Source organism: Nocardioides plantarum, assembly GCF_006346395.1.
Lineage (GTDB): Bacteria > Actinomycetota > Actinomycetes > Propionibacteriales > Nocardioidaceae > Nocardioides > Nocardioides plantarum.
Map to the genome: position 1 here is coordinate 1 of NZ_VDMS01000005.1, position 111230 is coordinate 111230.

The 111230-nt window shown below is 73.6% G+C and carries 117 protein-coding genes (1 of these 117 running past the window's edge); 71 read left to right on the forward strand and 46 right to left on the reverse strand.

Annotated features, from left to right (window positions below; translation table 11 throughout):
• Positions 1-573 precede the first annotated feature (573 nt).
• Positions 574-1947, reverse strand: a complete 1374-nt coding sequence (locus tag FJQ56_RS18570) for a GntP family permease (protein ID WP_140011109.1) — start codon at positions 1945-1947, stop codon at positions 574-576.
• Positions 1948-2245: 298 nt separating this feature from the next.
• On the opposite strand from FJQ56_RS18570, the gene FJQ56_RS18575 reads away from it, so the two are divergent.
• The 10 genes from FJQ56_RS18575 (at position 2246) to FJQ56_RS18620 (ending at position 11600) form a co-directional block, all read left to right on the forward strand.
• Positions 2246-2896: an HAD family hydrolase gene (locus FJQ56_RS18575; RefSeq protein ID WP_140011110.1), complete on the forward strand. Its 651-nt coding sequence runs from the start codon at positions 2246-2248 to the stop codon at positions 2894-2896.
• A gap of 23 nt (positions 2897-2919) precedes the next feature.
• A complete protein-coding gene (locus tag FJQ56_RS18580; RefSeq protein WP_140011111.1) occupies positions 2920-4134 on the forward strand; it encodes a sedoheptulose 7-phosphate cyclase in 1215 nt (404 codons plus the stop codon).
• Entirely contained in the window at positions 4131-4937 is an 807-nt protein-coding gene (locus tag FJQ56_RS18585; protein ID WP_211351207.1) for an O-methyltransferase, read from the forward strand. Before FJQ56_RS18580 ends, FJQ56_RS18585 begins: the two co-directional genes overlap by 4 nt.
• A complete protein-coding gene (locus tag FJQ56_RS18590; RefSeq protein ID WP_211351209.1) occupies positions 4934-6331 on the forward strand; it encodes an ATP-grasp domain-containing protein in 1398 nt (465 codons plus the stop codon). The genes FJQ56_RS18585 and FJQ56_RS18590 overlap by 4 nt, the downstream gene beginning before the upstream one ends.
• Positions 6331-7383, forward strand: a complete 1053-nt coding sequence (locus FJQ56_RS18595) for a D-alanine--D-alanine ligase family protein (protein WP_140011112.1) — start codon at positions 6331-6333, stop codon at positions 7381-7383. The genes FJQ56_RS18590 and FJQ56_RS18595 overlap by 1 nt, the downstream gene beginning before the upstream one ends.
• 5 nt (positions 7384-7388) lie before the next feature.
• Complete coding sequence (locus tag FJQ56_RS18600) at positions 7389-8183, forward strand: TauD/TfdA dioxygenase family protein (RefSeq protein WP_140011113.1); 795 nt, start codon at positions 7389-7391, stop codon at positions 8181-8183.
• Entirely contained in the window at positions 8180-9217 is a 1038-nt protein-coding gene (locus FJQ56_RS18605) for a glycosyltransferase family protein (protein ID WP_140011114.1), read from the forward strand. The genes FJQ56_RS18600 and FJQ56_RS18605 overlap by 4 nt, the downstream gene beginning before the upstream one ends.
• Positions 9218-9246: 29 nt before the next feature.
• A complete protein-coding gene (locus FJQ56_RS18610; RefSeq protein ID WP_140011115.1) occupies positions 9247-10473 on the forward strand; it encodes a glycosyltransferase in 1227 nt (408 codons plus the stop codon).
• Positions 10449-11321: a WcbI family polysaccharide biosynthesis putative acetyltransferase gene (locus tag FJQ56_RS18615; protein ID WP_140011116.1), complete on the forward strand. Its 873-nt coding sequence runs from the start codon at positions 10449-10451 to the stop codon at positions 11319-11321. Before FJQ56_RS18610 ends, FJQ56_RS18615 begins: the two co-directional genes overlap by 25 nt.
• A 72-nt stretch (positions 11322-11393) precedes the next feature.
• The gene (locus FJQ56_RS18620; protein WP_140011117.1) at positions 11394-11600 is read left to right on the forward strand and encodes a hypothetical protein; all 207 of its coding nucleotides are present in this window, start codon (positions 11394-11396) and stop codon (positions 11598-11600) included.
• 89 nt (positions 11601-11689) lie between these two features.
• Here the strand turns inward: FJQ56_RS18620 and FJQ56_RS18625 are convergent, their stop codons facing one another.
• Both FJQ56_RS18625 and FJQ56_RS18630 read right to left on the reverse strand, forming a co-directional pair.
• Positions 11690-12610 carry an SDR family NAD(P)-dependent oxidoreductase gene (locus FJQ56_RS18625; RefSeq protein WP_140011118.1) on the reverse strand — a complete coding sequence of 307 codons (921 nt, stop codon included), beginning with the start codon at positions 12608-12610 and terminating at the stop codon, positions 11690-11692.
• A gap of 3 nt (positions 12611-12613) precedes the next feature.
• On the reverse strand, positions 12614-12817 hold the full coding sequence (locus tag FJQ56_RS18630) for a hypervirulence associated TUDOR domain-containing protein (RefSeq protein WP_140011119.1): 204 nt from the start codon (positions 12815-12817) through the stop codon (positions 12614-12616).
• Between the two features lie 56 nt (positions 12818-12873).
• Between FJQ56_RS18630 and FJQ56_RS18635 the strand changes: the two genes are divergently transcribed.
• The 3 genes from FJQ56_RS18635 to FJQ56_RS18645 all read left to right on the forward strand — a co-directional run bounded on the left by FJQ56_RS18635 (position 12874) and on the right by FJQ56_RS18645 (position 15517).
• On the forward strand, positions 12874-13725 hold the full coding sequence (locus tag FJQ56_RS18635) for an SDR family NAD(P)-dependent oxidoreductase (protein WP_140011120.1): 852 nt from the start codon (positions 12874-12876) through the stop codon (positions 13723-13725).
• 239 nt (positions 13726-13964) lie between these two features.
• On the forward strand, positions 13965-14489 hold the full coding sequence (locus tag FJQ56_RS18640; RefSeq protein ID WP_140011121.1) for a pyridoxamine 5'-phosphate oxidase family protein: 525 nt from the start codon (positions 13965-13967) through the stop codon (positions 14487-14489).
• The gene (locus FJQ56_RS18645; protein WP_140011122.1) at positions 14486-15517 is read left to right on the forward strand and encodes a YihY/virulence factor BrkB family protein; all 1032 of its coding nucleotides are present in this window, start codon (positions 14486-14488) and stop codon (positions 15515-15517) included. Before FJQ56_RS18640 ends, FJQ56_RS18645 begins: the two co-directional genes overlap by 4 nt.
• A 167-nt stretch (positions 15518-15684) precedes the next feature.
• Here the strand turns inward: FJQ56_RS18645 and FJQ56_RS18650 are convergent, their stop codons facing one another.
• Genes FJQ56_RS18650 through FJQ56_RS18665 form a run of 5 tightly spaced genes read right to left on the reverse strand, consistent with a single transcriptional unit; the run spans position 15685 to position 19273 of the window.
• Positions 15685-15879, reverse strand: a complete 195-nt coding sequence (locus FJQ56_RS18650) for a hypothetical protein (protein ID WP_140011123.1) — start codon at positions 15877-15879, stop codon at positions 15685-15687.
• Between the two features lie 9 nt (positions 15880-15888).
• On the reverse strand, positions 15889-16602 hold the full coding sequence (locus tag FJQ56_RS22500; RefSeq protein WP_211351216.1) for a class I SAM-dependent DNA methyltransferase: 714 nt from the start codon (positions 16600-16602) through the stop codon (positions 15889-15891).
• Positions 16603-16654: 52 nt separating this feature from the next.
• A complete protein-coding gene (locus FJQ56_RS22505; protein WP_211351218.1) occupies positions 16655-17227 on the reverse strand; it encodes a PIG-L deacetylase family protein in 573 nt (190 codons plus the stop codon).
• Positions 17221-18294 (reverse strand): acyl-CoA dehydrogenase family protein, encoded by a 1074-nt coding sequence (locus tag FJQ56_RS18660; RefSeq protein WP_140011124.1) that lies wholly within the window; start codon positions 18292-18294, stop codon positions 17221-17223. Before FJQ56_RS18660 ends, FJQ56_RS22505 begins: the two co-directional genes overlap by 7 nt.
• 4 nt (positions 18295-18298) lie before the next feature.
• Positions 18299-19273, reverse strand: a complete 975-nt coding sequence (locus FJQ56_RS18665) for an NAD-dependent epimerase/dehydratase family protein (RefSeq protein ID WP_140011125.1) — start codon at positions 19271-19273, stop codon at positions 18299-18301.
• Between the two features lie 134 nt (positions 19274-19407).
• Between FJQ56_RS18665 and FJQ56_RS18670 the strand changes: the two genes are divergently transcribed.
• The 4 genes from FJQ56_RS18670 to FJQ56_RS18685 all read left to right on the forward strand — a co-directional run bounded on the left by FJQ56_RS18670 (position 19408) and on the right by FJQ56_RS18685 (position 22361).
• On the forward strand, positions 19408-20148 hold the full coding sequence (locus FJQ56_RS18670; RefSeq protein ID WP_140011126.1) for a glycosyltransferase family 2 protein: 741 nt from the start codon (positions 19408-19410) through the stop codon (positions 20146-20148).
• Between the two features lie 153 nt (positions 20149-20301).
• Positions 20302-21159, forward strand: coding sequence for a sigma-70 family RNA polymerase sigma factor (locus FJQ56_RS18675; RefSeq protein WP_140011127.1), 858 nt, complete (start codon positions 20302-20304; stop codon positions 21157-21159).
• 139 nt (positions 21160-21298) lie between these two features.
• Positions 21299-21961, forward strand: coding sequence for a nucleotidyltransferase domain-containing protein (locus tag FJQ56_RS18680; RefSeq protein ID WP_170215473.1), 663 nt, complete (start codon positions 21299-21301; stop codon positions 21959-21961).
• Between the two features lie 106 nt (positions 21962-22067).
• On the forward strand, positions 22068-22361 hold the full coding sequence (locus FJQ56_RS18685; RefSeq protein ID WP_140011129.1) for a hypothetical protein: 294 nt from the start codon (positions 22068-22070) through the stop codon (positions 22359-22361).
• 79 nt (positions 22362-22440) lie between these two features.
• On the opposite strand, the gene FJQ56_RS18690 is transcribed toward FJQ56_RS18685, so the two are convergent.
• Positions 22441-22998: a type 1 glutamine amidotransferase domain-containing protein gene (locus FJQ56_RS18690; RefSeq protein WP_140011130.1), complete on the reverse strand. Its 558-nt coding sequence runs from the start codon at positions 22996-22998 to the stop codon at positions 22441-22443.
• Positions 22999-23061: 63 nt separating this feature from the next.
• Entirely contained in the window at positions 23062-24846 is a 1785-nt protein-coding gene (malQ, locus tag FJQ56_RS18695; RefSeq protein WP_140011131.1) for a 4-alpha-glucanotransferase, read from the reverse strand.
• Between the two features lie 69 nt (positions 24847-24915).
• On the opposite strand from malQ, the gene FJQ56_RS22270 reads away from it, so the two are divergent.
• The 7 genes from FJQ56_RS22270 (at position 24916) to FJQ56_RS18725 (ending at position 33467) form a co-directional block, all read left to right on the forward strand.
• Positions 24916-25089 carry a hypothetical protein gene (locus tag FJQ56_RS22270; protein WP_170215474.1) on the forward strand — a complete coding sequence of 58 codons (174 nt, stop codon included), beginning with the start codon at positions 24916-24918 and terminating at the stop codon, positions 25087-25089.
• A 226-nt stretch (positions 25090-25315) separates the two neighbouring features.
• Positions 25316-25672 (forward strand): Rieske (2Fe-2S) protein, encoded by a 357-nt coding sequence (locus FJQ56_RS18700; RefSeq protein ID WP_140011132.1) that lies wholly within the window; start codon positions 25316-25318, stop codon positions 25670-25672.
• A 22-nt stretch (positions 25673-25694) separates the two neighbouring features.
• Entirely contained in the window at positions 25695-26759 is a 1065-nt protein-coding gene (locus FJQ56_RS18705; protein WP_140011133.1) for an NAD-dependent epimerase/dehydratase family protein, read from the forward strand.
• Between the two features lie 71 nt (positions 26760-26830).
• On the forward strand, positions 26831-29140 hold the full coding sequence (locus FJQ56_RS18710; protein WP_140011134.1) for a catalase: 2310 nt from the start codon (positions 26831-26833) through the stop codon (positions 29138-29140).
• Positions 29137-29580, forward strand: a complete 444-nt coding sequence (locus FJQ56_RS18715; RefSeq protein ID WP_140011135.1) for an SRPBCC family protein — start codon at positions 29137-29139, stop codon at positions 29578-29580. Before FJQ56_RS18710 ends, FJQ56_RS18715 begins: the two co-directional genes overlap by 4 nt.
• 7 nt (positions 29581-29587) lie before the next feature.
• Positions 29588-31189: a phytoene desaturase family protein gene (locus FJQ56_RS18720; RefSeq protein ID WP_140011136.1), complete on the forward strand. Its 1602-nt coding sequence runs from the start codon at positions 29588-29590 to the stop codon at positions 31187-31189.
• A 118-nt stretch (positions 31190-31307) separates the two neighbouring features.
• Positions 31308-33467 carry a SpoIIE family protein phosphatase gene (locus tag FJQ56_RS18725; protein ID WP_140011137.1) on the forward strand — a complete coding sequence of 720 codons (2160 nt, stop codon included), beginning with the start codon at positions 31308-31310 and terminating at the stop codon, positions 33465-33467.
• Between the two features lie 139 nt (positions 33468-33606).
• Here FJQ56_RS18725 and FJQ56_RS18730 read toward each other — a convergent pair whose 3' ends face one another.
• Positions 33607-33915 (reverse strand): STAS domain-containing protein, encoded by a 309-nt coding sequence (locus FJQ56_RS18730; RefSeq protein WP_140011138.1) that lies wholly within the window; start codon positions 33913-33915, stop codon positions 33607-33609.
• 123 nt (positions 33916-34038) lie between these two features.
• Here FJQ56_RS18730 and FJQ56_RS18735 point away from each other — a divergent pair, with 123 nt between their 5' ends.
• Complete coding sequence (locus tag FJQ56_RS18735) at positions 34039-35481, forward strand: ATP-binding SpoIIE family protein phosphatase (RefSeq protein WP_140011139.1); 1443 nt, start codon at positions 34039-34041, stop codon at positions 35479-35481.
• The gene (locus FJQ56_RS18740; protein WP_140011140.1) at positions 35471-36121 is read left to right on the forward strand and encodes a response regulator transcription factor; all 651 of its coding nucleotides are present in this window, start codon (positions 35471-35473) and stop codon (positions 36119-36121) included. The genes FJQ56_RS18735 and FJQ56_RS18740 overlap by 11 nt, the downstream gene beginning before the upstream one ends.
• 4 nt (positions 36122-36125) lie before the next feature.
• On the opposite strand, the gene FJQ56_RS22275 is transcribed toward FJQ56_RS18740, so the two are convergent.
• Entirely contained in the window at positions 36126-36287 is a 162-nt protein-coding gene (locus FJQ56_RS22275; RefSeq protein WP_170215475.1) for a hypothetical protein, read from the reverse strand.
• A gap of 84 nt (positions 36288-36371) precedes the next feature.
• Here FJQ56_RS22275 and FJQ56_RS18745 point away from each other — a divergent pair, with 84 nt between their 5' ends.
• Genes FJQ56_RS18745 through FJQ56_RS18760 form a run of 4 tightly spaced genes read left to right on the forward strand, consistent with a single transcriptional unit; the run spans position 36372 to position 40370 of the window.
• On the forward strand, positions 36372-37493 hold the full coding sequence (locus FJQ56_RS18745; protein ID WP_246084250.1) for a glycosyltransferase: 1122 nt from the start codon (positions 36372-36374) through the stop codon (positions 37491-37493).
• Positions 37490-38563, forward strand: a complete 1074-nt coding sequence (locus FJQ56_RS18750; protein ID WP_246084251.1) for a glycosyltransferase family 4 protein — start codon at positions 37490-37492, stop codon at positions 38561-38563. The genes FJQ56_RS18745 and FJQ56_RS18750 overlap by 4 nt, the downstream gene beginning before the upstream one ends.
• Positions 38560-39564, forward strand: coding sequence for a glycosyltransferase (locus FJQ56_RS18755; RefSeq protein WP_140011142.1), 1005 nt, complete (start codon positions 38560-38562; stop codon positions 39562-39564). The genes FJQ56_RS18750 and FJQ56_RS18755 overlap by 4 nt, the downstream gene beginning before the upstream one ends.
• The gene (locus FJQ56_RS18760; RefSeq protein ID WP_140011143.1) at positions 39561-40370 is read left to right on the forward strand and encodes a glycosyltransferase family 2 protein; all 810 of its coding nucleotides are present in this window, start codon (positions 39561-39563) and stop codon (positions 40368-40370) included. The genes FJQ56_RS18755 and FJQ56_RS18760 overlap by 4 nt, the downstream gene beginning before the upstream one ends.
• Positions 40371-40384: 14 nt before the next feature.
• Here the strand turns inward: FJQ56_RS18760 and FJQ56_RS18765 are convergent, their stop codons facing one another.
• Positions 40385-41626 (reverse strand): SGNH/GDSL hydrolase family protein, encoded by a 1242-nt coding sequence (locus FJQ56_RS18765; protein ID WP_140011144.1) that lies wholly within the window; start codon positions 41624-41626, stop codon positions 40385-40387.
• A gap of 123 nt (positions 41627-41749) precedes the next feature.
• Between FJQ56_RS18765 and FJQ56_RS18770 the strand changes: the two genes are divergently transcribed.
• From FJQ56_RS18770 to FJQ56_RS18785, 4 genes are all read left to right on the forward strand, one after another.
• A complete protein-coding gene (locus FJQ56_RS18770) occupies positions 41750-41965 on the forward strand; it encodes a hypothetical protein (RefSeq protein ID WP_140011145.1) in 216 nt (71 codons plus the stop codon).
• Between the two features lie 113 nt (positions 41966-42078).
• Positions 42079-43266 carry a zinc-dependent alcohol dehydrogenase gene (locus tag FJQ56_RS18775; RefSeq protein WP_140011146.1) on the forward strand — a complete coding sequence of 396 codons (1188 nt, stop codon included), beginning with the start codon at positions 42079-42081 and terminating at the stop codon, positions 43264-43266.
• Positions 43267-43294: 28 nt separating this feature from the next.
• A complete protein-coding gene (locus FJQ56_RS18780) occupies positions 43295-43864 on the forward strand; it encodes a glycoside hydrolase family 18 protein (protein WP_140011147.1) in 570 nt (189 codons plus the stop codon).
• Complete coding sequence (locus FJQ56_RS18785; RefSeq protein ID WP_140011148.1) at positions 43861-44256, forward strand: hypothetical protein; 396 nt, start codon at positions 43861-43863, stop codon at positions 44254-44256. Before FJQ56_RS18780 ends, FJQ56_RS18785 begins: the two co-directional genes overlap by 4 nt.
• 19 nt (positions 44257-44275) lie before the next feature.
• Here the strand turns inward: FJQ56_RS18785 and FJQ56_RS18790 are convergent, their stop codons facing one another.
• The 9 genes from FJQ56_RS18790 to FJQ56_RS18830 all read right to left on the reverse strand — a co-directional run bounded on the left by FJQ56_RS18790 (position 44276) and on the right by FJQ56_RS18830 (position 51911).
• Positions 44276-45247 carry a hypothetical protein gene (locus tag FJQ56_RS18790; protein WP_211351220.1) on the reverse strand — a complete coding sequence of 324 codons (972 nt, stop codon included), beginning with the start codon at positions 45245-45247 and terminating at the stop codon, positions 44276-44278.
• 142 nt (positions 45248-45389) lie between these two features.
• The gene (locus tag FJQ56_RS18795; protein WP_140011149.1) at positions 45390-46532 is read right to left on the reverse strand and encodes a metallophosphoesterase; all 1143 of its coding nucleotides are present in this window, start codon (positions 46530-46532) and stop codon (positions 45390-45392) included.
• A 3-nt stretch (positions 46533-46535) separates the two neighbouring features.
• Positions 46536-47006 carry a hypothetical protein gene (locus tag FJQ56_RS18800; protein WP_140011150.1) on the reverse strand — a complete coding sequence of 157 codons (471 nt, stop codon included), beginning with the start codon at positions 47004-47006 and terminating at the stop codon, positions 46536-46538.
• Between the two features lie 10 nt (positions 47007-47016).
• A complete protein-coding gene (locus FJQ56_RS18805) occupies positions 47017-47943 on the reverse strand; it encodes a metal ABC transporter permease (protein WP_211351297.1) in 927 nt (308 codons plus the stop codon).
• A gap of 23 nt (positions 47944-47966) precedes the next feature.
• Positions 47967-48743 (reverse strand): metal ABC transporter ATP-binding protein, encoded by a 777-nt coding sequence (locus FJQ56_RS18810; protein WP_140011152.1) that lies wholly within the window; start codon positions 48741-48743, stop codon positions 47967-47969.
• Positions 48740-49663, reverse strand: coding sequence for a metal ABC transporter solute-binding protein, Zn/Mn family (locus FJQ56_RS18815; RefSeq protein WP_140011153.1), 924 nt, complete (start codon positions 49661-49663; stop codon positions 48740-48742). Before FJQ56_RS18815 ends, FJQ56_RS18810 begins: the two co-directional genes overlap by 4 nt.
• Before the next feature lie 45 nt (positions 49664-49708).
• Positions 49709-50170 carry a hypothetical protein gene (locus FJQ56_RS18820; RefSeq protein ID WP_140011154.1) on the reverse strand — a complete coding sequence of 154 codons (462 nt, stop codon included), beginning with the start codon at positions 50168-50170 and terminating at the stop codon, positions 49709-49711.
• Entirely contained in the window at positions 50167-50928 is a 762-nt protein-coding gene (locus FJQ56_RS18825) for a TIGR03943 family putative permease subunit (RefSeq protein ID WP_140011155.1), read from the reverse strand. The genes FJQ56_RS18820 and FJQ56_RS18825 overlap by 4 nt, the downstream gene beginning before the upstream one ends.
• The gene (locus tag FJQ56_RS18830; protein ID WP_140011156.1) at positions 50925-51911 is read right to left on the reverse strand and encodes a permease; all 987 of its coding nucleotides are present in this window, start codon (positions 51909-51911) and stop codon (positions 50925-50927) included. Before FJQ56_RS18830 ends, FJQ56_RS18825 begins: the two co-directional genes overlap by 4 nt.
• 185 nt (positions 51912-52096) lie before the next feature.
• Between FJQ56_RS18830 and FJQ56_RS18835 the strand changes: the two genes are divergently transcribed.
• The 7 genes from FJQ56_RS18835 (at position 52097) to FJQ56_RS18865 (ending at position 60178) form a co-directional block, all read left to right on the forward strand.
• On the forward strand, positions 52097-52522 hold the full coding sequence (locus FJQ56_RS18835) for a Fur family transcriptional regulator (protein WP_281284700.1): 426 nt from the start codon (positions 52097-52099) through the stop codon (positions 52520-52522).
• A gap of 69 nt (positions 52523-52591) precedes the next feature.
• Positions 52592-53836 carry an NAD(P)/FAD-dependent oxidoreductase gene (locus FJQ56_RS18840; RefSeq protein WP_140011157.1) on the forward strand — a complete coding sequence of 415 codons (1245 nt, stop codon included), beginning with the start codon at positions 52592-52594 and terminating at the stop codon, positions 53834-53836.
• Positions 53833-54246 carry a hypothetical protein gene (locus tag FJQ56_RS18845; RefSeq protein WP_140011158.1) on the forward strand — a complete coding sequence of 138 codons (414 nt, stop codon included), beginning with the start codon at positions 53833-53835 and terminating at the stop codon, positions 54244-54246. The genes FJQ56_RS18840 and FJQ56_RS18845 overlap by 4 nt, the downstream gene beginning before the upstream one ends.
• 105 nt (positions 54247-54351) lie before the next feature.
• On the forward strand, positions 54352-55317 hold the full coding sequence (locus FJQ56_RS18850) for an NAD(P)/FAD-dependent oxidoreductase (protein ID WP_211351222.1): 966 nt from the start codon (positions 54352-54354) through the stop codon (positions 55315-55317).
• A gap of 49 nt (positions 55318-55366) precedes the next feature.
• Positions 55367-57043, forward strand: a complete 1677-nt coding sequence (locus tag FJQ56_RS18855) for an Ig-like domain repeat protein (RefSeq protein ID WP_140011159.1) — start codon at positions 55367-55369, stop codon at positions 57041-57043.
• A gap of 196 nt (positions 57044-57239) precedes the next feature.
• Positions 57240-59621, forward strand: a complete 2382-nt coding sequence (lon, locus tag FJQ56_RS18860; protein WP_140011160.1) for an endopeptidase La — start codon at positions 57240-57242, stop codon at positions 59619-59621.
• Positions 59622-59722: 101 nt separating this feature from the next.
• Positions 59723-60178, forward strand: a complete 456-nt coding sequence (locus FJQ56_RS18865) for an SRPBCC family protein (protein ID WP_170215476.1) — start codon at positions 59723-59725, stop codon at positions 60176-60178.
• Positions 60179-60224: 46 nt separating this feature from the next.
• Here the strand turns inward: FJQ56_RS18865 and FJQ56_RS18870 are convergent, their stop codons facing one another.
• Positions 60225-60953, reverse strand: coding sequence for a response regulator transcription factor (locus FJQ56_RS18870; protein WP_140011161.1), 729 nt, complete (start codon positions 60951-60953; stop codon positions 60225-60227).
• A gap of 96 nt (positions 60954-61049) precedes the next feature.
• Here FJQ56_RS18870 and FJQ56_RS18875 point away from each other — a divergent pair, with 96 nt between their 5' ends.
• Both FJQ56_RS18875 and FJQ56_RS18880 read left to right on the forward strand, forming a co-directional pair.
• On the forward strand, positions 61050-62045 hold the full coding sequence (locus tag FJQ56_RS18875; protein WP_140011162.1) for an LLM class F420-dependent oxidoreductase: 996 nt from the start codon (positions 61050-61052) through the stop codon (positions 62043-62045).
• A complete protein-coding gene (locus tag FJQ56_RS18880) occupies positions 62042-62716 on the forward strand; it encodes an HAD family hydrolase (RefSeq protein ID WP_211351224.1) in 675 nt (224 codons plus the stop codon). Before FJQ56_RS18875 ends, FJQ56_RS18880 begins: the two co-directional genes overlap by 4 nt.
• A gap of 223 nt (positions 62717-62939) precedes the next feature.
• On the opposite strand, the gene FJQ56_RS18885 is transcribed toward FJQ56_RS18880, so the two are convergent.
• Complete coding sequence (locus FJQ56_RS18885) at positions 62940-63578, reverse strand: response regulator transcription factor (protein WP_140011163.1); 639 nt, start codon at positions 63576-63578, stop codon at positions 62940-62942.
• 96 nt (positions 63579-63674) lie between these two features.
• Here FJQ56_RS18885 and FJQ56_RS18890 point away from each other — a divergent pair, with 96 nt between their 5' ends.
• Positions 63675-64301 carry a methyltransferase domain-containing protein gene (locus FJQ56_RS18890; protein ID WP_140011164.1) on the forward strand — a complete coding sequence of 209 codons (627 nt, stop codon included), beginning with the start codon at positions 63675-63677 and terminating at the stop codon, positions 64299-64301.
• 17 nt (positions 64302-64318) lie between these two features.
• On the opposite strand, the gene FJQ56_RS18895 is transcribed toward FJQ56_RS18890, so the two are convergent.
• Positions 64319-64537, reverse strand: a complete 219-nt coding sequence (locus FJQ56_RS18895) for a CDGSH iron-sulfur domain-containing protein (RefSeq protein ID WP_246084252.1) — start codon at positions 64535-64537, stop codon at positions 64319-64321.
• The gene (locus FJQ56_RS18900) at positions 64534-65487 is read right to left on the reverse strand and encodes an iron-containing redox enzyme family protein (protein ID WP_140011165.1); all 954 of its coding nucleotides are present in this window, start codon (positions 65485-65487) and stop codon (positions 64534-64536) included. Before FJQ56_RS18900 ends, FJQ56_RS18895 begins: the two co-directional genes overlap by 4 nt.
• Positions 65488-65620: 133 nt before the next feature.
• Between FJQ56_RS18900 and FJQ56_RS18905 the strand changes: the two genes are divergently transcribed.
• The 4 genes from FJQ56_RS18905 to fadD1 all read left to right on the forward strand — a co-directional run bounded on the left by FJQ56_RS18905 (position 65621) and on the right by fadD1 (position 69512).
• The gene (locus tag FJQ56_RS18905) at positions 65621-66253 is read left to right on the forward strand and encodes a helix-turn-helix transcriptional regulator (protein ID WP_246084253.1); all 633 of its coding nucleotides are present in this window, start codon (positions 65621-65623) and stop codon (positions 66251-66253) included.
• A gap of 98 nt (positions 66254-66351) precedes the next feature.
• Positions 66352-66978 (forward strand): helix-turn-helix transcriptional regulator, encoded by a 627-nt coding sequence (locus tag FJQ56_RS18910; protein ID WP_140011166.1) that lies wholly within the window; start codon positions 66352-66354, stop codon positions 66976-66978.
• Between the two features lie 87 nt (positions 66979-67065).
• Positions 67066-67923 carry an LLM class F420-dependent oxidoreductase gene (locus FJQ56_RS18915; RefSeq protein WP_140011167.1) on the forward strand — a complete coding sequence of 286 codons (858 nt, stop codon included), beginning with the start codon at positions 67066-67068 and terminating at the stop codon, positions 67921-67923.
• Positions 67923-69512, forward strand: a complete 1590-nt coding sequence (fadD1, locus tag FJQ56_RS18920) for a fatty-acid--CoA ligase FadD1 (RefSeq protein ID WP_140011168.1) — start codon at positions 67923-67925, stop codon at positions 69510-69512. The genes FJQ56_RS18915 and fadD1 overlap by 1 nt, the downstream gene beginning before the upstream one ends.
• Before the next feature lie 174 nt (positions 69513-69686).
• On the opposite strand, the gene FJQ56_RS18925 is transcribed toward fadD1, so the two are convergent.
• Positions 69687-70031, reverse strand: a complete 345-nt coding sequence (locus FJQ56_RS18925; protein WP_140011169.1) for a GNAT family N-acetyltransferase — start codon at positions 70029-70031, stop codon at positions 69687-69689.
• Between the two features lie 75 nt (positions 70032-70106).
• On the opposite strand from FJQ56_RS18925, the gene FJQ56_RS18930 reads away from it, so the two are divergent.
• The 4 genes from FJQ56_RS18930 (at position 70107) to FJQ56_RS18945 (ending at position 72706) form a co-directional block, all read left to right on the forward strand.
• The gene (locus tag FJQ56_RS18930) at positions 70107-70685 is read left to right on the forward strand and encodes a TetR/AcrR family transcriptional regulator (protein WP_140011170.1); all 579 of its coding nucleotides are present in this window, start codon (positions 70107-70109) and stop codon (positions 70683-70685) included.
• A gap of 31 nt (positions 70686-70716) precedes the next feature.
• Positions 70717-71487: an SDR family oxidoreductase gene (locus FJQ56_RS18935; protein WP_140011171.1), complete on the forward strand. Its 771-nt coding sequence runs from the start codon at positions 70717-70719 to the stop codon at positions 71485-71487.
• Positions 71484-72368 carry an alpha/beta fold hydrolase gene (locus tag FJQ56_RS18940; RefSeq protein ID WP_140011172.1) on the forward strand — a complete coding sequence of 295 codons (885 nt, stop codon included), beginning with the start codon at positions 71484-71486 and terminating at the stop codon, positions 72366-72368. Before FJQ56_RS18935 ends, FJQ56_RS18940 begins: the two co-directional genes overlap by 4 nt.
• A gap of 89 nt (positions 72369-72457) precedes the next feature.
• Positions 72458-72706: a hypothetical protein gene (locus FJQ56_RS18945; protein ID WP_140011173.1), complete on the forward strand. Its 249-nt coding sequence runs from the start codon at positions 72458-72460 to the stop codon at positions 72704-72706.
• A gap of 126 nt (positions 72707-72832) precedes the next feature.
• On the opposite strand, the gene FJQ56_RS18950 is transcribed toward FJQ56_RS18945, so the two are convergent.
• Together FJQ56_RS18950 and FJQ56_RS18955 are read right to left on the reverse strand one after the other, a co-directional pair.
• Positions 72833-74644, reverse strand: coding sequence for an N-acyl-D-amino-acid deacylase family protein (locus tag FJQ56_RS18950; protein WP_211351226.1), 1812 nt, complete (start codon positions 74642-74644; stop codon positions 72833-72835).
• Between the two features lie 171 nt (positions 74645-74815).
• Positions 74816-76285, reverse strand: coding sequence for a phytoene desaturase family protein (locus FJQ56_RS18955; RefSeq protein WP_140011175.1), 1470 nt, complete (start codon positions 76283-76285; stop codon positions 74816-74818).
• A gap of 138 nt (positions 76286-76423) precedes the next feature.
• Here FJQ56_RS18955 and FJQ56_RS18960 point away from each other — a divergent pair, with 138 nt between their 5' ends.
• On the forward strand, positions 76424-77332 hold the full coding sequence (locus tag FJQ56_RS18960; protein ID WP_211351233.1) for an alpha/beta hydrolase: 909 nt from the start codon (positions 76424-76426) through the stop codon (positions 77330-77332).
• A 304-nt stretch (positions 77333-77636) separates the two neighbouring features.
• On the opposite strand, the gene FJQ56_RS18965 is transcribed toward FJQ56_RS18960, so the two are convergent.
• The 4 genes from FJQ56_RS18965 to FJQ56_RS18980 are packed head-to-tail and all read right to left on the reverse strand — an operon-like array spanning position 77637 to position 82365.
• On the reverse strand, positions 77637-79508 hold the full coding sequence (locus tag FJQ56_RS18965) for an FAD-dependent oxidoreductase (protein ID WP_140011176.1): 1872 nt from the start codon (positions 79506-79508) through the stop codon (positions 77637-77639).
• A complete protein-coding gene (locus tag FJQ56_RS18970) occupies positions 79505-80389 on the reverse strand; it encodes an alpha/beta hydrolase (protein ID WP_140011177.1) in 885 nt (294 codons plus the stop codon). The genes FJQ56_RS18965 and FJQ56_RS18970 overlap by 4 nt, the downstream gene beginning before the upstream one ends.
• A 54-nt stretch (positions 80390-80443) precedes the next feature.
• Positions 80444-81013: a TetR/AcrR family transcriptional regulator gene (locus FJQ56_RS18975; RefSeq protein ID WP_140011178.1), complete on the reverse strand. Its 570-nt coding sequence runs from the start codon at positions 81011-81013 to the stop codon at positions 80444-80446.
• Positions 81010-82365 carry a flavin-containing monooxygenase gene (locus FJQ56_RS18980; protein WP_281284701.1) on the reverse strand — a complete coding sequence of 452 codons (1356 nt, stop codon included), beginning with the start codon at positions 82363-82365 and terminating at the stop codon, positions 81010-81012. The genes FJQ56_RS18975 and FJQ56_RS18980 overlap by 4 nt, the downstream gene beginning before the upstream one ends.
• 102 nt (positions 82366-82467) lie before the next feature.
• On the opposite strand from FJQ56_RS18980, the gene FJQ56_RS18985 reads away from it, so the two are divergent.
• The 3 genes from FJQ56_RS18985 to rlmC all read left to right on the forward strand — a co-directional run bounded on the left by FJQ56_RS18985 (position 82468) and on the right by rlmC (position 86190).
• The gene (locus tag FJQ56_RS18985; protein ID WP_140011179.1) at positions 82468-84117 is read left to right on the forward strand and encodes an acyl-CoA synthetase; all 1650 of its coding nucleotides are present in this window, start codon (positions 82468-82470) and stop codon (positions 84115-84117) included.
• A complete protein-coding gene (locus tag FJQ56_RS18990; RefSeq protein ID WP_140011180.1) occupies positions 84114-84884 on the forward strand; it encodes an SDR family NAD(P)-dependent oxidoreductase in 771 nt (256 codons plus the stop codon). The genes FJQ56_RS18985 and FJQ56_RS18990 overlap by 4 nt, the downstream gene beginning before the upstream one ends.
• A 163-nt stretch (positions 84885-85047) precedes the next feature.
• The gene (gene rlmC / locus FJQ56_RS18995; RefSeq protein WP_140011181.1) at positions 85048-86190 is read left to right on the forward strand and encodes a 23S rRNA (uracil(747)-C(5))-methyltransferase RlmC; all 1143 of its coding nucleotides are present in this window, start codon (positions 85048-85050) and stop codon (positions 86188-86190) included.
• Here the strand turns inward: rlmC and FJQ56_RS19000 are convergent.
• The 3 genes from FJQ56_RS19000 to FJQ56_RS19010 all read right to left on the reverse strand — a co-directional run bounded on the left by FJQ56_RS19000 (position 86163) and on the right by FJQ56_RS19010 (position 90143).
• Complete coding sequence (locus FJQ56_RS19000; RefSeq protein ID WP_140011182.1) at positions 86163-87431, reverse strand: sensor histidine kinase; 1269 nt, start codon at positions 87429-87431, stop codon at positions 86163-86165. The genes rlmC and FJQ56_RS19000 overlap by 28 nt on opposite strands.
• Before the next feature lie 57 nt (positions 87432-87488).
• Positions 87489-88985 carry a protein adenylyltransferase SelO gene (locus FJQ56_RS19005; protein WP_140011183.1) on the reverse strand — a complete coding sequence of 499 codons (1497 nt, stop codon included), beginning with the start codon at positions 88983-88985 and terminating at the stop codon, positions 87489-87491.
• Between the two features lie 72 nt (positions 88986-89057).
• Entirely contained in the window at positions 89058-90143 is a 1086-nt protein-coding gene (locus FJQ56_RS19010) for an NADH:flavin oxidoreductase (RefSeq protein ID WP_140011184.1), read from the reverse strand.
• 50 nt (positions 90144-90193) lie between these two features.
• Between FJQ56_RS19010 and FJQ56_RS19015 the strand changes: the two genes are divergently transcribed.
• The 6 genes from FJQ56_RS19015 (at position 90194) to FJQ56_RS19035 (ending at position 95514) form a co-directional block, all read left to right on the forward strand.
• Positions 90194-91057, forward strand: a complete 864-nt coding sequence (locus FJQ56_RS19015) for an acyl-CoA thioesterase domain-containing protein (protein ID WP_246084254.1) — start codon at positions 90194-90196, stop codon at positions 91055-91057.
• Positions 91058-91105: 48 nt separating this feature from the next.
• Entirely contained in the window at positions 91106-91399 is a 294-nt protein-coding gene (locus tag FJQ56_RS19020) for a metal-sensitive transcriptional regulator (protein ID WP_211351236.1), read from the forward strand.
• Positions 91396-91602 carry a heavy-metal-associated domain-containing protein gene (locus tag FJQ56_RS19025; RefSeq protein WP_140011186.1) on the forward strand — a complete coding sequence of 69 codons (207 nt, stop codon included), beginning with the start codon at positions 91396-91398 and terminating at the stop codon, positions 91600-91602. The genes FJQ56_RS19020 and FJQ56_RS19025 overlap by 4 nt, the downstream gene beginning before the upstream one ends.
• Positions 91599-91769 carry a hypothetical protein gene (locus FJQ56_RS22280; RefSeq protein ID WP_170215477.1) on the forward strand — a complete coding sequence of 57 codons (171 nt, stop codon included), beginning with the start codon at positions 91599-91601 and terminating at the stop codon, positions 91767-91769. Before FJQ56_RS19025 ends, FJQ56_RS22280 begins: the two co-directional genes overlap by 4 nt.
• Positions 91756-93951 (forward strand): heavy metal translocating P-type ATPase, encoded by a 2196-nt coding sequence (locus FJQ56_RS19030; RefSeq protein ID WP_140011187.1) that lies wholly within the window; start codon positions 91756-91758, stop codon positions 93949-93951. Before FJQ56_RS22280 ends, FJQ56_RS19030 begins: the two co-directional genes overlap by 14 nt.
• A gap of 192 nt (positions 93952-94143) precedes the next feature.
• Positions 94144-95514, forward strand: a complete 1371-nt coding sequence (locus tag FJQ56_RS19035) for a cytochrome P450 (protein ID WP_140011188.1) — start codon at positions 94144-94146, stop codon at positions 95512-95514.
• Positions 95515-95547: 33 nt separating this feature from the next.
• Here FJQ56_RS19035 and FJQ56_RS19040 read toward each other — a convergent pair whose 3' ends face one another.
• A complete protein-coding gene (locus FJQ56_RS19040; RefSeq protein ID WP_140011189.1) occupies positions 95548-96123 on the reverse strand; it encodes a Dps family protein in 576 nt (191 codons plus the stop codon).
• An 86-nt stretch (positions 96124-96209) separates the two neighbouring features.
• Here FJQ56_RS19040 and FJQ56_RS19045 point away from each other — a divergent pair, with 86 nt between their 5' ends.
• From FJQ56_RS19045 to FJQ56_RS19065, 5 genes are read left to right on the forward strand one after another with little or no spacing between them, the layout of a single operon-like run.
• Positions 96210-96614, forward strand: coding sequence for a phage holin family protein (locus tag FJQ56_RS19045; RefSeq protein ID WP_140011190.1), 405 nt, complete (start codon positions 96210-96212; stop codon positions 96612-96614).
• Entirely contained in the window at positions 96611-96841 is a 231-nt protein-coding gene (locus FJQ56_RS19050) for a DUF3618 domain-containing protein (RefSeq protein WP_140011191.1), read from the forward strand. The genes FJQ56_RS19045 and FJQ56_RS19050 overlap by 4 nt, the downstream gene beginning before the upstream one ends.
• Positions 96838-97149 (forward strand): DUF4235 domain-containing protein, encoded by a 312-nt coding sequence (locus FJQ56_RS19055; protein ID WP_140011192.1) that lies wholly within the window; start codon positions 96838-96840, stop codon positions 97147-97149. Before FJQ56_RS19050 ends, FJQ56_RS19055 begins: the two co-directional genes overlap by 4 nt.
• Positions 97150-97170: 21 nt before the next feature.
• A complete protein-coding gene (locus FJQ56_RS19060) occupies positions 97171-98436 on the forward strand; it encodes an alpha/beta hydrolase domain-containing protein (RefSeq protein ID WP_140011193.1) in 1266 nt (421 codons plus the stop codon).
• On the forward strand, positions 98433-98579 hold the full coding sequence (locus FJQ56_RS19065) for a DUF1059 domain-containing protein (protein ID WP_140011194.1): 147 nt from the start codon (positions 98433-98435) through the stop codon (positions 98577-98579). Before FJQ56_RS19060 ends, FJQ56_RS19065 begins: the two co-directional genes overlap by 4 nt.
• A gap of 110 nt (positions 98580-98689) precedes the next feature.
• Here FJQ56_RS19065 and FJQ56_RS19070 read toward each other — a convergent pair whose 3' ends face one another.
• From FJQ56_RS19070 to FJQ56_RS19085, 4 genes are read right to left on the reverse strand one after another with little or no spacing between them, the layout of a single operon-like run.
• Positions 98690-99115: a GNAT family N-acetyltransferase gene (locus tag FJQ56_RS19070; RefSeq protein ID WP_140011195.1), complete on the reverse strand. Its 426-nt coding sequence runs from the start codon at positions 99113-99115 to the stop codon at positions 98690-98692.
• Positions 99116-99120: 5 nt separating this feature from the next.
• Positions 99121-99861: a helical backbone metal receptor gene (locus FJQ56_RS19075; RefSeq protein ID WP_140011196.1), complete on the reverse strand. Its 741-nt coding sequence runs from the start codon at positions 99859-99861 to the stop codon at positions 99121-99123.
• Entirely contained in the window at positions 99858-100349 is a 492-nt protein-coding gene (locus FJQ56_RS19080) for an acyl-CoA thioesterase (RefSeq protein WP_140011197.1), read from the reverse strand. Before FJQ56_RS19080 ends, FJQ56_RS19075 begins: the two co-directional genes overlap by 4 nt.
• A 54-nt stretch (positions 100350-100403) precedes the next feature.
• Positions 100404-101435, reverse strand: coding sequence for a hypothetical protein (locus FJQ56_RS19085; RefSeq protein ID WP_140011198.1), 1032 nt, complete (start codon positions 101433-101435; stop codon positions 100404-100406).
• A gap of 250 nt (positions 101436-101685) precedes the next feature.
• Between FJQ56_RS19085 and FJQ56_RS19090 the strand changes: the two genes are divergently transcribed.
• Positions 101686-103197, forward strand: a complete 1512-nt coding sequence (locus FJQ56_RS19090; protein WP_140011199.1) for a hypothetical protein — start codon at positions 101686-101688, stop codon at positions 103195-103197.
• A complete protein-coding gene (locus FJQ56_RS19095) occupies positions 103194-106916 on the forward strand; it encodes a S8 family serine peptidase (protein ID WP_140011200.1) in 3723 nt (1240 codons plus the stop codon). The genes FJQ56_RS19090 and FJQ56_RS19095 overlap by 4 nt, the downstream gene beginning before the upstream one ends.
• A gap of 133 nt (positions 106917-107049) precedes the next feature.
• On the opposite strand, the gene FJQ56_RS19100 is transcribed toward FJQ56_RS19095, so the two are convergent.
• The 5 genes from FJQ56_RS19100 to FJQ56_RS19120 all read right to left on the reverse strand — a co-directional run bounded on the left by FJQ56_RS19100 (position 107050) and on the right by FJQ56_RS19120 (position 109656).
• Positions 107050-107493 (reverse strand): hypothetical protein, encoded by a 444-nt coding sequence (locus FJQ56_RS19100; RefSeq protein ID WP_140011201.1) that lies wholly within the window; start codon positions 107491-107493, stop codon positions 107050-107052.
• A gap of 99 nt (positions 107494-107592) precedes the next feature.
• Positions 107593-108108: a hypothetical protein gene (locus FJQ56_RS19105; RefSeq protein WP_140011202.1), complete on the reverse strand. Its 516-nt coding sequence runs from the start codon at positions 108106-108108 to the stop codon at positions 107593-107595.
• 138 nt (positions 108109-108246) lie between these two features.
• Positions 108247-108501 carry a hypothetical protein gene (locus tag FJQ56_RS19110; RefSeq protein ID WP_140011203.1) on the reverse strand — a complete coding sequence of 85 codons (255 nt, stop codon included), beginning with the start codon at positions 108499-108501 and terminating at the stop codon, positions 108247-108249.
• An 82-nt stretch (positions 108502-108583) separates the two neighbouring features.
• Positions 108584-108907: a hypothetical protein gene (locus FJQ56_RS19115; RefSeq protein WP_140011204.1), complete on the reverse strand. Its 324-nt coding sequence runs from the start codon at positions 108905-108907 to the stop codon at positions 108584-108586.
• Positions 108904-109656 carry a class I SAM-dependent methyltransferase gene (locus FJQ56_RS19120; RefSeq protein WP_140011205.1) on the reverse strand — a complete coding sequence of 251 codons (753 nt, stop codon included), beginning with the start codon at positions 109654-109656 and terminating at the stop codon, positions 108904-108906. Before FJQ56_RS19120 ends, FJQ56_RS19115 begins: the two co-directional genes overlap by 4 nt.
• A gap of 159 nt (positions 109657-109815) precedes the next feature.
• Between FJQ56_RS19120 and FJQ56_RS19125 the strand changes: the two genes are divergently transcribed.
• Together FJQ56_RS19125 and FJQ56_RS19130 are read left to right on the forward strand one after the other, a co-directional pair.
• Positions 109816-110511 (forward strand): VOC family protein, encoded by a 696-nt coding sequence (locus tag FJQ56_RS19125; protein ID WP_140011206.1) that lies wholly within the window; start codon positions 109816-109818, stop codon positions 110509-110511.
• Positions 110512-110642: 131 nt separating this feature from the next.
• On the forward strand, positions 110643-111230 hold the 5' portion of the coding sequence (locus tag FJQ56_RS19130) for an HNH endonuclease signature motif containing protein (protein WP_140011207.1). 648 nt of this gene lie beyond the right edge of the window; only the first 588 of its 1236 coding nucleotides appear in the window; its start codon is at positions 110643-110645; its stop codon lies off the right edge, out of view.

Sequence of the window (111230 nt, forward strand, 5' to 3'; positions counted from 1 at the left end):
ACGACGAGAACGACACGGGACGACTCCAGGCAGCAGGGACCCCGAGACGGGGGTCGGCGGGTGCTGCCCGGGGAGTGGGACCACCGGGACCTCTGCAAGAGGGACTGCTCGGGGACCGGCGAGCCCAAGGAGGCTGAGGACGAGGCACGCACCCGCCGAAGTGTCCGGGACCGAGAGGGAGCTGATCGCGTGCAGTCCAATCATAGTACAGGTGTTCGACTAAATGCACAACCTCTGACGTGGAGGTCGCCGTGGGCTCACACGATTGCTGCTGCGACCCTGACGTTCAGGACGCGCGCCTGAGTCTGCCGGTCGAGGGCCTGCGGAACCTCGTGTGTGGGGCCATCTCGGACGCGCGGTCCCAGGTGGTTGACCTGCGCAAGCCCCTCGGTCGGCAGGCCTCGATCATCGCGTGACGTCGAGCGTTCACCGCGTCGTACGAGTGCCGAGAGCCCTGACCTCCGTCACGCGCTACCCGTGCGCGGGGCGACCCGGCTCCGCAGCAGGGAACCCCGGCACGGGCAACCTCTCCTGGTCGACGACGAGCAACCATCGGAATCCGGCTCGGCGGCGTCAGGCCACCAGGGCGATCAACAGCACCGGCGGCAACGAGACCAGCGACGCGATGGCGGTCACCGTCGTCATCGACTTGAGCGCGCCCTTGGTGGTGACGCCCATCAGCGACTTGAACATCCAGAAGAAGTTGGAGTTCACCGTCAGGGAGAACATCGACCCCGAGGCGATGGCCAGGCCCACGGCGATCGGGGCGACGTCGATCGAGCCGAGCGCCGGGGCGATGATGCCGGCGGCGGTGATGGCCGCGACCGAGACCGAGCCGATGGCCAGGTGGAGCACGGCGGCGATGACCCAGGCGAGCAGGATGCTCGTGACCACGGCCGCCCCCTCGCTGGCCGAGAACAGGCCGGCCAGCGTGCCGTCGAGGCCCGTGGCCTCGATGACCGCGCCGAGCGAGCCGCCGATGCCGGTGATCAGGAGGATCTCGCCGGTGGTGTGGAAGCCCGTCTTGAGGGCCTTCTCGGTGCGCTCGAGACCGCTGGCGCCGCGGGCGAGGGCGTAGGCGCCGAGCAGGCCGACGAACAGCGCCACGTTGGCGTCGCCCACGAACGCGATGACGGAGTTGGAGAACCCCGCCACGTCGGCGACGGCGCCGAACGCGATCATCAGCAGCGGCACCAGGATCGGCAGCAGCGAGACGGGCAGGGGGACGTCGACGTCGCTCAGGTTGTCGTCCTCGTCGGGACCGGTCCCCGCGGTACCGGCCTCGAGGTCGCTCGCCGTCGCGAGCGGGTCGTCCTCGGCCTCGTCGGTCTCGGGGTTCCACCAGCCGGCGCGCAGCATCAACCCGAAGACGAACGTCGTGACCAGTGCGGTCAGGGGGCCGAGCACGATCCCGTAGAGCATCCAGGTGCCGAGCGGGACGTCGAGGAGGCCGGCGATCGAGACCGCAGCCAGCCCGGGGACCACGAAGACGTAGCCGGCGAAGATGCCGGTGCCCACGGCTCCGGCCAGGTGGGCGAGCCCGCGCGGGCCGACGTGGGGCGCGGAGGAGCGGGCGATGGGGGCCGCCAGGACGACCTGCACGTCGACGTAGATCGAGGGGAAGACGGTGGAGAGCGCCGCGGTGAGGGCGTACGGGAGCCGCTTGGCCCCCAGCGCCCGCAGCAGCACGCCCACGAGCTTGCGGAAGGTGCCGAGGGAGTGCAGCAGCGCCCCGATCAGCACACCGAACCCGATCAGCAGGCCGACCTCGGCCATGATCGACCCGAAGCCCTCGGTGATGGCCGTGATCGTGTCGGCGAGCCCGACCCCGGCCGCCAGTCCGAGGTAGAGCGAGGCGATCACCAACGAGATGACGGGGTCGACCTTGACCCAGATGATCAGACCCACCACCAGGACGATGGCGATGGCGGTGTGGACGACCTCCATGGCGGTGCTCCCTCCGTCGGGGAGCCCACCCTAGGTCGTGTCATCCGGTCCCGGGCGGCGCCCGGCCGAGCGACACCCACCGGTCACCCGTTCGGGTCGGGCTCTGGCACCACAGGGGTGAACCCCTCCGGTGGAGGGGGCTGACAGCCTTCGAGGCCACGCGTCGAGTGACCACCGGCCATCCCGCACGCGCTGCCAGGGCGAGTCCTCACGCCCGGCTCCCTGCCCCGGCAGCCCCCTGCAGCCGCGGCAGTCCCTGCACCCCATGCAGCGCGACGACGCGCGGAACGGACCACCCATGACCGCCCTCCTCTTCGGCTCGATCAGCACCCTCGCCGACACCTCCGAGATCCAGCGCGACTCGTTCAACCAGGCCTTCAAGGAGCACGGGCTCGACTGGGACTGGGACCAGCAGGAGTACGCCGGCCTGCTCGGCTCCAACGGCGGCCAGGACCGCGTCGCGGCGTACGCCGAGGCGCGCGGCGAGACCGTCGACGCCGCGGCCGTGCACGCGACCAAGTCGCGGATCTACCAGGAGACGTTGCGCTCCTCGACCATCACCGCGCGCGACGGGGTCGCCGAGACCTTCCGCGCGGCGAAGGAGCAGGGCCTCAAGGTCGGTCTGGTCACCACCACCTCCGCCGACAACCTCGCGGCGCTGAGCGACGCGCTGGGCGACACCGTGCCGTTCGACCAGTTCGACGTCGTCGTCGACCAGTCCAAGGTCGCCGCCCGCAAGCCCGACGCCGAGGCCTACACCTTCGCGCTGCAGCAGCTCGGCGAGGACGCCTCCGACGTCGTCGCGATCGAGGACAACCTCGGCGGGGTCCAGTCGGCCAAGGCGGCCGGTGTCAAGGTCGTCGCCTTCCCCAACGGCAACACGACCGGGCAGGACTTCGGTGACACCCGTCGCGTCGACAGCGTCGACCTCGCGGACCTGCGCCAGTGACGACGACCCAGACTCCGCAGTCGGTGCAGACCGCGCCCGCAGCCCGCCTGACGGCCACCGAGACGGCCTTCCACGTCGAGGCCTACGAGAAGATCGACTACACGCTCGAGTACGTCGCCGGCGTCTTCGACGACGCCAACCCCGACCTGGCGCGGGCCTTCGGGGCGCAGGGCCGGTGCCTCATGGTGATCGACGAGAACGTGCTGCGGCTGCACGGCGCGGCCGCCGAGGCCTACTTCGCGGCGTACGGCATCGAGCTCACGGTGGTGCCGGTGCGCATCGCCGAGACGGCGAAGTCCCTGCGCACGTTGGAGAGGATCGTCGACGCCTTCGCCGAGTTCGGGCTCAACCGCAAGGAGCGGGTGCTCGTCGTCGGCGGTGGCCTGACCACCGACGTGGCCGGCTTCGCGTGCGCGACGTACAAGCGGACCACCGACTACGTGCGCATCCCGACGACCCTCATCGGGCTCATCGACGCGAGCGTGTCGATCAAGGTCGGCGCCAACCACGGCAAGCACAAGAACCGCCTCGGCGCCTACCACGCCTCGAAGCAGGTCTTCCTGGACTTCTCGCTGCTGCGCACGCTGCCGATCGACCAGGTGCGCAACGGGATCGCCGAGATCATCAAGATCGCGGTGGTCTCCAACCTCGGGATCTTCGAGGCCCTCGAGAAGTACGCCGACGACCTGCTGCACACCGCGTTCGGCCACGCCGAGGGGTCCGAGCACCTGCGCGAGGTCGCCGACCGGATCACCTACGACGCGATCCACACCATGCTCGAGCTCGAGGTGCCCAACCTGCACGAGCTCGACCTCGACCGGGTCATCGCCTACGGCCACACGTGGAGCCCGACGCTCGAGCTGACCCCCGACCCGCCGCTCTTCCACGGCCACGCGATCAGTGTCGACATGGCGTTCTCCGCGACGCTCGCCGAGCACCTGGGCCACATCACGCTCGCGGAGCGCGACCGGGTGCTCGGGCTGTTCAGCGCGGTGGGTCTGGCCATCGACAGCCCCTACTTCACGCCCGAGCTGATCGAGCGGGCGACGCCGTCGATCATGCAGACGCGCGACGGGCTGCTGCGGGCCGCCGTGCCGAGGCCCATCGGCACCTGCCACTTCGTCAACGACCTCACCGTCGCCGACCTCGTGCGGGTCCTCGCCGAGCACAAGAGGGTCTGCGCGGGCTATCCGCGCGGCGGCGAGGGCGTCGACCAGTACACGGCCCGGGAGTCGTGACGGACGGGCCGACGGCGGCCCGCCCGGTCACCCCGGTCGGGATCGCCGCCGAGCTGCTCGCCTCGGTCGTGGGGCGGCTCGACGGCGGCACCGTGGACCCCGACGTGCTCGCCGACCTCGCCCGGGCGCATTCGCTCGTGGCCGGGCTCGACGACTACGTCGCACGGTGCACGTCGCCGGCCTCGCCGGCGCTGGTGGCGCTCGAGGAGCGGACCCGCGCCGAGCCGTGGGGCGACGGTCCGCTCGAGCAGGAGATGCTGTCGGGTCACGTCGAGGGCGCCTTCCTGCGGATGCTGGTGGCGGTGACCGGGGCGCGGCGGGTGCTCGAGATCGGCATGTTCACCGGCTACTCGGCCCTCGCGATGGCCGAGGCCATGCCCGACGGCTCCCGACTCGTCGCCTGCGAGGTCGACGAGCGCGCGGTCGCGATCGCGCGGGAGGCCTTCGCAGCCTCGTCACGAGGGGCGGTCGTCGACGTCCGTGTCGGGCCGGCTGCCGAGACCCTCTACCGGCTGGCCCTGGACGGCGAGAGCTTCGACCTGGTCTTCCTCGACGCCGACAAGGCCGGGTACGCCGCCTACCTCGACCGCCTGCTTGACCTCGACCTGCTGGCCCCGGACGGGGTGGTCGTCGTCGACAACACGTTGCTGCAGGGCGAGCCGTGGGCGCCGGCGTCCGGGACCCCGACGCCCCCCGGTGCCGCGATCGCCGACTTCAACGCGCGCGTCGCCGCCGACGACCGCGTCGAGCAGGTGCTGCTGCCGCTGCGCGACGGCGTGACGCTGATCCGGCGGGTCGCGTGAGCGACCAGACGTCGGCTGAGGTGCGAGGAGCCCCGGCGACGAGCCTCGAAGCCACCGCAGCGAAGGGCCGACTCGCCCTCAAGACCGTGGCGACGATCGCACTGCTCGAGGCGACGCTGCCGCTCAACCTGACGCTGGTCGGGGTGGCGGTGGTGCGACGTGGTCTCGGGGCTCGCCCGCTCGCACCTCGACCGACGTCGGCATCGACGTCGACGTCGGCGCGGCAGACGGTGCTGATCAGCGGCGGCAAGATGACCAAGGCACTGGTGCTGGCCCGGCTGTTCCACGCCGCCGGGCACCGCGTGGTGCTGGTCGAGACCGCGCGCTACCGGCTCACCGGGCACCGCTTCTCGAACGCCGTCGACGCGTTCCACGTCGTGCCCGACCCGACATCGCCGGACTACGCCGACGCCCTGCTGCGGATCGTCGAGGACGAGGGCGTCGACGTGTGGGTGCCCGTATCCAGCCCGGCATCGAGCCTGCCGGAGGCGCAGGCCGCCGAGCGGCTCGAGGAGCACTGCGAGGTCGTCCACCTCGACACCGACACCCTGCGCCGCGTCGACGACAAGCACGCCTTCGCCGAGATGGCCGCCGCCATCGACCTCCCGGTCCCGGCCACCCACCGGATCACCGATCCCCAGCAGGTGCTGGACTTCGACTTCGCGAGCCACCCGGGTCCGTGGGTCCTCAAGAGCATCCCCTACGACCCCGTGCGCCGCCTCGACCTCACGCCGCTGCCTCGCCCCACGCCCGCCGAGACCGCCGCGTTCGTCGCCGACCTGCCCATCTCGCCCGAGCAGCCCTGGATCCTGCAGGAGCTGCTCGTCGGCACCGAGTGGTGCACCCACGGCACCGCCCGCGCCGGCCGCGTGCAGGTATGGGCGTGCTGCCGCTCCTCGGCCTGGCAGCTGACCTACGAGCAGGTCGAGCACCCCGCGATCCGCGCCTGGGTGGAAGCCTTCGTGGCGGCGTACGACCTGACCGGGCAGGTGTCGTTCGACTTCATGGAGGACGCCGACGGCGTCGTGCGCGCCATCGAGTGCAACCCGCGCACGCACTCGGCGATCACCCTGCTGGCCGGGCGTCCCGAGGTCGCGGCGGCCTACCTCGACGACGACGCGGAGCCGGTCGCGCCACCGGTCGGCGGGAGGCCGACGTACTGGCTGCACCACGAGCTCTGGCAGGCGCTGCGCCACCCGGCCACCGCCCCTGGGCGGCTGCGGACGATCGCCCGCGGCACCGAGGCCGTCCTCGACGGCCGCGACCCGCTGCCGTTCCTGGCCCTGCACCACCTGCACCTGCCGTCGCTGCTCTGGCAGAACCTCCGGACCGGCCGGCCGTGGACGAAGGTCGACGTCAACATCGGCAAGCTCGTCGAGCCGGGCGGCGACTGATGACCCGCTACCTCCACCTCACCGGCTCGGCCGTCGACCCGCTGCTCGACGACGTCTCGCGGCTCTACGCCCGGGGCTGCCTCGCGGCGGTCCGGGCCGCCGGTGGCCGTGACGAGCACGTCGTCGCCCACGTGTCGCCCGGCGGCGCCTGGCGCTTCCCCGCCGACCTCGACGACGCGAGCCTCGCGGCCGCGCCGACCCTCACGCTGGCCGAGGCGGTCACCCACCTGGCCGCGCTCGAGGTCGACGTCGCCCTGCCGCAGATGTTCTGCCGGCCGGGGATGACGGCGTACCGCGCGCTGCTCGACCTGCTCGAGATCCCCTACGTCGGCAACCGGCCCGAGGTGATGGCGCTCGGTGCCGACAAGCCACGGGCCTCGGCGGTGGTCGCCGCCGCGGGCGTTGTCGTGCCCGCCTCGCAGGTGGTGCGTCCCGGGGACCCGTTGCGTCTCGACCTCCCGGTGGTCGTCAAGCCGGCCGACGCCGACAACTCGCTCGGCGTCACGCTGGTGCGCGAGCCCTCGTCGTACGACGCCGCCGTGCGCTCGGCCGCCGAGCACAGCGACCGCGTCCTGGTCGAGACCTACGTCGAGCTCGGCCGCGAGGTGCGCTGTGCCGTCGTCGAGCAGGGCGGCGAGGGCGACGAGGGGCTGGTCTGCCTGCCCCTCGAGGAGTACGTCGTCGACGCCACCACCAAGCCGGTGCGCGACCACGCCGACAAGCTGGCCCGCGACGACGGCGGCGAGCTCGGCCTGGTCGCCAAGGACGCCGCGCACGCCTGGATCGTCGACCCGACCGACCCGGTCACCGGGCCCGTGCAGCGAGCGGCGAGGCTGGCCTACGAGGCGCTCGGCTGCCGGCACCACGGGCTGTTCGACTTCCGGGTCGACCCAGCGGGCACGCCGTACTTCCTCGAGGCCTCCCTCTACTGCTCGTTCGCCCCGACCTCGGTGGTCGTGGTGATGGCCGAGGCCGCGGGGATCCCGCTGCCCGACCTGCTCCGTTCGTCCGTGTCCCGAGTCCTCGTCCCCGCCCACGTCCCCGAGAGGTGACCTCCGTGCAGATCCCCGAGCTGACCGTCCTCGACCCGGTCGGCGTCCGCGTCGGCGGCGTCCAGGTCGCCGACGACCCGACCGCGCTGGTGCCGGTGCTGCGCGAGCTCCTCGCCGAGCACGGCGTCGCGGTGCTGCCCGGCCAGGTGCTCGACGACGACCGGTTCCTGGCGTTCCTCCAAGGGTTCGGCGAGCTGACCTTCACCGCCGGCGAGACGCCGCTGGCGGGCTACCCCGACCTCAACGTGATCAGCAACGTCGGTCGCTGGGACTCCGAGGCGCCGCCCCGGAGCTCCTTCCACGTCGACACCAGCTACGTCAGCCGACCGCCGGCCTACACGGCGCTGCGCGCGGTGACCGTGCCCGAGCACGGCGGCGCGACCCAGTTCACCAACCAGTACCGCGCCGCCGAGACCCTGCCCGACGACCTGCGTCGCCGGGTCGAGGGCCGGACGATCACGCACGTCGTGACCGGCGTCGACCTCGACGCCGTGGGCGACGGCGAGACCTCGGCCGCCCACCCGATCCTGCGCCGTCACCCGGTCACCGGTCGCGAGTCGCTCTACCTGACGACGCCCGCGCGCTGCGCGTCGGTCAGTGGCCTCGACCAGGCCGCGTCCGACGAGCTCGTGCAGCTGTTGCTCGAGCACTCCACGCGTCCGGACAACACCCTCGACCACGCCTGGGCGCACGAGGACCTCGTGGTGTGGGACAACGCGTGCGTCCTGCACCGCGCCGACCACACCGGCGTCGTGGGCGACCGGGTCATGCACCGCGGCATGGTGGCGTCGTACGGGTGAGCCAGGCACTCGAGCGTCGTCTCGACGCACTCACCCACGTCGTCACGGCCCGGACCGACCCGGCCCCGTCGCACCTGGTCCTGGGCGACCCCCACCACGGCGTCTCCCGGTACGCCGCCCAGCTCGCCGACGCGTGCGGGGCGACGGTCGTCCGCGACCTGCCGACCGCGGCCGGGACGGGGGGCCCCGTCCACCTCCACGTCACCGACCGGCTGCTGTCCACGGACCCGGGCCTCGCCGCCGACGAGGTCGAGCGGCTCGCGCAGGCCGTGCCGCTGACGCTGACCCTGCACGACGTGCCGCAGCCCACGGACGGGCCGTCGTTCCCCGCCCGCGCGGCGGCGTACGCCCGGATGGTGCGCGCGGCGCGCGGCTGGGCGACCAGCTCGGAGCACGAGCGCGCCCTGGTCGAGCGCTGGTGCGAGCCGACCGCGTCCGGCGAGGTCATCCCGTTGCCGGTGATGCGCACGCCCGGAGCGACCGGGCCGCAGCCCGACCAGGCGCCGGTGCTGGGCATCTTCGGCTTCGTCTACCCGGGCAAGGGACACCGTCAGGTGCTGCGGACCGCTGGCGCCCTGCGTCGGGCCGGCACCCCGGCACGGATGCTCGTCGTGGGGGGAGCGGCGCGCGGCCACGAGGACGAGGTCGACGAGCTGCTGCGGCTGGGCGAGGCGCGCGGGGTGCCCGTCGAGGTCACCGGCCACCTGCCCGACCACCGGGTCGCCGACGTGCTGCGCAGCGTCGCGGTGCCGATCGTGGCGCACCGCAACGTCTCGGCCTCCGGGAGCCTCAACTCCTGGCTCGCGGCCGGGCGCCGCCCGCTGGTGCGCGACGGCGTCTACGCCCGGGAGATGGCGGCGCTGCGCGAGGGGAGCATCACGCTCTTCGCCGACGACACGCTCGTGGACCTGGTCGCCGACGCCCTGGAGCGTCCGGGGACGACCTGGACCGACCCCGCGGTCGACCTGCGGCCCCACCTCGACGACGTCGCGAGCAGCTACCTCGCCTGGTGGCGTACGACGTGGGACCGGTGACGGATCGAGGCGGGGCCGATGATGGGCCGATGACGCCCCCCTTCGGCAGCACGGTCCCCGGCAACCGCTGGGACCTCGCCGAGGCGCTCACCCCCGAGCCCGACCTGCGGGTCTCGGTGGTGGTCAGCCACTACGAGCAGCCGCGCGAGCTCGCCCGGACCCTCGCCGCGCTCGCGCACCAGACGCGGGTGCCGGACGAGATCGTGGTGACCGACGACGGCTCGGCCGTCGCGCCGACGGTGCCCGACGGCGTCCGGCTGGTGCGTCAGGAGGACCACGGGTTCCGCGTCGCGGCGGCCCGCAACCACGGGGTCGAGGCGACGACGGGCGACCTGCTCGTGCTGCTGGACGCCGACACCGCCCCGGAGCCGGACTGCGTCGCGGCCCTGGTCGACCTGCCGTCGCGGCTGCCGGAGTGCCTGGTCGTCGGACGGCGCCGCTACGCGTCGTACGACGAGGGCGGCGGCTCGCGCCGGGAGCTGCCCGAGCCGGCCTGGCTGGCCGACGCCTACGTCGCCAGCCGCGACCTGCTCGACGCCGACGAGACCAGCCACCGCTTCGTGATCGGTGCGGTGCTCGCGTGCTCACGCTGGTGGTGGGACGAGGTGGCCGGCTTCGACGAGTCGTTCAGCTCCTACGGCGGCGAGGACTGGGACCTCGCGCACCGGTCCTGGGTGCGCGGCGGGCTGCTGGCGCACCGGCCGGACGCGGTCGCCTGGCACGACGGCCCCGACGCCGGCCCGCGCGGCGACGCCGGCTCGCTCGTCGAGTCCGTCGCCGTGGCCGACCGCGTCGCGGCCCCCGGGACCGGGTGGCGCGGGCTGCTGCGCGGCCCGGCCGACGTCGTCGTGGCGTGCGCCCCGGTGATGACTCCGACCGAGCTGCTGGTCACCGTCGACAGCCTCTGGTCGTCCGTGCCGACGGCGCGGGTGCAGCTGTCGGCCGAGCACCGGCGCCTGGTGGGCGAGGACCCGCGGCTCGTCGACGTCGTCGGCGACGACGTACGGCTGCTGCTCGACCTGCGCCACGGGGCGATGGGCGACTGGGTCTCGGCCCTCCGGGGGCTCGACGGCCCCGACGGGTACGCCGCCCGGGACGTCGGGGTCGGCACGCTCACCGACCTGCGGCTGCGGCGCCGGGCCGAGCGCTGGGGCCGTGCCGCGCTGGCCCCCCTCCATCCCGAGGTCGACCGGTCGCTCACCCCGTGGGCGCCGCGGCACACGCTCGAGGCATGGGTCGGCGGGTGGGCGCGGTGACCGGCTCGGGCCAGGCCACGCTCGTGGTGATCGGCAACTGCCAGGCGGAGTCGCTGCGGCTGCTGCTCGACGCCGACGACGTCGTCACCCACCGGCTGCCGGCGGTGCACGAGCTGACCGCGGCCGACGTCGTCCCGCTGCAGCGGCTGCTGGCCCGCACGGACCTGTTCGTGGGCCAGCCGGTCGGCGACGACTACCGCGGCCTGCCCGTCGGCACCGCACAGCTCGTCGCCTGCCTGCCACCCGGCGCCCGCACCGCGCTGGTCCCGACCGTGCGCTACGCCGGTCTGCACCCCTATCACCTGCTGGTGCACCCACCCGGGCTCGAGAAGCCCGATCCGCCGGCGGTGCCCTACCACGACGTGCGCACCGTCCTGGCCGCTGCGGGGCGCTCCGCCCTGCCCCCGTTGACGATCGAGGCCGTCCAGGCCGTCGCCGACGCGTCGGTGGCCGAGCTCGACCGCCGCGAGCGGCAGCACGACACCGTCCGGGTCAGCGACCTGCTCGCCCGCCCGGTCGCCGGCTCCATGCGCACCATCAACCACCCCGGCAACGCCGTCCTCGAGCCGCTCGCCGCGCGTCTGCGCGCCGCCCTCGGCCTCGACCCGCGCCCGCCCGGCGTACGACGGGAGTTGTTGATGTCGATCCACGCGCCGCTGCTGCGCGAGGTGGTCGCCGCGCACGGCCTCGACGTCGACCCGACTGCCGACTGGACGGTCGAGGGCGAGGCCGTCCCGGTGGAGACGGTCACGGCCGCCCACCTCGCCTGGTACGCCGCCCGCCCCGAGATGCTTGCCGCGGCCCTGGAGCGGGCCGAGCCGATCGCGGCGCTGCTGCGCGGCGCCTGAGCCACCTCCCGAGGCGAGGTGTTAGATCGTCACGGCCCGCCACCGCGGCGGTCCGGACGAAGGGGGAACCACATGGCTGGCATCGAGGACAAGCTCGACAAGGCGTACGAGACCAAGCCGCTGACCGAGCTGGCGAGCGCGCCGGTGGCCGCGCTGCAGGGCATCAGCGACGCCAAGGCGGAGCTGCTGACGCAGGCGCTCGGCATCAAGACCATCGGCGACCTCGGCACCAACAAGTACTTCCTGTGGGCGCAGGCGATCGCCAAGCTCGCCGAGTAGCACGGCACCACCACCCCTCCGGGGGCTCGCTCTCGGGGTGAGCCTCCGGAGGTCGTCGGCGTGGCACCGTCGGCGACCTGATGCCAGCCCTACCCGCGCCACCTCGCCCGGCCGGTCAGTCGGTCGCGCAGCCGTCCACCGGGCGTCCAGCCGCCGCGCACCCCCTCCTCGTGGGGGACCGGCGCGAAGACGTTGCCCGCGTCGTCGGCGGACTCGGGTCCGCGCAGGACCACCTGGTCGACGAGCGTCGAGGCGACCCGGTCGTAGATCGCCGGGACCAGCCGGAAGCCAGCGACCGCGGGCCAGTTGGCCGGACCGACGTGGTCGCGGCGTCGCGGCCGGTCGAGGCGGCGTACGCACGCGGCGGCGACGGCCTCGGGCGTGACGACCGGCGGCGGCGCGGAGCCCAGGCGGCCGGCGTACGTGGCGGCCTGGCGGTAGATCGGGGTGTCGACGGCGCCGGGGAGCACCAGGCTCACGCCGATGCCGCGTTCGTTGGCGATCTCGGCCTGCAGCGCGTGCACGAGGCCGAGCTGACCCCACTTGGCGGCGCAGTAGCCGCCCATCGAGGGCACCGCCACCTCGGCCAGCAGCGAGCTCACCACGACGAGGTTGCCGCCGCCCGCCTCGCGGAAGCGGGGCAGCACGGCGCGGGCCACGTGGTGGGTGCCGCCGACGGCGACGTCGACCAGCTCGTGCAGCACCTCGGGGGGCAGGTCCTCGACCCGGCCGTAGGCCATGGTCTGCGCGGTGGTCACCGCCCCGTCGAGCCGCCCGTACGCCGTCACGGCCGCCGCCGCGGCCCGCTCGACGGACGCGGCGTCGGTGACGTCACCGGCGACCACCATGGCCGGACCGGGGAGCCGATCGGCGACGTACTGCAGGCGGGCCTGGTCGCGGGCCATCAGCACGAGCTGGTCGCCCCGCTCGCTGAGCGCACGGGCCACGCACAGGCCGATGCCGCTGCTGGCACCGACGACGAGGACGGAGCGGGGGCCGGATCGCGTCACGACTCAGCCCTTCTCGAGCGAGGACTCCTTGTGGGCCGCCGTCGCTCCCGTCTTGTCGGACTCGACGATCCAGTACGGGTCGTCGTCGCTGGCCTTGAACGTCTGGCCGTCGTGCTGGAACTCCGTCGTCCTCTTCTCCACCGCCCTGCCCACCGTCTTCCCCTGAGAGGTGTTCCAGTGGACCTTGTCACCCTTGCTGAGACTCATGATCGCGACGCTAGTGCCGCGGCCCCGGTGCCCGTCTCCACCCGCAGGGGGTCGTCGTGCTGACGCGGCTGCTCCGCCTCCTGCCGGGCGCCACCCCCACCGAGCAGGTCGTCGTGGTCACCGGTGCCTCCAGCGGCATCGGTGAGGCGACCGCCCTGCGCGCCGCCGGCGACGGCCACCACGTCGTGCTCGTCGCCCGTCGCGCCGAGGTGCTCGAGGAGGTCGCCGTGCGGTGCCGCGAGGCCGGCGCCGCCTCGGCCGAGGTGGCCGCCGTCGACGTCGCGGACGACGACGCGGTGGCCGCGATGGTCGCGCGGGTCAGGGAGCGGCACGGGCGGATCGACGCGGTCCTGCACTGCGCCGGCGTCGTCAGCTACGGGCGCGTCGAGGACACCACGGCCGACGACTTCGCCCAGGTCGTCTCCACCAACCTGCTCGGTACGGCGTCCGTGGCCCGGCACGTCGTGCCCGTGTTCCGCGAGCAGGAGCGCGGTGACCTGATCATCGTGGGCTCGCTCCTCGGCCACATCGCCGTGCCGGAGATGACGCCGTACGTCGTCAGCAAGTGGGGCGTGCGGGCGCTCGCCCGCCAGCTGGTCATCGAGAACGTCGACAAGCCGCACGTCCACATCACCCACGTCGCGCCCGGCAGCGTCGACACCCCCATCTACGACAGCGCCCTCGACGACGCCGGTGGGGTCAACGCCCCGCCGCCGCCGACGATCAGCCCCGAGCGGGTCGCGCGCGTCGTGCTCGACCAGCTCGGCGGCCGCGGGCTGCGCTCGGGCGAGGTGCAGACGGCCTACCTCAACTACGGGGTGATGGCGGCCTTCAAGCTGGCGCCGCGCAGCTACGACCACCTGATCGGGCCGCTGTTCGACGTGGTGTCCCGCAAGCGCGGCGCGTAGGCGCTCAATCACACCTGCGGGTGGGGGCACGGTGCCGCCACCGCCGTTAACGTCATAGGTGTCGTCGTACCCCACGGGCTCACGCAGCTCCCGGATCGTGCGCGGCATCCGATCCCAGGTAGTCGTCACCGGCTCCCGGGGTTCGTCTGAGGCTCCTCCGCCGCTCCCCGGCCGGTGGGGCCTCAGTCGTTTTTCACCCCTGTCCTGATGACTTTCCGGCTCTACGCAAGGAGATACCCATGTCCGACGCCACTACCGACGCCACTACCGACGCCACGCCCGGGGGCACCCAGAAGGTCGCCGAGCTCGTCGACCAGGCCCGCATCTGCATGCTCACCACGATGACCGCCGACGGCGCCCACGTGAGCCGGCCGATGGCGCTGCAGGACGTCGAGTTCGCCGGCGACCTGTGGTTCTTCGCGATGGACGACTCCGCCAAGGCGGCCGAGATCACGGCGCACCCGCAGGTCAACGTCGCCTTCAGCGACGACAAGCACCAGGCCTGGACCTCGGTCTCCGGCACCGCGACGCTGGTGCACGACCGCACCAAGATGGAGGAGCTGTGGGCCCCGCCGCTGAAGGTGTGGTTCGCCGACGGCATCGACACCCCCGGCATCACCCTGATCAAGGTGCACGCCGAGACCGCCGAGTGGTGGGAGGCCAGCAGCTCGCGGGTCAAGCGGCTCATCGGAGCGGTGACCGCGGCGGTCACCGGCGACCCCGACAAGTTCCCGGCCGACAACCGGACCGAGACGCTGGCGTGAGCACGCGCGTGGGCGAGGCGGACGTCGACGAGGACGAGCGGGAGCCCGACTCACCCACCGACCTCACGCGCCGCTCGAAGAAGTTCGTCCTGAGGAAGACCCTGTCGGAGTTCAGCGACGACCAGTGCACCGACCTGGCCGCCGCGCTGACCTACTACGCCGTGCTGGCGCTGTTCCCCGCCGCGATCGCGCTGACGTCGATCCTCGGTCTGGTCGGCCAGGGCACCTCGGCCGTCGACGAGGTGCTCGAGATCCTGGGCCAGGTCGGCGCCGGCGGCGTCGCGGACTCCATCGGCCCGACGCTGCGCGAGCTCAGTGGCTCGCAGGGTGCGGGCCTGGCGTTCGTGGTCGGCCTGGCCGGCGCGCTCTGGTCGGCCAGCGGGTACGTCGGGGCCTTCGGTCGCGCGATGAACCGCATCTACGAGAAGGGCGAGGGGCGGCCGGTCTGGAAGCTGCGGCCCGCGATGCTGCTGCTCACCGCCGTGCTCGTCGTGCTGGTGGCCGTGGTCCTGGCGGCCCTGGTGCTGACCGGCCCGGCGGCCCAGGCCGTCGGTGACTCGATCGGCCTCGGCGACACCGCCGTCCTGGTCTGGAACATCGCCAAGTGGCCGGTCCTGCTGGTGATCGTCGCCCTCATCGTGGCGCTGCTCTACTACTTCACCCCCAACGTGAAGCCCACGTCGTTCCGCTGGATCAGCGTCGGCGCGGTCCTCGCCATCGGCGTGTGGGTGCTGGCCAGCGTCGCGTTCGGCTTCTACGTGGCCAACTTCTCCTCCTACGACAAGACGTACGGCGCCCTCGCCGGCGTCGTCGTGTTCCTGCTCTGGCTCTGGATCACCAACATCGCGCTGCTGCTGGGCGGTGAGCTCGACGCCGAGCTCGAGCGCGGACGCGAGCTGCAGCGCGGCGAGCCGGCCGAGGACGACATCCTGCTGCCGCCGCGCGACACCCGGCAGCTGGACAAGAAGGCGAAGAAGGAGCGCAAGCAGGCCGTCGAGGCCGACGCGATCCGCCGCGGCGAGCACTGACCCCCCTGGTCGGCCGGCCCGACCGCGTGGGGTCTGCCGGCGTCGTACGACCGCTCCGACTCCGGGGCCGGCTCATCCGGTTCTGGGGTGTTGCAACGGGCCCGGAGTGCAGGAATCCCCGGGTACCCGGGGATCCATGCCACCGGCCACCCACCCCAGAAAAAGCCCTACGCCGAGCCGCCCCCAGCACGACTCGGGCAGTCCGGGTTGGTGCAGACGCGCTCGTCGACGGTGGGGTCGCCGCTGCCGACGACGCCGTCGGCCGGGCCGACGGGGGTGTCGAGGTCGGGCTCGTCGACCTCGCGGGGGCGCAGCTCCACGGGGGAGTCGCAGACCGTGCAGGGTTTGGTGTCGGCGTACATCTCAGGTCCTCATTCGTGGGGGTCGGGGAGCAGGCCGGGGTCGGCCAGCACCAGCAGCTCGACGTCGCGGTCGGCGTACTCGGCGACGACGGGTGGGAGGCCCGCCGAGCGCAGCGTCGCATGGACCGTGGCGCCGTCGAGCGGCCAGCCGACGACCGGGTGGCGCCAGTGGCACAGCACGACCACGCCGTCGGGGGTCAGCGTCGACAGGATCCGGGTGGCGAGGCCCTCGAGCGCGAGGGGACTGAGGAAGTAGCCGACCTCGCTCACGACGACCAGGTCGGCCTCGCCCTCGGGCCACTCGTCCGGCACCGCGGCGAGGCGTACGTCGGCCCGCGGCAGGCGCTCGCGGGCCGCCGCCACCGCGGTGGGGCTGGCGTCGAGGGCGACGAGGTCGTCGCTCCGCTCGGCGAGGACGGCGGCGAGCGCGCCGGTCGAGGAGCCCACCTCGATCGTCCGCCGGAACCGCTCGCGGGGCAGCATCGCCAGCAGCAGGTCGCGCTTGCGCCGCTCGTACCACCGCCGGTCGACGCCCCACGGGTCGGCCGCGGCCTCGTGCAGCTGGTCGAGGGCGCCGTCGGACGCGGCGCCCTCCCAGAAGATCTCGTACGGCGCCGCGAAGTGCTCCAGGAAGGCCGGCGACAGCAGCGTCTCGTCGCCGGGCGCGGGCGACAGGGGAGCCACCTGCGAGCGGTGCGTCGCGATGGCGGCCTGCTTGGTCACGGACGTGGCGCGGTCGAGGCCGAGCCGGACCGCCGAGCTCCACGGCGCGGCATCAGGTGTGCCCCAGTGCCAGAACCAGACCGGGTACTCCAGCAGCCGGGCGCCGGTTGCGCGCCGCCGCGGTGGCCGCGGCGCGGCCGACCGCCTCGTGGTCGGGATGGCCGTCGCCGCGCCACGGTGCCACGAGCAGCGTGTGCCGCCCGTCGCCGACGAGGTCGACGACGCGGGCGACCAGGTCGGCCTCATGGTCGCTCACGCCGCCGTCGGCCAGGCCGAGCTGCTCGGCCCGGGTGCCGGGCGAGAGCACGTCGAGCGCGTCCTCGAGCTCGCGCTCGCGCAGCGCGCCGAGCTGCTCCGGGCTATGGGTCGGGGAGCGCGGGTGGCAGCGCTCGCCGCGGGTCGCCACGACGACCGCGACCTCGAGCCCGGCCAGGTGGGCGCGGGCGACCAGCCCCCCGGCGCCGAGCGTCTCGTCGTCCGGGTGGGCCGCCAGGACCACGACGCGGGTCGTCGGCGCGGCCACCTCGAGCACGGGCAGGTCGAGCACGGGCAGGTCGAGGCCGAGCAGCGCGTGGCGCCAGGTCTCGGCCGGGGTGCCGGCCTCGTCGTGGGCGAAGCTCACCACGGCAGGACCCCGGTCCCGTCGCCCAGGGCCTGCACCACCAGGCGGCCCGAGGCCGCGGCGTCGCGCGTGGCGTGGTGCTGACGCAGGTAGAGGGTGAGGTCGGCGACGCGGGCGGCGTGGTCGCTCTCCTGGCTCAACGGAGCGGGTCCCAGCGCGTGGCCGACCTCGGTGAGCACGGTCTCCGCGGCCGCGGCGACCACGTTGCGCACCCGCCCGGCCAGCAGCGCGGCCGCCGCGCCGGTGACGTCGCCGGCGTCCACGACGGCCGCCGCCTCGCGCAGCACGGCGCGGGCCGAGGTGAGGGCGGTGTCGACGACGCCGAGGTGCATCAGGCCGACCTGGTCGGGCTCGCGCCGCTGCGCGGCGCCGAGCAGGCGGCGGGCGACGCCGACGGCACCGCCGTACCAGACCGCGGCCACGCCGATGCCGCCCCAGGCGAAGCCGGGCCGCTCGAGGTACCACCCCGGGCCGCCCACCGCCCGGGCCGGCACGTCGTCGACGAGCAGGGCGGTCGAGGTGATCGCCGTCAGCCCACGGGGGGCCCAGACGCCGTCCTCGACCACGATCCCGGGGGCCCGCAGGTCGACCGCGAACAGGCCGCGACGGGTGGGCTCGACCCATGCCGTCACCAGCGCGTGGGAGACGACCCCGGCCAGGGAGCACCACGGCTTGCGTCCCGAGAGCACCCAGCCCCCGTCGGTCGAGTGGGTCGCGCCGACCGCCTCGAGCCGCGGTGGCGGCCCCTCGGCGGCGTAGACGCCCCACGTGCTGCCCGTCGGGGTCGGGTCGCCGTGCTCGTGCAGGATCGCGATCGCGTCGAGGTGCGGCTCGACGGCCCGGGCCACGGTGAGGTCCTGCGCCGCGACGGAGGCCAGCACCTCCCAGCGCAGCAGGGTCCGACCCGATCCGGGGTCGGGCACCCAGGCGCCGAGCTCGGCCCCCCACGCGACCGCGGCGCGGACGTCGGCCCCGATCAGGTCGTGGGCCGCGGCGGCGACACCGGGAAGCCGGTCCGACGCAGGGCGCCCGGACGAGAGGAGCACGGGGGCAGCCACGGGGTCGGCCACGGGCTCAGGCCGGGTCGGTGGCCGCGGCGGCCTGCACGTCGCCGCGCTCGGAGGTGCCGGGGGCGCCGTGGTCGTCGAGGGAGCGCCGCAGCGCCTCGGCCACGCCGGTGTAGCGGTAGCCGTCCTCGAGCAGGTCGCGGCGTACGTCGTCCTCGCCGCAGACCATGTCGTGGCGCAGGCTCTCGACGAGCGACGACACCTCGCTGACCGGCAGTCGGCTGATCCAGGCGCACGCCCGGCCGACGACCCACCGCGGGATGCCGGGGACCAGCACGCGCCGTCGCCACAGACCGGCGACACCGGCGAAGGTGCCCAGCAGCTGCGGGTAGGTGAGGACCTCGTCGCCACCGACGTCGTAGTGCCGGTTGAGCTCGGGCGCCCCGAGGGCGCGGACGACGAGGTGGACGACGTCCTCGATGGCGATCGGCTGGATCGAGCTGCGCATCCAGCGCGGCACCGGGGTGAGCAGCGGGACGCGCTCGCTGAGCCGGCGGAGGAGCTCGTACGACGTCGACCCGGCGCCGATCACCATGGAGGCGCGCAGCACGATCGCGGGCACGTCGCCGTCGAGGAAGATCTGCTCGACCTCGAGGCGCGAGCGCAGGTGGTCGGAGAGCTCGCCCTCGGGCACGAGCCCGGACAGGTAGACGATCTGCGAGACGCCGGCGTCGGCGCAGGCCGACGCCATCCGCTGGGCGGCCTCGCGGTCCTGCTGCACGAAGTCGTCGGACTCCATCGAGTGCACGAGGTAGACGACCGTGTCGATCCCCTCGACGGCGCGGCGGACCAGCTCGTCGTCGTCGATGTCGAGCTCGCGCGTCTCGACCTCGTCGTCCCACGGGTAGTCCTCGGTGCCGGACTCGCTGCGGCTGGCCGCGAAGACGCGGTGACCGGCCTCGACGAGCTCGGGGACGAGCCGGGAGCCGACGTAGCCCGTCGCTCCGGTGACCAGGACGCGCTTGCTGTCGTGCTCGTCCATGGAACTCCTCAGGTCGCTCGGACTGTCAACGTAGAGCGTCCGCGCCCGGACCCCGCCCTTCCCCACCCCGCGAGGTGGGGCTGGGCCGGGTGGCCCCGGGTCGCGGCCCCGGGCCGTGGCACTAGGTTGCGGCCATGCCCGACGCCGTCACGGTGGTCCACGTGGTGGTCCCGGCCCGCGACGAGGCAGCGCTGCTGCCCGGCTGCCTGCGGTCCGTGGCCCGCGCGCTGGAGCACGGACGCCGGGTCCGTCCCGACGTGACAGCGCGGCTGACCGTGGTGCTCGACGCGTGCGTCGACGAGAGCGCCACCGTGTGCCGCGAGCACGGCGTGGACGCCCTGGAGGTGAGCGCGGGCAACGTGGGGGTGGCCCGGGCGGCGGGCGTCGCGCACGCCGCCGCGCTCGCCGCGGCCCACGGCGTGACCGCCGAGCAGACCTGGATCCTGTGCACCGACGCCGACTCGCTGGTCCCGGTCGACTGGGTCACCGACCAGCTCGAGGTCGCCGAGGGGGGCAGCGAGGGGGGCAGCGAGGGGGGCAGCGAGGGGGAGGGGGCCGACGTCGTCCTCGGCCGCGTCGAGCCCGACGACACCGCGCCGCCCGAGGTCGTCGCCCGGTGGCACGTGCTGCACGACGACGGCCGGGTGGGGGTGCACGGCGCCCACCTCGGCTTCCGGCTGTCGGCGTACGACGCCGTGGGCGGGCTGGCTCCGCTCGCCGAGCGTGAGGACCTCGACCTGGTCAGGCGGTTGCTCGCCGCCGGGGCCCGGTACGGCGCCGCGCGGGCGCCCGTGACCACCTCGTCGCGCCTCGACGGACGCACGCCGGGCGGGTTCGCGGCGTTCCTCACCGGCCTCGATCACCCCCTGGGGTAGGCCCCGTCACCCACGTGGATGTGGGTCCGGGACGCCCGGAGTCCCTACCGTCGGATCAGGCGAGGGCTCCACCCGCGGCCCCGCCCTTCCTCTTCGTCGAACCCAGCGACGACCCTGGTCTCCGGAGTGTGTGCCATCGAAGCCTGCGACGTCATGCCACCGCCTGCCGACCTGCGTCTCGTCCCGTCACCGGCCCGTCCCGGCGCCGACCAGCAGACCTCGCGCGCCGAGCGGTCCCGGCTGACCGCCGAGCTCCTGGGTCGTGTCTTCGCCACCGCGGACGCGGCTGAGCGCGCCGACCTGCTCGACCGGGTCGTGGTCCTCAACTGCCGGGTCGCCGACGCCGTCGCCTCGCGCTACCGCGACCGCGGAGTTCCCCTGGAGGACCTGCAGCAGGCGGCGTACGAGGGGCTGGTCAAGGCCGTCCACCGCTTCGACCCGGCGCACGCCGACGACCTGCTCACCTTCGCCGTGCCGACGATCCGCGGCGAGGTGCAGCGCCACTTCCGCGACCGGTCGTGGATGGTGCGCCCGCCCCGCCGCGTCCAGGAGCTGCAGTCGCAGACCAACAGCGTCATCCCCGCGATGCGCGACGAGCTCGGCCGGGAGCCCACCGACGCCGAGGTGCGGGTCCGGCTCGGCATCGGCGCCGCGGAGTACGCCGAGGTGGTGACGGCGTTCGGGTGCTTCTCCCCGTCGTCCCTCGACCGCCAGGTCGGCGACGACGCCGGCTCGGCGACCATGGGCGACCTGCTCGCCGACGACGGCGACGAGCACGACGCCCTCGAGGCCCGCGTGCTGCTCGAGCCCGCCGTGCGCGACCTGGGCGAGCGCGACCAGCGGATGCTGTTCCTGCGGTTCTACGAGGAGCGCAGCCAGCGCGAGATCGCCGACGAGCTCGGCCTCACGCAGGCGCAGGTGTCGCGCCTGCTCGAGCGGGTGCTGCGCACGCTGCGCTGGGCCGTCGAGCCCGACAGCCGCCCGCGCAGCCACCAGGGCCGCAGCGCCTGAGCCGGCGCACGTAGGCGTCGCCCGTCGGTGCGAGGTCAAGGTCGGGTATCTAAAAGCATCGTTAGATATACTATTAGATATGGACCTAACTGATCCGACACGCGCCGTGACACCCACCTTGGATGGCACGGTGCTGGCGGTGCTGGCAGCTGCCGGCCGGCCGCTCACGGTGGGCCAGGTCGCGTCCGAGGCGGCTCGGGGCTCCGAGATCGGCATCCGACGCAGTCTCGCGCGGCTCGTCGATCAGGGCACGGTCCGGGCCACGCTGATGGGACGAAATCAGGTCCATGAGCTCAACCGCGAGCACGTTGCTGCTCAGGTCGCCGTGCTGCTGGCCGGACTGAGAGTCGAGCTGTGGGAGCGGTTCCGGGCCGAGTTGCGGTCCTGGAAGGTCGCTCCGCTCTACGCCGCCGTCTTCGGGTCCGCAGCGCGCGGCGACGGCGACGTCGACAGCGACATCGACCTGCTGGTGGTGCACCAGGTGTTCCCCGGCGAGAGGAGACCGACGACCGCGCGTGGCGACCTGCGAGCCCAGGTCGCTGACGCGGCCGGTGCGGTGACCCTGAGCGCGGCTGATCGAGACGCGGACAAGCGTTGGGAGGGCCAGCTCGCTGAGCTGCACGACCGGGTCGCGCGGTGGACCGGGAACCCCCTGCAGATCGTCGACCTGTCCTTCTACGAATGGCGCCACCCGCCTCAGGAGTATCAGCCGCTGCTGTCCGACGTCCGGCGTGACGGGATCGAGCTGGTCAAGATGCGCGGCCTCAAGATCTGGCCCACAACCTCGCCCGCCGATGGCTAGGCCTCGGACCCGAGCAGCCGACAAGGAGAACGCACGGACGCGCGCTCGAGCGGCCGCTGCCTACCTCGAGGTCGCCGAGCTCATCCTCGATGACGATTCGGCCGCGATGCCCGGAGTCGCGGCGGGCCTCGCTGTGCTTGCGGGTATCGCAGCGTCCGATGCGATCTGTGCTCGGCGACTTGGTCTGATCCACCGCGGCGATGACCATCGGGCAGCGTCTGAGCTCCTGGCCACTGCCACCCCCGATGGGGCCAGGCTGTCGCAGACGTTTCGTCGTCTCATCGACATCAAGGATGAAGCCCACTACGGGCTGACGCTCGTGTCCTCGCGCAAGGCGCACGACTCCGTCCGCTGGGCGCAGGCCCTGGTGGCTCGAGCGGCCGAGGAGCTCGAGCGCTGAGCCAATGACGGCAGGCGGTCGGCTACCCCGACCTCGCGAGGTCGGCCGTCGACGGTGAGGCGCAGCGAGGGCACGGCCGCTACTGCGCGAACGCGGCGGCGGCGGCCTCGACGAAGGCGTCGAGGTCGTCGGGGTCACGGCTGGTGACAAGGGTCCAGTCGTTGGCCGGGCAGGTGAACGACTCCTCGTCGACCCAGGTGCCGCCGGCGTTGCGTACGTCGGTCTCGAGGGAGGCGTAGGACGTCAGCGTCTTGCCGTCGAGGACGGCGGCCTCGACCAGGAGCCAGGGGCCGTGGCAGATCGCCGCGATCGGCTTGCCGGCGTCGACGAACGCCTTGACCAGCGCGACCGCGTCCTCGTCGAGGCGCAGGGCGTCGGCGTTGGTGGTGCCGCCGGGGATGACCAGCCCGTCGTAGTCGGCGACGTCGGCGTCGGCCACCGCCAGCTCGGCGGTGAAGGTGTCGGCCTTCTCGACGTCGTTGGTGAACGCCTGCACCTCACCCGTCTCGGGTGCGATCAGCGTGGTGGCCGCGCCAGCCCGGCCGAGGTCGTTCCACGGCTGCTCGAGCTCGGGCTGCTCGACGCCGGAGTTGTGGACGAGGAATGCGATCTTCTTGCCGGTGAGGTCCGTAGCCATGATCCGACGTTGTCAGCCGACGCGGTCCCGTCCTCCACCCCCAGGGAGAGGAAGCGTCCCGGACTATCCACCCGCGGGGGTGATCGTGACCCCCGCGGCGCGGAGCAGGGCGGTCGGGCCCGGGTGGTCGGCGAGCTCGTCGACCGGCACCGGCAGCGGCACCCGCCAGTTGTCGCGCTCGGTGGTGCCCGGCACGTTGGGCCGGCGCTGCTCGCCGACGGCGTCCTCCAGCGAGAACGAGAGCAGCAGCGACGGCGCCCGCCCCAGCTGGGCGTACGCCGCCGCGACCGCCTCCTGCCCCCCGGCGCCGGTCGCGAGACCGTCGCGGCGCAGTCGGCCGAGCAGCTCCTCGCGTCCCGCGCGGACGTCGTCCTCGGCCATGTCGGACGACTCGAGCTGGTCGTCGACGTCGGAGCCGTTCCACAGGCCGGTGACGGTGGGCAGGTCGTGGGTCGTCACGGTGGCCAGCGACCCCGGCAGCCACGCGGCGGGGTCGTCGTCCTCGAACCACAGCACGCGATAGCTGAGGATGCCCCGCTCGGCGAGCGCCTCGGCGACCCCGTCCTCGACGGTGCCGAGGTCCTCGCCGACCACGACCGCCTGCGCGCGGTGCGACTCCAGGCAGACGATGTCGAGCAGGTCGTCGGCCGGGTAGCGGACGTAGCAGCCCTCCTGCGGCCCGCCACCGTCCGGGATCCACCAGAGGCGGAACAGGCCCATCACGTGGTCGATCCGCAGCCCGCCGGCGCCGGCGATGGTGGCGCGCACCGACTGCACGAACGGCTCGTAGTCGGCGGCGCGCAGCCGCCACGGCACGAACGGCGGCGAGCCCCAGTCCTGGCCGACCGAGTTGAGTGCGTCGGGCGGGCACCCGACGGTGATGCCGTCGGCCATCACGCCCTGCCAGGCCCACGCGTCGGCGCCGCCCCCGGAGACACCGATCGGCAGGTCCTGGATCACGGTGAGGTCGCCGGTCGCCGCGCGCAGCTGCTCCGACAGCAGCCACTGCAGCCAGGCCTGGAAGGTGACCTCGTCGGCCCGCTCGTCGGCGAGGCGTCGTACGGCGTCACCGCGCGGGTCGTGCAGCGGCTCGGGCCAGTCGTGCCAGTCGGCGCCGTGGTCGGCGGCCAGCACCATCCAGGTCGCGAACTCCTCGAGGGCTCGACCCTGCTCGGCGCGCCACGCGTCGAAGAGGTCGTCGTCGGCCCGCTCGTCGAACCGGGCGCGTAGCACCCGCAGCGTGTGGGTCCAGGCCGCGTCGCGGTCGATGCCGACCACCGGGACCGCGGGCGGCTCGTCGACGTGGAGGTAGACGGGGTTGCGGAAGCGCCGGGTGGCCGGCAGGTAGGGGCTCGTCTCCAGGGGCAGCACCGGCGCCACGGCGTGCAGCGGGTTGACGACCAGGAACCCCCCGCCGAGCGACTCGGTCCACTCGCGCAGCGTGCGCAGGTCGGCGAGGTCGCCGACGCCGGCGCTGTGCGTCGAGCGGGCGGCGTACAGCTGCACGGCCCAGCCCCACCGCTGCTCGGGCGGCACCCAGCACCGGCCGGGCGACACCACGAGGCGCCGCTCGACGCCGGCGTCGGTGACCAGCACGTGGTAGCCGAACGGCAGGTCGTCGGGCACGAGGTCGTCGAGCCGCGCGGTGCCGCCGTCCTCGAGCCGGACCTCGCCCACCAGGCCCGTACGACGTCCGCGCCGGGTCACCACCGGCGCGGTGGTCTCGAGGTCGGCAGGCGGCTCGCCCATCACGGACAGCACCCGCGCGACGGTCTCGTCGGGGGAGTGCTGGGGCTGGTCGTCGGCGTCGACCCAGTCCTGCTGGACGATCTGGCGCTGGTCGGTCATGGCGACATGGCTACCACGGCCACCTCCGGGATGGTTCGGGACCGGCCCCGGCCTGCGCACCCTGGGGGCATGACCCCACGCGAGCCCGGAGACATGTTCGACCACGACGAGCGCCCCACGGTCGACCAGCCGCTCCACGGCGAGCGACGGTCCACGATCAAGCCGCTGGCGCTCACGGTCGCGGTCTTCCTGGTCCTGGGGGTCCTCTACTGGCTCGGGACCTTCCTGATCAACGCCAAGTGAGCGGCGCGCGTCGCCCTGCGGGGTGAGGGTGGTGCCCTCGGCAACGGGCACCGGTCCCTGTCACTGGACGGGACCTCGAGCTCCATCCACGCTGACCGGGGTCGGCTCGGCATCGCTCCCCCAGAGCGGTGGCCGGGCTGGCACCTGGGGCGGGAGTCGTCGGTCGAGGGGACGCCACCTCAGCGGAGGAGCCGCCCGGAGGGGCTGGTGGGGCAGGCTCGAGGACATGCCCTCTCCGCACCGCATCGCGTCGCGCGACCTTCCTCCCGGTGCCGTCCGCCGGGCCGGACCCTGGGCGGTGGGCAACCGCGACGGCGAGGTCTTCGCGGTCTCCCGGCGGTGCCGGCACCAGCTCGCGGACCTGTCCGGCGGCAGCATCGATGCCGACGGCTGCTTGGTGTGCCCGTGGCACCAGAGCACCTACGACGTCGAGACCGGCGCGATGGTCCGGGGGCCGCAGGGCTTCCTGGGCCTGCACCGTCGGATCCCGGGCTACGACCGGGCGGTCCGGGCCTACGCCCAGGTGCTGCGGCTGAGGGTCGGCCGGGCCCGCCACGACGGCGACGACGTCGTCGTCGACTGAGCCGACCGAGAAGAGACCCGACATGCGCATCGTCATCACCGGAGCCAGCGGCAACGTGGGCACCGCCCTGGTCCGCCGCCTCGCCGGCCACCACGACCTCGTGGGCGTCGTACGCCGTCCGCCGACCGACCCGGAGGGCTCGCTCGCCGAGGTGGAGTGGGTGGCGGCCGACCTGGCCGACGACACGGCCGTGGCCGTGCTGCGCCGGGCGTGCGCCGGCGCGGACGCCGTCGTCCACCTGGCGTGGGGGTTCCAGCCCTCCCACCGTCTCGACCTGATGGCCGAGACCGGCGTCGGCGGCACGGACCGCGTGCTGACCGCGGTGGGGGCCGAGTCCGTGCCGCACCTGGTCCACATGTCGTCGGTCGGTGCCTACTCGCCACGCCAGGACTCCCGTCCCGTGACCGAGGAGTGGCCCACCGCGGGCGTGCCGTCGTCGCCGTACAGCAGCCACAAGGCCGCCGCCGAGCGGCTGCTCGACCGGTTCGAGAGCGACCACGCCGCCACGGTCGTCACCCGCCTGCGTCCTGGCATCATCGGTCAGCGAGCGGCCGGCAGCGCCCTGCTGCGCTACGGGCTCCCGGCCCTGGCGCCGGCGGCGCTCGTGCGGCTGCTGCCGTTGCTGCCGGTCGACCGCACCCTCGAGATCCCGTTCGTGCACGCCGACGACGTCGCCGACGCGGTCGCGCGCGCCCTCGAGGCCGGAGCGCCCGGGGCGTTCAACCTCGCAGCCGAGCCCGTGCTGACCGTCGAGCACATCGCCGCGGCGCTGGGCGCGCGCCACGTGCACGTGCCGGCCCCGGTGGTGCGGGCCGCGGTGGCGGGCAGCTGGCACGCCCGCCTGCAGCCGCTCGACCCCGGCTGGATCGACCTCGCGTTCAGCGTCCCGCTGCTCGACTGCTCGCGCGCCCGCAGCGAGCTGGGCTGGGAGCCGACCGTCGACGCCGTCACGGTGCTCGACGAGGTGGTGGCGGGCATGGCCGACCGGTCGAGCCGTCCCACGCCGGCCCTGCGGCCGCGGACCCTCGTCGACCTGGCGCGCCGGTTCGTCACCGACGGTCCCGTCAGCTCGCGACGCCTCCCCTGAACTGGTGAGAGCGAGTCGGGGCGACCGGGTACCGGGCGGCGTACACCCACCCCCGCCCCCTGGGAGCACCCATGACCCCGCCCAAGCCCGCCGACGTCGCCCGCAAGGCCAAGGACGCCGTCGAAGGCGCCGTCGACAAGACCATCGACAAGGCGCACGAGCTGGTCGACCCGCTCGCGCCCGGCGTACCCGGCCCCGAGGCACCGTCGCTGGAGGAGCCCACCGAGCCGCGCGAGCCACTGCCGCCCAAGCCCGACCAGGGCACGCCCCTGCCGGCCACCCCGACCGGCGAGCCCCTGGCCGCCGAGCCGACCGACTTCGCGCAGCGCGGCGCGTTCCTGACCACCTCGTCGGGCACCCGGCTCGCCGACACCGACCACTCGCTCAAGGCCGGGCCCCGCGGTCCGACGCTGCTGCAGGACCACCACCTGCGCGAGAAGATGACCCACTTCGACCACGAGCGCATCCCCGAGCGGGTCGTGCACGCCCGCGGCGCCGCGGCCCACGGCACGTTCGTCGGCTACGGCACCGCGACGCCCGTCTCGCACGCCGGGCTGTTCGCCGAGGGCAAGGAGACCGACGTCTTCGTGCGGTTCTCGACCGTGCTGGGCTCCAAGGGATCGGCCGACACGGTCCGCGACACCCGCGGCTTCGCGACGAAGTTCTACACCGACGAGGGCACCTGGGACCTGGTGGGCAACAACATCCCGGTCTTCTTCATCCAGGACGGCATCAAGTTCCCCGACGTCATCCACGCCGCCAAGCCGCACCCCGACCGGGAGATCCCGCAGGCCCAGAGCGCCCACGACACCTTCTGGGACTTCGTGTCGCTGCACACCGAGGCCCAGCACCACACGATCTGGAACATGTCCGACCGGGGCATCCCGCGCTCCTACCGCACCATGGAGGGCTTCGGCGTCCACACCTTCCGGCTCACCAACGCCGAAGGCGCCACGTCGCTGGTCAAGTTCCACTGGAAGCCCGTGCTCGGCGTCCACTCGCTGGTGTGGGAGGAGGCCCAGCTGCTCAACGGCATCGACCCCGACTTCCACCGTCGCGACCTCGCCGACGCCATCGAGGCGGGTGCGTTCCCCCAGTGGGAGCTGGGGATCCAGGTCTTCGAGGACAACCCGGAGCAGACCTTCGACGGCATCGACCTCCTCGACTCGACCAAGCTCGTCCCCGAGGAGCTCGCTCCCGTGCAGCCCATCGGGCGGCTGACGCTCGACCGCAACGTGACCAACTACTTCGCCGAGACCGAGCAGGTCGCCTTCCACCTCGGCCACCAGGTGCCCGGCATCGACGTCACCGACGACCCGCTCCTGCAGGCCCGTCTCTTCTCGTACGTCGACACGCAGCTCAGCCGGCTCGGCGGCCCCAACTACAACCAGCTGCCGATCAACCGGCCGCACGCGCCGGTCAACGACCAGCTGCGCGACGGACACGGCCAGCAGGCCGTGCACGGCGGCGTGGCGCCGTACAAGCCCAACTCGATGGACGGCGGCTGCCCGTTCTTCGCCGGCGCCGAGGACCGCGGGTTCATCGACAGCCCGGTGCGCGTCGCCGAGGGCAGCAAGGTCCGTGCCAACCCGGCGTCGTACGACGACCACTTCAGCCAGGCCCGGCAGTTCTGGCTGAGCATGAGCCCGGTCGAGAAGGACCACATCATCAGCGCCTACACGTTCGAGCTGAGCAAGGTCTACGAGCAGACGATCAAGGAGCGGCAGCTGCTCTCGCTGGCCAACATCGACCCGGTGCTGTGCCAGGAGGTCGCGACCGGTCTCGGCCTGCCCGCACCCGAGGCGAGTCTCGAGCTCGTCGACCTGCCGCCCAGCCCCGTGCTGTCGCAGGTCGGTGGCGAGTGGCCCGCCGACGGGCGGATGGTCGGCATCGTCGTCGACGTCGAGGACCCGAGCAGCCTCGAGGGCCTGCGCTCGTTGCGCCAGGCGGTGGACGCTGCGGGCATGGTGCCGCTCGTGGTCGCCGTACGCGGGGGCGAGATCGACGGCCAGCCCGTGCAGCGGACCTTCGCCGCCGGCCGCTCGGTCGAGCTCGACGCGCTGCTCCTCGCCGGGTGCCCGGCCCCCGGGCCGGACGCCCTCGTGGCCCGCGACGTCAAGGCCGGCGGCACCGGTGCGCCCGGGCTCGACCCGCGGGTCGCGCTCCTGGTGCAGGAGTGCTTCCGCCACGTGAAGGTCATCGGTGCCTGGGGTGCCGGGTCCGACGCGGTCGTCGCGGCCGGCGTCGACGCCGACGCGGCCGGCATCGTCACCGGTGACGGACCCGAGGACGTGCTGGCCGGGGTCCAGGCCCTGATGGCCGGTCACCGGGTCTGGGAGCGGTTCGCGACGTCGCCCGCCGTGACAGGCTCACCCGCATGAGCACCAAGAACCGCGTGATCCAGGCGACCCCCGCCCAGGTGTGGGACGTGCTGTCCGACGGCTGGCTCTACCCCGTGTGGGTGGTGGGCGCGTCCCGGATGCGTGACGTCGAGGAGCACTGGCCCTCGGAGGGGGCCAAGTTGCACCACTCGGTGGGGGTGTGGCCCGCCCTGATCGACGACGACACCGAGGTGCTCGAGTCGAGCCCGCCCGCCCTGCTACGGCTCCGGGCACGGGGGTGGCCGGCGGGTGAGGCCGAGGTGGTGCTGCGCATCCAGGCCAGCGGCGAGGGCTCCGAGGTGTCCATCACCGAGGACGTCGTCGCCGGCCCCGGGCTCGCCATGCCCAAGCCGCTGCGCGACCTGCAGATCGGCCTGCGCAACACCGAGACCCTGCAGCGCCTGGCCTACATCGCGGAGAACCGGCGCCAGGCGCCGTGACCGTCCGATGACGAAGCACGACGCGGTGGTGGTCGGCGGCGGGCCCAACGGGCTCGTCGCCGCCAACCACCTCGCCGACGCCGGCTGGTCGGTGCTGCTCCTCGAGGCCCAGGACGAGGTCGGCGGGGGTGTGGCCAGCGACCGCGAGCTGCACCCCGACTTCGTGCACGACACGTTCAGCGCGTTCTACCCGCTGTCGGCGGCCTCGGTGGCGCTGACGTCGCTGGAGCTCGAGAGGCACGGGCTGCGGTGGTCGCACGCCCCGGCGGTCCTGGGCCACCCGCTGCCCGACGGCCGGTGGGCGATGCTGCACCGCGACCGCGAGGTGACGGCTCGGCTGATGGACGACCAGCACCGTGGCGACGGCCAGGCCTGGCTCGACCTGTGCGGCACCTGGGACCGGATCGGCGACCCCCTGGTCGCCGGTCTCACCGGGCCCTTCCCGCCGGTCCGGGCCGGGGTCCGCGTGCTCGCAGCCCTGCGCGGCGCCGGCGGGCTCGACCTGGTCCGGACCCTGCTCACCCCTGCCAGCTCGCTGGGGCGGCACCGCTTCGGCGGGGACGCCGCCGGCCTGCTCGTCAGCGGCAACGCCGGGCACGCCGACATCCCGGTCGGCGCACCGGGATCGGGACTGTTCGGCCTGCTGCTCACGATGCTCGGCCAGACCGTCGGCTTCCCGGTGCCGGTCGGCGGTGCCGGCGAGCTCGCCGCGGCGCTGCGCCGCCGCTTCGAGGCCGCCGGCGGCGAGGTCGTCACCGGCGCGACGGTCACCTCGGTGGTCGTGGAGCACGGTCGCGCCAGCGGCGTGCGCACGCAGCAGGGGGATCGCCACGACGCCCGCCACGCGGTCGTCGCCGACGTCTCGGCCCTGCACCTGTTCGGCGCCGACGGGTGGGAGGGGCTGCTCCCCGAGCCGCACGTGCCGGCCCGCATCCGCCGCGGGATGAGGTCCTTCGAGCTCGATCCCGGCACCGTCAAGGTCGACTGGGCACTGTCCGGGCCGGTCCCGTGGGCCAGCCCCCCGCCGTACGCCGCCGGCACGGTGCACGTCGCCGACTCGGTCGACGAGATAGCCCTGTCCCTGGCGCAGGTCGCCGCCCACGCGATCCCCGCGGAGCCGTTCCTGCTGACCGGCCAGATGACGACCAGCGACCCGACGCGGTCACCGGCCGGCACCGAGTCGTTCTGGGCCTACACCCACGTGCCGCAGTCGGATGCTCCCGTGACCGACGCCGGCGACGGCTCGGTGCGCGGGGTCTGGGACCGCGACGACTGCGAGCGGTTCGCCGATCGCATGCAGGCCCGCATCGAACGCCTCGCCCCGGGGTTCGGCTCCCGTGTCATCTCCCGCCGGGTCCTCGGGCCCCGCGAGCTCGAGGCCCGCAACGCCAACCTGGTCGGCGGCTCCCTCAACGGGGGCACGGCCCAGCTCCACCAGGAGCTGGTGCTGCGTCCGGTCGCCGCGATGTGGGGGCGCCCCGAGACGGGGGTGCCCGGGCTCTACCTGGGCTCGGCCTCGGCCCACCCGGGCGGCGGGGTCCACGGTGCCCCCGGGCACAACGCCGCCCGCGCTGCCCAGCTGCACCGGCGGGCTCGCCTGCGCCGGTGATTCCTGCGTGGCTGCCACCCGCAGGGACACCCCTTGGGGTGAGTGATCTGTCATGGCCCGCGACCCGGCATAGGTTATTTCGACTGCGCACCCGCGTGGTGGAGTGCGAGGAGAGTCGATGTCAGCAGGTCTGCAGGCCGAGACCGTACGTCGCCAGGCACCGGCTGCGGTGCTGATGGTCGACCTGACGACTCGTCAGGTCGTGCACGTCAACGGTGTGGCGACCGAGCTCGCTCCCGGGGTGACCCTCCCGGTCCACCTCGACGAGTGGTCGGACGCGGCGTCCCTGCGTGACCTCGACGGCGCCGAGCTGTCCGAGACCTCACACCCCCTGTCGCGGGTGGCCCGCGACGAGCCGGTGCTGGGCCAGGCGGTCTCGGCCGCACGTCGCAGCGCCCTGGGCGAGCGGCGCGAGCCGCTGTGGGTCGTCGCCCTCCCTCTCGTCGACGCCCCGGTGCTCCACGACCACGCGCTGGTGGTGCTGATCCCGCTGGTCGAGGCCGCCATCGACTCCCTCCCCTCCGACCTGGCGGCGGTGGCCGACGACGCGGTCGGTCTCGCGGCCGCCGGCCTGGAGGCCAGCGACCTGGGTGGCGACCTGCGCGACCGGGCCCTCGGCGCGACCGCCCTGGCGTTCACCGTCGCCGACGCCCTCGACCCCGAGCAGCCCCTGCTGTGGGTCAACTCGGCCTTCACCGCCACCACCGGCTACGGGCGCGACGAGGTGCTCGGCCGCAACTGCCGCTTCCTGCAGGGACCCGAGACCGATCCGGTCAGCCGCGGCCATCTGCGTGACGCCATCGACCGCGGGGTGTCGGCGTCCATCACGCTGCTCAACTACCGCAAGGACGGCTCGGAGTTCTGGAACCAGGTCGACCTCAGCCCGGTGCGCGACGCCGAGGGCCGGGTCGCCCACTTCGTCGGCATCCAGACCGACGTGACCGTGCGGGTCGAGGCCGAGCTCGAGGCACGCCGCGCGCTGGCCGCCGAGCAGGAGGCCCGCGCCGACGCCGAGGCGACCCGGACCCGGCTCTCCTTCCTGGTCGAGGCGGTCAACCGGCTCAGCGGCACCCTCGACGTCGCCGAGTGCGCCGACCGGCTGCTCGGGCTCGTCGTCCCCTACCTGGCCGACTGGGCCCTGCTGGTCCACGACGACCTCAGCGGGGCGCCGGCCTCGACGGTGAAGGGCCGGCACCGCGACCAGCGCCGTCAGGGCGAGGTCGACGCCCTCGCCGCCGTCCTGCCGCGGGCGCTGCTCGACGGCGGGGTGGCCGACGTCCTGCTGGGTGAGAGCCAGGTGCGGATCATCGGCGGCCTCGACTCGACCGACAGCCTCGAGGAGCGGGCGGGCTACCTGAGCGACCTGTCCGTCACCGACCTCACCCGTGCGCTCGGCGGACGGGAGGCCCTCCTCGTCGCCCTGCCCGGTCGCTCGACCAACCGTGACGTGCTGATCCTGGTGCGCACCGGCGAGCGCAAGGCCTTCGACGACACCGACACGACGACCGCCCTCGACCTGGGTCGTCGGGCCGGGCTGATCCTCGACAACGCCGCGCTCTACCAGGCCCAGGCACGGATCGCCGAGGTGCTGCAGCGCAGCCTGCTGCCCGAGCTCCAGCCGGTCGCCGGTGTCGACGCGGCCGCGCGCTACCAGGCCAACGAGCGGGGGGCCGAGGTCGGCGGCGACTTCTACGAGCTCCTCGACCTGGGCGAGGCCGGGCTGGCGATCGCCGTCGGCGACGTCACCGGCCACGACATCCTCGCCGCGGCGGCCATGGGCCACCTCAAGGGTCTGCTGCGGGCGGCCGCCCACGAGCGTCACCAGCGCCCGGCGGCCGTCCTCGAGCACGTCGACCACCTGATGCTGGGGCTGGGCATGCCCACGCTGGCCACCGCCGTCTTCGCCCACGTCGCCCCGCTCGCCGACGGGTGGCGCCTGACCTGGAGCAGCGCCGGACACCCCCCGCTCATCGTGCGTGACGCCGACGGGTCGGTCACCGCGCTCGACGTCCACCACAACGACCAGCTCCTCGGGCTCGCCGAGACCGCGCGCACCCAGCACTCGGTCGACCTCGGCCGCGGCGCCACCGTGCTCGCCTACACCGACGGCCTGATGGAGCGACGTGGCGAGATCTTCGACGTCGGCCTGGGCCGGCTGGTCGACCTGGTCACCAGCGGACCCGACGACGCCGAGGAGCTGTGCGACCACCTGATCGCCGGCACGGCCGACGGCCCCCGCGACGACGACACCGCCCTGCTCGTGGTGCGGCTGCCGTAGGTCCGCTAGGTCACCGCTCTCGGGGCGGTGAGCTGGCGACCGTTGCGGGTCGGCTGCGGGGGTCTCGAGGCTCAGGCCTGGCGGCCTTCGCACCTCGACCGACGTGGGGGCGAGGCGGCTGGCCCGGGTCGGCGGGCGGTCAGCCGGCGCGGTGGGGGAGGGCGCAGACCTGCAGCACCCGCTGGGCGATGGTGCCGTCGGCGGCGACCAGCTCGAGGGGGTGCTCGCCCGTGCCGCTCTTCTGCAGGGCCTGGGCGAGCACGCCCACGGCGGCGCTCGGCAGGTAGTCGACCGCGCTGAGGTCTACGGCGAGCGGTCGCGCGTAGGACCCGGTGTGCGTCTCGATGGCGTCCCGCAGCTCCAGCGAGGTCTCCTCGTCGAGCTCGCCGGTCACGATCAGTGCCTGCCGGGTGCCGTCGTACGTCGCGGCGAAGGATGCGTTCTCCACGGCAGCACACTAGTGGGAAGCCCTATCGCCTGAGGGGTGAGCCCACGCAATCCACCCCTTGACACCGTGAGAGAGTTCGCGTCGCCCCGGCGCTCTCACCCACCCCCGCACGTCAGGAAGCCCGTGACCGACGACATCGACGACTTCACCGCGGCCTTGCAGGACCTCGTCCTGCCCGCGAGCGTTCCGGTGCTGCCCGGGATCGACCTCGCCGCCCGCTTCTCGGTGCCGGCGGCACCGGGTGAGGCCACCGGCGCCTGGTTCGACGTGGTCGTCCTGCGACAGGGTCGCGTCGCGCTGACGATGGGCCAGGTCCCCGGCAGCGGGCTCGCCGTCGTCGCCTCCGCCGCGGCCGTCAGCGCCGTGCTGCGGGCCGGCCTGCTCGACCAGGAGGACGTCGAGGCCGCGCTCCGGCTCGCCGACGCCTACGCCCGCGCCTCCACCGACGTGCGCGGCACCTCGGCCGTCGTGGTCGTCCTCGACCCCACGGGCGGGCGCCTGTGCTACGGCACGGCCGGACACTCGGCCCCGCTCATGGCGGTCTCCGCCGGCCCCACCCACCGACTCCCGCGCACCGGCACCGGCCCCCTCGGATCGGCGGCCCGGATCGTCTCCGCCGAGCTCGCCATGACCCCGGGTGCCCTGCTCGTGCTCGACTCCACCACCGAGGCCGACGGGACGGCCACCGCGATGGCCGACGTCCTCGACCGCAGCCGGGTGGAGGGCGACGTGTCGGCCACCTGCGAGAAGTTCACCCGGCTCGCCGAGGTCGACGTCGTACGCGGCCCGCTGGCCGTCGTGCTGGCCGAGGCGCGGGCCGCCGACGTGGCCGACCTCGATCTCGAGGTGCCCCTCGGTGAGGGCGCCACCCTGCGCGCCCGGCGTGCCCTCGAGGCCTGGCTCGGCTCGCTCGGCGTCGTGGCGATGGACCGGCTCTCGCTGTCCCACGCGACCACCGAGCTGGTCGCCAACGCCGTGGAGCACGCCTACGCCCACCACGACGAGCCGACCGCAGCGGTCCGGGTGACCGGTCGGCAGGACGACACCGGCGAGGTGGTGGTCGAGGTGATCGACCACGGCCAGTGGCGCATCCCCAGCGACGACGTCACCCGGGGCCGCGGCCTCGCGATGGCGTCCGGGCTCGTCGACGACCTGACCGTCTCCAGCGACGCCGACGGCACCCGTGCCCGGCTGCGGCACCGCGTGTCCCGGTCGGTCCCGGTCGACCGGGTGCCGTTGACCTCGGACCTGCCCTTCGCGGAGCCCCTCGCGGTCACCCACACGGCCCTGGGCTCGCTGCGCCTGAGCGGCGTCGTCGGACACGACGACCTCGACGAGATCACCTACGCGCTGCTCCTGGCCTCACGCGGACGCACCCAGCCCGTCGACCTCGACCTCACCGAGGTCTCCGACATCTCCACCGGCGGGCTGCGGGTGCTCGACGAGCTGGTCCGCACCTCGGCGGACGAGAGCGCTGCTCGCGCCCCCGTCGTCCTGCACGTACGCCGCGGGTCGACACCCCAGGCCGCGCTCGAGCGGGCGGGGATCGACCACCGTGCCTCCTGAGCCCGTGACCCGCGCAGCGGCGCCGGTGCGGATCGCCCTGGCCCCGGATGCCCCGATCGTGGCCGCGGGCCTGGCCGCCATCGTCGCCGGCGAGCTCGACATCGCCCTCGTCGAGCTGCCGACCGAGGGCGCCGGGTTCGCCGAGGTCGACCTGGTCCTCTACGACCCCGTCCACGAGGTGCCCGAGTCCCTGCGCGGCGTCGCCGCCTGGAACCGCCCGCCCCTCGTCGCGTTCTCGTGGTCGGTGCGGGCCGACACCGTCACCCGGGCGCGCGCCCAGGGGGCGATCGCGCTGCTCAGCAAGGACCTCGAGCCCTGGCGGCTGCTCCGGGCCCTGCGTGCCGTGCACCGCGGCGACCTCGCCGGCTTCACGGTGACCGTCGACGACGACCTGCCGGCGCGGCGCCGCAGCCGGCGCCCCGACGGCCTCACCGCACGCGAGCTCGAGATGCTCGAGCTGATCACCCGAGGACTCAGCAACGAGGAGATCGCGAGCAGCCTCTACCTCAGCATCAACTCGGTGAAGACCTACATCCGCACGGCCTACCGCAAGATCGGGGTCAACCGTCGCCCCCAGGCCGTGCTGTGGGGCGTCCACCACGGCTTCGGCGCCGACGCGTCGGTCGGCGCCCGGCGCTGAGGGCTCAGGCCCCGTCGGTGCCGTCGGCACCGTCCGTCCGGTTCGGCTTCTCCTCCGGCTCCTGCTCGAGGTCGTCCTCGATGCTCGCCGTGTCGATCCCCTCCTCGGTCGGGACACCGGGGGCATCGATCCGGGCGTTCTCCACGTCACGCGGGTTCGGGCTCATCGTCGGAGTATCCGCCCGCCCGGTGGGCCGGCCCGCCACCCGCGTGGGTGAGGGTGGCTCGCGCCGAGGCGGATACCAGGTGACGTGACCTCGACCCCTCTCGCGCGCGCCCGCGCGACCACCGTCGCCTCGGTGCCCTCGGGCCACGTCTACGTGCGCCACCTGGCGCCCGAGTCCGGCGACGGGCCGGTGCGCCTGCCGGACCCGCCGCCCCTCGGCGTACGCCGCCCCCCGAGCCAGCAGTGGTGGCCGCCGGCCATGCTCGACGAGGCCTGGGTCGACGCCCACGCGCACGAGATCGACGTGTTCCACCTGCACTTCGGCTTCGACGCCCTCGACCCCGCGCGCCTGGACCGGATCGCCTCCGCTCTGCGCCGCCACGGCGTGCCGCTCGTCTACACCGTGCACGACCTGCGCAACCCCCACCACACGGACCGCACCGCCCACGACGCCCAGCTCGACGTCCTGGTCGCGGCGGCCGACGCGCTCGTCACGCTCACCCCCGGCGCCGCGGCCGAGATCGAGCGCCGCTGGGGCCGCACGGCCCGAGTGGTGCCGCACCCCCACGTCGTCCCCCTGGCGGCGATGCGTGCCGCCCGCACGGCCCGGGACGTGCGCAGCCGGGCCCGCACGGACCAGCCGTTCCGGGTGGGCCTGCACCTCAAGAGCCTGCGTGCCTCGATGGCTCCGGAGCTGGTCCTGCCGACGCTCGTCGAGACGGTCGCCGACCTGCCCGGCGCCGTGCTGCAGGTCAACGCCCACCGCGACGTCCTGGGGAGCGACGGTCCCCGGCACGACGCCGACCTCGCCCGGCTGGTCCGCGGGTACGCCGACGCCGGCCGGCTCGAGCTGCGCGTGCACGACTACCTGTCCGACGACGACCTGCACGCCTACCTGGGCGGTCTCGACCTGTCGGTGCTGCCCTACCGCTTCGGCACCCACTCGGGCTGGCTGGAGGCCTGCCGCGACCTCGGCACCACGGTCGTGGCCCCGAGCTGCGGCTACTTCGCCGAGCAGGGCCCGGTGCTGGGCTACCGGCTCGACGAGGACGGCTACGACCCCGAGACCCTCGCCGCCGCCGTACGACGCGGACACGCGGAGCGGCCCGACTGGGGCGCTAGCGTGGCCCAGCGGCGTCGTCAGCGCGCCGACGTCGCAGCCGCGCACGACGACCTCTACCGCCGGCTCGTCGAGGAGGCACGGTGAGGATCTGCCTGGTCGCCTCGAGCCGGTTCCCGATCAGCGAGCCGTTCGCCGGTGGGCTGGAGGCGATGACGCACGGCCTGGCCGCCGAGCTCGTACGCCGGGGGCACGAGGTCACGCTCTTCGCGGCGCCCGGGTCCGACCCGGCCCTGCCGGTCTCGCACCTGGCCCCGGCCGCGTTCTCGGTCAGCGACCTCGCGATGACCGACGTCAACGCGCCCTCGGCGACCTGGCTCGCCGAGCACCACGCCTACCTGGACCTGATGCTGCGCCTGTCACGCGGGGGCGCCGCGGAGTTCGACGTCGTGCACAACAACAGCCTGCACCACCTGCCGGTCGCGATGGCGTCCTCGCTGGGCGTCCCGGTGGTCACCACCCTGCACACCCCGCCGCTGCCCTTCGTGGAGTCGGCGATCCACCTGGGGCCCGGCGCCGGGGCCTCGTCGTTCGTCGCGGTCAGCGACTTCACCTCGCGCTCCTGGGCGCACGTCGTCGGCAGCGAGGTCATCCACAACGGCGTCGACCTCGACCGGTGGCGCTTCGGTCACGGCGGTGGCCCGGCGGTGTGGTCCGGGCGCCTGGTGCCCGAGAAGGCCCCGCACGAGGCGATGGACGCCTGCCGGCTCGCCGGGGTCCCCCTCGTCCTGGTCGGCCCGGTCCACGACCGCGACTACTACCGCACCGAGGTCGAGCCGCGGCTGGGCCGCGGCATCGAGTACCGCGGGCACCTCGACCACCGCGAGCTCGCCCGGCTGCTGCGCACCGCGTCGGTCGCGGTCATCACCCCGGCCTGGGACGAGCCCTACGGGCTGGTCGCCTCCGAGGCGATGGCCTCGGGCACGCCGGTCGCGGGCTACGCGCGCGGCGCGCTGCCCGAGGTGGTCGGCCCCGACGGCGGGGTGCTCGTCACGCCCGGCGACGTCGAGGCGCTGGCCGCTGCCGTGCGCACCGCTCGCCGCCTCGACCGGGCCGCCTGCCGTCGCCACGCCGAGCTCACCTGCTCCATCGAGCGGATGGTCGACGACTACGAGCGCTGCTACCGCGCGGTCGTGGACGGACCGGTGGCCGCGTGAGCGCCGGCGCGGGCACCCGCCCCGGGGACGTCGTCGGCTACTACGTCCACCACGTCGGGCGGGGCCACCTGCACCGCGCCACCGCGCTCGCCGAGCACCTGGCCGCCACCGGAGGCCCGGCCCTGACCGGGCTGTCGTCGCTGCCGCGGCCCGCTCGATGGCCCGGCGACTGGGTCGAGCTGCCCCTCGACGACGGCGACGAGCCCGCCAGCCCCACCGCGCGCGGACGGCTGCACTGGGCGCCGCTGCACCACGACGGCCTGCGGGATCGCAGCGCGGCGGTGTCGGCGTGGATCGCCCGGGCCCGGCCGCGGGCCGTCGTCGTGGACGTCTCGGTCGAGATGGTGCTCCTGGTCCGGCTGCACGGCGTGCCCGTGGTGTCGGTGGTGCTGCCGGGCCGGCGGGACGACGCCCCGCACCTGCTGGGCTTCGAGGCCGCCGACGAGCTCGTCGGCTTCTGGCCCGCGCAGGCCCACGACATGCTGCACGGGGTGCCGTTCGAGACGAAGGACCGGCTGCACTGCGTCGGCGCGCTGTCGCGCTTCGCGGTGGCCGAGTCGTCGCAGGACGCGCCACGCCGGACCGGACGGCACGCCGTGCTGCTGGCCGGCGCCGGCGGCCACGCGCCGCTGCCCGCCGCACCCGGGGCCTGGACCTGGACGGTGCTGGCGGGGGACGGCTGGGTCGAGGACCCCTTCTCCCTGCTGCTGTCGGCCGACGTGGTGGTGACCCACGCCGGTCAGAACGCCCTGGCCGAGACGGCGGCGGCGAGACGGCCCGCGGTCGTCGTACCCCAGGCGCGGCCGCACGACGAGCAAGCCACCACCGGCAGCGTCCTGCGTGAGGGCGGCTGGCCCGCCGTGGTGCTCGACGCCTGGCCGACCGACGACGAGGCGCTGGAGAAGGCGGCCGTGCTCGACGGTCGCGACTGGGCGGGCTGGTGCGACGGGCGGGCCGTGGACCGGTTCGCCGAGGTCGTCCTCGGGGTCGTCGCCCGATGAGGGTCGCCGTCGTCACCATCGCGCACGGCCGCCGGCACCACCTGGCCGGGCAGCACCGGATGCTGGCCCTCGGCAGCCGCCGTCCCGACCTCTACACCGTCGTCGCGATGGGCGACGAGGCCATCGTGCCGCTCGAGGACCACGGCCTGGCCCGCGACGTCGTCCGGATCGAGGTCGGCGCCCACGGCCTGCCGCTGTCGGCCGCGCGCAACCTCGGCGTCGCGCACGTCGTCGCGCAGGGCGCCGACGTGGTGATCCTGCTCGACGTCGACTGCCTGCCCGGGTTCGACCTCGTGGCGGCGTACGCCGACGCCGCGCTCGCAATGCCCGGTCGACTGTGGTCCGGCCCGGTCACCTACCTGCGCCCCGGTGCCGCCGTCGACCACCCCGCCGAGCTGGCGGCGCTCGACCGTCCCCATGCCGCCCGGCCGGCCCCACGACCCGGCGAGATGCTCGTGGCGACCCGTCCCGAGCTGTTCTGGTCGCTGTCCTTCGCCCTGACCCCCGCGACGTGGCAGCGCACCGGTGGGTTCGACGAGGCCTACGTCGGCTACGGCGGCGAGGACACCGACCTGGCCCGACGGGCCACCGCGGCGGGCGTGGAGCTGTGGTGGCTGGGCTCGGCCCGCGCCTACCACCAGCACCACGCGGTGAGCTCCCCGCCCGTGGAGCACCTCGACGCGATCCTGCGCAACGGCCGGCTCTTCCGCGACCGCTGGGGGGAGTGGCCGATGCTGGGGTGGCTCACGGCCTTCGAGGAGCGCGGCCTGGTCCGCCGCGAGGGCGACGACTGGGCACGGGCCTGACGTCGGCTCAGACGTCAGCCCAGGCCCTTGACGACCGCGTCGGTGAAGCCGGGCAGCGTGGTGAGCTGGACGGCGAACTTCTTCGCACCCGACGGCGCGAGGTGGATCGCGTCGCGGCTGTCGCCGTCGCTCCACCACGCCGAGAAGTCCTTGACCTCGAACAGCGGCACGTCCTTGTCGCCGGCGAGCTCGCGCGCCATGGCCTGGCGGCGGGCGTCGTAGTTCCTGCCGGCCTTCTCGAGGTTGGCCTGGTGGACCGGGCTGTAGGGCAGCTCGAACGCGAGCACCGTGGTGCCGGCGTCGCGCAGGATCTTGACGGCCTCGTCGAACTGCTGCTGGCCGTCGGGCACCACGGTCGGGAACCCGGGGAAGCCACGCCGCATCCGCTCGTCGGAGACCGCCTTGGCCTTGGCCTTGGTCACGCCGGGGTGGATCATGAAGCCGTCGGAGCGCAGCCGGCTGCCGGGATCGATGTAGAGGCTGGTCTGGGGCTTCTTGCCCTCGAGGGCCCGGGCGACCTGGTCGCCGCCGGAGCGGAAGCGGGTGCGCAGGTCGGACCGGTCCTTCTCGCAGGCCGCCGCGTCGGCGGCGGACCAGTTGCTGCTGGCCGGCCGGTCGCATCCCTCGACCATCGAGGAGAACGGCGAGTGGGCGCCCTCGGTGTTGTAGAACGAGTCGTGCTCGCCGGCGCGGGTGGTGATGCCGAGCAGTGCGACCTTGGGCACGTGGTCGATCTTGACGAGGTAGCGCGCCAGCATGGCGTTCATGCCCCAGCGCGCGCGGCTGCTGGCCCCGTTGAAGGTGACCACGTCGCGCCCGGCCTTCTTCGACAGCAGCGCGCCCAGCACCTGGGGGTCGACCCCCTGCTGGACCATCGAGTCGCCGAAGAGGACGACGTCGGGCACGGGCCCGGCCTTGACGGCGTTGGTCATCGTCTCGAACGCGCCACCGTGGGCGGGGGCGGTCGGCAGCATGCCCTCGTCGACGAGGCGCTGGAGCTGGTCGTCGGTGACGCCGGCGGCCAGCGGCACGTCGAACTCCATCTTGGGGAAGTCGTCCTTCGGCGGCGTCGTCTCGGGGACGTCGGTGTCGACGACCTCCGGGTCGGGGCTCGCCGCAGCGCCCGAGGAGGGGCCGTCGGAGGGGTCGGGCCGCGATGATCCGTCGCCGGAGCAGGCGGCCAGGGACAGGGCGAGGGCCAGCCCGGATGTCGCTGCGACGAGGCGACGCGTCGTGGGCGTACGAAGCAGGCGCATGGGCGCGACCCTAACCTCGGCGGGCGACGAATCCGTGATCGCGGACGCCGTGCGGCGGGGCCGCACGGCCCGCCCGGGGGGACGGTCGCGGTGTGGGACCACCCGGGATGGGACCCTGGGCGGATGCAGAGTCGAGGTGGCGGTCTGGTCGGTCTGGTCGTGGTGGTGTGGTTGGTGATCGGGGTGCTCGCCGCCTACCAGCGCGGCTACTTCGGCGAGGACCGCGACGTGTCGTGCAAGACCTTCGGTGACACCGCCCTGACCATCGTCGCCGGTCCGCTCAACTACGTCGGGGTCAACCCCAAGGTCTCCTGCACGCTGCCGAAGCCGTCGCGCTAGGGGTGCCTGTCCCAGGGGGCGCGCGCAGGCCCCCCGGTCGGGTGAGGGTGCCGCGCCGCTGATCGGGCACCGGGTGTGGATCGCACGAACAGCCGCACCACGAGGGAGAACCCATGAGAGCCGTCACCTGGCAGGGCCGCAACGACATGCAGGTCATCGACGTACCCGACCCGCGGATCGAGGAGTCGACCGACGTCGTGGTCCAGATCACCTCGACCGGGCTGTGCGGGTCCGACCTGCACCTCTACGACCCGCTCACGCCGTTCATGACCCCCGGCGACGTCGTCGGCCACGAGCCGATGGGCATCGTCCGGGACGTCGGCGCCGACGTCACCGCGCTGAAGCCGGGCGACCGGGTGGTCGTCCCGTTCAACATCTCGTGCGGCACCTGCTGGATGTGCGAGCGCGGGCTGCACAGCCAGTGCGAGACCACCCAGAACCGCGACCAGGGCACGGGCGCGTCGCTGTTCGGCTACTCCAAGCTGTACGGCGCGGTGCCCGGCGGGCAGGCCGAGGCCCTGCGCGTGCCGTTCGGCAACACGCTGCCGATCAAGGTGCCCCAGGGCCCGCCGGACGACCGGTTCCTCTACCTGTCCGACGTGATCCCCACGGCCTGGCAGGCCGTCGACTACGCCAACACGCCCGAGGGCGGCACCCTGCTCGTCGTCGGCGCCGGCCCGATCGGCGACATGTGCGCCCGGATCGCGAAGCACCGGGGGCTGCGCGTCATCGTCGTCGACAGCGTCGCCGAGCGGCTGGCCCGGGTCACCGAGCGCGGTGGCGAGACCATCGACACCACCGAGATCGACCCCGACGACGTGCCCGACCGCGTGCGTGACCTCACCGACGGCCGGGGCTCCGACTCGGTCATCGACGCCGTCGGCATGGAGGCACACGGCTCGCCGGTCGCCGAGACCGCCCAGAAGGCCCTGCGGATCCTGCCCAAGAAGCTGCAGGAGATCGCCATGCAGCACGCCGGCTCGGACCGTCTCGACGCGCTCTACACCGCCTTCGAGTCGGTCCGTCGCGGCGGCACCGTCTCGATCTCCGGCGTGTACGGCGGCGCCGCGTCGCCCATGCCGATGCTGCAGCTCTTCGACAAGCAGCTGACGCTCAAGATGGGCCAGGCCAACGTGCACCGTTGGAGCGACGACATCCTCGAGGTGCTGCAGCGCGACGAGGACGTGCTCGGCGTGGAGGGCTTCGCCACCCACCACCTCTCGCTCGAGGAGGCCCCGGCGGCCTACAAGTCCTTCCGCGACAAGGAGGACGGCATGGTCAAGGTGGTCTTCCGCCCCTGAGAGCAGCGGTGGAGGCAGGATGGGCGCCATGTCCGACCTGCCTCCACCCCCGCCGTCCGGTCCGCCTCCCTCCGGTCCGCCGCCCTCCGGTCCGCCGCCTGCTGGTCCGCCGCCTGCTGGTCCGCCGGCTGCTGGTCCGTCGGCTGCCGGCGGGCCGACGTCCGGTCGTAGCAAGGCGCCGTGGATCGTCGGCCTCGCCCTCGTGGCGGTGCTGGCGGTCGTCGTGGTCCTCGTGGTGACCCTCACCGGCAGCAAGGCCGCCGAGGACGCCCGCTCCGTGCAGGACGTCGCCGACATCGCCGTGGACGCCGCCCAGGACCTCGACGTCGACGCCGGCGTCGACCTGCTGTGCGAGGCGCCGGGCGCCTCGGACCGCGACCAGCTCGAGAGCCTCATCGACGAGGCCCGCGACCGCGCCGGGACCGACGACCCCGACGTCGACTACGAGATCAGCGACGTCGAGGGCGACAAGTCCGGCTCCTTCCGCGTCCACGTCACCAGCGACGAGCAGGGGCTCGAGGACCAGGAGCTCGACTTCGTGGTCCGGGTCGACGTCCGTGGCGAACGGTCCTGCATCGCGGGGCTCCAGCCCGAGTGAGTGTCGGGCGGCTGCTCGCCGTCATCGCCTGGGTCGTGGCCGCCGTCCTGTCCGCGAGCTGCTGGAGCCTCGGCGGCCTCGGGCTGGCGGGGATCCTGGCCGACGACGCCCCGGCGTACGCCGCCGCCCTGGCCTGGGTCTGCGTCGCGCCGCTCCTGCTCGGCCTGGCCCTCGTCGCCCTGGCCCGCACCCCTTGGCCCTGGGTCGCGGCGACCTCGGTGCACCTGGTCGTCGTGGTCGCGGTGGCCGCCCGCCTGCGGCACCTGGTGCCGGACTGGGCGTGGGTGGGCGTCGGCGCGAGCGTGGTGCTCGGGGTGGCGTCGGCGGTGGTCGTCGTCGCGAGCGCTGACCCATCGAGCTCATCAGGGTCGAAGGATCGTGCCGCCTGGTGACCCGGACCTTCGACCTCGTTCAGGCCGCCCACGCGTCGGAGGCGGTGCATCCCGGTTCGCACGCGGACGGGGTGCCGGGCCAGCCCCGGTTGGCCAGCACCCGGCCGACCTTGCCGGCCGTCCGGCAGGGACGGTCGAACACCTGGCTCCAGCCCAGTCGCACCGAGACCCGCTCCTGCGCGACGAGGTCCAGGTCGCGATCGAGGTCGTCGCCCCGCTGGCGGTTGCGGGCGTGGAACATCTCGCCGTCGAGCTCGAGCGTCACCTTCCATTCCGTGTACTCGGCGTCGCGGTAGACGCTCCGTCCGCCGGCTCGCTCGTGGAACTGCCGCTCGGGCGGCGGCAGTCCGTGTCGGCGCTCGACGTGCTCGAGGTAGCCGTGCTCGAGGGCGGAGCAGGTGCCGTCCCGTAGGTCGGTCAGGAGCAGGACGAGCTCGGCGCGGCCGGTCACGCGCGACCGCCCACCCAGGGTGACCAGGAGCCGCCCCGCGGTGGTGCACCGTGCGCGCACGGCCGAGGCGAGCGCCTCCACGGTGTCCAGGACGCCGTCAGCGGCGATCGCCACGTCGAGGACCGCCTCCTCGACGCGCATGCGTGGCGGGCTGAAGTTCCACCGGACCTTGGCGTCCAGACCCGCGACCCGGCGGACCCTCACCCCGGCTGGAGCGACCACGGTCCGCGCGGCGTCGACCGCCACCTCGATGGGCCCGGCCTCGTCGTGCCCCCGCCATCCCGGACCGGCTTCGGCGCGCAGCGCACACGATCCGGCGAGCGCGGCCGGCCACACCGCGAGCACCGCGGCCCACGCGCGCTGGACCCAGGTCGGCTCGCCGGTGTGGTCGACGCAGACTCCGGCACAGATCGGCGCCCCGCGACGCACCATGCGACGAAAGTCGGCGGCGGTGCCCTCGAGGTCCACCACCTGCCAGCGGGCGATCACGCCCGACTGGCGCGATCTGAGCTCGTCCAGCTCACCGTGCTCCATGACCATGTCGACGATGGTCGGAGCCTCTGCGCCCTGCGGCAAGGGGCTCCCGGTCGGCCTGTGGACGGGCGCCTGGCATGGTCGAAGGTTCGTGCCGTGTGGCGGCACGATCCTTCGACCATGTTGTCCGTAAGGTCGGGCAGCGCGCTCACGTCGCCCGCAGCACCACCACGTCGACCTGGGGCGGCGACAGCACCCGCACCGGCGGCCCCGAGGTGCCCACGCCGCGGCTGACGAGCAGCGGGACCCCGTCGGCGACGCCGTACCCCTGGACGACGGGGGCGGCGAGGCGGGAGAGCAGGCCGACCGGCCAGAGCTGGCCGCCGTGGGTGTGGCCGGCCAGCATCAGGTCGACCCCGGCGCCGTCGGGCAGGTCGTGGACCTGGCGGGGCTCGTGGGCGAGGTAGAGCACGAAGTCGTCGGGGTCGACGCCGGCCAGCGCGGCGGCCGGGTCGGGGGCGAGGTCGCCGGTGGCGGTGGCGTCGGGCACGCCGGCCAGCATGAGCCCGGGACCGAGCTCGACCGACTCGTTGGTCAGGACGTCGAGGCCGAGCGACTCGTACGCCGCGACCCAGCGCGGCCCGTCGGCGGCCCCGGTGATCAGCTCGTGGTTGCCGATGACCGCGTGCACGCCGAGCGGGGTGGCGAGGTCGGCGAGGGGCGCGACGTCGGCGGCGATGTCCTCGGGACGCCCGTCGACGAGGTCGCCGCCGAGCAGCACCAGGTCGGGGTCCTGGGTCATCACGAGGTCGACGACGCGCCGGGTCCACGAGGCGTCGTGCAGGGCGCCGACGTGGAGGTCGGTCATGAGCACCACCCGCAACCCGTCGTACGACGCCGGCAGCGCGTCACTCGTGACGACCGTCGTGCGCACCGACGGCCGGGTGGCGGCCACCACGCCGTAGCCGGTCACGGCGAGCGCGAGGGCGACCACGGCCGGGGTGCCGACGCGCAGCACCCGGCGTCGGGCATCGGTGCGTCCGCGCAGCCGCAGCGCGAGCGCGACCAGGGCGAGCAACGCGAGTCCGAGGGTCAGGTAGAGCGCGACGGCCAGTGACGTCATCGCGGGCCAGACCACCGGTCGCACCGGGGCGGGGTCGCCGCGGCGCAGCAGCACGGCACCGACCACGAAGACCCCCAGTCCGAGGCCGAGCGCGACCGCCACGCCCCGGCGCCACCGAGGCGACAGGTCGGGTGCCACGGCGAGGCGGCGGTACAGCCACCCGACGTAGGCGCCGAGCACGACCAGGCCGACCAGCCCGCCCAGCACCGCGACGACGGTGTGGCCCACGGGTCAGGCCGGGCAGGTCGCGCTGAGGTAGGCCGCGAGCGCGTCGGGGTCCGCGGGCGCTGCGCCCGGAGCGGCGGTCGGGTCACCCGCCTGGCTCAGCGAGCTGTCGACGAGCACCTCGAGGCTGGTCAGCCCGCCGGGGCTCAGGCCGAGCGGCTGGCCGAGGGCGAGCAGTGCGTCGGCCTCGGACTGCAGGGCCTCCTCGGCGGCCGGGTCGTCGGGCGCCGCGACGTACTGCGCCTGGGCGTCGGTGAAGGCCACGAACGCGGTGCACCAGGTGGCGGGGTCGATCTTGGTCGTCGGCACCGACGGGGAGGGCGTGGCGGAGGACGACGCGGGCGGGCGGGGGCCGGAGGCGTCGGGGCCGTCTGCTCCGCCGGTCCCGTCGAGGAGGAGCACGGCGGCGACGACCGCGACCACGAGCACGGCCGGCGCCCCCCAGACGACGCTGCGATGTCCTCGGAGATCGGCCACGCCCGCGAGCCTAACGAGCGGCGGTGACCGCCACGGCCGACGGGCTGGTCCGCTCGTTCCCGTCTCCGGCGTCGTCGGTGTCCCCGGTGTCGTGCGTGGGTGGCGTCCCGCGGCGGTCGGGCCGCCCGAGCAGCCGTGCGAGGAGGTAGGTCGCGAACGAGATCGTCGTGACGTAGGGGCTGATCGGGATGGAGGTGCCGAGGGCCAGGAACGTCCCGCCGAGCATCGCGGTCAGGGCGAACAGCGACGACAGCAGCGGCAGCAGCACCGGTGACGTGGTGAGGCGCAGGGCCGCGGCCGTGGGGGTGCAGAGCAGGGCCAGCACCAGCAGTGCGCCGACCACCTGCACGGCCACGGCGATCGTGCAGCCGAGCAGCAGCATGAAGACCCAGTGCAGGAGGCCGACGGGGACACCGCGGGCGGCGGCGACATCGGCATCGACACTGGCGAACATCAGCGGCCGCCAGATCACCGCGAGCACCAGGACGACGGCGACGGCGGTGCCGGCCATCAGGGTGAGACGCGCGTCGTCGACGGCGACGATCTGCCCGGTCAGCAGCCCGAACTTGTTGGCCGCGCGCCCCTCGTAGAGCGCGAGGAAGAGGATGCCGAGCCCGAGGCCGAAGGGCATCAGCACCCCGATCACCGAGTTGCGGTCGCGGGCGCGGGCGCCCATCGCGGCGATCAGGGCCGCGGCGATGATCGAGCCCGCGAAGGACCCGGCCACGACGCTGCCGCCGAGCAGCAGGGCGCCCGCGGCGCCGGCGAAGGACAGCTCGCTGATGCCGTGGACCGCGAACGGCAGGTCGCGGGCGATGACGAACACCCCGACCAGCCCGCCGAGCAGGCCGAGCGCGGCGCCGGCGTACAGGCTGTTCTGCACGAGCGGGAGCAGCTCGGAGTAGTGGGAGAAGTCGACGAAGTCGGAGAAGGCCACCTGGGCCAGGGGGACGCCGGTCATCAGCCCGCCAGCTCCTCGGGTCCGCAGTCGCACAGCACCGCGATGCGGTCGCGGCGCCGGACGACCTCGACCGGGGCGCCGTAGAGGGAGGTGAGCACGTCGCTGCGCAGCACCTCGTCGGGCGTGCCGAGCACGAAGCGCCCGTTGCGGAGGTAGAGGACCAGGTCGGTCACGCCGAGCACCGGGTTGATCTCGTGGGTCACGAACACCACCGCCGTGCCGTGCTCGCGACGCCGCCGGTCGAGCAGGTCGACGACCCGGGCCTGGTGGCGGGGGTCGAGCGAGAGCAGCGGCTCGTCGCAGAGCAGCAGGGTGGGGTCGGTGGCGAGCGCCTGGGCGATCCGGACCCGCTGCTGCTCGCCGCCCGACATCCGGCCCAGGCGTACGCCGCCGAGGTGCTCGGCCTCGACCTGCTGCAGCCGGTCGGCCACGACGTCGCTGCGGCGCCACGACGGCAGCCCCCAGCGGTGGCCGTCGACACCGAGCTGCACGAGGTCGCGTCCCCGCAGCGGGGTGTCGGTGTCGTACCCCTGGTGCTGGGGGACGTAGCCGACGCGGCGGTCGCCCCGGCGTACGGCGCGCCCGCCGACCCGGGCGGTGCCGCCGGTCAGGCCGCGCAGTCCGAGGACCACCTTGAGCAGGCTCGACTTGCCCGACCCGTTGGGGCCCAGGACGGTCACGAACGTGCCGGGCTCGACGTCGAGGTCGAGCCCGCGCCACAGCTCGCGGCCGCCGAGCGCGAGGGTCGCGTCACGCAGCGATAGCACCGGGCTCATCGGGCGGACAGGGCGCTGGAGACGGCGTCGATGTTGCCGCGCATCCAGGTCAGGTAGTCGGTGCCCTTCGGCAGGATCTCGGTGACCGGCACGATCGGGATCCCGGCCTTGTCGGCTGCGGCGCGCACCTGCTCGGTGACGGGGCTGACGGTCTGGTCGTTGTAGAACAGCAGGTCGATGTCGCCGTCCTCGATCTGGCCGAGCGTCTCCTGGAGCACCGCGACCGGCACGTCCTCGCCCTCCTCGATCGCCTCGGCGAACGCCGCGGGCGTCTTGTCGACCAGGCCCAGCGCCTCGGCGAGGTAGACCGGAAGCGGCTCGGTCACGCCGACCGGCTTGCCCTGGACGGACGGCTCGAGGTCCGCCTCGGCCTTCTCGAGCCCGGCGAGCTTCTTGTTGTACGCCGCCGCGTTGGCCTCGTAGGTGTCGGCATGGTCCGGGTCGGCCTTGCCCAGGTCGGCCGCGAGCTGCGTGGCGACCTTGGCGACGGTGGGGACGTCGTACCAGACGTGCTCGTTGACCTCGGCTCCCTTCGGGGCGCCGTCGGCCTTGCCCGAGACGTCGAAGGCGTTGATCACGGTCGCCTTCGTCTTCGACGACGACAGCAGCGTCTCGACGAAGTCGTCGAAGCCACCGCCGTTCTCGACGACGACGTCGGCCTGGGAGACCTCGAGCAGCGTGTCGGCGTCGGCCTCGAAGTCGTGGGGGTCCTTCGACGGGTCGTCGATGATCGAGGTGACGTCGACCAGGTCGCCGCCGACCTGGGCTGCGACGTCGCCCCACACGTTGGTGGAGGCGACGACCTTGAGCCGGTCGCCTCCCGAGCCTCCGGTGGCACCGCCGTCGTCGGAGTCGGAGCCGCAGGCGGCGAGGCTGCCCAGGGCGAGCAGGGAGGCGGCGGTGATGAGGGTCTTCTTCATGACTGCGAGCCTACAACACAATGAGAATCATTCTTAATTAGAGGATCAGCCGCAGTGCTCGACGATGTAGGCCGAGAGCGCCTCGGCGTGCGACTCGTCGCGCAGGCTCGCCCGCTGGTCGGCCGCCATGACCTCGGCCGCGGTGGTGTCCTCGTCGAGGTCGAGCAGGGCTGCGACCACGAAGTCGATCCCGGCTCGCGCGTCGGCGGGCAGGGCCGTGCCGGTCGCGAGCCGGTCCACCTGGGCGGCGGCCTCGTGCAGCGCACGCACCCCGGCGGGCGACGCCGCGACCAGCAGGTCCTGACGCGCCTGGGCCAGGGCGCCGAACCCGTCGCAGAACCGCTCCGCGGTCACGGTCGGCGTCGAGGACGTCGAGGGGGCCGTGGTCGTGGTGGGCGCGGCGTCGCCACCCGGGGTGCCGCCGTCGTGGCGCACGAGGAGGGCGGCGCCCACGACCGCGACCACGGCCGCGGGGGCCAGGACCCCGCGCGGCGCGGTCGGTCTCACTCGTAGGTCTCGGCGGGGGTCGGGATCTCCTCGACCGTGGTGGCGGTCACCGCCGGCGGCGTGCGTCCGTCCGGGTCGGTGCCGGTACCGGTCGCGTAGGTGCCGGTGACCTCGACCCACTGGTCGCGCCCGGGCTTGGCGAGGTCGCCGTCGACCTGGACCTGGTAGCTGATCGCGTCGGCGGCGCAGCACCCGATGACCATCCGCGTGACGTACCAGTGCCCGTCCCGGTCGTAGGAGACGAAGCCGGTCAGCCGGACCTGCTGCCCCTCGAGCGTGTCGCCGCCGTCCTGGGCACGCCAGATGAACTCGGTGACGTCGACCGGCACCACCTCGTCCTTGCTCAGGGTGGTCAGGGCGGCCGGCTGGGCCACCGTCTGGGCCTCGCCCGCACGCCGTTCGGCGAGGTAGGAGCCGAGCTCCGGCGGGCTGATCACGAACGTCACCAGGCCCGGGAGTACCAGCAGCCAGGCGACCAGGGGGATCGGTCCGTGTCCGTGCCCGTCGTCGTGCCCGTCGTCGTGCCCTGGCTCGGGGCGCTCGGACACGACCAGGCCCACGGCGAGCAGCATGAGCAGGACGCCGCTGGCCAGGATGGGGTACTTCATCCAGGCGGTGACGTAGCGCAGGTAGGCGTCGCTCAGCGAGAGCCGCACGAGCACGGCGCCCAGGAACGCCATCAGCAGGCCCTGGGTGGGTCGGGCCATCGTGGCGCGGGCCAGGCGGGAGCGCAGGCCGGCGCGCTGGGGGGTGCTCACAGCAGCCACCACCCGACGCCGACGGCGCAGAGGATCGCGGTGCCGACCACCACCGGGACGAACTGGCGGGCGAACGCGCCGCCGAAGGTGCCGGCCTCCATGCTGGCGAGCTTGACGTCCATGGCCGGTCCGACGACGAGGAAGACGAGCTTGGCGGTGTCGGAGAACGCCGTGAAGCTGGCGGCGACGAAGGCGTCGGACTCCGAGCAGAGCGCCACCAGGAACGCGAACGCCGCCAGGGTGAGGATGCCGAGGAGGGCCTGCCCGGCGACCGTGTCGACGATGGTGCGGGGGACGAAGGTGTTGATGCCGGCGGCGAGGATCGCGCCGATCACCAGGAAGCCGGCGGCGTGCAGGAAGTCGTGGCGCACGGTCTCGACGAACCTCTCGCGGGTGCTCATGTCGGCGCCGAAGGCCTCGAGCCGCTTGGTGATGGGGAGCCGGGCCCCGCGGGACAGGACCCACCACCCGACGAGCACGGCGGTGAGCAGCGAGGCCACGAACCGGGCGACCACCATCTCGGGCCGACCTGGGAAGGCGACCGCGGTGGAGACCAGGACCGCCGGGTTGACCGCCGGGGCGGCCAGCAGGAACGTCAGGGCGACCGCGGGGGCGATCCCGCGGCGCATCAGGCTCCCGGCGATCGGCACCGCGGCGCACTCGCACCCGGGCAGGCCGATCCCGGCCAGGCCCGCGACGGGCACGCCGAGCGCGGGGTTCCGCGGGACGACCCGCGCGAGGAGCCGGTCGGAGAGCAGGGCGGAGATGACCGCCGACAGCAGGACGCCGACGACGAGGAACGGGGTGGACTGGATGACGATCGCCACGAAGATCGTGCTCCACGTCGCCAGCGACGGGTGGTCGAGCAGGGGCACGAGCCAGCGGCCGCTGACGAGGATCGTGAGGACGACCAGCGCCACCACCTCGGCCTGGCCGACCGGCCGACGGCGGGTGCCGGCCGCCTGGGTCTGGGCTGTGCTCACGGGTCGTGGCCTCTCGATCGGCGGGCCGGGAGGTCGGCCGCCCACGTAGTGAACACCATTATCGTTATCAAGGTCACCCCCGGGATCGACCCGACGGTGCGCGTGACGCGGTGGGACGGCGTTCGGCAGGGGTGGACCGGTCGGGCCGGGTACGGTGGTGACCAGCCGATCTCGAAGGACCCGTTGTGAACCAGAGCGTCGCCCGACCGTCGACCGCCGTGCGCTCGACCCGGCAGAAGCGTGCCGTCGAGGCCGTGATGGCGTCCTCCGACGACTTCCGCACCGCCCAGGAGATCCACGACGCCCTGCGTCGCGGCGGTGACTCCGTCGGGCTCGCGACCGTCTACCGGACCCTGCAGTCCCTCGTCGACCTCGGCGAGGTCGACTCGGTCAAGACCGACGGCGGCGAGGCGGTGTTCCGGCGCTGCAGCCGCAGCCACCACCACCACCTCGTCTGCCGCCACTGCGGGCGGACCGTCGAGATCGCCGGTCCGGCGGTCGAGCGCTGGGCCGCCGCCCAGGCCCGGGAGCACGGGTTCGCCGACGTCAGCCACACCGTCGAGCTCTTCGGCACCTGCACGTCCTGCCAGCAGGTGCTCGAGACGTCCTGACGGGGCTGCCGGACCGCCGGCCACCCTGCGGGTGAGTCCGCGCGGCGGCGCTGCTGCGAGGGTGCGCGCATGGACGCGGACGTCGTGGTGGTCGGGGCAGGGCTCGCCGGGCTGGGGTGCGCCCTCGCGCTCCAGGACGCGGGGCACGACGTGCTGGTGGTCGAGGGTGCCGACGCGGTCGGCGGGCGGATCCGCACCGACGTGGTCGACGGGTTCCGGGTCGACCGCGGCTTCCAGCTGCTCAACCCCGCCTACCCCGAGGTCGCGCGCGTGGTCGACGTCGATGCGCTCGGGATGCAGTCGTTCGCCGCGGGCGTCGTGGCGCTGACCGACGACGGGTCGCGGGTGCGCTTGGGTCACCCCCTGCGGGAGCCGCGGCTGCTCGGACCGACCCTCGCGACCGGCGTACGACGACCGCGGGAGCTCGCGGCCGTCGCGTCCTGGCTGCGCCCGCTGCTGGTGCCGCGGCGGCGCCGCAGCCTGTCGGACGTGCTGGCCGGTCGTCCGCCGCGCACCCTGCACGAGGCGCTCGACCGGGCCGGCGTCGACGGGCTGCTGCGCCGGGTGCTCGACCGGTTCCTCGCGGGGGTGCTGCTCGAGGACGACGGCTCGACCGCCGACGACTACGCCCTGCTCCTGGTCTGGATGTTCGCGACCGGGGTGCCGGGGGTGCCGCGCGACGGCATGCAGGCGTTGCCCGAGCAGCTCGCGGCCCGGCTGCGGCGCCCGGTCGTGCTCGGCACCCGGGTCGAGGAGGTCCTCGGGCGCCGCGTGCGGTCCGGTGGCACGACCTGGTCCGCGCGCGCCGTCGTCGTCGCGACCGACGGTGCCGAGGCGACCGGGCTGACCGGCGTGGACGCCCCGCCGACCAAGGGTGTCGTGACGACGTGGTGGGCGGCGGAGGACGCGCCCGAGACCGGCCGGCTGCTCCACGTCGACGGCCGGACCCGCCCCGCCGGGCCCGTCGTCAACTGCGCGGTGATGTCGGACGCCGCGCCGAGCTACGCCCCGCCCGGACGCCGGCTGCTGCAGGCCTCGGCGCTGCTCGGCCCGGGCCGCGAGACCGCCGAGCCCGTCGTACGGCGCCACGCCGGCGAGCTCCTCGGCACCGACCCCACGGGCTGGGAGGTGGTGGCGCGCCACGAGGTGCCGCGCGCGCTCCCGGCCCAGCCGGCGCCGTACTCGGCCCGGCGGCCGGTCTCCCTCGGCGACGGCCTCCACGTCTGCGGCGACCACCGCGACACCGGCTCCATCCAGGGCGCGCTGGTCAGCGGCCGGCGTACGGCGGCCGCCGTCGCGGCCACGCTCTCGTGACCCCCGCGATCGCGTTCGCCCTGGTCGCGGCCGCCCACGCCGGGTTCCAGGTCACGGTGACGACCCTGGTCTATCCCGCCCTCGTCGAGGTCGGCCCGGCCGCCTGGGACACCGCCCACGCCCGGCACTCCCGCCGCATCGTCCCCCTCGTCGCGCTCCTGTACGCCGGCCTCGTCGGCAGCGGGGGAGTGCTCGTCCTCGACGGACCAGACGTGCTCGGTTGGGTCGGCCTGGTCGCCACGGCCGGTGCCCTGGCGACCACCGCCGTCGCCGCGGCCCCGCTGCACGGCCGCCTGCGCGCCGACACCGACGACCTGCGCCACCGGCTCCTGCTGGTCGACCGCCTGCGCTGTTCCGGCGCGGTCCTCGGAGCCCTCGCCGCCACCGCCTCCCTCCTCACCTCACGCTGACCCGTCGCCCATGGGCGACGGGTCGATCCGAAATTGACGCTGACCCGTCGCCCATGGGCGACGGGTCACCCCGAGGGGGTGGGGGTGGCTGACAGGATCGCCGGCATGAGCCCTGTGGTGGTCGTCGGTGCGGGACTGTCCGGCGTGGCCTGTGCACGCGAGCTGGCGGCAGCGGGCGTCGCGGTGCGGCTGGTCGACCGCGGTCGGAGGGCCGGGGGGCGGATGGCGTCGCGACGCCTCGACGGCCGGCCGGTCGACCTCGGGGCGTCGTACCTCACGGTGAGCGAGGGTGACCCGACCGGGTTCGGGGCGGTCGTCGCCGACTGGGAGCGGCGCGGCCTGGCGGCGCCGTGGACCGACACGTTCGTCTCACTCGAGACCGGTCGGGAGCCGCAGACCAAGCAGGGGCCGGTGCGCTGGGGCGCCCCCGGCGGGCTGCGCTCGCTCGTCGAGGACCTCGCCACGGGGCTCGACGTCGAGCTCGAGACCCACCTCGAGACGCTGCCCGCGGTCGCCGACGCGCCGGTCGTGGTGCTGGCGATGCCCGACCCGCAGGCCGTCCGCCTGCTGCCCGACGACGACCCCGACCTCGCCGCCGTACGCCGGCGGCTCGACCGCGCGTTCGAGCCCGTCCTGGCCCTCGCGGCCCGGTGGCCGGCCCGGGCCTGGGACCTCGACGGGGCGTTCGACGGGGCGTTCGTCAACGGTCACGACGTGCTGGCCTGGGTGGCCGACGACGGACGTCGCCGCGGCGACGGCGCGCCTGTCCTGGTGGCCCACTCGACGCCCGACTTCGCCCGGCCCCACCTGGCCGAGCCGCAGGCCGCTGCCCCGGCGATGACCGGCGCACTGCGCGACCTGCTGGGGCTCGAGCCCCCGGTCGAGACCTACCTGCACCGCTGGAGCGTGGCCCGGCCGACGGGCGACCGCGCGGAGCCGTTCCTGCTCGAGCAGGCGGGGGACCGCCTGGTGGGGGCGTGCGGCGACGGCTGGGGAGCGACCCCGAAGGTCGAGACGGCCTGGGCCTCGGGTCACGCCCTGGGCCGGGCGCTCGTCGCCCGCCTGAGGTGAGGTCTGGACCAGTTATTTAGGTAAGCCTAAGCAATGTTAGGTTCCCCTCATGTCCATCGCCCGACTCCGGGTCGCCGCCGCCCTCATGGCCGCCGCCACCGTCTTCGCCTCCGCCGCCGTCCCGGCGCTGAGCCCCGCCCCCGCCCAGGCTGCCCCGACCGGCTCGGTCGCCGCCGGCACCGCCACGTGGGGCACCTCCGACTACCTCGCCTCGGCCAACCCCGGCCGCCCCAACCCCCTCCCCACGGCGTACGCCGCCCCGTCGACCTTCGACGAGACCACCCGGCTCAGCACCTGGGGCACGGGCTCCGGCCTGGTCGCTCCCGACGGGAGCGCCGACCTCGCCTTCGCGGGCACCGCGGTCAACTTCGCCAAGACCGGCGGCGGCTGGCTGCGCCTGGCCGACCTGCAGGCCGACCTCGACGCCAGCGGCAACGGCACGGTCAGCGCCCTGGTCAGCTACGGCACCTCGGTCACCGGCACCCCGGGCGACCTGACCTACGACCCGCAGCAGGCCCCCGACCGCGGACCCACCCGCGTCGACCTGGTGACCTTGGCCGGCAACACCGCGGCCGACCGCGTCACCACCCCGACGTCCGCCGCCTGGACCGACCTCGACGGCACCTGGACCACGGCGTTCACGACCTTCCTGGCCGGCGACGCGACCGCCACGCCGGCCGTCCCGGCCTGGAGCTACGCCACGACGGTCACCAACGCGACGACCAACCCGGCCAACGGCACGACGTACAACCCCACCCGCACCGCCGAGTCGTTCAGCTTCGCCGTCGACACGGTCGTCCCCGCCACCACGGCGACCATCACCTCGGCCACGCCGTCCGGCGGGGTCGTGGTCGCGGCCTCGGGCACCGGCTTCCGCGGGGTCACCAACCCCGGTGACGCCGGCGTCTACATCGGCATCGCCCCCTCCGGCGGGCTGCCGGACGTGTCCACCGTGGAGGGCATGGACGCCTTCGCGGCCGCCGACTACCGCCCGACCGCCTCGCTGGCCACCGGCTCGTGGAGCAGCACCCTGACGGCACCCACCGACAAGCTCGACCCGACGAGGACCTACTCGGTCTACACCTGGCAGGCCCACAGCCACAGCAACACCAGCCAGGACACCGAGACCCCGCTCGACATCGACTTCGCCGACCTCGTGCCGCAGGAGACCACCACGACGGCGACGGGTGCCACCACCCGCGTCTACGGCACCGCCACGACGCTGACGGCCGCCGTCGACGCGCCCGGGTCGGTCACCCTCACCGGCGTCGGGGCGTCCCAGACCCGCCCCGTCGTCGACGGGGTCGCCACCTTCACCGTGCCCGCGCGTCTCGCGGTCGGCTCCTACGTCGCGACGCTGGCCTACGCCGGCAACGGCGACCACCTGCCCTCGCGGACGACCCGGTCGCTCGAGGTCACCAAGGCCCGCCCCACGCTCGCGCTGACCGTGACCACCCGGCCCACCTCCGGACCTCCGGCCAAGGCAGGCAAGGCCTCCGTCGTCGTCACCGGGCCGAAGGCCGTCGCCGCGCCCGCCGGCACCGTCACGCTGCGGATCACCCGTCCCGGCGCGCTCACCCGCACCGTCAAGGGCACCCTGAAGTACGGCAAGCTCTCCATCGCCGTGCCCAAGGTCGGCAAGGGCCGCTGGACCCTCACCGCGAGCTACCCCGGCAGCGCGTCGTTCGGGTCGGCCACCAAGGCGCGGACCGTCCTGGTCCGCTGACCACGGACGGTCGTCGAGCCGCGGGGACGTAGTCACCGCGAGTCGAGACGCCCGCAGCAACGGACCCGGTCGGGTACGTCGCCTGCGGGGGTCTCGACTCCGGGCTCGCAGGGCTCGCCCGGCTCGACCACCGTGGCGTGATTTCGCCCAGGGAGAACAGCGGAACAGCGGCCACGAGCCCCGCCGTTGAGCCGACATGACCCACACGGCACTCCCCATCCTGTTCGTCCCCGACCTCGTCCTCCTGCCCGGGATGGTCGTGCCCGTCGAGCTCGACGACGCCTCGCGCGCCGCCATCGACGCGGCCGACGCGGGCAGCGACGGGACCCTGCTGGTCGCGCCCCGCCTCGGCGACCGCTACGCGTCGTACGGCGTGCTGGCGACGGTCGAGCGCACCGGGCGCCTCAGCTCCGGCAGCCCCGCCGCGGTGCTGCGGGCCGGGCAGCGGGCCCGCATCGGCAGCGGTACGACGGGCCCGGGCGCCGCCCTGTGGGTCGACGTCGAGACGGTCGAGGACGACGCACCGGTCGCCGAGGAGGCCCGGGAGCACGTGCGCGAGCTCGCCGAGGACTACAAGCGGCTCGTCGTCGCGCTGCTGCAGCGGCGCGAGGCGTGGCAGGTGGTCGACACCGTGCAGCGGATGAGCGACCCGTCGGTGCTGGCCGATGCCGCGGGCTGGGCGTCGTACCTCTCCGACGAGCGCAAGCGCGAGGTCCTCGAGACCCCCGACGTCGCCGAGCGCCTCGAGCTCCTGATCGGCTGGACCCGCGAGCACCTCGCCGAGGTCGAGCTCACCGACAAGATCGGTGAGGACGTGCGCGACGGCATGGAGAAGCAGCAGCGCGAGTACCTCCTGCGCCAGCAGCTCGCCGCCATCCGCAAGGAGCTCGGCGAGGGCGAGCCCGACGGCAGCGACGACTACCGCAGCCGCGTCGAGGCCCACCCCGGCCTGCCCGAGGCCGTGCGCACTGCGGCGCTGACCGAGGTCGACAAGCTCGAGCGCTCCAGCGAGCAGAACCCCGAGGCCGGCTGGATCCGCACCTGGCTCGACACGGTCCTCGACCTGCCGTGGGGCACCACCACCGACGACAGCACCGACGTCGAGGCCGCCCGCGCCGTGCTCGACGCCGACCACCACGGCCTCGACGAGGTCAAGGACCGGATCGTCGAGCACCTCGCCGTGCGCGCGCGCCGTGCCGAGCGCGGCCTGCAGGTCGTCGGCGGCCGCGGGTCCGGCGCCGTCGTGCTCCTCGCCGGCCCTCCCGGGGTCGGCAAGACCTCGCTGGGCGAGTCGGTCGCGCGGGCCCTGGGTCGCCGCTTCGTGCGCGTCGCGCTGGGCGGCGTACGCGACGAGGCCGAGATCCGCGGCCACCGCCGGACCTACGTCGGCGCGCTCCCCGGTCGGATCGTCCGGGCGATCAAGGAGTCCGGCTCGATGAACCCCGTCGTGCTCCTCGACGAGGTCGACAAGGTCGGCAGCGACTACCGCGGCGACCCGGCCGCGGCCCTGCTCGAGGTGCTCGACCCCGCGCAGAACCACACCTTCCGCGACCACTACCTCGACCTCGACCTGGACCTGTCCGACGTGCTCTTCATCGCGACCGCCAACGTCGTGGAGCAGATCCCGGCCGCGCTGCTCGACCGGATGGAGCTCGTCACGATCGACGGCTACACCGAGGACGACAAGGTGGCGATCGCCCGCGACTTCCTGCTGCCCCGCCAGCTCGAGCGGGCCGCGGTGACCGCCGACGAGTTCACGATCACCGACGAGGCGCTGCGCGAGCTCGCGGCGACCTTCACCCGCGAGGCCGGAGTGCGCCAGGTCGAGCGGCTGCTGGCCAAGACCCTGCGCAAGGCGGCGACCCGCCTGGCCACCGGCTCCGAGCGCGTCGACGTCGACGTCGCCGACCTCAAGGACCTGGTCGGCCGCCCCCGCTTCACCCCCGAGTCCGCGGAGCGTACGGCGGTCCCCGGCGTCGCGACCGGCCTGGCCGTGACCGGCCTCGGCGGCGACGTGCTGTTCATCGAGGCGAGCGCACACGACACGCACGGCGACGGGGGCGGGCTGACCCTGACCGGGCAGCTCGGCGACGTGATGAAGGAGTCGGCCCGGATCGCGCTGACCTTCGTGCACGCCCACGCCGACGAGCTGGGCATCGACCCCGCGTTCTTCGACAAGGCCGTGCACGTGCACGTGCCCGCCGGCGCGACGCCCAAGGACGGTCCGTCGGCCGGCATCACCATGGTCACGGCCCTCACCTCCCTGGCCACCGGACGTCCCGTGCGCGCCGAGGTCGGGATGACCGGCGAGGTCACGCTCAACGGACGGGTGCTCCCGATCGGCGGCCTGAAGCAGAAGCTGCTCGCCGCCCAGCGGGCCGGGCTGACCGAGGTGTTCGTGCCGCTGCGCAACGAGCCGGACCTCGACGACGTCCCGGCCGAGGTGCTCGACGCGCTGACCGTGCACGTGGTGGGCGACGTGCTCGACGTCGTCCGCGGTGCGCTCGAGCCGGCCGCGTCGAGCGGGTCATCGACCACCTCGTCGACCACCTCGTCGGACGGCGAGCGGGCCGCCTGAGGGGTCGGCCACCCTTGCGGGTGCGGCTGTCGCAAGCGGTGCGAGACAGGGTCGAGGTAATCATCCGTTCCCCAGCTGGAGGTGCTCCGACCGTGCCCGTCGTGGAGCGCACGATCACCGTCGCCCTACCGCCCGACGCCGTGTGGAGGTTCCTCGTCGACTTCACCACGACCGAGGAGTGGGACCCCCCGACGCTGTCGACCGAGCGCACGAGCGGCGACGGCGGGGTCGGCACGACCTACCACAACGTCGCGAAGTTCCGCGGGAATCGCACCGAGGTCGACTACGTCGTCACCGAGTACGACGAGGGCCGCTGCCTCCAGCTGCGTGGCGACGCCACGGGTCTGGAGGTGGTGGACACCTTCACCCTGGAGCCGACCGACGCCGGGGGGAGCCAGCTGACCTACTCGGCCCGCTTCACCCGACGGGTCGGTCCCGACCCCGTCGACCTGCCGTCGATGGACGTGCTCGGCGACTACGTCGCCGAGAGCCTGCAGGACTCGCTGGAGAACCTCGCGGACGACCCCGCGGTCGCCGACGACCTACCCGGCGACTGACTGGCGACTGGTCGGGCGACTGACCGGCGTCCAGCCAAGCGGCCGCTCAGGCCCGCGGCGCGTCGGTCCGCTCGACGTGCCGGGCCCGGTCGGGGGCGAAGCCGTGCGCGAGGCCCCACATCACGGCCTGGGTACGGCGGGCCACCCCGATCTTGCGGTAGAGCGTGCGGATGTGGGTCTTGACGGTGTTGATGCCGATGAACGCGTGCTGGGTGATCTCCTCGTTGCTCATGCCACGGCAGATCAGCGCCAGCACCTCCGACTCGCGCGAGCTCAGGCCGAGCTCGTCGCCGGGCCACCGGCCCAGCTCCTGCGCCTGGTCGAGGCCGTGGTCGGGGTCGGCGGGCACGACGTCCCCCTCGACGACGGCCAGGTCCGGCGGGGCGACGACGACGCCGGAGCTGACGCGCTCGAGGGCGTCGACCAGGTCGATCGCGGTCGCGCTCTTGGACACGTAGCCCGAGGCGCCGGCGGCCAGCGACGAGGCGACCACCGCGGCGTCGCTGTTCCAGCTGAAGACCACGAGGCGCACCCCGTCGGGCACGAGGTCCTCGGCCCGGAGGCCGTCGCCCTGGCGCTGGGCATAGGTGTCGTAGAGGACCACGTCGACCTCGCTGAGGACCGACAGCCCGGCGGCGAGCTCGACGACGACCACCCGGTCGGCGTACGGCGCCAGCACGGCCCCGATGCCGGCCACGACGAGCTCGTAGTCGTTGACGACGGCCACCCGGACCGGCCGGGCGGGCCGAGAGGCGTCGTCGGGCGGGGAGGTCACGTCTCAGCCTCTCAGAGGTCGCCGTGCCGTGTGGCAAAAACGGGCTCACGCCAAGGGGTGGTGCTGCCGGGGCGTGGCCGCTGACAGCGTCGGGGCATGACGACACGCTTCGGCTACACGTTGATGACCGAGCAGAGCGGACCGCGCCAGCTGGTGTCCTACGCCCAGGACGCCGAGCGGGTGGGCTTCGACTTCGAGGTCTCGAGCGACCACTTCTCGCCCTGGCTCACCGAGCAGGGCCACGCGCCCTACGCGTGGACCGTGCTGGGCGCGGTGGCCCAGGCCACCGAGCGGGTCGACCTGATGACCTACGTGACCTGCCCGACCCTGCGCTACCACCCGGCCGTCGTCGCCCAGAAGGCCGCGACCCTGCAGATCCTCGCCGAGGGCCGCTTCGTCCTGGGCCTGGGCAGCGGCGAGAACCTCAACGAGCACGTGGTCGGCCAGGGCTGGCCGGCGGTCGGCGTACGGCAGGAGATGCTGCTCGAGGCGATCGAGATCATCCGGGCGCTCCACGGCGGCGAGCTCGTCGACTACCGCGGGGTCCACTTCGACGTCGAGTCGGCGCGCATCTGGGACCTGCCCGACGAGGGCGTCGACCTCGCGGTCGCGGTCTCGGGCGACCGCTCGATCGAGCGGTTCGCCCCGCTCGCCGACCACCTCGTGGCCGTCGAGCCCGACGGGTCGCTGGTCGAGTCGTGGAACGCCGTCGATGGCGCGCCGCGCATCGGCGGCGACGGCCCGGGCCGCGCCGTCGGCCAGATCCCGATCTGCTGGGGGCCCGACGCCGACGAGGCCAAGGCCCTGGCGCACGAGCAGTTCCGGTGGTTCGCCGGCGGCTGGAAGGTCAACGCCGACCTGCCCACGCCGGCCGGGTTCGCCGGTGCCTCGCAGTTCGTGCGGCCCGACGACGTCGCCGACCAGATCCCGTGCGGGCCCGACCTCGACGCGATCGTCGAGGCCGCCTCGGCGTTCTGGGAGGCGGGGTTCACCGACGTCGCCCTGGTGCAGGTCGGCGACCGGCTGCAGCAGCGCTTCCTCGACGAGGCGGCCGGACCCCTGCTGGAGAAGCTGCGGGCCGCGGCGCCGTGAGCGGCCGCGCCGACGTCGACACCGTGGTGCTCGACCTCGACGGGACCCTCGTCGACTCCGTCTACGTCCACGTGCTGGCCTGGCAGGCGGCGTTCCGCGACGTCGGCGTGCACGTGCCGGCCCACCGCCTGCACCCGCTCATCGGCATGGGCGGCGACCGGCTGGTCGCCGCTGCGGCGGGCGACGCCGTCGAGCACTCGGTCGGCGACGAGCTGCGCGCGCGCCACCCGCAGCGCGTCGACGAGCTGTTCGGTCGCATCGTGCCCACCGAGGGGGCGGTGGACCTGCTCGAGGCGCTGCGCGAGCACGGCGTCCGGCCGGTCCTCGCCAGCTCCAGCGAGTCCGACATGACCCAGCGGCTGCTCGGCGTGCTCGGTGACGGGGCGCACCACCTCAGCGACGTGATCAGCGGCTCCGACGCCGAGACGAGCAAGCCGGCCGGCGACCTCGTCTCGGTCGCGCTCGAGTCGGTCGACGCCGCCACCGCGGTGATGGTCGGCGACTCCGTGTGGGACGTGCGCGCCGCCGCCGACGCCGGCATCCGGTGCGTGGGCCTGCTGACCGGAGGCTTCAGCGAGGCGGTGCTGCGCGAGGCCGGGGCGGTCGCGGTCCACGAGACGCCGGGCGCCCTCGCGGCGTACCTGCGCGAGACGGGCTCGATAGTCGGCTGATCGACTCCGGGGGCGGCCCATCCGGTTCTGGGGTGTTGCAACGGGCCCGGAGTGCAGGAATCCCCGGGTACCCGGGGATCCATGCCACCGGGGCCGCGATCCGACTCCGGGGGCAGTCCATCCGCTTCTGGGGCGTTGCAACGGGCCCGGAGTGCAGGAGTCCCCGGGTACCCGGGGATTCATGCCACCGGGCGGCCCCACCCACCGCCAGCCGCCAGCCAGATCAGCCGTCGACGATGAGCCGACGCCGGTCGGGCTCGAACCCGTGCTGCATCCCCCAGAGGACGGCCTGGGTACGGCTGGTGACGCCGATCTTGCGGTACGCCGTGCGGATGTAGGTCTTGACGGTGTTGATGCCGAGGAACGCCCGTCCGGCGATGTCCTGGTTGCTCAGCCCCTGGCAGATCAGCGCCAGCACCTCCGACTCGCGCGCCGACAGCCCGAACTCGTCGCCCGGCCACCGCCCGAACGTGTCGGCGTCCTGACCGCTGGGCAACACCCGCTGCCCGGAGTGGACGGCCTCGATCGCGCCGACGAGCTCGTCGCCGTCGAGGCCCTTGTGCAGGTAGCCCGACGCGCCGGCCTCGATCGCCCGGGACACCAGGTTGGGGTCGGTGTTCCAGCTGAAGATCACCAGCTTGGCCGAGGTGATCTGCATCAGGGTATCGAGGTCGATCGCGTCGCCCTGGACCTGGCCGAACGAGTCGTAGAGGACGACGTCGACGTCACTGACCACCGGCATCCGGCTGTCGAGCTCGACGACCTTGACCCGGTCCTCGAACCCGTCGAGCACGGCCGCCGTGCCCGCGACCACGATGTCGTAGTCGTTCACGATCGCGATGCGCACTGGCCCTGACGTCATGGAGGCACTGTAGTGACGCCACGGGGGTATCGGCAGCATGCGGGGGTCACCCCTGAGCAGGGTCCGCACGGCCGGGGGAGCGGACAGGCTGGGCGCATGCCCGTCCACGAACGCCGCTCGGTCCGGATCGGCGGGCTCGACGTCGAGTACGACGACCGCGTCCTCGAGCCGCGCCCCTGGACCGCGCTGCAGTCGCGGTGGGCCGTCGAGCTGCTGGGGTCGGCGCCGGCCGGCCCCGTGCTCGAGCTGTGCACCGGAGCCGGCCACATCGGGCTGCTCGTGGCCGCGGCCACCGACCGCCACCTGGTCGCCGTCGACCTCGACCCCGTGGCCTGCTCCTACGCCCGGCACAACGCCGAGGTCGCCGGGCTCGGCGACCGGGTCGAGGTGCGCGAGGGCGCGCTGGCCACGGCCGTGCGCGCCGAGGAGCGGTTCGTGCTGGTGCTGGCCGACCCGCCCTGGGTGCCGAGCGCCGACATCGGGCGCTTCCCGGACGACCCGACCACCGCGATCGACGGCGGACCCCACGGCCTCGACGTCGCGCACGCCTGCGTCGCGGCCGCCGCGGCGTGCACCGACCCGGGTGCCGACCTGCTGCTCCAGGTCGGCACCGACGACCAGGCCGACCTCGTCGCCGGGTCCGCGGTGGCCGATGGTGGTTGGCGCGACCGCGGTCGGCGTACGACGTCACGCGGGGTGGTGCTCCGGCTCCAGCGGGCCTGAGCGAGCCACGACCGGGGTCAGCGGCCGCCCGGCAGCAGCTTGTGGGTGCCGTCGCACCACGGGGCGAGCGCGGACTTGCCGCAGCGGCAGACCGCGGACACGCCACGGTGGCTGGCGTGATCGGTGCCGTCCGCGCCCTGCACCACGACGGCGCCGCGCACGATCATCGGGCCGCCCGGGCACAGCATCGCCTCGACGGGGGCGCCGTCGGCCCGCCGCACGACCGGCTCGCTCACGCCGCGGCCCAGAGGCCGAGGACGGCGTCGGCCGTGTGGTGCTCGAGGTCGAGGCAGGCCCACGCCCCGAACATCACGTCGTCGGCGAGGTGGGGCTCCTCCTCGACCAGGGCCAGGCAGACGTCGCGCAGCGCGAGCTGCTCGTGCACGGCGTCGGCCTCGACGTGCTCGTCGTAGTAGCCGGCCATCTCGTCGGGGAACCCCAGGCGGCGCAGGCCCTGCGCCAGCTGGCGCGAGGGGATCGAGCTGGTCGCCTCGAAGGCCGCGAGGTGGCCGAGGGCCGCGCCACGCAGGCGCCGCTGGAGCCCGAACATCGAGAGCGCGTTGTTCTGCTCCAGGACCTCGGTGAGGGTCTCGTCGATGTAGGCGCCGTAGTCGGCGGACAGGCCGGAGGCACGCAGCCCGGTCGCGAAGAGCGCGTGGTGGAGCCGGGCGGGGTCGCCGTTGCCGTACTCGTCGAACTGGACCTCGAGCAGTGCGGCCTTGGGACGCGCGCTCAGTCGCGGCACGACCCAGCTCGTCGGGTCGGCCTCCTTGAGGTGGTAGACCGAGCGCTGGCGCAGCAGGGTGGTGGTCTCGTCGCGCGAGCGGTGCTGCTGCACCTGCTTGGCCAGCGAGGGACCGGTGTCCGCGGCGACCAGCGCCTGGAGGTCGGCGACCAGGTCGTCGCTGCGCGCGACGTGGGCGGCGGCGTACCGCTCCCGCAGCCGGAGCTCGAGCGCGGCCTCGAGCGCGTTGCGCACCGTCATCGTGCCGGGGTGCCACTCCCACCGGTCGTCGACGCCGTCGAAGCCGCGGTAGTGGAGCTCGTGCAGGACCCACAGGGCGATGGCCTCGTCGTCACGTCCGTCGGAGGTGGGGGCGGCAGGCAGCTCGGCACCGTCCGGCGTGACGCCGAGGAGCTCGACGAGCCACGAGCTCAGGGCGCCACGGGAACGGGGGAGTCTCATGTGTCGATGCTGCTGGTCGGGGCCATGCAGACGTCCATCCGCACGGGTGACGGATCCACAATCACCCTTTCGAGTGCATCCACCACCTTCGCGGGTGGGATAGCGGCTGCGCCCGCGGTGGAGGGTCGATGACATGGACACCCCCCGACCCGCCGCCACTGTCGCCGTCGTCACGGTCCGCGTGGTCAGCCCGCTCCCCGCGGTGGCCGCCGGACTCCGCACGATGCTCACCGCCCACCCCGCCGTCGCCGTCGTCGACGAGCACCACCCGCTCCCGAGCGACCCCGACGTCGTCCTGTACGACGCCCACGCACTCGTCGACGGTGGCGCCGACCTCGAGCGCCTGCTCGCCACGCCCTCGCTCGTGCTGGCCGTGTGCAACGGTCTCCGGCCCGCCCTGGCCGGCGAGGCCTCGGCCCGCGGCGCCCACGGGACGATCGACCTCGGTACGGACCGCGACGGTCTCGTCGAGAGCGTCCTGTCCGCGATCGGCGCCGCCCGCTCCGGCGCCTCCGGCCCGGCCACCGGCCCCGGGTCGCTGCGCCGGCTGGGCGCCTCCGCCGGGCTGACCCCCCGCGAGGTCGACGTGCTCTCCCAGATCACCCAGGGCCTGAGCAACCAGGAGATCGCCGAGCAGAGCTACCTGTCGATCAACTCGGTCAAGACCTACATCCGCAGCGCCTACCGCCGGATCGGCGTCACGAGCCGCGCGCAGGCCGTCGTGTGGTGCGTGCAGAACGGCTTCCCGAGCATGCTCGCCGCCTGATCCCGCCCAATCCGCCCGATCCCGCCCGCGCTGAGACCGGCACCACCCGATCGGGTGGCCGTCTGTCGTCGGCGTGCGGCATGGACTAGAAAGAGTCCATGTCCGAGTCACCGATGCGCGTCGCGGTCGTCAGTCCGCTCGACGTCGTCGCCGTCGGGCTGGCCGCGATGCTCGAGCAGCACCCCGACCAGGTCGCGGTGGTCGAGCTGTCCGTCGGCTTCGGTGCCGACGATCCCGACGTGATCCTCTACGACGCGATCGGCCTGCACGACGGTGACGGCGCCGACCTCGAGCACTACGTCAAGGAGACCTCGGCGGCCGTGCTCGTGGTCTCGCAGGACCTGCGCCCCGATCTCGCCTCGCGCGCCCTGGCCCGCGGCGCCGACGGCTTCTTCTCGCTCGGCGTCGACGACGAGCAGCTGCTGAGGGCGGTCCTCACCGCGACGACCGTCGACGACGACGGCGCCGTGCTCGACGCCGGAGACGCCCTCGCGGTCGGCCACCGGCTCGGCCAGGACGTCGGGCTGACCCCGCGCGAGATCGACGTGCTCACCCTGATCACCCAGGGCCTGAGCAACCAGGAGATCGCCGAGCAGAGCTACCTGTCGATCAACTCGGTCAAGACCTACATCCGCAGCGCCTACCGCCGGATCGGCGTCACCAGTCGCTCGCAGGCCGTCGTCTGGTGCCTGCAGCACGGCTTCGCCCCCAGCCCCGGGCTCTGAGACCCCCGCTCGGGTCGGGGCAGCCGGTGGGCGTCGTACTGGACGTCGTACTGGACGAACAGAACTAGAACCTGTTCTCATTCGGGCATGCGCAACGGCCTCGTCCTGTTCTCGTCCGACCGCGGCATCACCCCCGCCCGGCTCGCCGTCGCGGCCGAGGAGCGGGGGTTCGACACGATCTACGTGCCCGAGCACACCCACATCCCGGTGCGCCGCGACGCCGCCCACCCGACCGGCGGCGAGACACTGCCCGACGACCGCTACACCCGCACCCTCGACCCGTGGATCTCGCTGGCCACCGCCGCGGCGGTCACCTCCCGGATCCGGCTGTCGACCGCCGTCGCGCTGCCGGTCGAGTCCGACCCGATCACCCTGGCCAAGCAGATCGCGACCCTCGACCACCTCTCCGGCGGCCGGGTCACCATCGGGGCCGGCTTCGGCTGGAACACCGACGAGCTCGAGGACCACCACGTCCCGCCCGCCAGGCGCCGCACGGTCCTGCGCGAGTACGTCGAGGCGATGCGCGCGCTGTGGACCGAGGAGGAGGCGTCCTACGACGGCGAGTTCGTGTCGTTCGGCCGGTCGTGGGCCTACCCCAAGCCCGTCCAGCCCCACATCCCGCTGGTCATCGGCGCCGGTGGCGGACCCCAGACGTTCGCGTGGATCGCCCGCACGGCCGACGGCTGGATGACCACCCCGGTCGAGCAGGGCATCGGCGCCAAGGCCGACGCCCTGCGCGCCGCCTGGACGGACGCCGGGCGCGCCGGCGACCCCGAGATCCACGTGCTCATCGCCTCGCGGCCGTCGCCGGAGGACCTGGAGTCCTGGGCCGCGGCCGGAGCGACCGACCTGATCTGGGGCGTGCCCGACAAGCCCGCCGACGGGGTCGTGGCCTACCTCGACCGGCTCGCCGGCCGACTCGGCCTGACGGGGGTGTCGGTCTGATGGCCGACAACGTGCAGCAGCTCCTGCGTGACCTGGCCGCCGGCGAGCACGCCGACCGGCCCGCCGTGCTCCACGAGGACGAGGTGCTCACCTGGCGCGAGCACCTCACCGAGGCGGCCACCGAGGCCGCGGCCGTGATCGGCCTCGCCGACCCGGGACGCCCGCTCCACGTCGGCGTCCTGCTCGGCAACTCGCCCGAGATGCTGCGCTCGATGGCCGGGGCTGCGCTGGGCGGCTACGTGCTCTGCGGCATCAACACCACCCGCCGCGGACCGGCCCTGGTCGCCGACGTACGCCGCTCGGACTGCCAGCTGCTGCTGGTCAACGCCGAGCACCGCGACCTGGTGGACGGGCTCGACCTGGGCGACGTCCGGGTCGTCGACATCGGCTCGGCCGAGTGGGCCGGGCTGCTGGCGGCGTCCGCGACGGGCGTCGACGACCTCGTCCCGCACCGCGAGGTCGAGGCGATGGACACCTTCATGATGATCTTCACCTCGGGCACCAGCGGGGAGCCGAAGGCGGTGCAGGTCGCCCACCTGATGGTGCTGTTCTCGGGTCTCAACCTGGTCGAGCGGTTCCAGGTGACCGCCGACGACGTCTGCTACATCTCGATGCCGCTCTTCCACTCCAACGCCGTCGTCGCGGGGTGGGCGGTCGCGATCGGCGCCGCCGCGGCGATGGTGCCGGCCCGCTTCTCGGCGTCGGGGTTCCTGGCCGACGTACGGCGCTACGGCGCGACGTACATGAACTACGTCGGCAAGCCGCTCGCGATCGTGCTGGCCACCCCCGAGCAGCCCGACGACGCCGACAACCCGCTGCGCCAGGCCTTCGGCAACGAGGCCAGCGACCGCGACATCGCCGATTTCTCCCGGCGCTTCGGCTGCTCGGTCATGGACGGGTTCGGCTCGACCGAGCTGGCCGTCATCGTGACCCGCTCGGAGGGCACGCCCCCGGGGTCGATCGGCACCGGCATGGACGGCGTCGCCATCTACAGCAGCGAGACGATCACGGAGTGCCCCGTCGCGGTCTTCGACGAGAGCGGTGCTCTGGTCAATGCCGACGAGGCGATCGGCGAGCTCGTCAACGTCAACGGCGCCGGCTACTTCCAGGGCTACTACAACGACGCCAAGGCCAACGACGAGCGGATGCGTCACGGCATGTACTGGTCGGGCGACCTGGCCTACAAGGACGCCGACGGCTTCATCTACCTCGCCGGCCGCACCGCCGACTGGATGCGCGTCGACGGCGAGAACCTCGCCGCCGCGCCCATCGAGCGGGTGCTGATGCGCCTGCCCGTGCTCTCCCAGGTCGCGGTGTACGCCGTCCCGGACGGCCGCGTGGGCGACCAGGTCATGGCCGCCATCGTGCTCGTCGACGACGCCGAGCTGACCCCGGTCGAGCTCGAGAAGTTCCTCGCCGACCAGCCCGACCTGTCGCCCAAGGCGTGGCCCCGCTACGTCCGGGTGGCGCCGTCGCTGCCGTCGACCGCCACCAACAAGGTGATCAAGCGCGAGCTCGCGGCCCAGGGTCCGACCGCCGGCAACGGCGTGCTGTGGACGCGCGAGGAGCGCGGGAGGTCCTACTCCTGAGCCACCCGTGGTCAGGAGGTTGCGCCAGTGCCGACCGCCGGTGGTCGAGGAGGTTGCGCTAGCAAGCGTCTCGAGACCACCCGTCCGCAGCGCCGGGTCGAGTCGGCGACGGTGCTCGAGTCGAGTGGTCTCGAGACGGGCGTGGACGCCCTCCTCGACCACCGTGTGGTCCGGTCAGGCGGTGGGCAGGTCGAACGCCGCGCGCTGCTCGGCCGGCACCACGCCGAGGTGGTCGGGGTGCTTGATCAGCCACGACCGGACGTAGGGGCAGACGGGCAGGACGGCGGTACCGCGCTCGGCCATTGCGTCCATCGCGGCCCGCACCAGCCGCGAGGCGAGCCCGTGGCCCTCGAGGTCGGGCTCGATCTCGGTGTGGACGAACGCCCAGCCCTCGGGCCGCTCGTCGTAGACGGTGAACCCGGCCAGCCGGTCGCCGTACGTGATCTCGAAGCGGTGCTCGGCCGGGCGGTCGGTGACCGCGACCGGCGTCTCGTCCCGGGTCTCGTCCTCAGGGGCCATGGATCCACCCTAGGCGCGCGACGTACGCTCGGGTCCTCGCTGTCGGCCGACCGGCCCGGATGCTATTCTGGACACATGTCCAGTCAGGTGTTCAAGTCGTCGCGGTCGGGGCTGCGCAGCCGCCAGGCCGAGACGCTGACCAAGCTCCTCCGGGCCGGCGACGAGGAGCTGCGCGCCGTCGGGCACGAGGCGCTGACGATCCGTACGGTGGCCGCCCGGGCGGGGGTCTCCCCGGCGACGGCCTACACCTACCTGGCCTCCAAGAACCACCTGTTCGCCGAGCTCTTCCTCGGCTACCTCTCCGACGACGAGGGGCACGAGCCGTCCGGCGCCACGCCCACTGCACGGGTCCAGAGCGTCACCCGCCGGATGTCCGAGCTGCTGGCCGCCGCCCCCCAGCTCGCGGCGGCGGCGACGCCGGCCCTGCTCAGCTCCGACCCCGACGTCGACCAGCTGCGGGTGCGCATCGGCGCCGTCTTCGTGCGCCGCTTCGACGCCGCGCTCGGCGAGGCCAGCACCCCGGCCCTGGTCGACGCGCTGACCCTGGCGTTCTCCGGAGCGCTGCTGCAGGCGGGCATGGGCGTGATCACCTACGCCGACCTCGACCGGCGCCTCGACTCCGTCGTCGCCACGATCCTCCTCGGGCACGAGTGAGTCGTCGGGTGAGTCGTCGGGTGAGCACCCCATGAGCAAGTACGACCGCCCCGACCGGCGGCCCACGGTCGTCACCGGCGCGTCCTCGGGCATCGGTGCGGCGACCGCGCTGACGCTCGCCGCGGCCGGCTACCCGGTGGCGCTGGGGGCCCGCCGGGTCGACAGGCTCGACGACCTCGCCGCCTCCATCCGCGAGAGCGGCGGCGAGGTCGTCGTGTCACCGCTCGACGTCACCGACCCCGACTCGGTGACGGCCTTCGCGGCCGAGGTGGTCGCCGCGCTGGGCGACGTCGAGACCGTCGTGTCCAACGCCGGCGCCGTGGCACCGGGCACGATCCACGAGGTCGACTCCGAGCGGTTCGCCGCCGAGCTCGACCTCACCATCACCGGCGCCCACCGCCTGGTGCGCGCGTTCGTGCCCGCGATGGTCGAGCGCCGCCGCGGTGACGTGGTCTTCGTGTCGTCCGACGTCGCCGTCCGCGCCCGGCCCTTCATGTCGGCGTACGCCGCCGGCAAGTGGGGCCTGGAGGGCATGGCCCACGCGATGCAGATGGAGCTCGAGGGCACCGGCGTCCGCGCGTCGATCGTGCGACCCGGCCCCACGTGGAGCGAGATGGGCACCGACTGGGACGTCGACGAGGCGGCCCTGGTGCTGACGGCCTGGGAGCGCTTCGGCCTCGCGCGGCACCCCCACTTCATGAAGCCGCAGGCCCTGGCCGACGCCATCCGGTTCGTCGTCGACGCCCCGCGCGGCGTCCACGTCAACCTGATCGAGGTCAACCCCGAGGCACCGATCGCGTGAGCCCCGGCTCGCTCGTCGTACCCCTGGCGACGCACGACGCCCACGCGCTGACGTGGGGGCCCGACGACGGGCCGCTGCTGCTCGCGCTGCACGGCTTCCCCGACACCGCCTGGACCTTCCGTCACCTCGGCCCCCTGCTGGCCGAGGCCGGGTGGCGGGTCGTGGCGCCGTTCCTGCGGGGCTACGGCCCGTCGGGCCTGCCGTCCGACGGCGACTACACCGTCGGCGCGCTGATGGGTGACGCCGTCGCGCTGCACGCCGCCCTGGGCGGCGACGAGCGGTCCGTGCTCGTCGGTCACGACTGGGGCGCGATCACGGCCAATGGGCTGGGGTGCTCGCCTGGCAGCCCGTTCGCGAAGGTCGTCGCGCTCGCCGTACCCCCACTGTCGGTGATGAACCCCTCGCGCGAGCTGTGGAAGCCCTGGGTCGGCGGCCTCGTGCGCCAGCCGCGCAACAGCTGGTACATCCTCGCCAACCAGGTCCCCGGTGTGTCCGAGCGCTTCTTCCCACGGCTGGCGAGCCGCCTGTGGCACGACTGGTCGCCCGGGTACGACGCCCGCACCGACCTGGCGCACCTGCTCGAGTCGGTGCCCGACGTCGAGCGGGCGCGTGCCGTCGTCTCCTACTACCGGGCGGCCGCCCGGCCCCGGGGGGCGCGGTTCCTCCAGCAGGGGCCGCCGCTGGTGCCGACGCTCTACCTCCACGGGGCGGACGACGGCTGCCTCGACCGGCGGTTCCTCACCCTCGCCCGGGCCCGGCTGACCGGCGAGCACCGGGCGGTGCTCGTGGAGGGGGCCGGGCACTTCCTCACCGTCGAGCGACCCGAGGTCGTCGCCGGGCACGTGCTGGGCTTCGTGGGCCGTCCTCGGCCCCTGGTCTAGGCCGGTAGCGGTTACGCCCGGTGGGGTGGTCTCGGTGAGTCCGGCCCGCCCCGATCATCGGTGGACCCACGCCGAGACGAAGGAAATCCATGAGCAACCACAGCCCGGCCACCAGCGTCGACAGCTCCGCACGCGCGATGAGCATCATCGGGATCGTGCTGGGCGTGATCGCCCTCCTCTTCCTGCCCATCATCCTGGGACCCATCGGCGCGATCCTCGGCTTCGTGGCCAACAGCAAGGGCGACAAGCCCCTGGGCCTCTACGTCGGCATCGGCTGCATCGTGGCGACCGTCGTCGGCATGATCCTGGGCGCGATCGTCTTCGCCGCCAACACCTGAGCCCGGCCCGATCTCCGCGTCGTCCCGGGGTGCGACGACAGCTCAGGCAGGCCTCTCCCGCGTTCACTAACTGGTTAGTGAACGCCGGAGAAGGTGCGCCGCGTCGTCTCGGGGTGCGACGACCGCTCAGGCAGGCTGGACCATCGGCTTTGCCGCCGGCACCACCGGCGACACGCGCTGGCCGACCCGCAGGAACGAGCCGGTGCGCTCGGAGCCGAGTAGGTCGGTGGGGACGCCGTCCTCGACGACGACGCGGCCGCTGATCATCACCAGCGGCACCGTCGCGTCGTTGCGGTTGACCATGCGGGGCAGGTCGTCGTACTGCGCGACGGGGGACTCGGCGTAGGTGTCGAGCGAGGCGTCGAGGTGGGCCGGGTCGACGATCACCAGGTCGGCGCGGTCGCCCTCGCGCAGGTGGCCGGCGTCGATGCCGTACCAGTCGGCGAGCTCGCCGGTGAGGCGGTGCACGGCCTGCTCGACGGTCAGGAAGGGCCGGCCTGCGGTCTCGGCGTCGCGGACGTGGCGCAGCAGGCGCAGCCCGAAGTTGTAGAACGCCATGTTGCGCAGGTGGGCGCCGGCGTCGGAGAAGCCCATCTGGACGTGCGGGCTCTGCGCCATCTTCTGCAGCACCTTCGGGCGGTGGTTGCTGATGGTGGTGCGCCAGCGGATGTCGGTGCCGTGCTCGAGCACGAGGTCGAGGAAGGCGTCGACCGGATGCACGGGGTTGCCCGGCGTGCCGCGCTCGACCCCGACCTGACCGAAGGACTTGCCGATCACCGAGGCGTCGGGGCACTCGACGATCTCGGCGTCGAAGAGGTCGCGGTGCCACACGCGCGGGCCGTACTTGGTCTCGTAGTCCTTGCGGAACCAGGCGCGGTACGCCGGGTCGCGCAGCAGGTCGTCGCGGGCGATCTTCTCGTGGAGGTGCAGGGCGGCTGCGCCGGAGCCGAACTCCTCGAAGATGACCAGGTCGATGCCGTCGGCGTACACCTCGAACGGCACCGGCAGGTGCTGCCAGCGGAAGTCGGCGCCGAGCTTGTTGACGAAGCCGCCCAGCCCGTTCATCAGGTGGATCACGAACGGGATCGCCTTGACGTCGGCGGCCGAGAGCAGGCTGGTCTTGAGGGGCTGGCGACGCAGCCCGGCGACGCCGATCGACTTGAACGCCTGGGTGAGGATCGTGTGCGGGTGGCTGGCGTCGGGGCCGGCCTGCAGTGCGCGGCCGCGGCGGCGCAGGATGCCGGTCAGGCCGCGCATCTCCTTGCCCTTGGCGTACGTCGACGGCAGCGTGCGTGAGCGGCAGGTGTCGCCGTCGAGCTTGTCGAAGAGCAGCTGCTGGGCCGACATGCCGACGAACCCGGCGTCGAGGGCGTCGGTGAGCATGCCCTCCATGCGCGCCTGCTCGGCGCCGCTCGGGCGCACCTCGGGTCGGGTGGCGCGGTCGAGGCCCATGGTCGCCGTACGCATGTCGGAGTGACCGATGAACGCCGCCAGGTGGGGGCCGAGCGGGAGCCGCTCGAGGGCGGCGACGTACTGCGACGGGGTGCTCCAGTCCTGGTGCTTGTCGACCGCGGCGATCACGTGCTTGCGCGGGATCGCCTCGACCCGGCCGAAGAGGTCGCCGGCGTCGACGCCACCCACGTGCACGGTCGACAGCGAGCAGGAGCCGAGCAGGACGGTGGTGACGCCGTGGCGCACCGACTCGTCGAGGCCGGGACCCTCGAGCACCTCGACGTCGTAGTGGGTGTGGATGTCGACCATGCCCGGCATCACCCAGCGACCGCGGGCGTCGACCACGCGGGTGTCGGGACCCGGCTCCAGCGGGGTCGCCGAGACGGTGGTCACGACGCCGTCCGAGATCCCGAGGTCGCGCACGGCCGAGGGGCCGCCCGTCCCGTCGAACCAGCGGGCACCCTGGATGATCGTGTCGTAGGTCACATCGACCATTGCACCACGAGTCGGCCGTCCCTGGACAGGTGTCCGGTGGGTTGCTCGGTGGCCGCCCGGCGGTCGAGGAGGGCGCCCGCGCCCGTCTCGAGACCACTCAGGCCGCAGGGGCCGTTGTCGAGACGATCCGACGCTGCGGTCGGGATGGTCTCGAGACGGTTGCTAGCGCAACCTCCTCGACCGGCGTGTGGTCTGGTCGACCTGCCGTAGGGCGCGCTCGGCGGCGCGTAAGCCGCACATGCCGTGCACGCCCGCACCGGGCGGGGTGGAGGCGGAGCAGAGCCAGACGCCGTCGACACCGGTGGCGTAGGGGTCCGGGGTCAGGCGGGGACGGCCGACGAGCTGGCGCAGGTCGTTGGCCCCGCCGGCGATGTCGCCGCCCACGTAGTTCGCGTTGTCGACCTCGTGGTCGGCGGGGCTGCGGACCGCCGTCGCGACGACGCGCTCGCGCAGGCCGGGGGCGAAGCGCTCGAGCTGGTCGAGCACGACCCTCTCGCCGTCGCCCGCCCAGTGGGCCGGCACGTGGGCGTAGGCCCAGACGGGATGGACGTCGCCGACCGAGCGGGTCGGGTCGGCGAGGTGCTGCTGCGCGACGAGCACGAACGGCGACTCGGGCATCTCGCCGCGGCAGACCGCGGCCTCGCTCGCCGCGATCTGCTCGAGCGTGCCGCCGACGTGGACGGTGCCGGCGCGGCGGGCGGCCTCGGCGGTCCAGGGAACGCCGCCGCGCACGGCGAGGTCGACCTTGAAGACGCCCGGGCCGTAGCGCCAGCGCCGATAGGTACGACGCCGCCGGGCCGGCAGTCGGTCGCCGAGGATCTCCGCGGCTGCTTGCGGCCCGGTGTCGAGCATGGTGATCGCGGCCCTCGGCAGGTCGGCCGAGGTTCGCACGGCGCGGCCGGTGACGATCTCGCCGCCCAGCTCGGTGAGCAGTGACGCGAGCGCGCGGGTGATCGCGGCCGAGCCGCCCTCGGGGACCGGCCAGCCGTGCCGGTGCCCGGCCGCGGTGAGCAGCACGCCGACCGCAGCGGTCACCGGCCGCGAGAGGGGACGGAAGGCGTGCGCGGCCGAGCCGGCGAAGAGCGCGCGCGCCTGCGGCGTACGGAAGCGGCGGGCCAGCACCGTGGCCGGGAGCCCCGCGCGCAGCCCGAAGCGGGCCATCGAGACGGGGTGGTCGGGGATCCGGACGATCGGACCGAGGACGTCGCCGGCCAGGTCGTCGAACCGGTCGACCAGCGGGCCGAACACACCGCGCCAGGCCGCCCCGTCGGCTCCGAGCCCGCGACACGTCTCGTCGAGGTCGCGCACGAGCACGCCCGCCGTACCGTCGTCGAGCGGGTGGGCCAGGTCGATCTCGGGCCAGCGCCACACGAGGCCGTGGTCGGCGAGCGGCAGCGTCGCGAGGTACGGCGACGCGAGCGCGAACGGGTGGACCGCCGAGCACACGTCGTGGAGCAGCCCGGGCAGGGTGAGCTCCTCGGTGCGGGTGCCGCCGCCGATGGTGGCGGCCGCCTCGAGCACGGTGACCCGGTGGCCGGCCTGGGCGAGGCGGACCGCCGCGGCGAGGCCGTTGGGGCCGGAGCCGACGACGACGGCGTCGCGGGCGGCCGTGTCGGCCGGACGAGTGCTCATGTCGTGAGCCCAGCCCCGACGCGGGTGCCGTTGGGGCCGCGAGGCGTGGGATCGGGGACGGTGGCGACGGGCACCCCGCCCGTCCCGTGGACGGTCACGGAGCGCATGCCGCGACCATAGTGGCGCGACCATGGTGCGGTGGACCCTCGCGACTTCCCGAACCTCGATCCCGAGCTCGCCCCGGTCGTCGCGTCGATGGCCGCGCCGTCGCCCTACGCGCTGGACCACCTGGCGGTGTCGCGGACCGGGCTGGCCGAGCTCGCCGCCGCCATCGAGGTCGACCAGACGGGTGTCGTCTGGGAGGACGTCGGCCGGTGCCGGGTCTACCGACCGGTGGGGGACCGGGACCCCCGCGAACCGCTGGCCGGCCTGCTCTACCTGCACGGCGGCGGCTTCTGCCTCGGCAGCGTCGCGCTCGAGCACCACACCACGGTGGCCCTGTGCCGCGACCTCGGAGTCGTCGTGGTGGCGGTCGACTACCGCCTGGCCCCCGAGCACCCCTATCCCGCCGCGCTGGAGGACTGCCACGCCGGCCTCGAGCTCCTCGCGTCGCTCGACGGGGTGCGCACCGACCGGCTCGCGGTGCACGGCAGCTCCGCCGGCGGCGGGCTGGCCGCCGCGCTGGCCCTGCTCGCCCGCGACCGTGGCGGCCCAGCCCTGTGCTTCCAGTCCCTCGACGCGCCCGCACTCGACGACCGCCTCGAGACCCCGTCGATGCTGGCCGGCCCGGTGCCGTCCTGGTCGCTGGCTGAGGCCCGCCGCTCGTGGGAGCACTACCTCGGCGGCCGGGCCGCCGACCGGTACGCCGCCCCGGCCCGGGCCGAGGACCTGGCGGGCCTGCCCCCCGCCTACGTCGTGACCTGCGAGCTCGACCCCCTGCGCGACGAGGGCCTGACCTACGCCCTGAGGCTGCTGGCGGCCGGCGTCTCGGTCGAGCTGCACTCGTTCCCCGGCACCTTCCACGGGGTCCAGATCGCCCGGGGGACCGCGGTCGTGGAGCGGATGCAGCGCGAGCTGGTCGAGGTGCTGCGGCGTCGCCTCGGGTGACGGAGGTCGACGGTCGAGAGCCTGACGGACCCGGGGTGCGTCGGTTTCCGGGGTCGGCTGAAACGCCGAGTGACCCGGGGTGCGTCGGTTTCGGAGGTCGGTCGAAACGCGGAGTGACCCGGGGTGCGTCGGTTTCGGAGGTCGGTCGAAACGCGGAGTGACCCGGGGTGCGTCGGTTTCGGAGGCCGGCCGAAACGCAAAGCGACCCAAGGTGGGTCACTTCGCGTTTCCGACCCTGCGTGGAACTGATGCGGGGTGGGTCACTTCGCGTTTCCGACCCTGCGTGGAACTGATGCGGGGTGGGTCACTTCGCGTTTCCGACCCTGCGTGGAACCGAGGCGGGGTGGGTCACTTCGCGTGCGGGCGCACGACCGGTCCAGCCGGGTAGGCCGAGCCACACCAACGCCGCCGGGGCGTGCGCCGGCACGGCGGGAGTGCGTGGCGGCACCGGCGCGACCGGGACGTAGGCCTCGCCGAGTGCGGGCCGGGGGTCCGGCTCGCCTCGGTTGGGCCACAGGGCCGTGGCGCGCTCGGCCATCGCGGTGATGGTGAGGGACGGGTTGACGCCGAGGTTGGCGCCGATGGTCGAGCCGTCGATGACGTGCAGACCCGGGTGGCCGTGGACCCGGTGGTAGGGGTCGACGACCCCGTCGGCGGCCGTCGCGCCGATGACCGCGCCGCCGACGTAGTGGGCCGTCGCCGGGGCCCCGACCAGGTCGCTGGCCAGCGAGGTGGCGTCGCCGCCGACCTTGCGGGCCAGGCGTCGCGCGACGTCGTGGGCGACGGGGAGCCACGAGGGGTTGGGGGCGCCGGTGCCGACGCGGGTGCGCAGGCGGCCGCGGTGCAGGAAGGAGGTCAGTGAGTTGTCGAGGGACTGCATGACGAGCAGCGACAGGGTCCGCTCGGAGGAGCGGGCCAGGCGGCGGGTGCGCAGCAACGGGCCCGGGCGGCGTACCTGGTCGGCGACGAAGCGGCGCAGCCGGCCCGCACCGCCGTCGACGAGCGGGACGTTGAGGACGGCACCCTTGTCCTGCATGGCGTTGCTGCGGCAGAGCTCGACGTGGGTGTGCGGCTCGGGGTGGAACGACGACGTGATGGCGACGCCCTGTGAGAAGCCCTGCGGCGTGCGGGCCAGCACGTTGACGATGGCCTCGGAGTTGGACCGCGACAGCTCACCGAGTCGGGGCGACAACGCTGGCAGCGAGCCCGAGGCGCGCAGCGCGTGGAGCAGGGCCTGGGTGCCACGGGCGGCGGCGGAGACGACGACCTGGTCGGCGGTGAACGTGCGGGTGGTCCGGCGGTGCCGCGGGTGCCGCGCGATGACCGTGAACCCGCCTCCGTCCCGGGCCGGACGCGGACGGACGTCGGTCACCTCGCTCAGCTCGTGGACGACGGCACCGGCGGCCTCGGCGAGGTGCAGGTAGTTCTTGGGCAGGGTGTTCTTGGCGTTGAACGGGCAGCCCGAGGTGCACCGCGCGCAGTGCACGCACGCACGCCGGGTCGGGCCGGCGCCACCGAAGAACGGGTCGGCGACCTCGCCCCCCGGCGCCTCCTCGTCGAAGAACACGCCCACGTCGGTCGGCTGGAAGGTCGACTCGACCCCGAGGTCGGCGGCGACCTCGCGGACCAGCTCGTCGGCCGGCCACAGCCGCGGGTTGGTGGTGACGCCGAGCATCCGCCTGGCCTGCTCGTAGTAGGGCGCCAGCTCCGCGCGCCAGTCGGTGATGGCGCGCCACGACGGGTCGTCGTAGAACGCGTCGTGCGGCTCGTAGAGCGTGTTGGCGTAGATGAGCGAGCCGCCCCCGACGCCGACCGCGCTGAACAGGGAGATCTCGCCCAGCATGCTCAGCCGCATCGGCCCGAGCATCCCGAGTCGTGGCGCCCACAGCAGGTCGCGCGAGCCCTGCCCCTCGAAGTCGGCGTCGGTCCAGCGCTGACCCGTCTCGAGCACGCCGACCCGGTAGCCCTTCTCGCTCAGCCGCAGGGCGGTGACGCTCCCGCCGAAGCCCGAGCCGATGACGAGGACGTCGTAGTGCGACGGCGGTTGAGGTGCGAGCTTGCGAGCAGACGGCGGTTGAGGTGCGAGCTTGCGAGCAGACGGCGGTTGAGGTGCGAGCTTGCGAGCAGACGGCGGTTGAGGTGCGAGCTTGCGAGCCTCGAAACCCCGTCGCCTCATGCGAGCGTGCGGTCGAGGAACTCGACCTGGTGCCGCGAGGCGGCCTCGAACCACGGCTTGCCGGCGTAGAGGTCGAAGTGGTCGCCGGGGTAGTGGCGCACCTGGGCCCGCGCGTCGAACGCCGCCTTCATCGACGCCTGCGGGGGAGCGCTGCGGTCGAAGTCGGCGACCTGCACGAGCACCGGGGCCGAGACCGTCTTGGCCAGCTTGGCCGGGCGGTGCTTGCCGAGCTCGAGCCCGACGGCCGCGTCGACCTCGTTGACCCACGTCGGTCCGGCGATCGCGAGGTAGTCCTCGAGGCAGCCGTCGAGGGTGAGTGCGCCGAGCTCGCCCGGGCGGGCGACGACGGGCATCGTCCGGGCCGTCCGCCCGACCGTGCTGCCGACCTTGCTGCGTACGCCGAGGGCGGTGCTGCGCGCGATCGACCCGAGCGTGTGGTGCTGCAGGGCCAGGCGTCCGGCCGCCATCCCGTCGACGAGGGGCGTCACGGCCACCACCGCGGCGATGTCGTCGCGGCCGGCCGCGACCGCGAACACGTGGCCGCCGGCGAGCGAGACGCCCCAGAGCACGACCCGGGCGGGGTCGACACCGGGCAGCTTGCGGGCGGCGTCGACCGCCGCGCGGTAGTCGTCCTGCTGCGCGGCGACCGACACCGTCTGGCGCGGGGTGCCGCCCGAGGCGCCGAAGCCGCGGTAGTCGAAGGCCAGCACGTGGTAGCCGGCGGCAGCGAGCGGGGCGGCGAACTCGGCCAGGCCGGAGTCCTTGGTGCCGGCCAGGCCGTGCGCCATCACGACGACCGGGCGGTCGGGTGCGCCGGCGAAGTGCCAGGCGTCGATCGTGTCGCCGCCGGAGAGGAACGTGGTGGAGGATGGGGTGGTCATCAGGAGCTCCTTGTCGCGTGAGGTGGTTTCGAGACGGTTGCTAGCGCAACCTCCTCAACCACCGTGGCCGTAGATCGAGCGGAGCCAGATCGACACGACGGTGTCGATCAGCTGGTCGCGGGTGAGGCCGCCGCCGAGCGCGAGGCGCTCGAGCATGCGGTCGTTGAGCTCGAGCAGGACCGACGCGAGCGCGGCCGGGGCGGGGTGGCCGGCGGCCTCGATCACCGTGGCGAGGTGGGGGACGAAGGACTCCCGGTCGGCGTCCCACATCTCGCGCACCGCGGTGTTGGTCGCCCGGGCGTCGAGCATCGCGCGGAACAGGTGCTGGTGGCGGTCCCAGGCGCCGAACAGTCCGCGCACCATGGCCTCGACGCGCGCGGCCGGCGGGTCGTCGCCGTCGAGGGCGGCGGCCGCGACGACGGACTCGTCGTACAGCTCCTCCATGAGCGCGGCGGTGGCCTGCGCCTTGTTCTCGAAGTAGAAGTAGAACGCTGACCGGGTCACCCCGGCCCGCCGCGAGATGTCGGCGATGGTGATCGAGTCGAGGCTCGACTCCTGCAGCTGCAGGTCGAGCGACTCGAGCAGCGCCGTACGCCGCGCGTCGCCCTTCGTATGGCCGCTCACGAGCGAGCCCTGGCCAGGCCGGCGGGCAGCTCCTTGACGCGCAGGTTGTGCTCGTAGACGAAGTAGTCGAGCTGCTGGGTGTGCCGGGGGCGGTCCAGGACGTGACCGGTGTAGAGCTGCTGGTCGGCGAGGATCACCCGCTCCATCTCGGCGACGTCGGGCAGCCGGTAGCGCCCGATCGCGTAGGCGCCGAGCAGGCGGGCCTGGGCCTCGACGAACGGGAACAGCGTCGGCGTCGACTGGGCGAAGCCCATGAACACCAGGTCGTCGATGCCGGGCTTGAACATCCGCTTGAACAGCGGGATCGCGTTGTCCGGCGCGCTGATGAAGCTCTCGTCGAAGAACGGGAAGGTGATGTTGTAGCCGGTGGCGTAGATGATCACGTCGAACTCGCTCGACGTGCCGTCCTCGAAGTGGACGCAGCTGCCGTCGAGGCGGGAGACGTTGGGCTTGGGCGTCACGTCGCCCGAGGTCAGCCGCAGGGGCAGCTCGGCCGACTGGGTCGGGTGGGCCTCGAAGAACTTGTGGTTGGGCTTGGGCAGGCCGTAGAGCGTCGGGTCGGACGCCGTCATGAACTGCATCTTCTGCACGAACTTGCGCTGCCAGGCGAGCGGGATGTGCGGGCTGGTGCGGTAGTTCATGTCGGCCGGCTTGCCGAACATCAGCTTCGGCACGATCCACGCGCTGGAGCGCGTCGAGAGGGTGACCGTGTTCTGCAGCGACTTCTGCGACAGCTCGACGGTGATGTCGGCGGCGCTGTTGCCCAGGCCGACCACGAGGATCCGCTTGCCGGTGAAGGCCAGCGGGGTCTGTGGGTCGACGTAGTGGTGGGAGTGGATCGACTCGCCGGTGAACTCCCCGGGGAAGTCGGCCATCCGCGGGTCCCAGTGGTGGCCGTTGGCGACCACCAGCAGGTCGAAGTGTCGCCTGGCGCCGGTCTGGTCCTCGAGCTCCCACCCGCCTCCCTGGTCGGCGGGCAGCCGCTCGGCGTGGATCACCCGGTTCTCGAACTCGATCAGCTCGCGCAGGCCGAAGGCGTCGGCGTAGGCGTCGAGGTAGGCCTTGATCTCGGTGTGGTGGGGGAAGTCGGGGTAGTCGTCGGGCATCGGGAAGTCCTTGAAGGACAGCTGGTGCTTGGACGTGTCGATGTGCAGCGAGCGGTAGGCGCTGCTGTGCCCGTTGGGGTTGCCGAACGCCCAGTTGCCGCCGACCCGGTCGGAGGCCTCGAAGACCGTCACGGGGACGCCGTAGTCGGCGAGCATCTTGGCGGAGGTGAGGCCGCTGATGCCGGCGCCGATCACGGCCACGGTGGGCAGGCCGGTGGGTGGGCCGGTGGGTGTGGTCTGGGTCACTCGACGAGGGTACGACGCTTTTGACACGCGTCAAGAAGAAACTGGACATCTGTCCACCCGGGAGCCTTGCCGCATACTAGAACAAGTTCTACTTTGGCGTCTGTGGCAGATCAGCGTGGGTTCACCCTGTCCTCCGTCTTCCGCGCGGTCGCCCGCGCCGTGCCGGAGCAGGAGGTGATGGTCTGGCGCGACCGGCGCCTGACGTACGCCGCCCTGGACGCGCGCGTGGACGGCCTGGCCCACTTCCTGGTCGCCGCCGGGCTCGGCTGCCACACCGAGCGCGACGCGCTCGCCGGGCACGAGTCGGGCCAGGACCACGTCGGCATCTACCTGCGCAACGGCAACGAGTACCTCGAGACGATGATCGCCGGCTACCGGGCCCGCGTCGCGCCGTTCAACGTCAACTACCGCTACGTCGAGGAGGAGCTGCTCTACCTCCTCACCGACGCCGGCGCACGGGCGCTCGTCTACCACGCGGAGTTCGCCCCGCAGGTGGCCGCGATCCGCGACCGGCTGCCGCAGCTCGAGGTGCTCGTGCAGGTCGCCGACGGCTCCGGCAACGCGCTGCTGCCCGGCGCCGTCGACTACGAGGAGGCGCTCAGGACGCCTGCCCCGACGGACGGCATGCCGACACCCAGCGGCGACGACCTCTACATCGTCTACACCGGCGGCACCACCGGCACGCCCAAGGGCGTGCTCTGGCGCCAGCACGACATCTACGTGTCCTCGATGGGCGGCACGCCGTTCGGCACGACGGACCCGTTCCAGTCCTACGAGGCGATCGCGGCGCACGCCGCGTCCGGCAACGGCCGGATGAACATCCTGATGATCCCGCCGTTCATGCACGGTGCCGCGCAGTGGTCGACGTTCCACATGATCACCGGCGGGGGCCTGATCGCGATCCCGAGCGACGTGCACCGCTTCGACGCCGCCGACGCGTTGCGCGTCGCGGTGGCCGAGCGGTGCGTGAGCATCCCGGTCGTCGGGGACGCCGTGGCGCTCCCGCTGGTCGAGGAGGTCGAGACCGGGCGCTACGACCTCTCGGGCCTCGGCGCGATCAACAACGGTGCGGCGCCGCTGTCGCCCTCGACCCGCGAGCGGATCCTCACCGCCCTGCCCCACATCCTGATCATGGACGCGGCCGGCTCCTCCGAGACCGGGCTGCAGATGAGCTCGATGTCGCTCAAGGGGGCCGAGGTCGAGGCCGCGCGGTTCACGCCGCAGAGCGACACCGCCGTGCTGAGCGACGACCTGACCCGCCCCCTGGCGCCCGGCGAGACCGGCGGCTGGCTGGCCCGGCGCGACAGGGTCCCGCTCGGCTATCTCGGCGACGCCGACAAGACCGCCCGCACCTTCCCCGTCATCGATGGCGTGCGGTGGTCGGTGCCCGGCGACCGTGCCGACCTGCTCGAGGACGGCAGCGTGAGGCTGCTCGGACGCGAGTCGGTGACCATCAACTCCGGCGGCGAGAAGATCTTCGCCGAGGAGGTCGAGCGGGCGATGATGTCGCACCGCGCCGTGCGCGACGTGGTGGTCGCCGGCCGCCCCTCCGAACGCTGGGGTGCCGAGGTGGTCGCCGTCGTCGCGCTCGAGGAGGGCGCCGACGTCACCGACGACGAGCTGGTCGCGGCCGCGGCCGAGCACGTCGCGCGCTACAAGCTGCCGAAGGCGGTGGTCCGCGTGCCCGTCGTGCAACGCTCGCCGTCGGGCAAGGCCGACTACGGCTGGGCCAAGACCATGGTGGCCTCGTGAGCACGCCGACCCGCCTCGACCGCCTCGACCGGGTCGCCGTCGTCGTCGGCGGGGCCTCCGGCCTCGGGGCCGGGATCGCCGTGCGCCTGCGCGCCGACGGGTACGACGTGGTGGTCGCCGACCGCACGCCCGGTGCGGGTGTGGTCGAGGTCGACGTGACCGACGAGGTCGGCGTCGAGGCGCTGTTCGCCGGGGTCGTCGAGCAGCACGGCCGCCTCGACGCGGTGGTCAACGCCGCCGGGATCAGCACCTTCGGCGCCGTCGTCGACCACGACGCGGCCGAGTTCCGCGCTGTCGTCGACGTCTGCCTGACCGGGGGCTTCCTGGTGCTCAAGCATGCCGGCCGTCAGCTGGTCCGGCTCGGCACGCCCGGCTCGCTGGTGACCCTCGCCTCGCTCAACGCCCGGCAGCCGGGACCCGGCCTGGCGGCGTACTGCGCGGCCAAGGCGGGCCTGGTCATGCTCGCCCAGGTCACCGCCCTCGAGCTCGGGCGGCACGGCATCCGCGTCAACACGGTCTCACCCGGCCTGGTCGTCACGCCGCTCACCGCTCCGGCCATGGACGTGCCCGGCGTGCGCGAGGACTACGTCGACAACACCCCGCTCGGCCGCCCCGGCACCGTCGAGGAGGTCGCCGCGGCCGTGGCGTTCCTGTGCGGCGCCGAGTCGGCGTGGATGACCGGCGAGAACCTCGACCTCAACGGCGGCGCCCACCTCCAGCGCTACCCCGACCTGCCGGCCCACATCGAGCGGATGCTCAACCCCTGACCACCCCATGTCGGTCGAGGTGCGAGGAGCGCCAGCGACGAGCCTCGAGACCCCGCAGGTGCAGGTCGACTCGAGCTGTCCTTGCGCTGGTCTCGAGGCTCGGCCGTGGCCGGCCTCGCACCTCGACCGGCGTGGCGGCGGTGCTCGTCCGTAGGCTGTCTCGATGCAGTGCGGCTACTTCGACGCAGGACTGTGCCGCTCCTGCACCCACCTGCTGACGCCGTACGCCGACCAGCTCGCCGCCAAGGACGCCCACGCGCGCGCCGCGCTGGCCGACCACCCCGGCCTGGTCTGGCTGGCGCCGGTGGCGAGCGCCGAGGGTGGCTTCCGCAACAAGGCCAAGATGGTGGTCGCGGGCACGGTCGAGGAGCCCACGCTCGGCATCCTCGACACCGACGGACGAGGGGTCGACCTACGCGGCTGTGGGCTCTACTCCCCGGCGATGCACGCGCTGCTGCCCTCGCTCGCCGCGCTGGTCACGACCGCCGGCCTCACGCCGTACGACGTCGCGACGCGTCGCGGGGAGCTCAAGCACGTGCTGGTCACCGAGTCGCCGGGCGGCGAGTTCCTGGTGCGCTGGGTGCTGCGGTCGACCGAGCCTCTGCCGCGGTTGCGCAAGCACCTGCCGGGGTTCCTCGCCGCGCACCCGGAGGTCGTGGTGGTCAGCGCCAACCGGCAGCCCGACCACAAGGCGGTGCTCGAGGGCGAGGAGGAGGTGCTGCTCACCGCGCGCGGCACGCTCACGGTCGAGGTGGCCGGCATCGGCCTCCACCTCGGGCCGCGCAGCTTCTTCCAGACCAACACCGCGGTCGCGGCCGAGCTCTACCGCCAGGCGCGCGGGTGGGCCGACCGGGTCGCGCCGACGTCGGTGCTCGACCTCTACTGCGGGGTCGGCGGGTTCGCGCTGCACCTCGCGGCCCCCGGGCGCCGCGTGCACGGCGTGGAGGTCAGCGAGCAGGCCGTCGCGAGCGCCCGCACCACTGCCGCCGAGCTGGGTCTGACCGACGTCACGTTCGCCGCCGCGGACGCCACCGCGACCGGCGTGCCCGACGCCGACCTCGTCGTGGTCAACCCACCACGGCGCGGCCTGGGCCCGGCGCTGTGCGCGACGCTCGAGGCGGGCGCCGCGAGCACGATCGTCTACTCCAGCTGCCACCTCGGGTCGCTGGCCCGCGACCTGGCCGCCCTGCCGTCGTACGTCGCCCGTGAGGCGCGGCTGCTCGACATGTTCCCGCACACCGACCACGCCGAGGTGGTCGTGCTGCTCGAGCGGCGGGGTCAGACCGCTGTCGGCAGCGAGAAGTAGAACGCCGCCCCGACCGACTTCTCGCCCTCGGCGCGCACCGCTCCACCATGCATCTCCACGATCCGCGCCACCGAGGCGAGGCCCAGCCCGGTGCCGGGGAAGTCGTCGTCGGAGTGCAGCCGCGTCAGCGGCTGGAACAGCCGCTCGGCCTCCTCGGGCGCGAAGCCGTCGCCGTTGTCGCGCACCACGAACGTGGCGAGCGGCTCGACCCGGTCGACGCGGGTGGCCCCGACCCCGGCCCCGACCCCGGCCACGACCGCCGCGAGCTCGATGTGGGCGTGGTCCTTCTTGCCGGTGTACTTGACGGCGTTGCCGAGGAGGTTCTCGAGCATCAGGTGGGTGAGGGTCGGATCGGCGACGACGCGCAGGCCGTCCTCGATGCTGATGTCGATCTGCCGACGGCCGGTGCGGGCACTGAGGTCGTCGGCGACCCGCCGCGCGACGGCGCTGAGGTCGACCGGCGCCGGCTCGATGGGCCGACTGGTGATCCGGTAGAGCCCGAGCATCACGTCGATCTGGCGGGCCATCCGCTGGCCGGACTCGACGATGGTGCCGGCGAACACGCGGGCCTTGCCGGTCTCGTCGATCGCCGGCGACGCCACGACGATGTCGTCGAGCAGCTCGGCATAGCCGAGGATCGCGCCGAGGGGGCTGCGCAGGTCGTGGGCGACGGTGTAGATCGCCTCCTCGAGCTCGTCGGCCCGCCGCGCGAGGTCGTCGCGCTCGGCGACGCGGCGCAGGACGATGCCGCGCAGCTCGAGGTTGTCGAGGGCGACGGCGGCGCTGTTGGCGATGATGCCGAGCAGCCGCACCTCCTCGGCGTCGGCGTCGTGGTGCTCGGCCCAGTAGGCGCCCAGGGCGCCGATCGGGTCGGCGCTGCGGATGGGTGCCATCACCAGGCTGTGCACGAACGTCGGCCGGTAGGCGTCGTGGGGGATGCGGTCGTCGGCGTAGATGTCGGGGATGACCACGGCCTGCCGGTTGAGCATCGCCCAGCCGCTGACGCAGGCGGTCAGCGGGAAGCGGCCGCCCTTCCACAGCGGGCTGATCGCGTGCTCGTCGACGTAGTGGCACGAGTCGTCGTCGCGCAGCACGAAGGTCGCGCCGTCACAGCCGAGCGCGCGGCGCACCGCCTCGGTGACGACCTGGGTCACCCGCTCCAGCGACGTCGCCGTGGAGAGTCGCTCGACCGTCTCGATGAGCACGCGAGCCGTCGACTCGGACGCACTGAGCTCGTTCATCGGATCCTGTCGTGTTGCGCCGGTCCCAGGATCCGGACCTTACCCAGCCGGAGGCGGTCAGGTGCCGCAATAGGTGACATAGCCCTCTCCTGCCGGTCCCGGCTCGGCGTACGCCGCCAGGTCGGGTCGGTCGGGCCGGTCGCCGTACGGCGCCGTGACGGCCTCGAGCAGCGGCGCGAGGCTGGTGAGGTCGCCGGCGTCGGCGGCGGTCAGGGCCGCCTCGACGAGGTGGTTGCGCGGGACCCGCACGGGGTTGGTCCGCGCCATCAGGTCGTGGTCGGGCCCCAGGGCGACCCAGCGCTCGTGCCAGGCGTCGAAGGCCGCGATATCGAGGACGTGGTCGCGGGCGGTGCCGTCGCGCAGGTGGACGAGGAAGGAGGTCAGGTCGGGGTGGTCGGTCTGCAGGAGCTCGAGGAGCCCGGTCACGACCTCCTCGCTCGCGGGGGACGACTCCGGCGCCAGGCCCAGCTTGGCCCGCCAGCCGGCGTCCCACGCCGCGGCGTACCGGGGCCGGAAGCCGTGCAGGGCCGTGGTGGCGATGGTGATCGCCTCGGCCTCGTCGTCGTGGAGCAGCGGGAGGATGGCCTCGGCCAGGCGGGCGAGGTTCCACTCGGTGATCTGGGGCTGGTTGCCGTAGGCGTAGCGCCCGCCCTCGTCGATCGAGCTGAAGGTGGTCGTGGGGTCGAAGGCCTCGAGGAACGCGCACGGCCCGTAGTCGATGGTCTCGCCGGAGATCGTCACGTTGTCGGTGTTCATCACGCCGTGGACGAAGCCGACGAGCATCCACTGCGCCACCAGGTCGGCCTGCGCCGCGACGACGGCCTCGAGGAGCGCGAGGGCCGGGTCGTCCGCGTCGGCCGCAGCGGGGTGGTGGCGGCTGATGGCGTGGTCGACGAGGCGGTGCAGGAGGCCGAGGTCGCCGGACCGAGGCCCGGGCTGGGCGGTCAGCGCGCGGGCGTACTGGAACGACCCGACCCGCAGATGGCTCGAGGCCACCCGCACCAGCAGCGCCCCCGGCATCGACCAGTCGCGCTGCACGGCGCGCCCCGTGGCGACCACGGCCAGCGACCTGGTCGTGGGGATGCCGAGCGCGTGCATCGCCTCGCTGACGACGTACTCGCGCAGCATCGGGCCGACGACGGCGAACCCGTCGCCGCCGCGCGAGAACGGGGTGCGGCCCGAGCCCTTGAGGTGCAGGTCGCGGAGCCGGCCGGCGGGGTCGGTGAGCTCGCCGAGCAGCAGCGCGCGGCCGTCGCCGAGCCGCGGCGAGTAGCCGCCGAACTGGTGGCCGGCGTAGCCCTGCGCGACCGGACGGGCCCCGTCGGGCAGCAGGTCGCCGACCAGGAACCGGACGCCGTCGTCGGTGCGCAGCCACGCCGGGTCCAGACCGAGCTCGACGGCCAGCGGCTCGTTGAGCACGAGCAGCTGCGGGTCGGGGGCGGGCTCGGCCTGCCACTCGACCGCGAGCTCGGGGAGGGTGTCGGCGAAGTGGTGGGTGAGCGTGACCGGCAGCGTCGGCGCCGTGGGCGGGGTCGGCACGGTCTCGGCGGTCATGACCCCAGGCTACGGGCGGCCCGCACACGGGTGACGATCTCGCCGGCCACGCCCGCCGGGAGCCGGCCGCGCTCAGGCCGAGACGAAGTCGTCCCACTGGGTGGCGAGGTAGTCGACGAACACCGGGCCGACGGACTCGGCCTCGAGGTGGGCGCGGGTGACGGGCTGGGGGAGGCTCGACCAGGTCGGGTCGGCGAGGGCACGCCGCGGGAAGTCGTGGTGGAGGATCGCGCCGGTGCCGACGGTGACGAAGTCGGCCCCCCGCTCCACGCACCAGGCCGCGTCGGCGGCCGAGAGCACCTTGCCGGCGACCCCGAGGCGGACGCCGTGCCGCTCGAGGCCGGTGAACCGGTCGATGAGCAGGTCGTCCTCGGGTCGCTCCGCAGCGGTGCCGTGCACCGGCTTGCGCACGTCCCACAGCGAGAGGTCGAGGTGGTCGACCAGGCCCGAGGCGAGCACGTCCGCGGTGAGCGAGACGGCCTCGTCGAGGTCGGTGCCGAACCGCTCCGGCGAGAGCCGTACGGCGGTCTGGAAGTCGGCGCCCGTGCTCTCGCGGATGCCGCGCAGCACCTCGCGCAGGAAGCGGGAGCGTCCGGTGAGGTCGCCGCCGTAGTCGTCGGTCCGGTCGTTCTTGCGGGCGTCGAGGAACTGGGCGGCGAGGTAGCCGTGGGCGCCGTGCACCTGCACCCCGTCGAACCCGGCCCGCTCGGAACGGACCGCCGCGGCGACGAAGTCGTCGACGGCCCGGCGCACCTCGGCGGTCGTCAGCGCGCGGGCGCCCTTGGCCGGGTCGTCCCAGGGGGCGACCAGCGGCTCCCCGGAGACGGCGGCGTCGGCCCGCAGCCCGCCGTGGTGCAGCTGCACGGACGAGACGCCCCCGGCCGCGCGGATGGCGTCGGCCAGCCGGGTCAGGCCGGGCAGGTGGTCGTCGCTGGACACGCCCAGCTGGCCCGGCCACGCGTTGCCGGCCCGGGCGACGTACGCCGCGCAGGTCATCGTCAGGCCGAACCCGCCCTCGGCGCGGGCGACGAGCCAGCGGAGCTCGTCGTCGGAGAGCGTGCCGTCGAGGCTGCTCTGCTTGTTGGTCAGGGGAGCGAGGGCGAAGCGGTTGGGCCAGGTGGGGCCGTGGGGCAGGGTCAGCGGGTCGGCGAGGTTCACCCCTCCATCCTGGTCACTGCCGCCAACCGACCGACCACTAGCGTGCGCGCGTGGACCTCTCCTCCGTGGCCTTCTTCACCCTTGACCCCGACGGCAAGCCCGACGGCGACGTCCTGCTGCCGACCGACCTGGCCCGCAGCTCGTGGAGCACCGAGCAGGTCCACGGCGTCGCGATCAGCGGCGCCTTGGCCCGCACCGCCGAGCGGACCGTCGCCGACCTGGGCCGCGACGACCTGCGGCCCGCGCGCCACTCGGTCGACCTGTTCCGCCCCGCGGCCATGAAGCCGTTCCACCTCAGCGCCGAGGTCGTGCGCGAGGGACCGCGGATCTGCCTGGTCGACGTCACCCTGCGCCAGGACGGCGAGCGGGTGGCGCGCGCCTCGGTGCTGTTCCTCGTCGTGGCCACCCCGGCGTCGGGGGAGGTCTGGTCGCCGACCGACGAGCACCGACCGCCCCCAGCGGAGGTCGCACCCCCCACGACCGAGCCACGGGTGCCGTTCGTGCACAGCGAGGCCGGCTGGTCGCAGCGCTTCGGCGACCACCAGAACGCCTCGCGCAAGACCTCGTGGAGCAGCGCCGTGCCCATCGTGCGCGGTGAGCCGCTCACGCCGTACCAGGCGGCGGCCGCGACCGCCGACGGCGCCAGCCTCGTCACCAACTGGGGCAGCGAGGGCGTCCAGCACATCAACACCGACATCACCCTCGCCCTGGCCCGGCTGCCGCGCGGCACCGAGGTCGGCCTGGCCGCCCTCGACCGCGTCGAGCACGACGGCATCGCGGTCGGCACCGCCGCCGTCTTCGACCGCGACGGCCGGATCGGGGAGGTCGTGATGACCTCGATCGTCAACGCCCGCAGGGCGGTCGACTTCACCCGCGTCGAGTACGCCGACGACGGGACGGTCCGCGACGCCTGAACCCCACCCTGGGTCGTCTGATTACCCTAGGGGGGTATGGTAGTCGGCATGGAGCACGCCACCCCCGGCTACGCCGGACGCAAGGACGACTACCTCAAGCGGATGAGGCGCATCGAGGGTCAGGTCCGCGGCATCGAGCGGATGATCGACAACGACACCTACTGCATCGACATCCTCACCCAGGTCTCGGCGGTCACCAAGGCGCTGCAGGCCGTGGCGCTCGGGCTGGTCGACGAGCACATGGGCCACTGCGTGCTCGACGCCGCCAGGGCCGGCGGCCCCGAGGCCGAGGCCAAGCTCAAGGAAGCATCCGCTGCGATCGCCAGGCTGGTGAAGTCATGACCGACACCCACACCTACACCGTTGCCGGGATGACCTGCGCGCACTGCGTCGCCTCGGTCACCGAGGAGGTCTCGGAGATCGCCGGGGTCACCGACGTCGCCGTCGACCTCGCCTCGGGCGCCCTCACCGTCCACAGCGACCAGCCCCTCCCCGACGACGCCGTGCGGGCGGCCGTCGAGGAGGCCGGCTACTCACTCACGTGAGCGTCGCCCTGCGCCTCACCGCCTTCGTCGCCGGGCTGGTCGTGATCGTCGCCGTGGCGATGGGCGTCGGCCGCGCCACCGGGCCCGTGGGGCCGATCGGTCCTGCTCCGACCGACAGCCCCAGCCACGCGCCGACCGCGGAGGTGGGGACCGATGGCGGGCACTGAGACCACCGAGCTCGCCATCACCGGCATGACCTGCGCGTCCTGCGCCCACCGGATCGAGCGCAAGCTCAACAAGCTCGACGGCGTCGAGGCGAGCGTCAACTACGCCACCGAGAAGGCGCGTGTCTCCTACGCCGACCACGTCACCACCGACGACCTCCTCGCGACCGTCGAGGCCGCGGGGTACGCCGCCGCGCTGCCGGCCCTCGCGCGCGACGTACGGCCGGAGGGGGTCACCGACCCGGCGCGGGCGCTGCGCGACCGCGTCGTGATCAGCGCCCTGCTCAGCGTCCCCGTCGTCGTGATGGCGATGTGGCCGGCGGTCCAGGTCGACGGCTGGCAGTGGCTCTCGCTGACCCTGGCCGCGCCCGTCGTGGTGTGGGGGGCCCTGCCGTTCCACCGGGCCGCGTGGACCAACCTGCGCCACGGTGCCGCCACCATGGACACGCTCGTCTCGGTCGGGGTGCTCGCCGCGTTCGGCTGGTCGCTCTACGCGCTGCTGTGGGGCACCGCCGGCACGATCGGGATGACCCACCCCTTCCGGCTGGTCATCGAGCGCACCGACGGGGCGGGCACGATCTACCTCGAGGCCGCCGCCGGGGTCACGACCCTGGTGCTGCTCGGACGCTGGATCGAGGTCCGGTCCAAGCGCCAGGCCGGCGCCGCGCTGCGGGCCCTGCTCGACCTCGGTGCCCGCGACGTCGCCGTCCTGCGCGACGGGCGCGAGACCCGTGTCCCCGCCGCCGACCTGGTCGTCGGCGACGTGTTCGTCGTGCGCCCCGGCGACAAGGTCGCCACCGACGGCGAGGTCGTCGAGGGCAGCTCGGCCGTCGACACCTCCCTGCTCACCGGCGAGTCGGTGCCGGTCGAGGTGGGTCCCGGCGACGCGGTCGTCGGCGCGACCGTCAACGCCGGCGGGCGGCTCGTGGTCCGCGCGACCCGCGTCGGCGCCGAGACGCAGCTGGCCCAGATGGCGCGCCTGGTCGAGGACGCCCAGAGCGGCAAGGCCGCCGCGCAGCGCCTGGCCGATCGGGTGTCCGGGGTGTTCGTGCCCGTCGTCCTGGCGATCTCCGCCGCCACGCTGGGCTTCTGGATCGGCACCGGGGCGGGCACGGCAGCCGCCATCACCGCCGCGGTCGCCGTGCTGGTCATCGCCTGCCCGTGCGCGCTCGGCCTGGCGACCCCCACCGCGCTGCTCGTCGGCACCGGCCGCGGCGCCCAGCTCGGCATCCTGGTCAAGGGGCCCGAGGCGCTCGAGCAGGCCCGGCGCATCGACGTCGTCCTGCTCGACAAGACCGGCACCGTCACCACCGGCGCGATGGCGCTGCGGTCCGTGCACGGCGACCCCCGCACCCTCGAGCTCGCAGCCGCCCTCGAGCGCGCCTCGGAGCACCCGATCGCCCGCGCGATCACCGCGGGGGTCGAGCACCCCCTGCCGGTCGACGGGTTCGTCAACCTCGCCGGCCTCGGTGTCGAGGGCCGGGTCGACGGGCGGCACGTCCTGGTCGGCCGTCCGACGCTGCTCGCCGAGCGGGGGCTCCCGCTGTCCGATGACCTCCGGCGGGCCGTCGACGAGGCCAGGGCGGGTGGCGGCACGGCCGTCGCGGTCGCCTGGGACGGCGCCGCCCGCGGGGTGCTCGTCGTCGCCGACACCGTCAAGGCCACCTCGGCCGAGGCCGTCGCCCGGCTGCGCGCCCTCGGGCTGACGCCGGTGCTGCTGACCGGTGACCACGAGGTCGTGGCCCGCGCGGTCGCGGCCGAGGTGGGCATCGCCGGCGACCACGTGGTCGCCGGCGTCCTGCCGGCCGACAAGGCGGACGTCGTACGCCGGTGGCAGGACGAGGGCCACGCGGTCGCCATGGTCGGCGACGGCGTCAACGACGCCGCCGCGCTGGCCCGGGCCGACCTCGGGCTCGCCATGGGCACCGGCACCGACGTGGCCATGGAGGCCGGCGACCTGGTGCTGGTCCGCGGCGACCTACGGCTCGCCGCCGACGCGATCCGGCTGTCGCGTCGCACCCTCGGCACCATCCGCGGCAACCTGGTCTGGGCGTTCGGCTACAACGTCGCGGCGATCCCGCTGGCCGCCGCCGGCCTGCTCAGCCCGATGATCGCGGGCGGCGCGATGGCGTTCTCGTCAGTGTTCGTGGTGCTCAACTCGCTGCGCCTGCGGCGCTTCCGCTAGGGGTCTCGACGCCGGTCGAGGTGCGAGGAGCCCCGGCGACGAGCCTCGAGACCAGCGCAGGATCGGCTGCCAGCCCCGACCGTGTGGTCGGGCCGGTCCTTCGCTGCGGTGGTCTCGAGGTTCGTCGCCGGGGCTCCTCGCACCTCGACCGACGTGGTGGCCCCTCGACCGACTCTGGGATACCGTCGGTATGTGACCTCGGCCACTAGTGTCCCCGTCCGCGAGCTGCCCGCCGTACGCCGTGAGGACCGCGGCGTGCCGTTCCTGGGCCGCGCGTTCGCCTACGCCAAGGACCCGGTCGCGCTGTTCCAGCGGCAGTGGGAGCACTACGGCCCGGTCGCGCCGCTGCCGATCCTCGGCGACCGCTGGGTGATGCTGCTCGGGCCCGACGCCTGCCAGGCGGCGCTGACCAACCGCGACAAGGCGTTCGCCAACGGACCGGCCTGGACCCGGCTCGTGGGCCCGTTCTTCCACCGTGGCCTGATGTTGCTCGACTTCGAGGAGCACCACCTGCACCGCCGGATCATGCAGGAGGCCTTCACCCGCCCGCGTCTGGAGGGCTATGCCGCGGGCATGCACCCGGCGATCGAGCGCGGCCTGGCCACGTGGCCGGACACGGATCCGGCGTACCGGACCTATCCCGCGCTCAAGCAGCTGACTCTCGACGTGGCCGCCGACATCTTCATGGGCGGCGCCGAGGACTCGACCCCGCAGGAGATGGAGCAGGTCAACCGGGCGTTCATCGCCTGCGTGCAGTCGGCCTCGGCCCTGGTGCGCAAGGACCTGCCGTTCACGCGCTGGGGCCGCGGCCACCGGGGCCGCGAGGTGCTCGAGCGGTGGCTGCGGCACTACCTGCCGTCGCGGCGCGCGCGGGTCACCGACGACCTGTTCTCCCAGCTGTGCCACATCGAGACCGAGGACGGCGAGCGGTTCAGCGACGACGACGTCGTCAACCACATGATCTTCTTGATGATGGCCGCCCACGACACCTCGACGATCACGCTGTCGACGATGATGCAGTACCTCGGCCAGCACCCCGAGTGGCAGGAGCGCTGTCGCGGCGAGTCCGACGCGCTGAGTGCGCGGACGTCCGACCGCCCCACCCTGACCGAGCTCGACTCGCTCACCTCCCTCGACCTGGTGATGAGGGAGTGCCTGCGGCTGCGGGCGCCCGTGCCGGTCGTCGTACGCCGCGCGGTCAAGGACGTGGTGGTCGAGGGCGTGCGCATCCCGGCCGGCACGTTCGTCACCGTGGCGGCCCAGTTCTCCCACCTGATGCCCGAGCTGTGGACCGACCCGACGGCCTTCGACCCCGAGCGCTTCTCACCCGAGCGTCGCGAGGACAAGAGCCACCGCTTCGCCTGGGAGCCGTTCGGCGGCGGGGTGCACAAGTGCCTGGGCATGTTCTTCGCGGGGATGGAGGTGACCGCGGTGATGCACCACCTGCTGCGGTCCTACGAGTGGAGCGTCGATCCGTCGTACGTCGCGCCGCTCGACAACCGGTCGCTGCCGTTCCCCAAGGACGGACAGCCCGTCGACCTTCGTCGACGGGCTGTCCGGTAGTGCGGGCCGTGCGGGAGGTGCGTGGAGCAGGGACTACTTCGCCTCGGAGGCGTCCTGCTGGGCGGCCGCGGCCGCCTCGCCCTCGGTCGTGGCGCCGGTGGTGCTGAGGTTGCCGCCCTTGTCCTCGAGGTGCGCGCGGATGAACCAGTGGAAGAGCTCGAGCGCGTCGGTGTGCGAGATCAGCAGGTCCTGGGTGACCAGGTCGAGGTCGTCGAGCTCCTGGATCGCGTCGCGGTAGCTGGTGATCACGCCCTGGTAGACCAGGTCGAGCGCGCCCAGGTGCTCCTGGGTGGTCGCGCGGCCGATGGAGTACTCGTCCCAGGAACGCTGCTCGACCAGGGCGCCGGGGGTGCCGATCGGCGAGCCGCCGAGGGTGGCGATGCGCTCGGCGATGGCGTCGGAGAAGCCGCGGACGGCGTCGACCTGGGGGTCGATCATCTCGTGCACGGAGATGAAGTGCGGGCCGACGACGTTCCAGTGCACGTGCTTGAGGGTGAGGTGCAGGTCGGTCGTGGCGTTGAGGCGGTCCTGCAGGAGGGCGACGATGCGCTCGGCCTCGGCCGTCTCGATGCCGGGGGTCGTGTAGCGGAGCTTGCCATTGGTAGCCATGCTCCGAACGTATCCACGCGCGCCCGGCGGGACGTCACCACAAGGGGTGGGTCCGGTCCGTGGGGGCGGGTCCTAGCGTCGAGAGCATGGCACCTCCCGAACCCGGCACGACCGAACCGAGCACGGCCGAGCTGTTCACCCGGCTCACCGATCAGTCGCGCCAGCTGGTGCGGGACGAGATCCGGCTGGCCCAGGCCGAGACCCAGCAGAAGGTCAAGCACGGCATCGCCGGGGTCGCCGAGTTCGGTGTCGCCGGCGTCCTCGCGCTCTACGGCGTCGGGCTGCTGCTGACCACGATCGTCCTCGGCCTCGCCGAGGCGCTGCCGGCCTGGCTGGCGGCGCTGATCGTCACGGTCGTCGTCCTCGCGGTGGCCGCGGTGCTCGCGCTGATGGGCAAGAAGCAGGTCGGGGAGGCCTCGCCGCCCGTGCCCCAGCGCGCGGTCGAGGGGATCAAGCAGGACGTCGACACCCTGAAGGGGAACCAGTCATGAGCGAGCGGGAGACCGAGGCCCGGACCGAGGCCCAGACGCCGGAGGAGATCCAGGCCGACATCGAGCGGACCCGGGCCGACCTCGCCGCGACGGTGGGTCAGCTCGGCGACCGGCTCGAGGAGCGCAAGCAGCAGGCCAAGACGAGCGCGACGTACGCCGCCGCGGCCGTCGGCGGCCTCGTCGCGGTCGTCGTGCTGGTCAAGATCATCAAGAGGGCGCGCTCGTGAGCGGCGACCGCGCCAAGGTCGAGGCGCAGGGCAGCAAGGCCGCCAGGATCCTCTACAAGCCGTGGGGCATCGTCGGCAGCATCGTCTCGGCGCTGATCGCCCGCCAGGTCTTCCAGGCCGTGTGGACCAAGGTCGTCCCCGTCGACTCCGACGACCCGCCCAAGCCCCTGGAGTCGGAGTACTCCCTCAAGGAGGTCGTCGGCACCGCGCTGATCCAGGGCGCCATCTTCGCGGTGGTCAAGGCACTGTTCCAGCGCGGCTCGGCCCGGGCCTTCCAGCGCTGGACCGGCGAGTGGCCGGGCGACTAGAACAGGTTCTAGTCTGGGTGGGTGACGCTCACCCCGCTACCTCCCGGTGACCACGGGCTCCTCTCCGCTCGACCCGAGCCCGATCTCGCGGCGGCCGGCTACACCGAGACCGAGTACCTCCTCACCACGGACGCCGGGACCACCCGCGTCGTCGTACGCCGCCCGGTCGCCGGGCCCGACCGGCTCGACCGGCCCGTCAGCGGCACGCTGCTGGTCGAGTGGCTCAACGTCAGCAGCGGCAGTGACGCCGCACCCGACTGGACCTTCGCCGCCGACGAGATCCTGCGCGCCGGGCACGCCTGGGCCGGGGTGTCCGCGCAGCACGTCGGTGCCATGGGCGGCCTCGCCGCGGTGGCGATCGACGCTGCTCCCACGGGTGGCCTGCGCGGACGCGACCCCGAGCGGTACGCCGCCGTCGACCACCCCGGGGACACCCACTCCTACGACCTCTTCACGGCCGCGGCCGACGCCGTGCGCGACCTCCTCGCCACCGACGTGGTGCTGGCGGTGGGGGAGTCGCAGTCGGCGGCGCTGCTCACGACGTACGTCCACGAGGTGCAGCCCCGCACCGGCACCTTCGCCGGGTTCCTGATCCACAGCCGACCCGCGGTCGCGGCCCCGCTCGAGCTGCCCGACGGCGTGCTCGCCATGAGGATGGACGAGATGCTCGACGGCGCCCCGGTGCTCCTGCGCGACGACCTCGACGTGCCGGTCCTGGTGGTGCAGGCCGAGGGCGACCTGTTCGACCGGATCGGCTTCCTGCCCGCCCGGCAGCCCGACACCGACCGCTTCCGGCTGTGGGAGGTCGCCGGCTCCGCGCACGCCGACTCCTACGTGATCGGCGACTTCGAGTCGTTCCTGGGCTGCGAGGTCCCGGTCAACCGCGGCCAGCAGTGGGCGGTCGTGCGGGCCGCCGTACGTGCCCTGGACCGGTGGGTCCGCGACGGCGTCGCGCCGCCCTCGGCCGACCGGCTCGAGATCGCTCCCGACGGCGCGGACTTCGCGCGCGACGACCACGGGCTGGTCCGCGGCGGCCTGCGCACGCCGGTCGTCGACGCCCCGGTCGAGGTCGTCTCCGGGCGCCCGTGGCCCGGCGCCACGGCGGCCTGCCGGCTCTTCGGGTCGACCACCCCGCTGGCCGCCCCCGCCTTCGCCACCCGCGAGGCCTACCTGGCGGCGTACGAGGCGGCGACCGACGCGATGGTCGCCGCCGGCTTCGCCTGCCGGGAGGACCGCGACGCGTTGCTCGCCGAGGCGCGCCCCGACCTGATTACTGTGACCCCATGAAGACACTGCTGCGCTGCCCCTGCGGCGAGGAGATCCGAGGCGCCGACGAGGACGAGCTGGTCGACAAGGCCCAGGCCCACCTCGCCGCCCAGCACCCCGGTCGGGAGTACGAGCGGGAGATGATCCTGTTCATGGCGACCTGAGGTCAACGTCGATCGAGGTGCGAGGAGCCCCGGCGACGAGCCTCGAGATCACCGCAACGACCGCACGACCCGACCCCGACTGGCCCCGGCAGGACCGCCCGGGCCACCGCTCAGCCGAGCGCCTTGACCCACCGCCGCCAGTCGTCCTGCGGCGCGTAGCCGGCGGCCCGCCAGACCGACTGACCGAGGTCGTTGCCCTCGAGCACCATCGCGTCGATGCGGGCGGCGCCGAGCGCGGCGAACCGTCGCTCGACGTGGTCGAGCAGCAGCCGGCCCAGGCCGCGACGACGCGCGTCGGGGTGCACGGCGAGCCGGTAGAGGTGGGCGCGCCAGCCGTCCCAGCCGGCGATCACCGAGCCGAGGATGCGCCCGTCGAGCTCGACCACGACCAGGGCGTCCGGGTCCCGCTCGAGCTGTCGCCGTACGGCGTCGGCGGAGTCGGACGGTCGGGCGTCGTTCTCGCCGGCCTCGAGCCAGAACGCCAGCAGGCGATCGACATCGGCCCCGGTCGCGGGGCGCAGCACGGGCTCGCTCACGCCACTCATGCGAGCCCCGCCGCCTCGACCAGCGACGGGCCGTACCAGGTGATCAGCCGACCGCTGACGAGCTCGGTCGGGGTGCGGGTGAAGGCCTCGGGGCCGTCGTCGGCGGTGAAGACGTAGGGCTCGTCGGGCAGGAGCACGACGTCGGCGCCGGCGGCGTCCAGGTCGGCGATCGCCACCGTCGGGTAGCGGTCGGCGGCGTCGGCGTGGACGTTGTCCCAGCCGAGGCGGCGCAGCAGGTCGGTGGTGAAGGTGCGTGCCCCGACCACCATCCACGGGTCGCGCCAGATCGGTACGACGACGGTGCGCGACACCGAGGGGAGCGGGCCGCACCACAGCCGGCGCGACTCGGTCAGCCACGCGGGCCGGCTCCAGCCGAGCGCGTCGAGCAGCCGCTCCATCGAGGCGATCGCGTCGGGCACGGTCTCGATGTCGGTGACCCAGACCGGCACGCCCGAGTCGCGCAGCCGGCGTACGTCGAGCTCGCGGTTCTCCTCCTTGTTGACCACGACCAGGTCGGGCGCCAGGGCCCGGATCGCGGCCAGGTCGGGGTTCTTGGTGCCCCGGACCCGGGTGACGCCGAGGTCGTCGAGGTCGGCCGGGTGGGTGCACCAGTCGGTCGCGCCGACCACGGCACCCGGCTCGACCGAGACCAGCGCCTCGGTGAGCGACGGCACCAGGGAGACGACGCGGCGCGCCGGTCCGGTGAGGGCGACGCCCGTGCCGAGGTCGTCCCTCATCGCCGCAGGGTGAGCCCGGTCGCGGCGCCCAGGGCCCAGTCCCGCTGGGCGATCTCGCCGTCGAGCGCGGTCGCGACGTCGTCCGGGATCGCGACCGAGCGCCGGGTCTCCATCGAGATGTGCACGTAGAGGATCTCCATCGTGCAGGCGACCTTGTCGCGGCTCTCGTCGACGACGAAGGAGATGCCGTGCAGGGCCTTGGCGGTGCGGCCCACGAACGCCGGGCGCACCGAGAGCGGGTCGCCCAGGCGCAGCTCGCCGAGGTAGCGGATGTGGTGCTCGACGGTGAAGAACGACAGGCCCCGCTCGGGGATGTAGGAGTCGCCGACCCCGAGCTCACCGACCCGCAGCCACGGCGCCCAGGCACCGAGCTCGAAGTACTTGGTGATGTTCATGTGCCCGTTCTCGTCGATGTAGTCGTCGGGCACGGTCTGCTCGAAGTACGCCGGCAGGCTGCGGACGAGCTCGAGGGAGGGGAGGTCGGTCACGCGTCCGACGCTAGCGGCCCCCTCGACCCCGCCCGAGCACCTGTCCGGCGCCCCTCACCCGCGGGGCGGGGCCGCGTGACGAGAGCGTTCGATCATCACGCCGAGCTGGAAGCGGCTCTGGGCGCGGAACTGATCCTGCAGTCGCACGATGCGGCGGCGCAGCGTCCGCTCGCTGATGCCCAGCTGGCGGGCGATCGCGAGGTCGTTGGCGCCGGTGGCCAGCAGCTTGACCAGGGTCGGGTCGCTCGCGCCGGGACTCGCGTGCGGGCCGGTCTCGGGCGGGGTGTCGACCGCCCGGTTCGACTCGATGGAGCCCAGCACCTCGCTGAGAGGGAACGCCGCGGCGAACATGGTGTCGAACAGCCGGACCAGGGGCGCCACCAGCTCCGGGTGCGAGATGACCGCCACCTGGGGACGCCCGACCGCGGGGTCGATCGCGAGCGGGATCAGGGCGCGGCGGGCATCGGAGATGATCATCTTGGGATGCACGTCGTGGGCCAGCCGGACCTGCTGGCCCTCGCCGACCGAGCGGATCAGGTCGCTGAGGTGGTCGGGGACGTCGACGGCCGAGAAGTCCACCAACGTGCGGATCTCGACCCCGCGGTCGGCCGCCGCGGTCTCCTCGTCGTGCAGCACCGGGTCGGGGGTGCTGACGTAGGGCGGGGAGTCGATGAGGTGCAGCGACTCGCGGGTGCGCCCGAGGAGCCCCCGCAGTCTCCCCAGGATCTCGGGGCCGCCCCGGACCACCTCGACCAGCCCGTCGGTGGTGGCCTCGGCGCGGCCGACGTCGTAGAGCCGGTCGAGCAGCGGGGCCAGTCCCTGGACGTCGTCGAGGGCCCGACGTCGACGCCGGATCAGTGCCTCGAGCGTGACCGAGGGGTGCTGGACCAGCACGTGGTCCGACCTGACCAGGACGAGCCCGAGGCCGTCCAGTCGCGCGAGCGAGTCGTGGAGGTCGGACAGGGGGATCCCGAGCTCGTCGGCGAGGCTCGTGGGGTCTCCCCGGGAGTCGCCCAGCAGCCTCTTGTAGAGGGTGATGTCGGGCGCCGCGAGGCCCAACGTCGCCCACATCTCGTCCTCGGCCACCCACCCAGGCTAGTCAGCGCGAGCCCGGCGTTCGATGACGTCCGAGAACCAGATCGGCCGACCGGATCGGGCATTGGCCGAATCCGGCGCTCCAGGAGGCGATCGAGCGTCTATGGTCGCCGACAGCCAACCCGGCTACCGAGCACTGGAGTACCACCGAATGACTGATAGATCAACTGGTTCCGCACCGCGCAGGCGCCGTCCTGGTGCCCTCGGTGTCTTCCTGGTCGTCGCTGCCTGCGTCGCGGGCGTGAGCGGCACCGGACCCGCCACGGCGGCCGCTGCCGGCTCCGGCCAGAGCGCCGTCACGGCCCCTGCCGGTGCCGCCGGGCAGGGGGGCTCCGGCGCTGTCGAGCCCTCCTTCCACGCGCCCCGCCCGACGTCGTCGCCCTCGCGGCTGTGGGGAGGCACGAGTGTCCGGGACCTCCGTCCCCTGACCTACGAGCCCACCCAGACCGCCACCCCGGCCGCGCCCGCGACCCCGCGGGCCGCTGCCCGCGACCTGGCGCCGTACGAGCTGGTGGTGACGCCCGACGTGAGCGAGGTCGCCGACTACGACTACTGGGTGGCCGGAGTCAAGCTGAGCATCGAGGGGCTGCCGGGCTACTACGGCGTCACCGTCATCGACTACGCACCCGACGGACACGCCACCGTGATCGGCGAGGGGCAGGCCGAGGCGGACGGGACGCTCAACCTGCGGGTCCGCCACCCCTTCGCCCCGACGGCGGCGCAGGGTGAGCACCGCATCGAGGTGACCAACCCCCAGGGCTACATGGGGACGACGACCGTCAAGGTGATCCCGTGGCCGGGTCGGGCGGGCATCGGCACGGCCTCGCCGGATCGGCTGCCCCGCGAGGAGCTCCAGCGCACCCCCATCGTGGTGCGCGGCGCCGGCTTCACCCCCGGCGAGGCGATGCAGGCCGTGCTCTTCGACCCCGACTTCAACGCGACGGTCCTCAGCGGCCCCCGTCCCCTCGCGGCACGCTCCGACGGCAGCTTCCAGTACGCCTTCCGCGCGACCACCGGCGGGCTGACGCCGGGCTCCTACCGGGTCGCCATGATCGGCAACGAGTCCGGCAAGGCAGTCGAGGCGAGCTTCTTCCTCACCCTCGACAGCCGAGACCACCGGGTCGGCACCCTCAAGGTCGACACCCCGGTCACCACCGTCTCGGACATGAACGCGGACCCCCAGTCGCCGCGGGCCGGCATCTCCTACGCCCTCAGTGGCGTCCCCGCCTTCGCGCTGCTCGACATCTTCCTGCGCGACGCCAGGGGCCAGGACTACTTCATCAGCCGGTCCCGGGCCGACGGCAACGGTCGTTTCGCCAGCTCCATCGTCGGCTCCGGAGCCACCTCGGGCCGCTACCAGGTACGGATCGTCAACACCCGCACCCAGGACTACGCCACCGTCAAGTTCACCGTGACCGAGGACGACGGCAGCATCCCGACCCAGCCCACGGTGACGCTGTCCCGCACGCGGACCTCGCAGATCGACCTGATGGACCCCGATACCCCGGTCCGCATCTCCGGAACCGGCTACCAGCCCGGCCAGGTGGTCGAGCTCACGGTCAAGGACCGCTACCACCGAGCCATGAGCACGGCCCCCGTGTCCGTCCTGGTGCGTCATGCCGACGCCGACGGCACCGTCCGGTTCACCCTGCAGGCCGACCGCCGTCCGGCGGTGGGCACGTGGGACGTCACCGTGGCGGGCTGGCTGTCGGGAAGCATCACTCAGCGCACGACTTTGGAGGTTGTCCGATGAATCACCCCACCACTGCCCGCCGCACGGGCGCGGCCAGCCGACGCTCGCTGCGAGCGCCGCTCGTGGCCGTCGTCGCGATGACGATCGCCGGCACCGGTCTGGCCGCGGCCGGACCCTCCGGCGCCGACGAGGCTGCTCCGGGCGCCCCCGCTGCCAAGACCGTCACCAGCCCCGGCATCGGCGACAAGGTCGACGTCCCGGGCTCGAGCAAGGGCGCCACGTCGTGGTTCGTCCGGTTGCGCGGACCCGGGGCGCTCGCCGTCCAGTCGCGTACGGACACCGGCGGCACCTCCGGCGCCAAGGGCCTCACCCGGGCCGCCCGTGACCGCGTCACGGCCGTGGGCCGCCTCACCGACGCCGTGGTCGCCACCGCGAACCGGGCCGACGACGACGCTGTGGTGCTCTACCGGAGCAGCTTCTCGGTCCCGGGCGTCGCCCTGCACGCCGACGCCGCCGCCATCCGAGCCGTCGCCGCCCGCCCCGACGTCGTCGATGTGGTGCCCATCGTGGCCAAGCAGCTCATCGAGCCGGTCACCGACACCTCAGGCGCCTCCAGCGGTCGGTCCGACACGCCCACCAACGCCCCGAGCAACGAGCTCACCGGCGCGGCCAGCACGTGGCGTGCGACCGGCAACATCGGCACCGGCGAGACCATCGCGGTGATCGACACCGGCCTGGACTACACCCACGCCGACTTCGGCGGCTCGGGTGTCCCCCGGGACTGGTACGCCGCCGGTAGGAACGCCTCCATGGTGGACGGCACCTACGACCCCGCGATCGTCGTGCCCGGGCACGACTTCGCCGGGCAGAACTACAACGGCCAGACCGTCACCACTCCGCGGCCCGACGAGAACCCCATCGACGGCCCCGGGGGCGGCCACGGCACCCACGTGTCCGGCACCGCCGCCGGCCGCGGTGTGACCGCCGAGGGTACGACCTTCACCGGCGACTACCGGGAGCTCACGCCCGCGCAGGCCCGTGGCATGGAGGTGGCTCCTGGCGCTGCTCCCGGAGCCAAGATCCTGCCCCTGAAGGTCTTCGGAGACTTCGGTGGCAGCACGGACCTGGCCGGCGCGGCCTTGGAGTGGGTCGCCGGAGCGGTCGCCCGAGGGCAGCGCATCGACGTGGTCAACCTGTCGCTCGGCTCCTCCTTCAGCCCTGTCGACGACCCCGAGAACGACATGGTCGCCGCGCTCGTCGACGCCGGCGTGGTCCCGGTCATCTCGGCCGGCAACTCCGGCGACGTCACCGACGTCGCCGGCAGCCCGGGCGACAGCGTCGCCGCCCTGACCGTCGCCGCCTCCGCCAGCGGCTACGCACGCCTCGACACCGTCCAGGTCGTCGAGCCGGCGGACCTGGCCGGCGACGGACCGTTCCTGGCGCAGTACTCCCAGGATTGGTTCGACACCCTGGACAACACCGGTCCGGTCACGAACCTCACCCAGGCCAGCAACGCCGAGGGGTGCCAGGCCTACAACGCCGACGACACCGCCCGGGTGGAGGGCAAGATGGTCTGGCTGGAGTGGGACCAGGCCAACCTCACCTGCGGGTCGGCGACGCGCTTCGACAACGCCGCCAAGGCCGGCGCCTCGGGCGTGGTGCTCGCCAGCACCAGCAAGGAGTTCGAGGCCGGCATCGCCGGCAACACCGCCATCCCCGGCGTCGAGCTCAACGCCGCTGCCACCGCGAAGATGCGTCCGGCCATGGAGGCCGGAACGCTCGTGATCCGCATCGCCGACGAGCTCAAGCAGACCGTCGAGACCCAGAACGACGACCTGACCGACACGCTCGCCTCGTTCACGTCGCGCGGCGTGCACGGCACCATCGCCGACGTCGTCAAGCCCGACGTGTCCGCACCCGGCGTCAACATCGTCTCCGCCGGCATGGGCACCGGAACCGGCAGCGAGCAGATGAGCGGCACCTCGATGGCCTCCCCGCACACTGCGGGTGTGGTCGCTCTGACCCGGGTCGCGCACCCCACGTGGAGCGCGCGGCGCATCAAGACCGTGGTCATGAACACCGCCGCGCACGAGGTCACCGCACCCGACGGCACGGCGTACTCCAACCTGATGCAGGGCACGGGCCGGATCGACGCCGTCGCCGCCGGCGCCTCGCAGGTCACGGTGGAGTCGGTGGAGAACCCCGACCTGGTGACCGCCTCGTTCGGTGTCGTCGAGGTGGCTCGCGACGGCGTCACCCAGAAGCGCACCCTGCGGCTCACCAACACCGGAGACGCCGACCAGGCCTACGACGTCAACTACCGCGAGCGGGTCGGTACCCCCGGGGCCAAGATCAGCGTCACGCCGAGCACGGTCACGGTCCCCGCGGGCGGCACGGCCGAGGTCACGGTGACCTTCAGCGTGCCCGACCGTGAGGCACTGCGCCGCACGGTGGACCCGGGACAGGCGAAGAGCCGCCTCACCTCCCACGTGCCCAACACCTCCGGCGTCGTGGCCTTCACCGCCAAGGGCGCCGCTGCCGACGACACCACCCCGACCACCCCTCCGTTGTGGGTCGCTGTCTTCGCCGCTCCCAAGCCCGTGAGCAGCCTGGCGGCCACGAAGCCCGTCGTGCTCCCCGCGGGTCGGGCCGGCAGCACCAGCGGGTCGCAGGAGACCTCCGCCGGTCTGACCCTGACCGGGTCCGGACTGGCCCAGGGCTACGGCACCGCTGCCTGGAGCAGCCGGGTGACCCCGCTGGTCGCGGGCGTCCGGAGCCCGCGGCTGCCCGCCTCGACGACGTCGACGGCCACGATGGCCGGCGGCGACATCCTCCAGGTCGGGGCGAGCAGCACCTCCCCGCTCAACCGCAGCGACCGCTCGAAGGGCACCTTGGCCGTCGGCATCCAGACGGCGGGGCCGATCATCGGCCTGGGCACGACCACCTACCCGGTCGTCCACTACGACGTCGATCGCGACGGGCTCGAGGACTTCCAGACCTACGCCAACTACGACCAGAAGAAGAACGTCCCGGTCGCGCTGACCGTCGACGTGGGCACCCAGATCGTGGTCGACGAGCAGCCCGTCAACGGCCTGGCCGCTGGCAACCTGGGCCAGTACGACAACGACACGGTCGTCCTGCCGGTCGCCCTGCGTGCCCTGGGATACACCAAGAGCACCAAGGCCACGGTCGTCGACTACTGGGTCACCACCGAGTCGCAGTACGCACCGGCGAACGCGGACGGCGAGAAGGGGCCCCTGGACAAGGTCAAGCCCACCGCCTTCGACGTCTACAACCCGCCGGTGTGGTTCAGCAGGTCGGGTACGACGGCCAGCAGCACGTCGTTCGCCGTCGGCTCGGCTGCCAACGCCCGCCTCCGCATCCACCGTGCCGTCACCCGTGCCGGCGCCACGGGATCGGTGCTGGTCATCGGCCACGACAACGGCACCGGGGGACGGACCAGCCGCGTCACGTGGCGCGCCCCGGCACCCACCCGTGCCGCCAGCCAGACCCAGGTGCGACTCCACGACCGTCGCGTGGACGTCGACCAGCGGACGTCGATCACCGTCACGGTCCGTGCGTCCGGGCGGCCCGCGACCGGACGCGTGCAGGTCCAGCTGTCGGGCCAGGCCTGGGTCACCCACTGGCTGCGCAACGGCGCGGTCACCGTCCGGGTCAGCACGAGCCGCCCCGGTCTCACCTCCGTGCGCGCCCGCTACCTCGGCTCCGCGTCGACCGCCCCCAGCAACGGGTCGGCGCGACTGACAGTGGAGCGTTGAGCGGGCAAACCCCCGCGCACGGCACGGGAGGCTGAGGGGCCCCCGGCCCGGGCACGACGACGCCAGGCGTCGTCGTGCCCGGGTCTGCCGGATCGGCCGCTGCGGCTCCGGCACCGTGCACCCGGACCGTCAGTTAGCGCCGGCTATCGCCGGCCCATGGTCGAGCCGGTGCGCCGTACGACCCCTGTCGGGCCTCGACACCGGCTGCGGATGCCGGAGGACGGGCTCCGTCGTCGTCCGGAGGACGGACGAGCGCCGGGGGGAACGGCCTGGGCCAGGTGCGGCCCTGGATCGGTGGGTGGTAGAGCCAGCGGCGCACCACGGACCCGTCCGGTCGGCGCTCACGCCACGCCAGGACCTCGTGGATCTCGTCGCGGTGGACCGGCGCCCCGATCTCGAGGGAGGAGGGCGTGACCTCGTGCTCGAGGAGCCAGCGGGTCACCGTGCCCCTGGTGCCGTCGTCGAGCTCGTCGAGCGGCACCAGCAGTCGCAGCTCGTCGTCGGTGCAGCACCACAGGGCAGCGCCCTGAGCATCGGGCGTGTCGGGTGTCTCGGGTGTCTCGGGCGTGTTCGGCATAGGTGGATGGATCCGGCTCGTGGAGGAGGGAAGCAGCCCCTATCCGAGCACAGCCGTCATCACCACGGTGGTCCGACCCGGCCGGTCGTCGATCTCGACCTAGGCGGGAGCCACGGGCCGTCGCAGCGCGCCGTACGCCGCGAACGCGAGCAGGACGAAGCCCGCGCCCACCGCCGTCCACAGCTGGGCGTCGTCGAGGTCCGCGAGGACACCGACCGCGCCGACCATCGCGAGCAGGACCAGGGCGAGACCCAGGGGCGTGAACACCGGGGCGCGGAAGGCCCGGGCGAAGGGCAGGAAGTGCACGCCCACGACCAGGACGACCCAGCAGAGCACCAGGTCGGGCTCGTCCAGCCCGGTCAGGACCTGGGCCCCGACCGGGATCGCCAGCACCTCGGCGAGCACGCACAGCCAGTAGGTGCGGATCGCGCCGGCCGTGGGTGCGGGCGACTCCGTCGTGGAGCGCGCGAGGGCGGCGACCACGGCCGCGAAGGCCACCACCGCCAGCGCCCGCAGGGCGAGCGCCCCTGGCAGGCCCGCGGCGTTGACGAGCACGAACACGAGGCCGAAGACGGCCCCGACCAGGCTCCCGAGACGGACACCGTGCTTCTCCACGCGCCCAGGAAACCACCACGAGACATGTCGGCCAACCCGCTGGTCAGCGGCTGTGAGCTCCCCGGAGTGCGAGGACCGCCTCGGTCACGGGGTCGGCTCAGGTGTGGCCGGCGTCGGTGCTGTCGGGCACGCGGCGGGTCACGGATGGAGCGCGTTGACGTGCGCCGCGAACGCCTCGAGCTCGCCACGTCGTGGCTGGTCGTAGAAGAAGGAGTACTGCCCCCCGTGCGTGGGGCGGATGGTCACCATCCTCTTCCCGACGAGCACCACCGGCGTGAACGCGACATGGAACCGGTGGGTGTCGGCGAAGCCGAACACCTCGAGGACCCGGCCGTCGAAGCTCAGCAGTGCGTTCTCGCTCGCCCACACCTCGAGGCGCCCGGTCGGTTCCACGACACCACGCTAGACACCGCAGGTGAACCGCAGGGGGCGTTCCCGCCGGTAAGCCACGCGTACCGGATCCGACGGACCGCGCTCACGACGGGCCCGAGGGCGGGTCCTGCTGCTCGCGACGCTCGTGCAGGCGCTGCTGGGCCTCGGGCAGGTAGGCCAGGCAGGGTGCGTCGGTGCCGCGGTGGTTCTCGTGCAGGTGGAAGGTCCACCGGTCCATGGCCGCCAGGTAGCCGTTGTCGGCTCCCGGGCGGTAGGCCGACCACGGCTTGTCGCCCTTGGCCGTGCACTCGGCGCAGCTGATCTTGTAGACGAACTGCTGGTCGGCCCCGACGTCGATCCTCACCCTGCCCAGGGGGCCGGCCTCGACGGCGGCCTTGCGCTCACGGGCGGAACGGCTGGCGGTCATGACGGGCTCCTGTCGGTACGGCGGGCCAGGTGGAGTGGCACGTCCTCGGTCACCTCGACGACGTCCGGGAGCAGCCCCCGGACTCCCGACAGCAGCTCGTCGCGCTGCGTGGCCGGGAGCACGCGGTAGGCCGACACGGTCGTCAGGTGCGAGACGTAGTCGTCGGCGCTCATGGTGGCGGTGCGCGGGAGCGTCGTCTCGACCACGTCGGCGAAGGCCGGCTGCTCGCGCAGGACGCCGATGTCCCAGCTCAGGGTGGGGTCCTGGGGGAGCACCGGCTCGGTGAGGGCGTCGACGCGTGCGGCCAGCGCGGGGTCTGCCAGGTCGCGTGCGCAGCCGAACACCGCGAGCACCCCGCCGGGACGCAGCGCCGCCGCGGCCCTCGACCACCTGGTCGCCGGATCGGTCCAGTGGAACGCGGCGGCGGCGTACAGCAGGTCGACCGGGCCGACGGCGTCGAGATCGACGGTCTCGAAGGTCGCATCGACGACGTCGACCGTCCAGCCGCCCTGCGTGATCCGTGTGGCCAGCACCGCGCGCATGCCGGGGTCGGGCTCGATCGCCGTGACGACCAGCCCCCGTGAGGCGAATCCCGCCGTGGCCTTGCCGGTGCCGGCCCCCACCTCGAGGGCCCGCGTGACGGGCCCGTCGGCGTGGGCGAGGACGGTGTCGACGAGCGAGTCGGGATAGCCCGGACGGAAGCGGTCGTAGGCCTCGGCGTCGGAGCCGAAGCTGAGGGCACGGTCCACGTCGCCATCGTGCCATCTCGGGTCGGCTCACCCGGCGGCCGTGGTACGTCGGTGCGATGGGCGACGTGCTGGTGCGGACCCGCAGCCGGCGTCCCGCGCGGGAAGGGGCACTGCGCAAACGCGTTGCCGGCACCCGGCACGCGGCCTAGCGTCGCGTGGATGACCCTTCGCCTGCACGCGCTCGCGTTCGACGCCCGGGACCCCGGCCGGCTGGCCCGCTTCTGGGGCGGGGTGCTGGGGCGGCCGGTCGTCGGTGACACGCTCCCGTCCGGCTCCGACGACGACTTCCTGATCCGGTTCACGCCCACGACGCGGCCCAAGCTCCGGCCCAACCAGATGCACCTCGACCTCACCAGCACGTCGTTGCGGGACCAGCAGGCCACCGTCGACCGCGCGCTCGCCCTGGGTGGGGCGCACCACGACGTCGGACAGCTGCCCGAGGACGAGCACGTCGTGCTGGTCGATCCCGAGGGCAACGAGCTCTGCGTCATCGAGCCGACCAACAGGTTCCTGGCGGGCTGTCCGGCGATCGGGGCGCTGTCCTCGGACGGGTCGCAGGCGGTCGGCTACTTCTGGAGCGAGGCGCTCGGCTGGCCGCTGGTGTGGGACCAGGACGAGGAGACCGCGATCCGGTCCGTCGAGGGCGGCTCGATCATCTCCTGGGGCGGCCCGCCGTTCCGGGCCAAGGACGGCCGCAACCGGCTGCGCCTCGAACTCGCGCCGACCCCCGACACCGACCAGGCCACCGAGGTGGCGCGCCTGCTCGCGCTCGGGGCGTCGTACTCGGGGGAGTCGGGGGAGTCGGTCGAATTGGTCGATCCGGACGGCAACGAGCTGGTGGTGCTCGGAGGCTGAGGTGGCGTCCGGCTGTGGAATTGACCAGGTGTCGTCCACAGGTCGGGGGTGGGTGGTGGGTTGTCCACAACCCCTGTGGTTGAGCGGGAAACTCGAGCAGGACTGTCGGTGGTCGGTGCTGGAATGGACCCATGGCCGAGCACACCGACACCCCTGGATCGGGACACCCGATCGAGGCGTTGCTGTGCTCGCTGCTGGCCGACCTCCAGGGCGCAGTCGACGTCCCGACCTGGTCGATGGACGAGAAGACCACCACCAGGGTCGTGGGTCTCGCTGCCCGGGTCGCAGCAGGTGTCGCCGAGCTCGAAGCCCGCTCGATCAACCAGGCCGAGACCCTGGACCTACCCGGTGTCGCGGGGTGCCGCAACACCGCCCGGTGGCTGCGCGTGACCACCGGTGTCACCGGGCGCACTGCGAGGGCCAAGGCCAAGCTCGCCAAGGGTCTGGCTGATCTCGAGCCCACGCGCACAGCGACCGCGAGAGGCGAGATCCACGCCGAGCAGGCCCAGGTGATCGCCGACCACATGGGGTTGTTGGAGGACGAGAAGGTCTCGACCTACGACCAGGCCCGCGCCGAGACGTTCCTGCTCGCTGAGGCTGTCGGTGGCCATGACGCCGATGCCCTGGCCACGATGGGGCACGCGATCTGGGAACGCCTGGACCCTGAGGGCGCCGACGAACGCGAGGCCAAAGCGTTGGAAGCCCAGGAAGAACGAGCC

Bases quoted from the DNA above. Each gene is read 5' to 3' on its own strand.
- FJQ56_RS18910 (WP_140011166.1), top strand. From the start codon at position 66,352: ATGTCCGAGTCACCGATGCGCGTCGCGGTCGTCAGTCCGCTCGACGTC.
- FJQ56_RS19030 (WP_140011187.1), top strand. From the start codon at position 91,756: ATGGCGGGCACTGAGACCACCGAGCTCGCCATCACCGGCATGACCTGC.
- FJQ56_RS18690 (WP_140011130.1), bottom strand. From the start codon at position 22,998: ATGGCTACGGACCTCACCGGCAAGAAGATCGCATTCCTCGTCCACAAC.
- FJQ56_RS18815 (WP_140011153.1), bottom strand. From the start codon at position 49,663: ATGAAGAAGACCCTCATCACCGCCGCCTCCCTGCTCGCCCTGGGCAGC.
- FJQ56_RS18620 (WP_140011117.1), top strand. From the start codon at position 11,394: ATGGCTGGCATCGAGGACAAGCTCGACAAGGCGTACGAGACCAAGCCG.
- FJQ56_RS18630 (WP_140011119.1), bottom strand. From the start codon at position 12,817: ATGAGTCTCAGCAAGGGTGACAAGGTCCACTGGAACACCTCTCAGGGG.
- FJQ56_RS18640 (WP_140011121.1), top strand. From the start codon at position 13,965: ATGTCCGACGCCACTACCGACGCCACTACCGACGCCACGCCCGGGGGC.
- FJQ56_RS18810 (WP_140011152.1), bottom strand. From the start codon at position 48,743: ATGAGCCCGGTGCTATCGCTGCGTGACGCGACCCTCGCGCTCGGCGGC.
- FJQ56_RS18840 (WP_140011157.1), top strand. From the start codon at position 52,592: ATGGACGCGGACGTCGTGGTGGTCGGGGCAGGGCTCGCCGGGCTGGGG.
- FJQ56_RS19025 (WP_140011186.1), top strand. From the start codon at position 91,396: ATGACCGACACCCACACCTACACCGTTGCCGGGATGACCTGCGCGCAC.
- FJQ56_RS18705 (WP_140011133.1), top strand. From the start codon at position 25,695: ATGCGCATCGTCATCACCGGAGCCAGCGGCAACGTGGGCACCGCCCTG.
- FJQ56_RS19045 (WP_140011190.1), top strand. From the start codon at position 96,210: ATGGCACCTCCCGAACCCGGCACGACCGAACCGAGCACGGCCGAGCTG.
- FJQ56_RS19075 (WP_140011196.1), bottom strand. From the start codon at position 99,861: ATGAGGGACGACCTCGGCACGGGCGTCGCCCTCACCGGACCGGCGCGC.
- malQ (WP_140011131.1), bottom strand. From the start codon at position 24,846: ATGACCGACCAGCGCCAGATCGTCCAGCAGGACTGGGTCGACGCCGAC.
- FJQ56_RS18650 (WP_140011123.1), bottom strand. From the start codon at position 15,879: ATGTACGCCGACACCAAACCCTGCACGGTCTGCGACTCCCCCGTGGAG.
- FJQ56_RS18760 (WP_140011143.1), top strand. From the start codon at position 39,561: ATGAGGGTCGCCGTCGTCACCATCGCGCACGGCCGCCGGCACCACCTG.
- rlmC (WP_140011181.1), top strand. From the start codon at position 85,048: ATGCAGTGCGGCTACTTCGACGCAGGACTGTGCCGCTCCTGCACCCAC.
- FJQ56_RS18790 (WP_211351220.1), bottom strand. From the start codon at position 45,247: ATGGTCATGGAGCACGGTGAGCTGGACGAGCTCAGATCGCGCCAGTCG.
- FJQ56_RS18675 (WP_140011127.1), top strand. From the start codon at position 20,302: ATGCCACCGCCTGCCGACCTGCGTCTCGTCCCGTCACCGGCCCGTCCC.
- FJQ56_RS18770 (WP_140011145.1), top strand. From the start codon at position 41,750: ATGCAGAGTCGAGGTGGCGGTCTGGTCGGTCTGGTCGTGGTGGTGTGG.
- FJQ56_RS18715 (WP_140011135.1), top strand. From the start codon at position 29,137: ATGAGCACCAAGAACCGCGTGATCCAGGCGACCCCCGCCCAGGTGTGG.
- FJQ56_RS18915 (WP_140011167.1), top strand. From the start codon at position 67,066: ATGCGCAACGGCCTCGTCCTGTTCTCGTCCGACCGCGGCATCACCCCC.
- FJQ56_RS19040 (WP_140011189.1), bottom strand. From the start codon at position 96,123: ATGGCTACCAATGGCAAGCTCCGCTACACGACCCCCGGCATCGAGACG.
- FJQ56_RS19000 (WP_140011182.1), bottom strand. From the start codon at position 87,431: ATGAACGAGCTCAGTGCGTCCGAGTCGACGGCTCGCGTGCTCATCGAG.
- FJQ56_RS19020 (WP_211351236.1), top strand. From the start codon at position 91,106: ATGGAGCACGCCACCCCCGGCTACGCCGGACGCAAGGACGACTACCTC.
- FJQ56_RS18725 (WP_140011137.1), top strand. From the start codon at position 31,308: ATGTCAGCAGGTCTGCAGGCCGAGACCGTACGTCGCCAGGCACCGGCT.
- FJQ56_RS22275 (WP_170215475.1), bottom strand. From the start codon at position 36,287: ATGAGCCCGAACCCGCGTGACGTGGAGAACGCCCGGATCGATGCCCCC.
- FJQ56_RS18610 (WP_140011115.1), top strand. From the start codon at position 9,247: ATGACGCCCCCCTTCGGCAGCACGGTCCCCGGCAACCGCTGGGACCTC.
- FJQ56_RS18885 (WP_140011163.1), bottom strand. From the start codon at position 63,578: ATGACGTCAGGGCCAGTGCGCATCGCGATCGTGAACGACTACGACATC.
- FJQ56_RS19005 (WP_140011183.1), bottom strand. From the start codon at position 88,985: ATGACCGCCGAGACCGTGCCGACCCCGCCCACGGCGCCGACGCTGCCG.
- FJQ56_RS18850 (WP_211351222.1), top strand. From the start codon at position 54,352: ATGAGCCCTGTGGTGGTCGTCGGTGCGGGACTGTCCGGCGTGGCCTGT.
- FJQ56_RS18855 (WP_140011159.1), top strand. From the start codon at position 55,367: ATGTCCATCGCCCGACTCCGGGTCGCCGCCGCCCTCATGGCCGCCGCC.
- FJQ56_RS18930 (WP_140011170.1), top strand. From the start codon at position 70,107: ATGTCCAGTCAGGTGTTCAAGTCGTCGCGGTCGGGGCTGCGCAGCCGC.
- FJQ56_RS18945 (WP_140011173.1), top strand. From the start codon at position 72,458: ATGAGCAACCACAGCCCGGCCACCAGCGTCGACAGCTCCGCACGCGCG.
- FJQ56_RS18710 (WP_140011134.1), top strand. From the start codon at position 26,831: ATGACCCCGCCCAAGCCCGCCGACGTCGCCCGCAAGGCCAAGGACGCC.
- FJQ56_RS19065 (WP_140011194.1), top strand. From the start codon at position 98,433: ATGAAGACACTGCTGCGCTGCCCCTGCGGCGAGGAGATCCGAGGCGCC.
- FJQ56_RS18765 (WP_140011144.1), bottom strand. From the start codon at position 41,626: ATGCGCCTGCTTCGTACGCCCACGACGCGTCGCCTCGTCGCAGCGACA.
- FJQ56_RS18780 (WP_140011147.1), top strand. From the start codon at position 43,295: ATGTCCGACCTGCCTCCACCCCCGCCGTCCGGTCCGCCTCCCTCCGGT.
- FJQ56_RS18775 (WP_140011146.1), top strand. From the start codon at position 42,079: ATGAGAGCCGTCACCTGGCAGGGCCGCAACGACATGCAGGTCATCGAC.
- FJQ56_RS18685 (WP_140011129.1), top strand. From the start codon at position 22,068: ATGCCCGGAGTCGCGGCGGGCCTCGCTGTGCTTGCGGGTATCGCAGCG.
- FJQ56_RS18970 (WP_140011177.1), bottom strand. From the start codon at position 80,389: ATGACCACCCCATCCTCCACCACGTTCCTCTCCGGCGGCGACACGATC.
- FJQ56_RS18900 (WP_140011165.1), bottom strand. From the start codon at position 65,487: ATGAGACTCCCCCGTTCCCGTGGCGCCCTGAGCTCGTGGCTCGTCGAG.
- FJQ56_RS18700 (WP_140011132.1), top strand. From the start codon at position 25,316: ATGCCCTCTCCGCACCGCATCGCGTCGCGCGACCTTCCTCCCGGTGCC.
- FJQ56_RS18890 (WP_140011164.1), top strand. From the start codon at position 63,675: ATGCCCGTCCACGAACGCCGCTCGGTCCGGATCGGCGGGCTCGACGTC.
- FJQ56_RS22270 (WP_170215474.1), top strand. From the start codon at position 24,916: ATGACCCCACGCGAGCCCGGAGACATGTTCGACCACGACGAGCGCCCC.
- FJQ56_RS18670 (WP_140011126.1), top strand. From the start codon at position 19,408: ATGCCCGACGCCGTCACGGTGGTCCACGTGGTGGTCCCGGCCCGCGAC.
- FJQ56_RS18955 (WP_140011175.1), bottom strand. From the start codon at position 76,285: ATGAGCACTCGTCCGGCCGACACGGCCGCCCGCGACGCCGTCGTCGTC.
- FJQ56_RS18905 (WP_246084253.1), top strand. From the start codon at position 65,621: ATGGACACCCCCCGACCCGCCGCCACTGTCGCCGTCGTCACGGTCCGC.
- FJQ56_RS18665 (WP_140011125.1), bottom strand. From the start codon at position 19,273: ATGGACGAGCACGACAGCAAGCGCGTCCTGGTCACCGGAGCGACGGGC.
- FJQ56_RS19095 (WP_140011200.1), top strand. From the start codon at position 103,194: ATGAATCACCCCACCACTGCCCGCCGCACGGGCGCGGCCAGCCGACGC.
- FJQ56_RS18875 (WP_140011162.1), top strand. From the start codon at position 61,050: ATGACGACACGCTTCGGCTACACGTTGATGACCGAGCAGAGCGGACCG.
- FJQ56_RS18595 (WP_140011112.1), top strand. From the start codon at position 6,331: ATGACCCGCTACCTCCACCTCACCGGCTCGGCCGTCGACCCGCTGCTC.
- FJQ56_RS19100 (WP_140011201.1), bottom strand. From the start codon at position 107,493: ATGCCGAACACGCCCGAGACACCCGAGACACCCGACACGCCCGATGCT.
- FJQ56_RS18570 (WP_140011109.1), bottom strand. From the start codon at position 1,947: ATGGAGGTCGTCCACACCGCCATCGCCATCGTCCTGGTGGTGGGTCTG.
- FJQ56_RS19050 (WP_140011191.1), top strand. From the start codon at position 96,611: ATGAGCGAGCGGGAGACCGAGGCCCGGACCGAGGCCCAGACGCCGGAG.
- FJQ56_RS19115 (WP_140011204.1), bottom strand. From the start codon at position 108,907: ATGACCGCCAGCCGTTCCGCCCGTGAGCGCAAGGCCGCCGTCGAGGCC.
- FJQ56_RS18935 (WP_140011171.1), top strand. From the start codon at position 70,717: ATGAGCAAGTACGACCGCCCCGACCGGCGGCCCACGGTCGTCACCGGC.
- FJQ56_RS18720 (WP_140011136.1), top strand. From the start codon at position 29,588: ATGACGAAGCACGACGCGGTGGTGGTCGGCGGCGGGCCCAACGGGCTC.
- FJQ56_RS19125 (WP_140011206.1), top strand. From the start codon at position 109,816: ATGACCCTTCGCCTGCACGCGCTCGCGTTCGACGCCCGGGACCCCGGC.
- FJQ56_RS18925 (WP_140011169.1), bottom strand. From the start codon at position 70,031: ATGGCCCCTGAGGACGAGACCCGGGACGAGACGCCGGTCGCGGTCACC.
- FJQ56_RS18575 (WP_140011110.1), top strand. From the start codon at position 2,246: ATGACCGCCCTCCTCTTCGGCTCGATCAGCACCCTCGCCGACACCTCC.
- FJQ56_RS18965 (WP_140011176.1), bottom strand. From the start codon at position 79,508: ATGAGGCGACGGGGTTTCGAGGCTCGCAAGCTCGCACCTCAACCGCCG.
- FJQ56_RS18615 (WP_140011116.1), top strand. From the start codon at position 10,449: ATGGGTCGGCGGGTGGGCGCGGTGACCGGCTCGGGCCAGGCCACGCTC.
- lon (WP_140011160.1), top strand. From the start codon at position 57,240: ATGACCCACACGGCACTCCCCATCCTGTTCGTCCCCGACCTCGTCCTC.
- fadD1 (WP_140011168.1), top strand. From the start codon at position 67,923: ATGGCCGACAACGTGCAGCAGCTCCTGCGTGACCTGGCCGCCGGCGAG.